Source organism: Streptomyces antarcticus, from assembly GCF_026627255.1.
Taxonomy (GTDB): domain Bacteria; phylum Actinomycetota; class Actinomycetes; order Streptomycetales; family Streptomycetaceae; genus Streptomyces; species Streptomyces antarcticus.
In genome coordinates this window covers 589350-702760 of sequence record NZ_JAPNLM010000001.1, presented here as the reverse complement: position 1 = coordinate 702760, position 113411 = coordinate 589350, and the positions used below count along the sequence as shown (strand labels likewise).

Annotated in this window: 109 protein-coding genes and 2 pseudogenes (1 of these 111 only partly in view); 60 read left to right on the top strand and 51 right to left on the bottom strand. The window is 72.0% G+C overall.

Features of this window, described 5'->3' with window-relative positions; genetic code table 11:
* On the top strand, positions 1–1020 hold the end of the coding sequence (locus OTB16_RS03215) for a transglycosylase domain-containing protein (protein ID WP_267718249.1). 1260 nt of this gene lie to the left of the window's left edge; 1020 of the gene's 2280 nt are visible here — the last part of the coding sequence; the start codon falls outside the window, past its left edge; it ends in the stop codon at positions 1018–1020.
* 205 nt (positions 1021–1225) lie between these two features.
* On the opposite strand, the gene OTB16_RS03210 is transcribed toward OTB16_RS03215, so the two are convergent.
* The 3 genes from OTB16_RS03210 to OTB16_RS03200 all read right to left on the bottom strand — a co-directional run bounded on the left by OTB16_RS03210 (position 1226) and on the right by OTB16_RS03200 (position 6115).
* Positions 1226–3070, bottom strand: a complete 1845-nt coding sequence (locus OTB16_RS03210; protein WP_420717610.1) for a SpoIIE family protein phosphatase — start codon at positions 3068–3070, stop codon at positions 1226–1228.
* A gap of 820 nt (positions 3071–3890) precedes the next feature.
* Complete coding sequence (gene fomD, locus OTB16_RS03205; protein WP_267718247.1) at positions 3891–4598, bottom strand: cytidylyl-2-hydroxypropylphosphonate hydrolase; 708 nt, start codon at positions 4596–4598, stop codon at positions 3891–3893.
* Positions 4599–4711: 113 nt separating this feature from the next.
* Positions 4712–6115 carry a class II fumarate hydratase gene (locus OTB16_RS03200; protein WP_267718246.1) on the bottom strand — a complete coding sequence of 468 codons (1404 nt, stop codon included), beginning with the start codon at positions 6113–6115 and terminating at the stop codon, positions 4712–4714.
* Positions 6116–6223: 108 nt separating this feature from the next.
* Here OTB16_RS03200 and OTB16_RS03195 point away from each other — a divergent pair, with 108 nt between their 5' ends.
* Positions 6224–7771, top strand: a complete 1548-nt coding sequence (locus OTB16_RS03195) for a ricin-type beta-trefoil lectin domain protein (protein ID WP_267718245.1) — start codon at positions 6224–6226, stop codon at positions 7769–7771.
* A gap of 93 nt (positions 7772–7864) precedes the next feature.
* Here the strand turns inward: OTB16_RS03195 and OTB16_RS03190 are convergent, their stop codons facing one another.
* The 9 genes from OTB16_RS03190 to OTB16_RS03155 form a co-directional block, all read right to left on the bottom strand.
* Positions 7865–8644 carry a glycerophosphodiester phosphodiesterase gene (locus OTB16_RS03190; protein ID WP_267718244.1) on the bottom strand — a complete coding sequence of 260 codons (780 nt, stop codon included), beginning with the start codon at positions 8642–8644 and terminating at the stop codon, positions 7865–7867.
* Positions 8645–8961: 317 nt separating this feature from the next.
* On the bottom strand, positions 8962–9390 hold the full coding sequence (locus tag OTB16_RS03185; protein ID WP_267718243.1) for a hypothetical protein: 429 nt from the start codon (positions 9388–9390) through the stop codon (positions 8962–8964).
* Between the two features lie 101 nt (positions 9391–9491).
* Positions 9492–9932, bottom strand: coding sequence for a glycine-rich domain-containing protein (locus OTB16_RS03180; protein WP_267718242.1), 441 nt, complete (start codon positions 9930–9932; stop codon positions 9492–9494).
* Positions 9933–9993: 61 nt separating this feature from the next.
* Positions 9994–10230, bottom strand: coding sequence for a DUF7848 domain-containing protein (locus tag OTB16_RS39815; RefSeq protein WP_476470154.1), 237 nt, complete (start codon positions 10228–10230; stop codon positions 9994–9996).
* The gene (locus tag OTB16_RS03175) at positions 10227–10415 is read right to left on the bottom strand and encodes a hypothetical protein (protein ID WP_267718241.1); all 189 of its coding nucleotides are present in this window, start codon (positions 10413–10415) and stop codon (positions 10227–10229) included. Before OTB16_RS03175 ends, OTB16_RS39815 begins: the two co-directional genes overlap by 4 nt.
* Before the next feature lie 61 nt (positions 10416–10476).
* Positions 10477–11307, bottom strand: a complete 831-nt coding sequence (locus OTB16_RS03170) for a helix-turn-helix domain-containing protein (RefSeq protein WP_267718402.1) — start codon at positions 11305–11307, stop codon at positions 10477–10479.
* Positions 11304–11822: a DUF6879 family protein gene (locus OTB16_RS03165; RefSeq protein WP_267718240.1), complete on the bottom strand. Its 519-nt coding sequence runs from the start codon at positions 11820–11822 to the stop codon at positions 11304–11306. The genes OTB16_RS03170 and OTB16_RS03165 overlap by 4 nt, the downstream gene beginning before the upstream one ends.
* Positions 11812–12009 (bottom strand): hypothetical protein, encoded by a 198-nt coding sequence (locus OTB16_RS03160; protein ID WP_267718239.1) that lies wholly within the window; start codon positions 12007–12009, stop codon positions 11812–11814. Before OTB16_RS03160 ends, OTB16_RS03165 begins: the two co-directional genes overlap by 11 nt.
* Positions 12010–12245: 236 nt before the next feature.
* The gene (locus OTB16_RS03155; RefSeq protein ID WP_269286869.1) at positions 12246–13922 is read right to left on the bottom strand and encodes a fumarate hydratase; all 1677 of its coding nucleotides are present in this window, start codon (positions 13920–13922) and stop codon (positions 12246–12248) included.
* A gap of 138 nt (positions 13923–14060) precedes the next feature.
* On the opposite strand from OTB16_RS03155, the gene OTB16_RS03150 reads away from it, so the two are divergent.
* Both OTB16_RS03150 and OTB16_RS03145 read left to right on the top strand, forming a co-directional pair.
* Entirely contained in the window at positions 14061–14813 is a 753-nt protein-coding gene (locus OTB16_RS03150; protein ID WP_267718237.1) for a DUF1707 SHOCT-like domain-containing protein, read from the top strand.
* A 555-nt stretch (positions 14814–15368) separates the two neighbouring features.
* Positions 15369–15770, top strand: coding sequence for a WhiB family transcriptional regulator (locus OTB16_RS03145; RefSeq protein ID WP_420717600.1), 402 nt, complete (start codon positions 15369–15371; stop codon positions 15768–15770).
* Between the two features lie 229 nt (positions 15771–15999).
* Here the strand turns inward: OTB16_RS03145 and glpX are convergent, their stop codons facing one another.
* Positions 16000–17031, bottom strand: coding sequence for a class II fructose-bisphosphatase (gene glpX, locus OTB16_RS03140; RefSeq protein WP_267718236.1), 1032 nt, complete (start codon positions 17029–17031; stop codon positions 16000–16002).
* A 236-nt stretch (positions 17032–17267) separates the two neighbouring features.
* Between glpX and OTB16_RS03135 the strand changes: the two genes are divergently transcribed.
* Positions 17268–17798 (top strand): DUF4245 domain-containing protein, encoded by a 531-nt coding sequence (locus tag OTB16_RS03135; protein WP_267718400.1) that lies wholly within the window; start codon positions 17268–17270, stop codon positions 17796–17798.
* A 224-nt stretch (positions 17799–18022) separates the two neighbouring features.
* Here the strand turns inward: OTB16_RS03135 and OTB16_RS03130 are convergent, their stop codons facing one another.
* From OTB16_RS03130 to OTB16_RS03115, 4 genes are all read right to left on the bottom strand, one after another.
* Complete coding sequence (locus OTB16_RS03130) at positions 18023–18616, bottom strand: malonic semialdehyde reductase (RefSeq protein ID WP_267718235.1); 594 nt, start codon at positions 18614–18616, stop codon at positions 18023–18025.
* A gap of 101 nt (positions 18617–18717) precedes the next feature.
* Positions 18718–18936, bottom strand: coding sequence for an exodeoxyribonuclease VII small subunit (locus tag OTB16_RS03125; RefSeq protein ID WP_267718234.1), 219 nt, complete (start codon positions 18934–18936; stop codon positions 18718–18720).
* A 54-nt stretch (positions 18937–18990) separates the two neighbouring features.
* Positions 18991–20319, bottom strand: coding sequence for an exodeoxyribonuclease VII large subunit (gene xseA / locus OTB16_RS03120; protein ID WP_267718233.1), 1329 nt, complete (start codon positions 20317–20319; stop codon positions 18991–18993).
* A gap of 223 nt (positions 20320–20542) precedes the next feature.
* Positions 20543–22000 (bottom strand): APC family permease, encoded by a 1458-nt coding sequence (locus tag OTB16_RS03115; protein WP_267718232.1) that lies wholly within the window; start codon positions 21998–22000, stop codon positions 20543–20545.
* 86 nt (positions 22001–22086) lie between these two features.
* Here OTB16_RS03115 and OTB16_RS03110 point away from each other — a divergent pair, with 86 nt between their 5' ends.
* Together OTB16_RS03110 and ppgK are read left to right on the top strand one after the other, a co-directional pair.
* Positions 22087–23091, top strand: coding sequence for a 4-hydroxy-3-methylbut-2-enyl diphosphate reductase (locus OTB16_RS03110; protein WP_420717599.1), 1005 nt, complete (start codon positions 22087–22089; stop codon positions 23089–23091).
* A gap of 21 nt (positions 23092–23112) precedes the next feature.
* Positions 23113–23850, top strand: coding sequence for a polyphosphate--glucose phosphotransferase (gene ppgK, locus OTB16_RS03105; RefSeq protein WP_269286873.1), 738 nt, complete (start codon positions 23113–23115; stop codon positions 23848–23850).
* 41 nt (positions 23851–23891) lie between these two features.
* Here the strand turns inward: ppgK and OTB16_RS03100 are convergent, their stop codons facing one another.
* Positions 23892–24407: a DUF6542 domain-containing protein gene (locus tag OTB16_RS03100; RefSeq protein WP_383909724.1), complete on the bottom strand. Its 516-nt coding sequence runs from the start codon at positions 24405–24407 to the stop codon at positions 23892–23894.
* A 133-nt stretch (positions 24408–24540) separates the two neighbouring features.
* Here OTB16_RS03100 and ychF point away from each other — a divergent pair, with 133 nt between their 5' ends.
* A complete protein-coding gene (gene ychF / locus OTB16_RS03095; protein ID WP_267718398.1) occupies positions 24541–25629 on the top strand; it encodes a redox-regulated ATPase YchF in 1089 nt (362 codons plus the stop codon).
* 123 nt (positions 25630–25752) lie between these two features.
* On the opposite strand, the gene OTB16_RS03090 is transcribed toward ychF, so the two are convergent.
* Positions 25753–26334, bottom strand: a complete 582-nt coding sequence (locus OTB16_RS03090) for a Uma2 family endonuclease (RefSeq protein ID WP_267718229.1) — start codon at positions 26332–26334, stop codon at positions 25753–25755.
* A gap of 123 nt (positions 26335–26457) precedes the next feature.
* On the opposite strand from OTB16_RS03090, the gene OTB16_RS03085 reads away from it, so the two are divergent.
* Entirely contained in the window at positions 26458–26850 is a 393-nt protein-coding gene (locus OTB16_RS03085; protein ID WP_267718228.1) for a hypothetical protein, read from the top strand.
* A gap of 412 nt (positions 26851–27262) precedes the next feature.
* On the opposite strand, the gene OTB16_RS03080 is transcribed toward OTB16_RS03085, so the two are convergent.
* The 3 genes and pseudogenes from OTB16_RS03080 to OTB16_RS03070 form a co-directional block, all read right to left on the bottom strand.
* Positions 27263–27526 carry a type II toxin-antitoxin system RelE family toxin gene (locus tag OTB16_RS03080; protein ID WP_267718227.1) on the bottom strand — a complete coding sequence of 88 codons (264 nt, stop codon included), beginning with the start codon at positions 27524–27526 and terminating at the stop codon, positions 27263–27265.
* Positions 27519–27788, bottom strand: coding sequence for a type II toxin-antitoxin system Phd/YefM family antitoxin (locus tag OTB16_RS03075; protein ID WP_267718226.1), 270 nt, complete (start codon positions 27786–27788; stop codon positions 27519–27521). The genes OTB16_RS03080 and OTB16_RS03075 overlap by 8 nt, the downstream gene beginning before the upstream one ends.
* 190 nt (positions 27789–27978) lie before the next feature.
* A pseudogene (locus OTB16_RS03070) lies at positions 27979–28431 on the bottom strand (hypothetical protein); the annotation flags it as partial.
* A 395-nt stretch (positions 28432–28826) separates the two neighbouring features.
* Between OTB16_RS03070 and OTB16_RS03065 the strand changes: the two are divergent.
* The 4 genes from OTB16_RS03065 (at position 28827) to OTB16_RS03050 (ending at position 35034) form a co-directional block, all read left to right on the top strand.
* The gene (locus OTB16_RS03065) at positions 28827–31013 is read left to right on the top strand and encodes a DEAD/DEAH box helicase (protein ID WP_267718225.1); all 2187 of its coding nucleotides are present in this window, start codon (positions 28827–28829) and stop codon (positions 31011–31013) included.
* A gap of 418 nt (positions 31014–31431) precedes the next feature.
* Complete coding sequence (locus tag OTB16_RS03060; RefSeq protein ID WP_324290766.1) at positions 31432–32892, top strand: alpha/beta hydrolase; 1461 nt, start codon at positions 31432–31434, stop codon at positions 32890–32892.
* 244 nt (positions 32893–33136) lie between these two features.
* A complete protein-coding gene (locus OTB16_RS03055) occupies positions 33137–34246 on the top strand; it encodes an alpha/beta hydrolase (RefSeq protein ID WP_267718224.1) in 1110 nt (369 codons plus the stop codon).
* Positions 34243–35034, top strand: a complete 792-nt coding sequence (locus OTB16_RS03050; protein WP_267718223.1) for a trypsin-like serine peptidase — start codon at positions 34243–34245, stop codon at positions 35032–35034. The genes OTB16_RS03055 and OTB16_RS03050 overlap by 4 nt, the downstream gene beginning before the upstream one ends.
* Before the next feature lie 162 nt (positions 35035–35196).
* On the opposite strand, the gene OTB16_RS03045 is transcribed toward OTB16_RS03050, so the two are convergent.
* The 3 genes from OTB16_RS03045 to OTB16_RS03035 form a co-directional block, all read right to left on the bottom strand.
* Positions 35197–36132, bottom strand: a complete 936-nt coding sequence (locus OTB16_RS03045) for an EamA family transporter (protein ID WP_267718222.1) — start codon at positions 36130–36132, stop codon at positions 35197–35199.
* 44 nt (positions 36133–36176) lie between these two features.
* Positions 36177–36995 (bottom strand): isocitrate lyase/PEP mutase family protein, encoded by an 819-nt coding sequence (locus OTB16_RS03040; RefSeq protein WP_267718221.1) that lies wholly within the window; start codon positions 36993–36995, stop codon positions 36177–36179.
* Between the two features lie 467 nt (positions 36996–37462).
* On the bottom strand, positions 37463–38575 hold the full coding sequence (locus OTB16_RS03035; protein ID WP_267718220.1) for a pyridoxal-phosphate dependent enzyme: 1113 nt from the start codon (positions 38573–38575) through the stop codon (positions 37463–37465).
* Positions 38576–38795: 220 nt separating this feature from the next.
* Here OTB16_RS03035 and OTB16_RS03030 point away from each other — a divergent pair, with 220 nt between their 5' ends.
* The 8 genes and pseudogenes from OTB16_RS03030 (at position 38796) to OTB16_RS02995 (ending at position 47480) form a co-directional block, all read left to right on the top strand.
* Positions 38796–40370 carry a S8 family peptidase gene (locus OTB16_RS03030; protein ID WP_267718219.1) on the top strand — a complete coding sequence of 525 codons (1575 nt, stop codon included), beginning with the start codon at positions 38796–38798 and terminating at the stop codon, positions 40368–40370.
* Between the two features lie 145 nt (positions 40371–40515).
* Positions 40516–41694: a DUF4190 domain-containing protein gene (locus OTB16_RS03025; protein WP_267718218.1), complete on the top strand. Its 1179-nt coding sequence runs from the start codon at positions 40516–40518 to the stop codon at positions 41692–41694.
* Between the two features lie 137 nt (positions 41695–41831).
* On the top strand, positions 41832–42584 hold the full coding sequence (locus OTB16_RS03020) for a GntR family transcriptional regulator (protein ID WP_267718217.1): 753 nt from the start codon (positions 41832–41834) through the stop codon (positions 42582–42584).
* 201 nt (positions 42585–42785) lie between these two features.
* A pseudogene (locus OTB16_RS03015) lies at positions 42786–43244 on the top strand (hypothetical protein); the annotation flags it as partial.
* 160 nt (positions 43245–43404) lie between these two features.
* A complete protein-coding gene (locus OTB16_RS03010) occupies positions 43405–43590 on the top strand; it encodes an SPOR domain-containing protein (protein WP_267718216.1) in 186 nt (61 codons plus the stop codon).
* Between the two features lie 42 nt (positions 43591–43632).
* Positions 43633–44127, top strand: coding sequence for a (deoxy)nucleoside triphosphate pyrophosphohydrolase (locus OTB16_RS03005; RefSeq protein WP_267718215.1), 495 nt, complete (start codon positions 43633–43635; stop codon positions 44125–44127).
* 154 nt (positions 44128–44281) lie between these two features.
* Entirely contained in the window at positions 44282–44710 is a 429-nt protein-coding gene (locus OTB16_RS03000) for an ATP-binding protein (protein WP_267718214.1), read from the top strand.
* Positions 44711–44858: 148 nt separating this feature from the next.
* A complete protein-coding gene (locus OTB16_RS02995; RefSeq protein WP_420717598.1) occupies positions 44859–47480 on the top strand; it encodes a SpoIIE family protein phosphatase in 2622 nt (873 codons plus the stop codon).
* Between the two features lie 109 nt (positions 47481–47589).
* Here OTB16_RS02995 and OTB16_RS02990 read toward each other — a convergent pair whose 3' ends face one another.
* The 6 genes from OTB16_RS02990 to OTB16_RS02965 all read right to left on the bottom strand — a co-directional run bounded on the left by OTB16_RS02990 (position 47590) and on the right by OTB16_RS02965 (position 54704).
* Positions 47590–48309 carry a PspA/IM30 family protein gene (locus OTB16_RS02990; RefSeq protein ID WP_267718213.1) on the bottom strand — a complete coding sequence of 240 codons (720 nt, stop codon included), beginning with the start codon at positions 48307–48309 and terminating at the stop codon, positions 47590–47592.
* 250 nt (positions 48310–48559) lie between these two features.
* Positions 48560–50668, bottom strand: coding sequence for a TPM domain-containing protein (locus tag OTB16_RS02985; protein ID WP_420717597.1), 2109 nt, complete (start codon positions 50666–50668; stop codon positions 48560–48562).
* Between the two features lie 76 nt (positions 50669–50744).
* A complete protein-coding gene (locus tag OTB16_RS02980; protein WP_267718212.1) occupies positions 50745–51521 on the bottom strand; it encodes a succinate dehydrogenase/fumarate reductase iron-sulfur subunit in 777 nt (258 codons plus the stop codon).
* Positions 51518–53446 carry a fumarate reductase/succinate dehydrogenase flavoprotein subunit gene (locus OTB16_RS02975; RefSeq protein WP_267718211.1) on the bottom strand — a complete coding sequence of 643 codons (1929 nt, stop codon included), beginning with the start codon at positions 53444–53446 and terminating at the stop codon, positions 51518–51520. The genes OTB16_RS02980 and OTB16_RS02975 overlap by 4 nt, the downstream gene beginning before the upstream one ends.
* Position 53447: 1 nt before the next feature.
* Positions 53448–54272, bottom strand: a complete 825-nt coding sequence (locus tag OTB16_RS02970; RefSeq protein ID WP_267718210.1) for a hypothetical protein — start codon at positions 54270–54272, stop codon at positions 53448–53450.
* 171 nt (positions 54273–54443) lie between these two features.
* Positions 54444–54704, bottom strand: a complete 261-nt coding sequence (locus OTB16_RS02965) for a hypothetical protein (RefSeq protein WP_267718209.1) — start codon at positions 54702–54704, stop codon at positions 54444–54446.
* 346 nt (positions 54705–55050) lie between these two features.
* On the opposite strand from OTB16_RS02965, the gene OTB16_RS02960 reads away from it, so the two are divergent.
* From OTB16_RS02960 to OTB16_RS02880, 17 genes are all read left to right on the top strand, one after another.
* Positions 55051–57474: an ABC transporter family substrate-binding protein gene (locus OTB16_RS02960; RefSeq protein WP_267718208.1), complete on the top strand. Its 2424-nt coding sequence runs from the start codon at positions 55051–55053 to the stop codon at positions 57472–57474.
* A gap of 371 nt (positions 57475–57845) precedes the next feature.
* Positions 57846–59750: a translational GTPase TypA gene (typA, locus tag OTB16_RS02955; RefSeq protein ID WP_267718207.1), complete on the top strand. Its 1905-nt coding sequence runs from the start codon at positions 57846–57848 to the stop codon at positions 59748–59750.
* A gap of 460 nt (positions 59751–60210) precedes the next feature.
* Complete coding sequence (locus tag OTB16_RS02950; protein ID WP_267718206.1) at positions 60211–61833, top strand: peptide ABC transporter substrate-binding protein; 1623 nt, start codon at positions 60211–60213, stop codon at positions 61831–61833.
* A gap of 96 nt (positions 61834–61929) precedes the next feature.
* Positions 61930–62874 carry an ABC transporter permease gene (locus OTB16_RS02945; RefSeq protein ID WP_267718204.1) on the top strand — a complete coding sequence of 315 codons (945 nt, stop codon included), beginning with the start codon at positions 61930–61932 and terminating at the stop codon, positions 62872–62874.
* Positions 62867–63817, top strand: a complete 951-nt coding sequence (locus tag OTB16_RS02940; RefSeq protein ID WP_267718203.1) for an ABC transporter permease — start codon at positions 62867–62869, stop codon at positions 63815–63817. The genes OTB16_RS02945 and OTB16_RS02940 overlap by 8 nt, the downstream gene beginning before the upstream one ends.
* Before the next feature lie 13 nt (positions 63818–63830).
* A complete protein-coding gene (locus OTB16_RS02935) occupies positions 63831–64886 on the top strand; it encodes an ABC transporter ATP-binding protein (protein WP_267718202.1) in 1056 nt (351 codons plus the stop codon).
* Entirely contained in the window at positions 64879–65931 is a 1053-nt protein-coding gene (locus OTB16_RS02930) for an ABC transporter ATP-binding protein (RefSeq protein WP_267718201.1), read from the top strand. Before OTB16_RS02935 ends, OTB16_RS02930 begins: the two co-directional genes overlap by 8 nt.
* A gap of 125 nt (positions 65932–66056) precedes the next feature.
* On the top strand, positions 66057–66995 hold the full coding sequence (locus tag OTB16_RS02925; RefSeq protein ID WP_267718200.1) for a GNAT family N-acetyltransferase: 939 nt from the start codon (positions 66057–66059) through the stop codon (positions 66993–66995).
* 108 nt (positions 66996–67103) lie between these two features.
* Positions 67104–68732: a peptide ABC transporter substrate-binding protein gene (locus tag OTB16_RS02920; RefSeq protein WP_267718199.1), complete on the top strand. Its 1629-nt coding sequence runs from the start codon at positions 67104–67106 to the stop codon at positions 68730–68732.
* A gap of 30 nt (positions 68733–68762) precedes the next feature.
* A complete protein-coding gene (locus OTB16_RS02915; protein ID WP_267718198.1) occupies positions 68763–69686 on the top strand; it encodes an ABC transporter permease in 924 nt (307 codons plus the stop codon).
* The gene (locus OTB16_RS02910) at positions 69679–70719 is read left to right on the top strand and encodes an ABC transporter permease (RefSeq protein ID WP_420717596.1); all 1041 of its coding nucleotides are present in this window, start codon (positions 69679–69681) and stop codon (positions 70717–70719) included. Before OTB16_RS02915 ends, OTB16_RS02910 begins: the two co-directional genes overlap by 8 nt.
* Before the next feature lie 13 nt (positions 70720–70732).
* The gene (locus OTB16_RS02905) at positions 70733–71707 is read left to right on the top strand and encodes an ABC transporter ATP-binding protein (RefSeq protein WP_267718194.1); all 975 of its coding nucleotides are present in this window, start codon (positions 70733–70735) and stop codon (positions 71705–71707) included.
* A complete protein-coding gene (locus OTB16_RS02900; RefSeq protein ID WP_267718193.1) occupies positions 71700–72740 on the top strand; it encodes an ABC transporter ATP-binding protein in 1041 nt (346 codons plus the stop codon). The genes OTB16_RS02905 and OTB16_RS02900 overlap by 8 nt, the downstream gene beginning before the upstream one ends.
* Positions 72741–73130: 390 nt before the next feature.
* A complete protein-coding gene (locus tag OTB16_RS02895) occupies positions 73131–73325 on the top strand; it encodes a hypothetical protein (protein WP_267718192.1) in 195 nt (64 codons plus the stop codon).
* A gap of 200 nt (positions 73326–73525) precedes the next feature.
* Positions 73526–74419, top strand: coding sequence for an N-acetyl-1-D-myo-inositol-2-amino-2-deoxy-alpha-D-glucopyranoside deacetylase (gene mshB / locus OTB16_RS02890; protein WP_267718191.1), 894 nt, complete (start codon positions 73526–73528; stop codon positions 74417–74419).
* On the top strand, positions 74416–74799 hold the full coding sequence (locus OTB16_RS02885; RefSeq protein WP_267718190.1) for a DUF6113 family protein: 384 nt from the start codon (positions 74416–74418) through the stop codon (positions 74797–74799). Before mshB ends, OTB16_RS02885 begins: the two co-directional genes overlap by 4 nt.
* 343 nt (positions 74800–75142) lie before the next feature.
* Positions 75143–76996 carry a peptidoglycan binding domain-containing protein gene (locus tag OTB16_RS02880; protein WP_324290765.1) on the top strand — a complete coding sequence of 618 codons (1854 nt, stop codon included), beginning with the start codon at positions 75143–75145 and terminating at the stop codon, positions 76994–76996.
* An 81-nt stretch (positions 76997–77077) separates the two neighbouring features.
* Here OTB16_RS02880 and OTB16_RS02875 read toward each other — a convergent pair whose 3' ends face one another.
* Together OTB16_RS02875 and OTB16_RS02870 are read right to left on the bottom strand one after the other, a co-directional pair.
* Entirely contained in the window at positions 77078–77869 is a 792-nt protein-coding gene (locus OTB16_RS02875) for a transglutaminase-like domain-containing protein (protein WP_267718187.1), read from the bottom strand.
* Positions 77866–78861: a GNAT family N-acetyltransferase gene (locus OTB16_RS02870; protein ID WP_267718186.1), complete on the bottom strand. Its 996-nt coding sequence runs from the start codon at positions 78859–78861 to the stop codon at positions 77866–77868. Before OTB16_RS02870 ends, OTB16_RS02875 begins: the two co-directional genes overlap by 4 nt.
* A gap of 117 nt (positions 78862–78978) precedes the next feature.
* Between OTB16_RS02870 and fdxA the strand changes: the two genes are divergently transcribed.
* Together fdxA and dapC are read left to right on the top strand one after the other, a co-directional pair.
* On the top strand, positions 78979–79308 hold the full coding sequence (gene fdxA, locus OTB16_RS02865) for a ferredoxin (protein ID WP_030011906.1): 330 nt from the start codon (positions 78979–78981) through the stop codon (positions 79306–79308).
* 96 nt (positions 79309–79404) lie between these two features.
* Positions 79405–80499 (top strand): succinyldiaminopimelate transaminase, encoded by a 1095-nt coding sequence (dapC, locus tag OTB16_RS02860; protein WP_267718185.1) that lies wholly within the window; start codon positions 79405–79407, stop codon positions 80497–80499.
* A 90-nt stretch (positions 80500–80589) separates the two neighbouring features.
* Here dapC and OTB16_RS02855 read toward each other — a convergent pair whose 3' ends face one another.
* Together OTB16_RS02855 and OTB16_RS02850 are read right to left on the bottom strand one after the other, a co-directional pair.
* A complete protein-coding gene (locus OTB16_RS02855) occupies positions 80590–80973 on the bottom strand; it encodes an ATP-binding protein (protein ID WP_267718184.1) in 384 nt (127 codons plus the stop codon).
* 330 nt (positions 80974–81303) lie between these two features.
* The gene (locus tag OTB16_RS02850; RefSeq protein WP_267718182.1) at positions 81304–82302 is read right to left on the bottom strand and encodes a hypothetical protein; all 999 of its coding nucleotides are present in this window, start codon (positions 82300–82302) and stop codon (positions 81304–81306) included.
* 86 nt (positions 82303–82388) lie between these two features.
* Between OTB16_RS02850 and dapE the strand changes: the two genes are divergently transcribed.
* Positions 82389–83483: a succinyl-diaminopimelate desuccinylase gene (dapE, locus tag OTB16_RS02845; protein ID WP_267718181.1), complete on the top strand. Its 1095-nt coding sequence runs from the start codon at positions 82389–82391 to the stop codon at positions 83481–83483.
* A 25-nt stretch (positions 83484–83508) separates the two neighbouring features.
* Here dapE and OTB16_RS02840 read toward each other — a convergent pair whose 3' ends face one another.
* A complete protein-coding gene (locus OTB16_RS02840) occupies positions 83509–83955 on the bottom strand; it encodes an RNA-guided endonuclease InsQ/TnpB family protein (protein ID WP_420717595.1) in 447 nt (148 codons plus the stop codon).
* A gap of 311 nt (positions 83956–84266) precedes the next feature.
* Here OTB16_RS02840 and OTB16_RS02835 point away from each other — a divergent pair, with 311 nt between their 5' ends.
* Positions 84267–85034 carry an LOG family protein gene (locus tag OTB16_RS02835; RefSeq protein ID WP_267718180.1) on the top strand — a complete coding sequence of 256 codons (768 nt, stop codon included), beginning with the start codon at positions 84267–84269 and terminating at the stop codon, positions 85032–85034.
* A gap of 34 nt (positions 85035–85068) precedes the next feature.
* On the opposite strand, the gene folP is transcribed toward OTB16_RS02835, so the two are convergent.
* A complete protein-coding gene (gene folP, locus OTB16_RS02830) occupies positions 85069–85929 on the bottom strand; it encodes a dihydropteroate synthase (protein WP_267718179.1) in 861 nt (286 codons plus the stop codon).
* 76 nt (positions 85930–86005) lie between these two features.
* On the opposite strand from folP, the gene OTB16_RS02825 reads away from it, so the two are divergent.
* Both OTB16_RS02825 and OTB16_RS02820 read left to right on the top strand, forming a co-directional pair.
* A complete protein-coding gene (locus tag OTB16_RS02825) occupies positions 86006–86407 on the top strand; it encodes a DivIVA domain-containing protein (RefSeq protein WP_267718178.1) in 402 nt (133 codons plus the stop codon).
* The gene (locus OTB16_RS02820; protein WP_267718177.1) at positions 86404–86979 is read left to right on the top strand and encodes a DNA-3-methyladenine glycosylase I; all 576 of its coding nucleotides are present in this window, start codon (positions 86404–86406) and stop codon (positions 86977–86979) included. Before OTB16_RS02825 ends, OTB16_RS02820 begins: the two co-directional genes overlap by 4 nt.
* 19 nt (positions 86980–86998) lie before the next feature.
* Here the strand turns inward: OTB16_RS02820 and chcB are convergent, their stop codons facing one another.
* The gene (gene chcB / locus OTB16_RS02815) at positions 86999–87802 is read right to left on the bottom strand and encodes a 2-cyclohexenylcarbonyl CoA isomerase (protein ID WP_267718176.1); all 804 of its coding nucleotides are present in this window, start codon (positions 87800–87802) and stop codon (positions 86999–87001) included.
* A 329-nt stretch (positions 87803–88131) separates the two neighbouring features.
* Between chcB and OTB16_RS02810 the strand changes: the two genes are divergently transcribed.
* Together OTB16_RS02810 and OTB16_RS02805 are read left to right on the top strand one after the other, a co-directional pair.
* Entirely contained in the window at positions 88132–88299 is a 168-nt protein-coding gene (locus OTB16_RS02810; protein ID WP_003966491.1) for a DUF3117 domain-containing protein, read from the top strand.
* 131 nt (positions 88300–88430) lie between these two features.
* A complete protein-coding gene (locus OTB16_RS02805; RefSeq protein ID WP_267718139.1) occupies positions 88431–89048 on the top strand; it encodes a hypothetical protein in 618 nt (205 codons plus the stop codon).
* 22 nt (positions 89049–89070) lie between these two features.
* On the opposite strand, the gene OTB16_RS02800 is transcribed toward OTB16_RS02805, so the two are convergent.
* Entirely contained in the window at positions 89071–89733 is a 663-nt protein-coding gene (locus tag OTB16_RS02800; protein WP_267718138.1) for an O-methyltransferase, read from the bottom strand.
* Positions 89734–89911: 178 nt separating this feature from the next.
* Between OTB16_RS02800 and sigE the strand changes: the two genes are divergently transcribed.
* From sigE to OTB16_RS02775, 5 genes are all read left to right on the top strand, one after another.
* Complete coding sequence (sigE, locus tag OTB16_RS02795; protein ID WP_267718136.1) at positions 89912–90691, top strand: RNA polymerase sigma factor SigE; 780 nt, start codon at positions 89912–89914, stop codon at positions 90689–90691.
* Positions 90688–91350, top strand: coding sequence for a zf-HC2 domain-containing protein (locus OTB16_RS02790; RefSeq protein ID WP_384128040.1), 663 nt, complete (start codon positions 90688–90690; stop codon positions 91348–91350). The genes sigE and OTB16_RS02790 overlap by 4 nt, the downstream gene beginning before the upstream one ends.
* A gap of 54 nt (positions 91351–91404) precedes the next feature.
* A complete protein-coding gene (locus tag OTB16_RS02785) occupies positions 91405–92883 on the top strand; it encodes a S1C family serine protease (RefSeq protein ID WP_267718134.1) in 1479 nt (492 codons plus the stop codon).
* Between the two features lie 117 nt (positions 92884–93000).
* Positions 93001–93447 (top strand): sec-independent translocase, encoded by a 447-nt coding sequence (locus tag OTB16_RS02780; RefSeq protein WP_267718132.1) that lies wholly within the window; start codon positions 93001–93003, stop codon positions 93445–93447.
* A 114-nt stretch (positions 93448–93561) separates the two neighbouring features.
* On the top strand, positions 93562–94284 hold the full coding sequence (locus OTB16_RS02775) for a hypothetical protein (protein ID WP_267718394.1): 723 nt from the start codon (positions 93562–93564) through the stop codon (positions 94282–94284).
* Between the two features lie 89 nt (positions 94285–94373).
* Here the strand turns inward: OTB16_RS02775 and OTB16_RS02770 are convergent, their stop codons facing one another.
* The 3 genes from OTB16_RS02770 to OTB16_RS02760 all read right to left on the bottom strand — a co-directional run bounded on the left by OTB16_RS02770 (position 94374) and on the right by OTB16_RS02760 (position 97587).
* Positions 94374–95489, bottom strand: a complete 1116-nt coding sequence (locus OTB16_RS02770; protein ID WP_267718393.1) for an Mrp/NBP35 family ATP-binding protein — start codon at positions 95487–95489, stop codon at positions 94374–94376.
* Positions 95490–95582: 93 nt separating this feature from the next.
* A complete protein-coding gene (locus OTB16_RS02765) occupies positions 95583–96089 on the bottom strand; it encodes a DUF1003 domain-containing protein (protein ID WP_267718392.1) in 507 nt (168 codons plus the stop codon).
* A 226-nt stretch (positions 96090–96315) separates the two neighbouring features.
* Positions 96316–97587, bottom strand: coding sequence for a magnesium transporter MgtE N-terminal domain-containing protein (locus OTB16_RS02760; RefSeq protein ID WP_267718130.1), 1272 nt, complete (start codon positions 97585–97587; stop codon positions 96316–96318).
* Between the two features lie 176 nt (positions 97588–97763).
* Here OTB16_RS02760 and OTB16_RS02755 point away from each other — a divergent pair, with 176 nt between their 5' ends.
* Positions 97764–98606 (top strand): hypothetical protein, encoded by an 843-nt coding sequence (locus OTB16_RS02755; protein WP_267718128.1) that lies wholly within the window; start codon positions 97764–97766, stop codon positions 98604–98606.
* Positions 98607–98663: 57 nt separating this feature from the next.
* On the opposite strand, the gene OTB16_RS02750 is transcribed toward OTB16_RS02755, so the two are convergent.
* Together OTB16_RS02750 and OTB16_RS02745 are read right to left on the bottom strand one after the other, a co-directional pair.
* Entirely contained in the window at positions 98664–99179 is a 516-nt protein-coding gene (locus OTB16_RS02750; RefSeq protein ID WP_267718126.1) for a hypothetical protein, read from the bottom strand.
* 56 nt (positions 99180–99235) lie between these two features.
* Entirely contained in the window at positions 99236–100360 is a 1125-nt protein-coding gene (locus tag OTB16_RS02745; RefSeq protein WP_267718124.1) for a magnesium and cobalt transport protein CorA, read from the bottom strand.
* Positions 100361–100747: 387 nt separating this feature from the next.
* On the opposite strand from OTB16_RS02745, the gene OTB16_RS02740 reads away from it, so the two are divergent.
* The 4 genes from OTB16_RS02740 to OTB16_RS02725 all read left to right on the top strand — a co-directional run bounded on the left by OTB16_RS02740 (position 100748) and on the right by OTB16_RS02725 (position 103899).
* The gene (locus OTB16_RS02740; RefSeq protein ID WP_267718122.1) at positions 100748–101332 is read left to right on the top strand and encodes a suppressor of fused domain protein; all 585 of its coding nucleotides are present in this window, start codon (positions 100748–100750) and stop codon (positions 101330–101332) included.
* 73 nt (positions 101333–101405) lie between these two features.
* Positions 101406–102050, top strand: a complete 645-nt coding sequence (locus OTB16_RS02735) for a DUF6758 family protein (RefSeq protein ID WP_267718120.1) — start codon at positions 101406–101408, stop codon at positions 102048–102050.
* Between the two features lie 299 nt (positions 102051–102349).
* Entirely contained in the window at positions 102350–103213 is an 864-nt protein-coding gene (locus tag OTB16_RS02730; RefSeq protein ID WP_267718118.1) for a PHP domain-containing protein, read from the top strand.
* 80 nt (positions 103214–103293) lie between these two features.
* Positions 103294–103899 (top strand): MarC family protein, encoded by a 606-nt coding sequence (locus tag OTB16_RS02725; protein ID WP_267718116.1) that lies wholly within the window; start codon positions 103294–103296, stop codon positions 103897–103899.
* Positions 103900–104014: 115 nt separating this feature from the next.
* Here the strand turns inward: OTB16_RS02725 and OTB16_RS02720 are convergent, their stop codons facing one another.
* The 3 genes from OTB16_RS02720 to OTB16_RS02710 all read right to left on the bottom strand — a co-directional run bounded on the left by OTB16_RS02720 (position 104015) and on the right by OTB16_RS02710 (position 107119).
* Positions 104015–104164 carry a hypothetical protein gene (locus tag OTB16_RS02720; protein WP_267718114.1) on the bottom strand — a complete coding sequence of 50 codons (150 nt, stop codon included), beginning with the start codon at positions 104162–104164 and terminating at the stop codon, positions 104015–104017.
* Positions 104165–104265: 101 nt separating this feature from the next.
* Positions 104266–105120, bottom strand: coding sequence for an alpha/beta fold hydrolase (locus OTB16_RS02715; protein WP_267718112.1), 855 nt, complete (start codon positions 105118–105120; stop codon positions 104266–104268).
* Between the two features lie 85 nt (positions 105121–105205).
* Positions 105206–107119: a DEAD/DEAH box helicase gene (locus tag OTB16_RS02710; RefSeq protein ID WP_324290764.1), complete on the bottom strand. Its 1914-nt coding sequence runs from the start codon at positions 107117–107119 to the stop codon at positions 105206–105208.
* 454 nt (positions 107120–107573) lie between these two features.
* Here OTB16_RS02710 and OTB16_RS02705 point away from each other — a divergent pair, with 454 nt between their 5' ends.
* Complete coding sequence (locus tag OTB16_RS02705; protein WP_267718110.1) at positions 107574–108332, top strand: ferritin-like fold-containing protein; 759 nt, start codon at positions 107574–107576, stop codon at positions 108330–108332.
* 139 nt (positions 108333–108471) lie between these two features.
* Here OTB16_RS02705 and OTB16_RS02700 read toward each other — a convergent pair whose 3' ends face one another.
* The 4 genes from OTB16_RS02700 to OTB16_RS02685 all read right to left on the bottom strand — a co-directional run bounded on the left by OTB16_RS02700 (position 108472) and on the right by OTB16_RS02685 (position 110258).
* Positions 108472–108774 (bottom strand): hypothetical protein, encoded by a 303-nt coding sequence (locus tag OTB16_RS02700; protein WP_267718108.1) that lies wholly within the window; start codon positions 108772–108774, stop codon positions 108472–108474.
* 131 nt (positions 108775–108905) lie between these two features.
* Positions 108906–109133: a DUF3107 domain-containing protein gene (locus OTB16_RS02695; protein ID WP_267718106.1), complete on the bottom strand. Its 228-nt coding sequence runs from the start codon at positions 109131–109133 to the stop codon at positions 108906–108908.
* A 132-nt stretch (positions 109134–109265) separates the two neighbouring features.
* Positions 109266–109916: a TetR/AcrR family transcriptional regulator gene (locus OTB16_RS02690; RefSeq protein ID WP_267718104.1), complete on the bottom strand. Its 651-nt coding sequence runs from the start codon at positions 109914–109916 to the stop codon at positions 109266–109268.
* A 126-nt stretch (positions 109917–110042) separates the two neighbouring features.
* On the bottom strand, positions 110043–110258 hold the full coding sequence (locus tag OTB16_RS02685; protein ID WP_267718102.1) for a hypothetical protein: 216 nt from the start codon (positions 110256–110258) through the stop codon (positions 110043–110045).
* A 148-nt stretch (positions 110259–110406) separates the two neighbouring features.
* Between OTB16_RS02685 and OTB16_RS02680 the strand changes: the two genes are divergently transcribed.
* From OTB16_RS02680 to OTB16_RS39190, 3 genes are all read left to right on the top strand, one after another.
* Positions 110407–111408 carry an alpha/beta fold hydrolase gene (locus OTB16_RS02680; protein ID WP_267718100.1) on the top strand — a complete coding sequence of 334 codons (1002 nt, stop codon included), beginning with the start codon at positions 110407–110409 and terminating at the stop codon, positions 111406–111408.
* 5 nt (positions 111409–111413) lie between these two features.
* Positions 111414–112934 (top strand): DUF3152 domain-containing protein, encoded by a 1521-nt coding sequence (locus OTB16_RS02675; protein ID WP_267718098.1) that lies wholly within the window; start codon positions 111414–111416, stop codon positions 112932–112934.
* Positions 112935–113011: 77 nt separating this feature from the next.
* Positions 113012–113107: an Ms4533A family Cys-rich leader peptide gene (locus tag OTB16_RS39190; RefSeq protein WP_324290763.1), complete on the top strand. Its 96-nt coding sequence runs from the start codon at positions 113012–113014 to the stop codon at positions 113105–113107.
* Positions 113108–113411 lie beyond the last annotated feature (304 nt).

The following is a 113411-nucleotide window of genomic DNA, read 5'->3' as shown; positions in this document are numbered from 1 at the left end:
CAGGGCGGCAAGCCGATCACCCCGAACACCCTCTACGACGGCACCAGCAAGCGCCCGGTCGTCGGCAGCAAGATCCCGTTCAACCCGCAGAACCAGGACGACAAGGACTTCGGCAAGGAGATCACCGTCCAGGAGGCCACCAACTACTCGGTGAACTCCGTCTACGCGCAGATGATCGTCGACGTGAAGCCCGTCAACGTGAAGAAGACGGCCCTCGCCCTCGGCATGCGGGCCCGCGAGGGCTGGCCCGAGGACAAGCCGGCCATGTCGCTCGGCACGATGAGCGCGAACACCGTCGAGATGGCCGCCGTCTATGCCACCCTCGACAACCACGGCAAGAAGGTCACGCCGACCATCATCAAGACCGCCGCGCACAAGGACCGCGAGTACAAGCCCGCGGCGCCCATCGGCAGCCAGGCCGTCAGCCGCGAGACCGCCGACACCGTCACCAAGGTGCTCACCGGCGTCGTCAACGAGGGATCCGGCAGCAAGGTCAAGAGCAGCGCCTACGAGGCGGCCGGCAAGACCGGCACCACCGAGTCCAACGTGGCCGGCTGGTTCACCGGCTACACCCCGGAACTCGTCACCGTCGTCGCGATGTTCGGCGAGGAGCCGGGCACCCACAAGCAGGTCACCCTGACCGGCACCGCCGGCGGCGGCCGCGCGGGCGGCTCCAGCTTCCCCGCCGAGATCTGGAAGACGTACACGCTGGCCGCCCTCAAGGGCGCCAAGACCGGCGAGTTCGACCTGTCGGAGGCGGAGATGGGTGCCCCCCAGGCGCCGTCCCGCACCTTCTCCCCGTCGCCCACGCCGAGCCCGTCCCCCACCCCGACGCCCTCGCCCAGCAGCAGCAGCCCGCCGGCGAGCAGCCCGACCCCGACGAAGAGCGCCACCAAGTCGCCGGACCCGACGAAGAGCGCCACCAAGTCGCCCGACCCGACGAAGAGCGCCACCAAGTCGCCCGACCCGACGGTCAAGCCCCCGGACCCGCCGCTGTTCCCGCAGAACCCCGAACGCTGACAGCACACCGCCCCGCGGCCTCCAAGGCCGCGGGGCGGTGCCGTTCTCAGGCGCGGTACCCCGGTCCGGGCGCGTCAGCCGCCCGAGACGGCGGCCGCGACCCACGGGCGGGCGACGGCCGCGGCCCCGAAGCGCGTCGCGCCGTCCATGGCGTACGAGGGGACCAGCGGGCGCGCCCGGTTCGGCCGCCCCCTCGCCCGCCCGGTCAACGCCGCTCAGGCGCTCCCGGCAACGCGAGCTCGAACCAGACCACCTTTCCGCTGCTCAGCCGCGTGGCACCCCACCGGCGGGCCACCCGGTTGACCAGGAACAGGCCGCGGCCGCCCTCGTCGGTGTCCCGGGCCCGGCGCTGGCGCGGCAGCTGCGGGGAGTCGTCGCCTACCTCGCAGCGCAGTACGTCCGTACGCAGCAGGCGCAGCGTCACGGGCCGCTCGGCGTACCGGACGGCGTTGGTGACCACCTCGCTGACCAGCAGCTCCAGCGAGTCGCTCAGCTCCTCCAGGCCCCACCGCGTCAGCGCCCGCCGGGCGAACCGCCGCGCCCGGCCCGGAGCGGTCTCCTCCGGGTCCAGGAACCAGTACGCGACGTCGCTGGGCGCGATCCCCTCGAAGCGCGCCGCCAGCAGGGCGATGTCGTCGTCCCGGTCACCCGGGCCGAGCATGTCCAGCACGTCGTCGCAGAGGGCCTCCAGCGGCGGCGGATGGTCCAGACCCGTCAGCTGGGCGGTCGTCGCCAGCCGCTCCCGCAGCTGCTCGATGCCGGTCCACACGTCGCGCAGCCGCGACTCCACCAGTCCGTCGGTGTACAGCAGCAGGGTGGCCCCGGCCGGCGCGTCCAGCTCCACGGCCTCGAAGTCCACGCCGCCTACGCCGATCGGGGCACCGGGCGGCACCCGCAGCACCTCGGCGCGGCCGCCCAGGTGCAGCAGCACGGGCGGCGGGTGGCCGGCGTTGGCGATGGTGATCCGGTGCGAGACGGGGTCGTAGACCGCGTACAGGCAGGTGGCCATCCGGTCCGAGCCGAGCCGCTGGGCCTGCTCGTCCAGGTGGTGCAGCACCTCGGCCGGCGGCAGGTCCAGCTGCGCCAGGGTCTGGGCGGTGGTGCGCAACTGGCCCATGATCGCGGCGGAGGTCATGGAGTGGCCCATGACGTCGCCGACGACGAGCGCGACCCGGCTGCCGGGCAGCGGTATGGCGTCGTACCAGTCGCCGCCGACCCGGGCCGTCTCGGCGGCCGGCAGGTAGCGCGAGGCGAGCCGTACCCCGGTGGGCTGCGGCAGGCTGTCGGGCAGCATCGTGCGCTGGAGCTCGTCGGCGATGTAGGCCTCCCGGCCGTACAGCACCGCCTTGTCGATGCCGAGCGCCGTGTGCGTGGCGAGCTGGGCGGCGACCAGGAGGTCGTTCTGCTCGAACGCGGGCCGCTCCGGGCTGCGCAGGAACACGGCCGCGCCGATCACCCGGCGGCGGCCGCGCAGCGGCGCGAGGACGGCCCGGTTGCCGCGCGGCAGCGGGTGGTCCACGCCCAGCAGCTCGGGCAGCGCGGCCTTGGCGGCGGCGGAGGACCCGAAGACGGGCCGTACGCCGCGCAGCACCTCCGCGAGGGCCCCGCCGGGGCGGATCTCGCACAGCTCGGCGGCCGGCAGGTCACCCTGGAGGCCCAGCAGCGGCAGCTGGCTGAAGTCGAGCTCGCCGGTGGCCCCCGCGGCCCCGGCGAGGTCCGTCCCCGCGCCGATCGTGCCGCCGATGTCCGTGAGGTCGTCGATCGGCCGCAGCCGGTCGGTGCGCCGGAGCCTTAAAACGACCGGTCCGACGGGACGTTCGTCCCCCACCGGGAGCGGGTCGCGCAGGTACACCAGGATGGCGTCGGAGAACGTCGGCACGGTGGCCCGGCACAGGCCGAGCACGATCTCGTCGAGGTCGATGCCGCGCGCGATGCGTCGGGTGGCCGCCCCGACGAAACGCAGCCGGTCCCCCTCGCGGCGGGTCGCGGTATCTCCCGTCTGGCCGCCCGGTACGCCGGTGCCGCCGCCGTGCCGCCCGTCGCCCCCCAACCCCTCCAGGGCGCTCCCGGGGGCCGCCGCGACGCCCTGCGCCGCCTGCGCGTCCACGCCCTGGCCGCGCGGTACGGGCCCGGCGGAGTCCGCCGCGTGGTGCGCGCCGCCGGCCGGTGCCCCGTCCGCCGCCGCGGGAGTGCCCCCGCGGCCGGGGGCGGGGGCGGCGGCGGCCGTCGGGTGCGAACCCGGCGCTCCCGGGCCGCCGGAGGCGGCCGCCAGGCCGCGCGCGGCCTCGCCGTCGCGGCCGCGGGCCGCGGGGATCCCGGGCCGGGTGGCCTCCACGGCCGGGACCGCCGCCTTGCCGTGGCCGGGCTCGTCGCTGCCGGCGCCGCCCGGGGCGGCGGACGCCGCCGGGGCGCGCCCGGATCCGCCGCGGGCCGGGCCGGAGGCGCCGGAGCCCGGCGCGGGAGCGGCCGACGCGCCGGAGGCGAAGGGCACGGCGGAGCCGCCCGGGACCGGTGTCGCGGTGGCCGCGGCAGGCTGCGGGCCCTCCTGAGAGGTGGGGTACTCCGTCACGCGTGGAATTCCGTCCGTTTGCGCTCGATGTGCGCTGCACTCAACTCGGTCAGTCGCGGTATACCCGCTCAGCGCCCGGGACACCACCGCCCCGGACATCCTCCCCCAGACTTCGTCCGGGGACCCCCGCCGAACTTCGCCCGGTGGACCCCGCCCCTCGTCAGTCAGTCCTGTCGGCCTCCGGTCAAGTCCCGTGTACGACAAGCCACTTGCGGATGTCCGGCCCGACCGGCACCGTCCCGCGCGCGCGACCTCGCGGAGGACGATCCTACGTTTCGAACCTGGGGGCGCATCAAGGGTCTCATGACGACATGTGCGCCGGAGTGCGGTCCCAGTCCTCCGGCAGGGCCGGGACCGTCCAGGCCGGGTCCGGCCGCCAGTCCTGCCAGCCTTCGGAGAAGGGCGGCCCCCAGGAGCCGATCAGCTCCACCGCGGCCCGCCCCGCGTCCCGGACCCGCCGCGCCTGCGCCCGGTCCATCAGCCCGGCCCGCTGCGCCTGCGCGAACTCGTCCTCGTCCAGCCACGTCCAGCTGCGGTCCGGGTGCACGGCGATGTCCAGGAAGTGGTCCTCGGAGTCGACCCCGCCCGCCCAGCGGGTCCGGGGCTCCTCCAGGTTCACGTACCAGTTCTTGAACCGCCAGCCGCGCTCCCAGAACAGCCATACGGAGAACGGGTCCCCGGGCCGCGCCAGCTTCAGCACGCCGGTGCCGAACCAACGGGAGCGCACCGTCGTCCGCGGCGCGGTGTAGCGGGTGGCGAGCGGTTCGGCGTGCACGGGCGTGCCGTCGGCCAGGACCGGCTTGACGCACTCGGTGCCCGGGGCCATCCACACGGCCAGCAGCTCGTCGGTGTCCCGTACGACGGTCACCGGGCGGCAGATGTGCACCCCGCCGCGGAGGCCCGGGGCGTTGTCGCGGTAGCGCCAGAGGATCTGCTCCCCGGGCGCCCAGCGCGCGGCCCGCGCGGCGCCCCGCTCCGCGCCGCCCGCGGGCCGGAAAGTACCTGTCATGCGCAGATCTTAGGGCGGCACCCCGCGCCCCCGCTGCGGTGCAGGTCACGGAGGGGTTCGGCGACGGGATTCGACCGGATCCGGACCCTGCGCGGGGGGGCGGGGACGGTGCGTCAGGGGCGGGTCATCCGCAGCACGTCGAGGGCCTCGTCCAGCTGCTCGAGGGTGAGCGCGCCCCGGTCCACGTAGCCGGACTCCAGGACGACCTCCCGGATCGTCTTGCGTTCGGCGAGTGCCTTCTTTGCGACCTTGGCGGCCTCCTCGTAGCCGATGTAGCGGTTCAGCGGGGTCACCACGGAGGGCGAGGATTCGGCGTACTCCCTGGCCCGTGCGGTGTTGGCGGTGATTCCGTCGACCGTGCGGTCGGCCAGCAGGCGGCTGGCGCTGCCGAGCAGCCGGATCGATTCGAGGAGGTTCCTGGCCATCACGGGGAGCATCACGTTCAGCTCGAAGTTGCCGGCGGCGCCCGCGACGGCGACCGCGGCGTCGTTCCCCATCACCTGGGCGGCGACCATCAGAACAGCCTCGGGGATGACCGGATTGACCTTCCCGGGCATGATCGACGAGCCCGGCTGGAGATCCGGGAGATTGATTTCGGCCAATCCGGTGCGCGGTCCGGAAGCCATCCAGCGCAGATCGTTGGAGATCTTGGTCAGCGAGACGGCGACCGTACGGAGCATGCCCGAGGTCTCCACCAGCGCGTCCCGGGCGCCCTGGGCCTCGAAGTGGTTGCGGGCCTCGGTCAGCGGCAGCCCGGTGGCGGCGGCCACCTCGGCGATCACGGCGGCCGAGAAGCCGGGCGGGGTGTTGATCCCGGTGCCCACGGCGGTGCCGCCCAGCGGCAGTTCGGCCAGCCGGGGGAGGGCCGCGCGCAGCCGTTCGACGCCGTAGCGGATCTGGACCGCGTACCCGCCGAACTCCTGGCCCAGGGTGACCGGGGTGGCGTCCATCAGGTGCGTCCGGCCGGCCTTGACGACGTCGGCGAACTCCTCGGCCTTGCGCTCCATGGAGACGGCGAGGTGCTCCAAAGCCGGGATCAGCGCGCCGGTGACGGCGGCGGTGGCGGCGATGTGGATGGAGGACGGGAAGACGTCGTTTGAGCTCTGGGAGGCGTTGACGTGGTCGTTGGGGTGGACCTCGCGGCCGAGCCGCTCGGCGGCCAGGGTCGCGATCACCTCGTTGGCGTTCATGTTGGACGAGGTTCCCGAGCCCGTCTGGAAGACGTCCACCGGGAACTGGTCGTCCCAGCGGCCGTCAGCGACCTCCTCCGCGGCCGAGCGGATCGCCTCGGCGATGTCCGGGTCCACGACGCCGAGGCGCGCGTTCACCACCGCGGCCGCGGCCTTGATGCGGGCGAGCGCCGCGATGTGGGCGTGTTCCAACCGCTGTCCCGAGACGGGGAAGTTCTCCACCGCACGCTGGGTCTGGGCGCGCCATTTGGCGTGCACGGGCACCTGTACGTCGCCCATGGAGTCGTGCTCGGTCCGGAACGCTTCGGCCTGCTGGTCCTCGGTCATGTCCGTTGTCTCCTCTAAAAGTTGAGCAATTGTCTTGTTCGAAGTGTTCCCAACTCCCCTACCGGCCAGTAAATACCGTGGGTAACACTGACATCCGGGGAGGCGTTCATGGCACGTGCCGTAACGAAGTCCAGGCTCAGATCTACCGTCGTCGCGGTCGCGGCGTTCGCGGCCGCCCTCGGGGGCGTCACCGCCGTCACCCCCATGGCCCAGGCGGCCGTCCCCGCGGCACCCGCGCCGGCACCCGCCGCCGCGGTCACCCCCCTCCCGCCCGAACTGGAGGCGATCCGCGCAGCCGAGGCGGTCCGCATCTACGGCGACGCGGCCGTGCGGCCGCTGAACCAGCGCAAGACCGGCCTGATCTCACTGGGCGACAGCGAGATCTCGGGCGAGGGCGTCGGGAACTACGACCCCGCCACGAACACGCCGAACAACCAGTGCCACCGCTCGCCCGACTCGGCGATCCACCGCACCGGCATCCCGGCCGACCTCACCTTCAACGTCGCCTGCTCCGGCGGGTACACCGGCAACATCAGGATCGGCGGCTCCAAGCAGTACGCCGACGAGCTGGTGCAGAGCGACAGCCTGGCCATCAAAGCACGCAACACGAAGATCAAGATGGTCCTGCTCGTCGCCGGGGCCAACGACGACCTGCAGTTCGGCCCGGTCATGACCGACTGCGTCACCCGCTGGGTGCTCATCCAGGGCGCCTGCGAGCCCAAGTACGCCCCCGGCTGGCAGGCGCGCGTCGACGGCCTCAAGCCCAAGGTGGAGTCCACCGTCGCCGACCTCAAGACGGTCATGCGCGACGCGGGCTACGCCGACACCGACTACAAACTGGTCGTCATGGGCTACCCCAGCCCCATCGGCCCCGACTTCCACGACAACCCCAACTTCCCCGGCAAGCTCCCCGGAGGCTGCGCCGGATACGACTCCGACGCCACCTGGGGCCGCAACTACGCGGTGCCCGTCTTCGAGAAGGGCATGCGCGCCGCCGCCCTCGCCTCCGGTGCGACCTACCTGGACAACTCCCGTCTCTTCCACGGCCACGAGGTCTGCATGGAGGACCCCTGGGCCCGCGGCCTCTACCTCGACCTCGCGGACCACTTCCCGTGGGACGAGAACACCGCCCGCCAGTCCTTCCACCCCAACTACCGCGGCCACGGCGCGTTCGCGTCCTGCCTGACCCAGCTCTACGCCTCCGGCCTGCGCGAGGCCTCCTGCGCCGACCCGGCGAGCACCGGAACCCCGGTCCTGCAGGGGGGCGCCTGGGACGACCTCTACAAGCCCCTGAGGAACGAGGGGACGGCCAACTGCCTCGACGCCTTCGGCGGCTCCAGCGCCAACGGCACCAAGGTCGTGGGCTGGGACTGCCACGGCGGCCGCAACCAGACCTGGTGGTACGACGCGGCCCGCGGGTCCGTCCACCTCGGACTGACCCAGGACCGCTGCCTGGACGCCCCCGGAGCCGCCTACGGCGCCGGCACCGGCCTCGTCCTCTGGGACTGCCACGGCGGCGCCAACCAGCGCTACGTCCGCGACGGCGCCACCATCCGCCCCGCCGCCGCCCAAGGCATGTGCCTGACCGTGGCCGCCGGCCACGACCCGCTGCGCCTGCAGACCTGCAACGGATCGGCGAACCAGCGCTTCGCATAACCCGCCCCGCACCACCCGCCCCGCAACAGCACCCCGCACCACCCGCCCCGCACCACCCGCCCCCACGCCCGGCCGGCGCACCCCGGCCGGGTGTCACAGGTCCCGCAGCAGCTTGCGCACCTCCCGCGGCCGGTTGGTGATCAGGGTGTCCACGCCGAGCCGCACGCACAGCTCCACGTCCTCCGGCTCGTCCACGGTCCACACCCGCACGGCCAGCCCCCGGGCCTTCAGCCGGCCCACCAGAGCCGGGTCGCGGCGTACGAGCTCGATGCCCGGGCCCGCGTGGGTCGCGTACGGCGGGCGCACCGGGCGCAGCCGCCGCTCCATCAGGTACACGGCGGGCAGGCCGGGCGCGAGCCGGTGCAGCCGGTTCAGGGCGGAGCGCGAGAAGCTCATCACCTCGACGCGGCCCGAGCCCCCGTCGGCCAGCCCGTACTCCTTCAGCACCCGTACCAGCTCGGCCTCCAGCAGGCCGCCCGTGCGCGCCGGGTGCTTGGTCTCGACCGCGAGGCCGACCGGCCGGGGCGCGGACAGGGCCACCCGGAGCAGGTCCTCGAACAGCAGCACCCGGGCCCCGGCGTGCCCGTCGCCCTTCCAGGCCCCGAAATCCAGCGCGGAGAGCTCCCCGTACGTCATCGCGGAGACCGCGCCCCGCCCGTCGGAGGTCCGCTCCACGCGCCGGTCGTGCACGCAGACGAGCCGGCGGTCGGCGGTGAGCCGCACATCGCACTCCAGCGCGTCCGCGCCGTCCTCGACGGCCTGCCGGTAGGCGGCGAGGGTGTGCTCGGGGTGCTCGTGGGAGGCCCCGCGGTGGGCGATCACCCGGACGGTGGCGGCGAGGCGGGCGATGCGGGCGGGACGGATCGCGGTCATACGGAAATCCTTGCAAACCGGGGTGAACGGGCAGCGGCGACGCCGTGTCCCCGACGTTAACCCGGTGCGGTCCGCCTCCCGGCGCGGGCACAGTGGTGTCATGCCGAGATTCCCTCCCCCCGCCTCCTTGAAGATGCCCGATGGGATTCGGATCAGGTCGGCTTTAAGCTCACTCTGCGAGTTGCCGGTGTAGCCCTTGGCGAGGCCACTTCTGCGCAGATCATAAAGGCCGCTGTAAGCTAGGTCGGCTGCAAGTGAAATCCCCCGCACCTTTTTGGGTGCGGGGGATTCTCTGCATTTCAGCTCATGGGTCGCGGTTAGGCGTTGTAATGCGTGGGGCGCTCCGCCACCTGGTCCGGGGTGAGCCCTTCGGCAGTCAGGTTTCCCGTCCAGAGATGGTCACGGTTGGCGTACGTCGCATCGAACCCGACACGCTTTCCGCCCGGCTCCAACTTCCAGCCCTGGTCTTGGAATTGTGCGATGCGGTCGCTGCCGCACACGAACGCCCGGGTGGCCTGAGTGAGCACCCATTGAGCTAGCTCGGTCTCGTCGGCCGTCGGCCGTCCGCAGTTGCGGGCCATCTGCCACAGACGCGCCCACTCGACCCCGGGGGTCAGCGGGCCGACGATGGCCACGTCTCCGATTCGCCGCTCGTCCAAGTGGTGCGTGGCGTAACCGAAGACCACGCCGAACATGGCGAATACGGTGACTCTGCTGCTCCCGGTCAGACCCTCGCCAGATGCCATGGACGGTACCTTTGCTCAGGGTAGGACCCGGACACCTGTGACGTGTCCGGGTCCTACTTCGTTCGAGCGGATCACGCCGTGATCCGCGTGTTGGGAGTGAGTCAGCAGCCGTCGCCGTCGCCACAGCAGGCCGGCTGATTGCAGTCGGCTGCGGTGCCCCACAGTCGGGCGTCGACGTCGAACCCGGCGGCCGCGATGCGGTCGGCCACCGACACCATCAGTGGGCGCGTCCGTACCCTGGCGTTCGGGGAGTGGTGGACGAAGTGGCCGAACTGCTCCTGACACCAGGCGGCGTACTCCTGCGTGTGGAGCATGAACGAGTGCCAACCGGGATCCACTCGCTCGCTGGGTGCCATGTCGTACGCCTTCTGACTGCCCAGGACGTACACGGATGCGAGGGCCTGATCCATCACGCGGTCGGCCACGACCCGCTCAAGGCCGTATTCGTCCGCGCAGAACGCGGCCAGCCGCTCGAACAGGTCGGGGCTGACAAGGTCCCGCCCGCGCCGTAAGGCGATGGGGCTTTCGATCATGGTGGTCATCGTGTGACTCCTTCTGTCGTTGGGCGTCCTGTTGCCCGCCCTGGCGGGGCGGGGGTCTGTGTCAGAGCGTCTCGACCCGATGAACAAGGGCGATGTCCTCGAACCCTCGGAGAAAGCGGCCATGGCCGGTGTTCAGGCCCGTGTGAGTCATGCACTGTCGATCCACCTCGGCCACGTCGGGGCCGGGAACGGCGGCCCACCCGCAACCCTCGTAGAGGCAGCTCGCAACCACGGTGGGCGTGCACTCGGGGTCTCTGATGATTCGGTGGTCGGCGTATCGGATGACTGAGTGCGTCATCGGCGCGTCCCGTCCGCATTGACGCAGCGGGTGTGCCAGTAGGCGACTTTCGGCGGGCCGTCCTTCTGGCCGAGCATTCCCCGCCGGGCAAGGTGGTGGAAGGGGATGGGCATGTTGCACGACGGGCACGTCTCGCGCTTCTCCGTGTACGTCGCGTACTCGAAGCCGTCCATCCTGGTTGCCATTGCGCACCCCTCGCCACTTCGGGAATCGACACCCAATCGTGTCGGGGTGCGGGGCCGGGTTCTAGCCGGTTTCCTGTTCGCGCAAAAGCTCGTCTCGGATGCCTTCGAGCGTGGCACGCATGGCATCTCCGGATAGCGCTATCGAGGCGAACCCCTCGAACTTGTGCACATACAGCGAAACGTCTCTAGGGTCCGTCACGACAATTTCCGCGTGAACAGTTTCGACAGTGACCGTCCTGTCGTCTCGGATGACAAACGCATGATTGGCCACATCCTGCTGTCGCCCCGACAAGGGTACGATGCGAATATCAATATTGGGCAGCCGCGAAAGTGAGACAATCCTGTCGATTTGTTCTGCCATCCTGGCGGCTGACACGATGCGCCACCGCAATACGGGCTCAGTCAGGATGAAATGAAGCTGCTTGGTCGAGTCATAGAGAGCCTGTTGGCGTTCTATCCGGACACTGATGGTCCGGGTTAGAACATCCTCGCCGAGGTCATGCCGAGACAGAATCGCTCGAATGTATTCAGGGGTCTGTAGCAGGCCATGGATCAGAGCCGGCTGGAATAGCCGCAGCAATGTCATTTGAGCCTCTAGGGCCCTCGTCTGCTGCTGCGCCTTATGAACTCCCATGCGGCGGATGAGACGCCAGGCTGTGGCCTCTGTTGCTGCCGCTCTGACGGCCTCTAGGTACTCATCCTTGACTTCATCTGAAACGCCGATGGCTGTGAGGATGCGCTCAACGTCCACCACGGACGGAGCAACCTTGGCCGTTTCAATTTTACTCAGCTTGCTGGCAGACATGACGGCACTGCGGGCGACGGCTTTTGCTTCCTTCCCGGATGCCTGCCTAAGCGCCCGCAGTGCGGCCCCTAGCTGTCCCCTGTTCACTCCCCGTACTTCGCCCACCATTCGGAGAATGGCTCGGCGTGCCTCATGGCCGTGTCTCGGTAGGCGCGGAATTCCTCCGCGCGATCACCGGCCAGGACGTGAGTGCCGAGAAATGCCCCATCGGCCGAATAGCTCATCACTGCTGGCGTCAAGCTATCCATCTGCCAGAAATCTGGAACCCCTTCCAGGGGGTTTGGTCGTTCAGTAGTGTCGAGAATGAAGAACTCCTCGCCGCCCGTGGCATTCTTGCGGTAGCCCCAACCCAGCTCGAAGCGTAGATACGGTGTGAGGGGGCGCGAGAGAATGTGCACTCGGTATATGCGCTTGCCATTGCTGATGTGAGAACGGAGTTCCGACACCCACTCTTCGTTGTAGTCGGCTGGCTGAGGGGCACCGGCGAGGAATGCTCGATAGGCCTCCACGTTTCCCGACTTGCTGTAATCGTCCAGCGTCTCTAGGCGGAACGCTTCCCGCTGGAAGGTGTCGAACAGTTCGCCCAGAGTCTTAGAAGCCACGAAGGCCCTTCCGGATGAGATCGAAGATCAGCTGCTCCGGGATCTCGACCACGGTTTCGTGCGCGGGAATGTCGAGCCCGTGATCTGCGGGTGTCTCGCCTTGGACCAGCAGCGTGCCCCTGTCGGTCGCGTAGATGGTCGGGCAGTCCTTGAGGTCACAGGTGCTGACGAGCTTGGTTACCTTCACAGGCCCCTCCTGCCGTGCTGCGTGGTGTCTTCCTCGATGCTTCCGATCAACTGGTCTGAGGCGCAAGGGGTTCGAGTTTCCGGAACGAGAAACCGGCGGCCGTGAGGCCGCTCGGCCCCGCCTCGCTGTCCCGACGGGCAGCCCGTGGGCCCCGCTGCGGGCAGAGAGGGGGCAGGTACGGCAAGAGCCCCCGGCGGTTGGCGCCAGGGGCTCTCTGGGGGTTGGGGAGTGCTGTGCTACGCCAGGCCGGGGCCGCGCACCGGGATATGGGTGAACGTCGGCTCCGGGGCCGGGTTCGTGAAGAAGTCGTTGCCCTTGTCGTCCACGACGATGAAGGCCGGGAAGTCCTCGACCTCGATCCGCCAGACCGCCTCCATGCCGAGCTCCTCGTACTCCAGGACCTCGACCTTCTTGATGCAGTCCTGCGCGAGCCGCGCCGCCGGGCCGCCGATCGAGCCGAGGTAGAAGCCGCCGTGCGTGCCGCACGCGTCGGTCACCTGCTGGGAGCGGTTGCCCTTGGCCAGCATGACCTTGGAGCCGCCCGCCGCCTGGAACTGCTCCACGTACGAGTCCATGCGGCCGGCCGTCGTCGGACCGAAGGAGCCCGACGCGTAGCCCTCGGGGGTCTTCGCGGGGCCCGCGTAGTAGACCGGGTGGTCCTTCAGGTACTGCGGCATCTCCGCGCCCGAGTCCAGCAGCTCCTTGATCTTGGCGTGCGCGATGTCGCGCGCCACGACCAGCGGGCCGGTCAGCGACAGCCGGGTCTTGACCGGGTGCTGCGTCAGGGTCGCCAGGATCTCGTCCATCGGCCGGTTCAGGTCGATGGAGACGACGTCCGCCGCCTCGCTGAGGTGCTCGTCCGTGGTCTCCGGCAGGAAGCGCGCCGGGTCCGTCTCCAGCTGCTCCAGGAAGACGCCCTCGGCGGTGATCTTCGCGGTGGCCTGGCGGTCCGCCGAGCAGGACACGGCGATGGCGACGGGCAGCGAGGCGCCGTGCCGGGGCAGGCGCACCACGCGGACGTCGTGGCAGAAGTACTTGCCGCCGAACTGCGCGCCGATGCCGATCCTCTGGGTCAGCTCGAAGACCTGCTGCTCCAGGGCCTCGTCGCGGAAGCCGTGGCCGAGCGGCGAGCCCTCGCGGGGCAGCTCGTCCAGGTAGTGCGCGGAGGCGTACTTGGCGGTCTTGAGCGCGTGCTCGGCGGAGGTGCCGCCGACCACGATCGCCAGGTGGTAGGGCGGGCAGGCCGCCGTACCGAGCGAGCGGATCTTCTCCTCCAGGAACTTCATCATGGAGGCCTCGTTGAGGACCGCCTTGGTCTCCTGGTAGAGGAAGGACTTGTTCGCGGAGCCGCCGCCCTTGGCCATGAAGAGGAACTTGTACGCGCCGCCGTCGGTCGCGTACAGCTCGATCTGCGCGGGCAGGTTCGAGCCGGTGTTCTTCTCCTCCCACATGGTGAGGGGGGCCATCTGCGAGTAGCGCAGGTTCAGGCGGGTGTACGCGTCGAAGACGCCGCGGGAGAGCGCCGCCTCGTCGCCTCCTGAAGTCAGCACGTTCTGGCCGCGCTTGCCCATCACGATGGCCGTGCCCGTGTCCTGGCACATCGGCAGGACGCCGGCCGCCGCGATGTTCGCGTTCTTCAGCAGGTCCAGGGCGACGAACTTGTCGTTCGCGCTCGCCTCCGGGTCGTCGATGATGCGGCGCAGCTGCGCGAGGTGCGCGGGGCGCAGGAAGTGCTGGATGTCGTGGATCGCCTCTTCGGCGAGCTTGCGCAGCGCCTCCGGCTCCACCTTGAGGAACGTACGTCCGTCCGCCTCGAAGGTGGACACGCCCTCGGCGGTCACCAGCCGGTAGGGGGTGTTGTCCTCGCCCAGGGGCAGCAGGTCGGTGTACGCGAACTCCGGCATTGGGGCCATTCCTCACTCGGCAGACAGCACTGACGACCAATTGGCAGCGCAGTCCACCAGCGTAGGACCTCCCGGTCGGGCGGTGCTTGTGAGGTAGGGCTCACTCGGCAGTATCGCGATCTATCGTGTCTCGCTATGCTGGGCGGCGTGGACCTGGAAAAGCACCCCGCCGCCCCCGAGCCTGCCCCCGCACCCGAGCCCGCCCCGGCCCCGGTGCCCGCCTCCGCGCCGGCGCCCGGTCCGGCTCCGGCTCCGGTGCCGGCCTCCGCGCCCGGCCCGGGCGGGCTGCGCGCCTCCGACGCCGACCGGGACCGGATCGCCCAGATCCTCGGCGACGCCGTGGCCGAGGGCCGGCTGACCCCCGAGGAGCACTCCGAGCGCCTCGACGTGCTCTACGCCGTCAAGACGGTGGGGGAGCTGGACGTGCTCGTACGCGACCTGCCCGCGCCCGGCGGCGCCCACGCCGCGCCCACGAGCCCGCTCGGGTCGTCCGGCGCGTCGGCGGGCCCGGTGGAGACGGTCGTCGCGGTGTGCAGCAGCTCCGCCCGCAAGGGCCGCTGGCGGCCGGGGGCCCACACCCGCGCCGTCTCGGTGATGGGCGACATCAGTATCGACCTCACGGAGGCGGTCTTCGAGCAGCAGGTCACCGAGATCAACGTGACGTGCGTGCTCGGCAACGTCGACGTCGTGGTCCCGGAGAACGTCACCCTGCGCGGCTACGGCAGCGGCGTCCTCGGCAACTTCGAGGTGCGCGGCGAGGCCCGCGGGGAGACGGATCCGCAGGCGCCCGTGGTGATCGTCCGCGGCTTCGCGCTCCTGGGCAACATCGAGGCACGTCCGAAGCCGGGCTCCCGCCTGGTCGACCTGGCCCACAAACTCCGCAAGCGCCGCACGGACTGACCTTGCCACCGCCGGGCGGACTGACCCCGCTGCCGCCGCCGGGCGGTCCGGCCGCCGCGGGGCGTCCCGGCCGGCGCGGGGCGGTCCCGCCGCTGCCCCCCGGCCGAGGGTCCGTCGGGGCGTGGTCCGGTGGCTCCCGGTACGGCGAGTTCCGGCCTTGGCGTCCCGGCGGTGTCCGTAGGCCCGCAGGGGTCCGCCCGGGCCGCGGCGGCGCCGTCGGTCTGCCGTTACCCCGCCGCCGCTTCCGGCCTCCGCCCGCGGGGGCGCGCGTACGGCCGCCCGCGCGACCGCACCGCCCCCGCCGCCGCCGCGCGCCACGACCGGCCGGGTAGCGTCCCGGCGCCCGCTCCACCGCGCGGGGCGCCGGCGCCCCCGCCCGGGGCCCGAGCGGCGCCCGCGGCCCGGCGCCGCGGGCCGTCCCGGCCGCCGCGCGCGCGGGATCGCGTTTCGGACGAACCCGCCGCGCGCGGCGGCGCGCCGTGCATAGGGGAGCCCCCAGCGGGTAGGGACAGGTGCATCGTCTCTCGCTCGCGTATACGTCGTCAGGAGTAGACCGTGCCGCATCCGCCGCATCAGTCCCTGCAGGTAGCCGCCGTCCAGGGTCTCCACGGGCGCCCGGCCGCCGTGCCGAAGCCGCGGGTGCCGGCCGCCAGGGCCGGGGACGGCCCCTGGCACGCGGACGCGGTCTGCCGCCGCGACGAGGCGGGGCTGTTCTTCGCTCCGTCCAAGGAGCCGACCGCGTCCCGGCTTTCCCGCGAGGATGCCGCCAAGCGCGTCTGTGCCCGCTGCCCCGTGATGGTCGCCTGCCGCGAGCACGCCCTGCTCCAGCCCGAGCCGTACGGGGTCTGGGGCGGCCTCACCGCCGCCGAGCGCCGCGTGGTGCTGGCCCGGATGCGCCGCAGGTCCGCCGAGCTGCGCCAGGCCCAGGGATCCGGTCCGATCGCCGCGGCGGGCTGACCCACCGTCCCCGCACGCCCCCGCACGCCCCAGCCCCCCGCCCGGACACCGCCGGGCGCGCGGGGCACCGTACCGACTCCCGTACGCCGTCCCGTACCGACTTCCGGCGCCGACGTCCCGTACCGACGTCCCGTACCGACTCCCCGCATCGACTTCCGTGCCCACGCCAGAGGGGCGGTCACCGCCGCACGCGGTGACCGCCCCTCTCGCCGTGCCGCTTCCGCCGGGTCTACTGGGCCCGGTCGAAGTCGATCGCGCTGTACGCGCGCAGCTTGGACAGCCGGTGCGTCGAGTCGATCTGCCGGATCGTGCCCGACTTCGAGCGCATGACCAGCGAGGACGTCGTCGCGGTCTCCGAGCGGTAGTGGACGCCGCGCAGCAGCTCGCCGTCCGTGATGCCGGTGGCGACGAAGAAGACGTTCTCGCCTGACACCAGGTCGGTCGTGTGCAGGACCCGGTCCAGGTCGTGGCCCGCGTCGATCGCCTTCTGGCGCTCGGCCTCGTCCTTGGGCCACAGCTTGCCCTGGATCGTGCCGCCGAGGCACTTTATGGCGCACGCCGAGATGATGCCCTCGGGCGTGCCGCCGATGCCGAGGAGCAGGTCGACGCCGGTGCCCTCGCGCACCGCCATGACCGAACCCGCGACGTCGCCGTCCGAGATGAACTTGATGCGGGCGCCGGTCTCGCGGATCTCCTTGACGATGCCCTCGTGGCGCGGGCGGTCCAGGATGACCACGGTGACGTCCTCGACGGCCATGTTCTTGGCCTTCGCGACGCGCCGGATGTTGACCGAGGCGGGGGCGTTGATGTCGACGAAGTCGGCGGCCTCGGGGCCCGTGACCAGCTTCTCCATGTAGAAGACGGCCGACGGGTCGAACATGGTGCCGCGGTCGGCGGCGGCCAGGACGGCGATCGCGTTCGGCATGCCCTTGGCGTTCAGGGTGGTGCCGTCGATGGGGTCCACGGCGATGTCGACCTCGGCGCCGGTGCCGTCGCCGACCCGCTCGCCGTTGAAGAGCATCGGCGCTTCGTCCTTCTCGCCCTCGCCGATGACGACGACGCCGTTCATCGACACGGTGGAGATCAGGGTCCGCATGGCGTTGACCGCGGCGCCGTCCGCGCCGAGCTTGTCACCGCGGCCGACCCACCGGCCCGCGGCCATGGCGGCGGCCTCGGTGACCCGGACCAGTTCCAGGGCGAGGTTGCGGTCGGGGGCTTCGGGAGAAACTTCGAGCTGGGGCGGCAGGTTGTGCTCGGTCATCGGAGCGCACCTTTCTGTACGACGACGGCCGGGATGTGAGGGTGCTCGAACTCTATCGGTACGTCGACATATTGAGCAGGCCGGGTCACGTATGAGCGGCATACCGGTCAGCCGATTGGCCTGAGCGGACGTCTTGCGGCCTGCTCCCGGCCCCCGCCGCGCCGCCGCGCGGCCGCTCGGGGCCACCCCGGCGCTGATCGCCGCCGGCGATGCGGGACGATGGTCCCGTGGCAGGTATGAAAGGCAAGCAGACGATCTGGGACATGGTCCGGTCGCTGGGGGTGATCGGCCTCGTCGTCGCTGGGATCTATCTCTTCATCCCGCACGACGAGAAGGCCGATCCGACGCGCACGGTCGACTACCGGGTGGAGACGATCACGGCCCGCCGTGCGGCGCCGTACCCCTTGGCGGTCCCCGTCGGGCTCCCGGCCGAGTGGCGCGCGACATCGGTGACGTACGAGCGCAAGAACGCCAGCGCCTGGCATCTGGGCTTCCTGGACCCGAAGCAGGAGTACGTGGCGCTGGAGCAGTCCACCGACGTCTCCGGGAAGTACCTGGGCCGGGTCACCCAGCAGGCGAAGGCCACCGGGCAGACGCAGCAGGTCGGCGACGCGGCCTGGGAGCGCTGGGAGGGCGAGAAGTACGACGCCCTCGTCAAGCAGGACCAGGGCTACGTCACGGTGGTGACCGGAACGGCCTCCTTCGAGCAGCTCGGCGCGATGGCGGCGGCCCTGGAGTTCAAGCAGGGCGCCACGGCGGGCGGATAGCACCGGGGCCCGTCCGGGTCGGCGGCCCGTGTCGGTCCGCGGCCTGTCTCGGTCCGCGGCCCGTCCCAGGCTGCGGTTCGCCCCCGCACGCGGCCGTCTCCGTACGCGGTCGTCCCCGCCCGCGGCCGTCCCCGTACGCGACGTCTACGCGAAGAGGCCGCGCCCCCCGGAATCCCGGGGGGCGCGGCCTCTTCGCGTACGGCGGCGGCGGGCGCCGTACGCACTCAGACGGTGGTGATGACCTGGTCGAACTCCAGGCGCGGGGAGCGCGGGAACGCGACGGCGTCCTCGCCCGGCTTGCCGATGTTGACGATCATCAGCGGGGTGTGGTCGGCGTCCAGGAACTCCTTCTGGACCCCGGCGAAGTCGGCGCCGGTCATCGGACCCGCGGCCAGACCGGCGGCGCGGACGCCGACGATGAAGTACGCGGCCTGCAGCGCGGCGTTCAGCAGCGCGGACTGCTCGCGGACCGGACGCTCGGCGAAGAAGAGGTCCTTGGCCTGCGGGAAGTGCGGGAGCAGCTGCGGAAGCTCCTCGTGGAACTCGTTGTCCGCCGAAAGGATCGCGACGAGCGGCGCGGCGGCGGTCTTGGCCTGGTTGCCCTCGGAGAGGTGCTTCACGAGGCGCTCGCGGGCCTCGGGGGAGCGGACCAGCATGATGCGCAGCGGGGTCTGGTTGAAGGCGGTGGGGCCGAACTTCACCAGGTCGTAGATCGCCTGGACCTGCTCCTCGGTGACCGGCTCGTCGGAGAACGAGTTGGCCGTGCGGGCCTTGCGGAACAGCAGGTCCTGCGCGGCGGGGTCGAGAACGAGAGACATCGGAAAGCCTTCTTCCATACGGAACAGAGGTGAAGCGATGCCCCGACTCTACGGCGGAAGTAGGTGAAGTTTCAACTAAACCGCCGCGGCGGTGACCGGAATCACTCTCCGTCGGCCGCCTCCCGGGTCGCGAGCGCCGAGTCCAGACGGGCCCTGGCCCCCTCCAGCCAGTGCCGGCAGACCTTGGCCAGCTCCTCGCCGCGCTCCCAGAGCGCGAGCGAGTCCTCCAGCGAGGTGCCGCCCGCCTCCAGCTTGCGGACGACCTCGATCAGCTCGTCGCGGGCCTGCTCGTACCCCAGTGCCGTTTCGGCCTCTGCCATTACCGTTTCCACCCTAGGTTCGTAGTCCGACGCGTTCGTTGCGGCGGTGTGTCGTTATTCGGAAGCCGGCGCGGCGGCCGGTGCGGCGGCCGGTGCGGCGGCCGGTGTCGCGGCCGGGCCGGGGCCCGGTGCGGCGGCCGATACGGTGCCCGGCGTCGCGGCCGGGCCGGCGGCCGGTTCGCAGACCCGTACGGAGAAGGCGCCCTCCGCCACCCGCGCGTGCAGCAGCTCGTCCCCCGAGACCTCCCCGGGCGAGCGCACCACGTGCCCGTCGGCCCGCTGGAGCACGGCGTAGCCGCGCTCCAGGGTCGCGGCCGGGGACAGCGCCACCACCCGGGCCAGGGTGTGCGAGAGCTCCGAGTCGGCCCGGTCCAGCAGGTGCCCGAGCGTGCGGCGGCCGCGCGCCAGCAGCGCGTCCACCTCGTCCTCCCGGGTCTCCACCATCCGCTGCGGGTGGACGAAGACCGGCCGGGCCAGGGCGTGCGCGAGCCCCCGCTCCTCCCGGTCGAGCAGGCCCCGTACGGCCCGCAGCCCCCGGTCCTGGAGCTGGCGCACCCGCTCCAGCTCCTCGCCCACGTCCGGGACCACCTTCTTCGCCGCGTCCGTGGGCGTGGAGGCCCGCAGGTCCGCGACCAGGTCCAGCAGCGGGGAGTCCGGCTCGTGGCCGATGGCCGAGACGACCGGCGTACGGGCGGCGGCGACGGTCCGTACAACCTCCTCGTCGGAGAACGGCAGCAGGTCCTCCACGCTGCCGCCGCCGCGCGCCACGATGATCACGTCCACCTCGTCCAGGGCGTCGAGCTCCCGGACCGCCTGGATCACCTGGGGCACCGCGTGCACCCCCTGGACGGCCACGTTGCGCACCTCGAAGCGGACGGCCGGCCAGCGGCGCCGCGCGTTCTCCAGTACGTCGCGCTCGGCCGCCGACGCCCGCCCGACCACCAGCCCGATCAGCTGGGGCAGGAAGGGCAGCGGCTTCTTGCGGTCCAGCGCGAACAGCCCCTCGGAGGCGAGGGACCGCTTGAGCCGCTCCAGGCGGGCCAGCAGCTCACCGATGCCGACGGGCCGTATCTCGGTCGCCCGAAGGGACAGCTGCCCGCGCGGGGCGTACCACTCCGGCTTGGCGAGTACGACGACCCGCGCGCCCTCCGAGACGGCGTCCGCGACCTCGTCGTAGACCTGGCGGAAGCAGGTCACGCTGACCGAGATGTCGTGCGAGGGGTCGCGCAGCGTCAGGAAGACCACCCCCGCCCCCGGCCTCCGCGAGAGCTGCGTGATCTGCCCCTCCACCCACACCTGGCCGAGCTTGTCGATCCAGCCCCCGATGAGCCGGGACACCTGGCCTACCGGCAGCGGCGCCTCGGCCGACGTATTCAGAGCCATGCACGCAGGCTATCCGGCCCGGCTGACAGCGTCTCAGGGCCCGGCCCGGATGTCGCCACCGCGCCGCCTGCGGGGGCCGCCCGGAGACGGCTGCCGGGCACGCAGCTGCGGCTACGCGGCTCCGGCGGCCGGGCCCGTCCTGGGACCGCCACCGGCTACGCGTCCGCCGGCGGCTACGCGGCTCCCGCTGCCGGGCCGCCGCCTACACCGCCCCGGCCGCCGGCTACACCGCCCCGGCCGCCGGGCCCGTCCCGGGACCCGTACCGCCGGGGGACTCCCCCTCGGCCGCGTAGGGAACCGCACCCGGGCTCCCGCCCCGGCCCCCGCCCGGGCCGCGCCGGCCGCGCTGGGCGAACAGCACGCACAGTCCCGCCGCCAGCCACACCGCCCCCACGAGCTGCGCCGTCCACGAGGCCTCCACGATCACCGTGACGGTCACCGCCGCGCCCAGCACCGGGACCACCAGGTGCCGGAGCCAGTTCGGCGGCCCCTCCCGCCGCTGCACCACGAACCAGCCCACCACCGAGGCGTGCAGCAGGGTGAACGCGACCAGCGCCCCGACGTCCACCACCGACACCAGGTGGTCCAGCCCGTCGTCGCGCCGCGCCGCCCACACCGCCGCGACCAGGGTGACCGTGGCCGCCACCAGCAGCGCCGGGCGCGGGGTGCCGCCGTACGTCCGCGCCAGCGCACCCGGCAGACGGCGCTCCCGGGCCATCGCGAACAGCAGCCGCCCGGCCGCCGCCTGCCCGGCCAGCGCCGCGAAGGCCGCCCCGATCGCCTTGCTGACCGCGACCAGGTCGTGCAGCCAGGGCCCGACCGCCGACTCCACCGTGTTGTAGAAGGCCGGCCCCTGCTCCACCGGCCGCGCCGCCAGCTCCGCCGCCGTCAGCGGCGACAGCAGTGCCGCCAGGTACGTCTGCGCGACGAACAGCACCCCCGTCAGCGCCAGACAGAACAGCACCGCCCGCGCCACCTTCGCGCTGCCGCCCGTCACCTCCTCGGCGAAGGAGGCGATCGCGTCGAAGCCCAGGTACGACAGCACCGCGACCGACACCGCGCCGAGCACGGCCGCGAACGAGAACGCCAGCGAGCCGTCGCCCGTCAGCGGCGACAGCCAGCCGCGCTGCGCCCCGCCCCGCGCCAGCGCCGTCACCGCGGCGACCAGGAAGACCAGCAGGACCACGATCTCCAGGGCCAGCACCGCGAAGCCCACGCGCGCGGCCGCCCGTACGCCCCACAGGTTCAGCAGCGTCGTCACCACCACGGCCAACGCCGTCCACACCCACCGCGACACCTCCGGGACCAGCGCGTTCATCGCGATCCCCGAGAACAGGTACGCGACCGCCGGGATCAACAGGTAGTCGAGCATCGCCATCCACCCGGCGATCAGCCCCGGCCCCTCGCCCAGGCCCTTGCGGGCGTACGTGAAGACCGAGCCGGCCTGCGGGGCCACCCGCACCATCTGCGCGTAGCTGAACGCCGTGAACGCCATCGCGACCGTCGCGACGAGGTAGACGAGCGCGATGGCGCCGTGCGACTTGGCGTCCAGGGTGCCGAAGACGCCGACCGGGGCCATGGGGGCGATGAAGAGGAGCCCGTAGACGACGAGGTCCCGGAAGCCGAGGGTCCGCCGCAGCGCGGCGGGCGCCGCCTTACTGGAATCCGTCACGGACGCCATCCGTCCTCCGGGCGATAGGCGGGACACGCTTTCGACCAAGTTTCTGCCGAACGGGGGACGTCCGGCCTCTCAGGGACCCCCGTACGATGGACCACATGACTGCTCCCGCCCCTGCTCCCGCTTCCCGCCGCGTCCTGCTCGCCGCCCCCCGCGGTTACTGCGCGGGCGTGGACCGAGCCGTGATCGCCGTCGAGAAAGCCCTCGAGCAGTACGGTGCGCCGGTCTACGTCCGCCACGAGATCGTCCACAACAAGTACGTGGTCCAGACCCTGGAGAAGAAGGGGGCCGTCTTCGTCGAGCGGACGGAGGAGGTGCCCGAGGGCTCCATCGTCATGTTCTCCGCGCACGGAGTGGCGCCGGTGGTGCACGAAGAGGCCGCCCGCGGCAAGCTCGCCACGATCGACGCGACCTGCCCGCTGGTCACCAAGGTGCACAAGGAAGCCATCCGGTACGCGAACGAGGACTTCGACATCCTCCTCATCGGCCACGAGGGCCACGAGGAGGTCATCGGCACCTCCGGCGAGGCCCCGGACCACATCACCATCGTGGACGGGCCCGAGGACGTCGCGAACGTCCAGGTGCGCGATGAGTCGAAGGTCGTCTGGCTGTCCCAGACCACGCTGTCGGTCGACGAGACGATGGAGACGGTCGACGCGCTGAAGACGAAGTTCCCGCTGCTCATCTCGCCGCCCAGCGACGACATCTGCTACGCCACCTCGAACCGGCAGGCGGCCGTCAAGGTCATGGGCGCCGACTCGGACCTGGTCATCGTCGTCGGATCGAAGAACTCCTCGAACTCGATCCGCCTCGTCGAGGTCGCGCTCGACGCGGGCGCCCGCGCCGCGTACCTCGTCGACTTCGCGAGCGAGATCGACGAGGCCTGGCTGGAGGGCGTCACCACGGTCGGCCTGACCTCGGGCGCCTCGGTGCCGGAGGTATTGGTCGAGGAAGTGCTGGATTACCTCACGAAGCGCGGGTATGCGGACGTGGAGATCGTCAAGACGGCCGAGGAGTCGATCGTCTTCTCGCTGCCGAAGGAGCTGCGCCGCGACCTGCGTGCGGAAGCTGCCGAACTGGTCGCCGACAGGTAAGTCTTTTCGTACGGTATGTCCATGCAGATCATGGGTGTGGACATCGGCGGTTCGGGGATCAAGGGCGCCCCCGTGGACCTGGACCGCGGCGATCTGGCGCAAGAGCGCCACAAAGTACTGACACCGCAGCCGGCCACCCCCGAGGGGGTGGCCGGCTGCGTCGCGGAGGTGGTCCGCGCGTTCTCCTGGACGGGCCCGGTCGGGGTGACCTTCCCGGGGGTCGTCACGGGTGGCGTCACCCGTTCGGCGGCCAACGTGGACAAGAGCTGGGTCGGCGTCGACGCGGCGGCCCTCTTCTCGCGGGAGCTGGACGGCCTGCCCGTCACGGTCCTCAACGACGCGGACGCGGCGGGCGTCGCGGAAATGACGTACGGCGCCGGTCGCGGCCGGGGCGGCACCGTCATCCTGCTCACGCTGGGCACGGGCATCGGGAGCGCCCTGTTCACCGACGGGCGCCTGGTCCCGAACACGGAGCTGGGCCACCTGGAGCTGAAGGGACACGACGCGGAGAAGCGGGCGTCGGTCAAGGCGAAGGAGGACGGGGACCTCAGCTGGGAGCACTGGGCCCAACGCCTGCAGAAGTACCTGGAGCACGTGGAGATGCTGTTCTCCCCGGACCTGTTCATCCTCGGCGGCGGCGTCAGCCGCAAGCCGGAGAAGTTCCTGCCCTTCATCGAGGGCGTCCGGGCGGAGATCGTCCCGGCGAAGCTCCAGAACAACGCGGGCATCGTCGGCGCGGCGATGGCGGCGAAACAGTAACGGCGGGGCCGTCCGGGGCGGGGCGTCTCCGAACGAGACGGCTAGGCGGCGGGGCGGCGGGGCATCCGGCGCCTGCCGATCAGCACGGCCTTGCGTACGACGGCGATGAGCGCCGCCACCAGCGTGCCCGCGTACAGCCAGCCGGCGTGCAGGGACAGCGCGGACACCAGCCCCATCAGATGACCGCCGAAGCCGCCGGAGCCGCCCGCGACGGGCCACACTCCGGCGGCGAAGGCGATGGGCGCGGTGATCGGCGCGGTGATCAGGTCGGCGGGCCGCACCCAGAGCGCGGTGGCGGCCGCGACGGGCAGGAAGAGCAGCCCGTAGACGAAGAGCGAGGAGTCGAAGAGCAGCCAGGAGAACCCCGCGACCAGCACCATGGCGGCGCTCGAGAAGAGCCCGCCGCCGAGCCCGGTCAGCCGCGGCCTGGGCAGCCGGCGCGCGAGCACGAGCCGCGGCGCGCCGCCCTGTACGGGGGGCGCGGCGGCACGCGGCCGCCGGCGCTGGGCCGGGGGTCGCTGGGGGTGAGGGGCCGGTCGCGTCCTGTATCGCTCCACGTCACCAAAGTAGGCGGGCGGCCCCCCGGATCGGGCCGCGGACACGCGTACATCCACCCCCGCTCATCGGAAAGTAAACTGCTCCATGGCCCGCACCCGGGCCGCCGCCCCTCCACTACGGGAAGTCGCCAACGTGTCGCTCACGATCGGAATCGTCGGCCTGCCGAATGTCGGCAAGTCGACCCTGTTCAACGCCCTGACCAAGAACGACGTGCTGGCGGCCAACTACCCGTTCGCCACGATCGAGCCGAACGTCGGCGTCGTCGGCGTCCCGGACAAGCGCCTGGCCGTCCTGGCCGGCATCTTCGGCTCGCAGAAGGTCATCCCCGCGACCGTCGACTTCGTCGACATCGCGGGCATCGTCCGCGGCGCCTCGGAGGGCGAGGGCCTGGGCAACAAGTTCCTCGCGAACATCCGCGAGTCGGACGCGATCTGCCAGGTCATCCGCGCCTTCGTAGACGAGAACGTCGTCCACGTCGACGGCAAGGTCTCGCCGAAGGACGACATCGAGACGATCAACACCGAGCTGATCCTCGCGGACCTCCAGTCCATCGAGAAGGCGGAGCCGCGCCTGGCGAAGGAGTCCCGTCTCCAGAAGGAGAAGGTCGCGGTCCTCGCGGCCGTCGTCGAGGCCAAGAAGATCCTCGAGGCGGGCGACACCCTCTTCTCGAAGGGCATCACGAAGGGCACGGAGCGGGGCGACCTCCTCCACGAGCTGCACCTGCTGACGACGAAGCCCTTCCTCTACGTGTTCAACGTGGACGAGGACGAGCTGACGGACGACGCCTTCAAGGCGGAGCAGAGCGCGCTGGTCGCCCCGGCGGAGGCGATCTTCCTGAACGCCAAGCTGGAGGCGGAGCTCGTCGAGCTCGAGGACGACGAGGCCCTCGAGCTCCTCCAGTCGGTGGGCCAGGACGAGCCGGGCATGGCCACGCTGGGCCGCGTCGGCTTCACCACCCTGGGCCTGCAGACGTACCTGACGGCGGGCCCGAAGGAGACCCGCGCCTGGACGATCAAGCAGGGCGCGACGGCCCCGGAGGCGGCGGGCGTCATCCACACGGACTTCCAGCGCGGCTTCATCAAGGCGGAGGTCATCTCCTTCGCCGACCTGGTCGAATGCGGCTCGGTCGCGGAAGCCCGAGCGAAGGGCAAGGCCCGCATGGAGGGCAAGGAGTACGTCATGCAGGACGGCGACGTGGTGGAGTTCCGCTTCAACGTGTAGTCGTCTCGTTACTGCATGTGAGATGATTTCGTCAAATGTGCAGGTCAGGAGGGGTCGGACTCGGGCGAGTCCGGCCCCTTCTGTATTCCCGTGCTGACTTGGTGCTGACTTGGAATCGCGGTGTCAGCCCGACTGGCCGGGTCCTAGCTTGTCGAGATCAAGGCTGATCTCGAACGGCAGGGGCCGTTGGAGGGTATGGCGGAAAATCCCTGCCGGTGCGTACGAGCCGGTAGGCTCGTCGAGCTCGTAAACGTGCACGACGGGGATGGTGTCCTCGTCTTCGATGCACCAGTAGTGCCGGATGCCGGCCTCGGCGTACTTGCGCAGCTTGACGGTTCGGTCACGGTGGGCGGATTCCGGTGAGACGACCTCGATGACGAGCTGGACGTCTTCGGGAGCGAACCAGGTGCAGTCAGGGTCGTACGCGGCTGTGGTCACCGCGAGGTCCGGCTCCAGGCGGTTACGGGCATCGAGGCGGATGGTCATCTCTCGGCCGACCTTGAATCCTGCCGGGGCCTGTGCCCTGAGGGCGAGCGTGAGGTCGGTGACGACTTCTCCGTGCCACCAGCGCTGGGGCGACATCATGAATACGAGGGCTCCGTCAATCAGCTCGGTGTGGCGAGGCGCTTCCGGGAGGCGGTCCAAGTCCTCCGCGAACCAGCCTTCCGCGCGCGGCGGGCGCATCCAGTCGGGCAGTGCGGTCATGGCTTCACGGTAGCGGCTACAGCCACCTCAGGTGAGGTGCTCTTGGGTGTCCCGATCCTCACGCGTTGCCAGGCATCGCAAAAGCCGCTGACGTGAGGCTGGAGCTGCGACTACGTTCGCGTCATGGACGCTGTTGAGCAGGCGAGGCGTGAAGAGTTCTCGCGTCGCGAGAAGGCGAGTTCGGCTGCCTACGACGAGATGGTCGCGGTGGTGGGGAAGGTGGCGCAGGCGAGTGCCCTGGTTGAGGTGCAGCTTCGCCAACTCATGCAGACACTGTTGGATTCGAAGTACGCCAAGCTAGTTGCGGCCGGTCTTGCAACTGGAGACCTGATCGATACCTGCACGGCTCTGCTCAAGGTCAACAGGGAGATTGGCGAGGACCAGCGAGGCGAGGGGCTGGAGCTCTTGGGGGGCCTCAAGGATGTCCTCAACGTACGCAACAACCTCGTTCACGGCCTCATCGCGGTCCTCCGGGCCTGGTCTCCACGACCTGGAGGTCGTGAGGCCGGTGGTTGAGACGATCGCAATAGTGAGCAAGAGGCGGAAGCCCGAGGCGTTCGTCACCGTAACGATGGATGAGCCGAGAGCGCGATCGAAGAACTTCACCGGCGCGCTGACGGTCTCCTTCATTGGGCTGCTACACACCTTCCGGGCCACCTTCATCGAGACCAGGTCACCTTCTAACTGGGTACCTGGCTGGGTTTCCCGTGCTGATTCTGTGCTGACTTGAAGCCCTCAGAACCATGTTTCCTCAGGTGGGAGCGTTATTGTGCACGTTCCGCATCAACGTGTAGTCGTATCGTTACTGTATGTTAACTAGATTCGTCAAACGTGCAGGTCGGAAGGGGTCGGACTCTGATGAGTCCGACCCCTTCGTCGTCACCGTGCTGGATGGGTGCTGGATGTTCTGACGTGGGGTCAGCGGCAATCAGGTCTCGTGAACAGCGGACCGGTGCCCCACGTGAACGACCCAGACCACCAGCTCCCCGTTGTCGATCGTGTAGACGACGCGGTAGTCACCGACGCGCAGGCGGCGACGTTCGGGCTGGGACACCAGCGCAGTGGAGTTGAAGCCGAGGGGGTCGGTCTCCAGCTCGGTCAGCTTGGCCAGGATGCGCAGCGCCATGTCACGAGGGATCTTCCGAAGCTCGGCCTGCGCCTCAGGGCGGAAGACGGTTCGGTACTCACTCACCGCGCGCCAGCGTCTCCCTCATGATGTCCTCGATCGGGATGCCGGGAGACGGGTTGGCCATGCGCTCGTCGATGATCCGGTTGATCTCGCGCTCTTCCCATTCCTGGTACTTGCGCAGCACCTCGATGGAGACCACGGCGGCGACTTCCTTGCCTCGCCGCGTGATCACTGTGGGCACGTCGTCGCGGTCTGCGCGCTCCACGACCTCCGCCAGGTGTGCACGCACGTCGCGGATGGACTCTATGGGCAGCGGCTGCATCATGAGCTCAAGGGTACCGAGCGTCCCATGTGTACACAATGGATGCCCTGATGGTGGACAGGCGGATTCGCCGCGGGGCGCGTGCTGGATGAATCTGCACCGTGCTGGATCGGTGCTGGATATGGGCTTCGGAAACGGCGTCCGTGCAGGTGGGAGCCCCATGCCGAACGTTCCGCTTCAACGTGTAGTCGATCTACGGAAAGGCCGTCTGACCTGCGGCGGAGCGGGTTGGGTGGCCTTTGCTGTCCGCACGTTGTCCGCAGCAGGCCCATTCCTGGACCTCCACGAGGTGGGTCGCCTGAAGGCCGGCGTACGGGTCCGGCTGGACGAGAAGCGTGGGGTAGCCGCGGACGGTCCGTTCGGCAGCCCACGCGTGGTCGAGGGCGCTGAAGTCGTCATCGATCCAGACGACCGGTGCTCTGCCGAGCCAGGGGCCGACGTGGTCGCGCTTCCAGAGGTATCCGTCGGGATGGCTGGTGGTGATCTGCGGGCGGGGGAGGTCGAGGTAGGGGAAGTCCGGCAGCCCCAGGAGCGGCCCGATGATGGTTGTGGCGTCCTTGCGCCAGCTCGTGCACCACATGGGAGTGACGAGGCTGCTGGCCAGGAGGGCGGTGAGCAGTCGGCCATGGCTGGGGTCGAGCCAGATGGGGGAGTGTATGAATAACGTCTGATCGGATGACGTGACACCGCGTCGCCGATCTGGCAAACATGCAGGTCAGAAGAGGTCGGGCTCTGTTGAGTACGGCCCTTTCGTTGTTACCGTGCTGAAGGGGTGCTGGATGTTCTGACGTGGGGTCAGCGGCGATCAGGTCTCGTGAACAGGGGACCGGTGTCCCGCGTGAACGACCCAGATCACCAGCTCCCCGTTGTCGATCGTGGTAGCGGCTGCGGCCGCCACAGGTACGGCGCTCTCGGGCGTCCCGATGCTCAGGCGTTGCCGGCCGCCGCGGGAGCCGCCGAGCGTGCGATGCCCGCCGCCCCGGCCGGCGGCGGGGTCGCGGTGGCAGGATGCGGGGACGGGACGCGAGGGGGCGGGGCGGGATGGGGCGCAGTGAGAAGCAGGCGGTTGCCGCGGGCGGGCAGCTGTACGAGGCGGCGCGGGCGGTGGTCGGTGACCACGGGCGGGCTGTCGAGGCGGTACGGGCGGCGCTGAAGCCGATCTGCGACGCGGCGGCGGAAGAGGCGCTGGACGCCATCCCGGTGGCCCGGTTGAAGGAGGTCACCGAGGGGCGGGTGAGGCTCGGGGAAGTCGAGAGGAGCGGGCTGCGGTCGGTCCGGCAGGTACTCGATGCCGGGTCCTACCGGCTGAGGCAGATTCCCGGCGTGGGGCAGCGGACCGCCGATCAGGTCATCGCGGCGGCGCGTCAGATCTCCGACGCGGTTCGGGAGACCATCGCCGTCCACATCGACGTGGACCGGCCGGAGCCGCGAACCACCTCGCTCCTCATGGCCCTGCACGTGCTGGTGGAAGCGGGCCCCGACGCGCGGCGTGCCGTCGACGCGGCCGTGGCCCTCTCGGAGCGGCTCGGTCCGCTGCTGGCCGAGGCCAGGCCGGCCGCCGGGCGGCTGCGGATGCTGCTGGCGGGGCAGGGTGGACGGGCTCGGGCGCTGGAGGCCGTCGCGGAGGTCCGCGGGCTGACCGGGGAGGCCGTACGGGACGGTGTGCCGGAGCTGCTCGCGCAGGCGTCGGTGGATCTGCTGCGCGGTACCTCGACCGAGGTCGCGGCCTGGGTCGACTTCGAGCTGCGGTCCGCCGAGTACTACAGCCTGCTCGCGGAGATCTCCGGCAGCGGCCCCGACTCGGCCGCCGCCGAGGGGTTCCTGCCCGACGAGGTCGCCGAGCGGGTCCGCGACCAGGTGCTCGACGACACGCACCGGCGGGTCTCGTTGCGCGGCTACCAGGCCTTCGGGGCGCGCTTCGCCCTGGCGCAGCGCAAGGTGCTCCTCGGCGACGAGATGGGGCTCGGCAAGACCATCCAGGCCATCGCCGCCCTGGCTCATCTCGCCGCCGGGGGGCAGAGCCACTTCATGGTCGTCTGCCCGGCCAGCGTCCTGATCAACTGGACGCGCGAGGTCGAGGCCCGCAGCACGCTGCGCGTGACCGCTCTGCACGGCCCCGACAAGCGGGAGGCGTACGCCGACTGGAAGGGCCGGGGCGGCGTGGGGGTGACCACCTTCGACGCCCTGCGCGGCTTCCCGGCCCCCGGAGCCGGTGAGCTGGGCATGCTCGTGGTGGACGAGGCGCACTACGTGAAGAATCCGAAGACGCGTCGCTCGCAGGCCGTGACCGAGTGGTCCGGGCGCTGCGAGCACGTGCTCTTCATGACGGGCACGCCCATGGAGAACAGGGTCGCCGAGTTCCGCAGCCTCGTGCAGATCCTCCAGCCGCATCTGGCGGAAGCCGTCGGTGACCGTGACGCAGTGGCCGGGTCCACGGCGTTCCGGAAGGCCGTCGCCCCGGTCTACCTGCGGCGCAACCAGCAGGACGTGCTGAGCGAACTGCCCGCGCTCCAGCAGACGGACGAGTGGGAGGAGCTGAGCGCGTCGGACGAGGACGCCTACCGCGAGGCCGTCCGTGCCGGCAACTTCATGGCGATGCGCAGAGCGGCGTACGCGCGCCCCGAGAAGTCGGCCAAGCTGAACCGGCTGCGCGAGATCGTCGAGGACGCCGCCGAGAACGGGCTGAAGGTGGTGGTGTTCTCCAACTTCAAGGACGTCCTCGGAGCGGTGGAGGACATGCTGGACGGTGTGCGGAGCGGTGGCGGCGGCGGCCAGGTGTTCGGTCCGATCGCCGGAAGCGTGCCGCCCGCGCGCCGTCAGCGGCTGGTGGACGAGTTCGCCGCCGTACCGGGGCATGCGGTGCTGCTGGCGCAGATCGAGGCGGCGGGGGTGGGGCTCAACATGCAGGCCGCGTCCGTCGTGATCATCTGTGAGCCCCAGGTCAAACCGACCATCGAGCACCAGGCGGTGGCGCGGGCCCACCGCATGGGGCAGGTGCGGCCGGTCCGGGTGCACCGGCTGCTCACCACGCGGGGGGTGGACGAGCGGATGGTGGAGATGCTGAAGAACAAGACCCGCCTGTTCGACGCGTACGCACGCCGCAGCGCGGTCGCCGAGTCGACGCCGGACGCGGTCGACGTCTCCGACACGGCGATGGCCCGCCAGATCGTCGAGGAGGAGCAGGCGCGGCTGGGAGCGGTCAGCGAAGTCACCGCGGGACACCCGTGAGCGCCCTCCGGGAGCCCCGCGCACGACAACCGGGGCGCCCGGTACGGCCGGTGGCCGTGGCCGGGGCGGGCCCGGGGTGACGGTGCCGTCCGCGTACGAGCCGACGTGGACCGTGTGCGTACGGGGGGCCGATGTGTGGGTGGAGGGGGCGCTCGCCGCCGCGTGCAGCGGGGAGGGGTGCGAGCCGCTCATCCGGCTGCTGGGGTGGTGCGCCGAGGCGCTCGATGCCCGGCGCCGAGCCCGTGGTCGGCCCGTGGTTGGCCTGAGGTCGGCCTGTGCCGGGCTTCTGACGGACCCTTGAGATCCGCGTCATGTTTTTGCTCGGATTTGGAACTTCGCGGGGGATCCGCGCATCAGTACCAAGGGATCCCCAGCCGTTCCTGCCCTCGGGCAGACATGACCGTTCGGAGCGAAGTTCGTGCACGAGTACCCGCAGCGCCCGCGGCCGGACGGCCGGCCTTCGTACGAGGACCAACCGGCCCGCGGCGGGCACGGGTACCAGGACCAGCGGGACCGCCCGGAGCGGCAGGGCCACCCGGGCCGCGACGGCCATCCGGGCCGCGACGGCGACCCCGGCCACTGGGATCACCAGGAGTCCCCGGACCCCCGCGAGCCCCAGGGGCAGCACCCCGCCGCCCGGGGGTATCCGCCGCCGTACGGGCAGCCCCGGCAGCCCTACCGTCAGGAGCACCCGGCGTACCCGGCCCAAGCGGCCCACCCGGCGTACCCCGAGTTCCCCGACGGCCCCGCGTACCCCGGGTTCCCCGGCCGCCCGGCCCCCGGGCCGGCCCCGGAGCCCCCCGCCCCGCCGGCGCCCAAGCGCTCCCGGCGCGCGATATGGATCAGCGCGGTGGTCGCCCTCGCGCTCCTGCTCGGCGGTGGCGGCTTCGCCGCCTGGAAGCTCGAATGGTTCTCCGGCAACGGCGAGGCCGTGAGCTTCGGCAAGAACGCCCCGGCCCCCGCCGAGGAGAAGAAGGCCTCCGGCGCGCCGACGCCCGCCAAACCGTCCGGCGACCCGGACGTGCTCATGCCGTCCGGGCCGAAGTCCGACTTCAAGCAGACCGCCAAACTGGACGACGGCACGATCATCGCCAAGACCCGGGTCGCGGGCGCGAAGTCCGGTTTCGAGGGCGACGTGTGGGTGTGGGCGCCCAAGGAGTACGACGACCCGAAGTACGCCAAGAGCGGCTTCCCGGTGCTCATCGCGCTCCCCGGCGGCAACGGCTTCCCGGCCAACTACTGGTCCGACCGCAGCCTCGGCCTCCAGAAGGCCATCAGTGACGGCGTCAAGGCCGGCACCAGCCTGCCGTTCGTCGTGATCATGCCGGTGCTCAACCCGGACAACAAGTTCTACTACGACGGCGCCGACATCCCCGGCCAGGCCAAGATGGGCACCTGGATCGCCGAGGACGTCCCGGACTTCGCCAAGGCCAACTTCCGTACCTACAAGTCCCGTGACGGCTGGGCCTACATGGGCTCCTCCTCCGGTGCCTTCGTCGGCATGAAGACGGTCCTCCAGCACCCGGACAAGTTCAAGGCCGTCATCGCCAGCGGCGGCGAGATCGTCCCCGACTCCCCGCTCTGGAAGGGCCACCAGGCGGAGATGGACGCGAACAACCCCGAGAAGCTCGCCCAGAAGCTGATCGACGGCAAGGGACCCGAGGTCCACATCAACTTCCAGGTCGGCACCAAGGAGAGCGGGAAGGACAAGATGCTCGCCTTCCAGCAGAAGTACGGCAAGGGGCCGGTCAAGACGACCATCCGCGACATCCAGGACGGCGAGCACAACGGCTGGCACTACGTCCGGGGCATGAAGGAGGGCTCCCTGGAGTGGATCAGCAAGGTGCTCAAGGCCCCCCAGCCCGCCCCCGCCGGCTGACCTCCCCCGGGCCCGGTCCCCGGTCCGGTACCCGCCGCGGCGACGCCCGCGGAGCGGCCGTAGCGCCCGCGGCGCCGCCCGGTCCCGTACCCGCCGCGGCTCCGCCCGGTCCGTGGCGCTCGCCACGTGGCGCCCGTCCCAGGCAACCCATCCCGTCGTTCACACCTCTGTAAAGGGTGTAAGGGGGACCGATCGGTCCGACCCGCGCCCTGACCGGGCGCCGGAGAAGGAACGGGACAAATCCGTGCAGCATGACCAGCAAGGCGACGGCGGCCCCACGACCGGGGGAAGCCGTCGTCCCAAGCGCCCGCGCTTGCTCCTGATCAGCGGTGGGCTCGCGCTCACCCTCGTCGCCGGCGGTGCGGCGGCGTACAAGTACGGCCTCTTCTCGGACGTGGGGGAGCCGGTCTCCTTCGGGAAGGTCCACGAGAAGACGGCCGCGGCGTCCACCGCCTCGGACGCCGTCGAAGACCCCGGCGTCCGGCCGGGCGTACGGATGCCCACCGGGCCGCCGGCCGGCTTCACCCGCACCAGCCGGCTGCCGGACGGCACCCAGATCGGCATGGCCACCCTCACCGGCGCGAAGTCGGGCTTCACGGGCGACGTGTGGGTGTGGGTGCCGAAGGAGTACGACGACCCGAGGTACGCCAAGAGCGCCTTCCCGGTCCTGATCTCCCTGCCCGGCGGCCGTGGCTACCCCACGAACTACTGGGGCACGGGCCCCGGCCTCGGCCTCCAGAAGGCCGTGAGCGACGGGGTGGCGGCCGGCACCAGCCTGCCCTTCGTCCTCGTGATGCCGGTGATCAACGCCGACACCAAGCACCACTTCGACGGCTCGGACATCCCCGGAGAGCCCCGGATGGGCACCTGGATGGCCGATGACGTCCCGGATTTCGCCAAGGCCAATTTCCGCACCTTCACCTCCCGCGACGGGTGGGCCTTCATGGGTTCCTCCTCGGGCGGTTTCGGTGCGCTCAAGCACGTCCTGAAGCACCCCGACCGCTTCAAGGCGGCCATCGCCAGCGGGGTCGACATCGTCCCCGACTCCCCGCTGTGGAAGGGGAACAGGCGGGCGATGGACGAGAACAACCCGGAGAAGCTCGCCGCGAAGCTGCTCCAGGCGGGCGGCCCGGACGTGTACGTGAACTTCCAGATCGGCACCGCCGAGACCGGCCGCGACAAGGCCGAGAAGTTCATGAAGGAGTACGGCAAGGGCCCCGTGCACACCCGGCTCCAGGTGATCCAGGATGGTGAGCACAACGGAAAGTCGTACGTACGCGGCATGAGGGAGGGCTCCCTGGCGTGGATCAGCAAGGTGATGGCGGCGCCGACACCCGACCCCGCCGTGCGATGAGCACGGTGGTGAAGGGGGCGTCGGCCGCCGCGGCCGCGGGGATCGTGGCGGTGTTCGCCGTCGCCTTCGTCGAGGCGCCGGGAGAGCGGCCGGTGCACCCCTTCCCCACCGTCGGCGTGCTGATGGCCAACGGGGAGCACTGGTGCACGGCGAGCGTCGTCGACAGCCCCGAGGGCAACGTCGTCGCCACCGCCGCGCACTGCGTGGCCCCGGCGGGCGAGGACGGGGAGGCGGGCGAGGTCGCCCACGACGGCCTGGCCATCGGCGAGCTCGCCTTCGCCCCCGCCTTCTCCGGGGAGGGATCCGGCACCCAGCCGCTCGGCGTCTGGAAGGTCCGCTCGATCCACGTGGACGAGCGCTGGACGAAGTGGGGCGAGGACACCGCCGACTTCGCCTTCCTCACCATCGCCCCGGACGAGGACGGGCGCAGCGTCCAGGAGGCGGTGGGAGGGCGCGGCGAGGCCCCGGTCCCCGACTGGACCTCCGGGTACGACCGGGACGTGACCGTCGTCGGCTACCCGGAGTCGGAGCACAATCCGCAGAACAAGCCGGTCTCCTGCACCACCCAGACCCGCCACGACGAGGAGGACCCCGACATGCTGTACATCAGCTGCGCCGGGTTCTGGACGGGCACCAGCGGCAGCCCCTGGTTCGCCGACCGGGGCGGACCGGGGCAGCCGGGGCGGCTCATCGGCGTGCTGAGCGGCGGGGACACGGACGTGGACTCCACGGCCGCGGTCTTCGACGAGCACGCCAGGGCCCTGTACGAGCGGGCCGCGCGGGGCTGAGCGGGGGCGGGGCGGGCGGCGCCGGGCGCGGGCCCGAGGGGGCCGAGCGGGCCCGAGTGGCCCGGAGAGAGCGGGCCCGAGTGGGCGCCGGGCCGGGTGGGCCCGGGCGCCCCGTACGGCGGCTACGTGCGGCGGCCCCGACGGCGGCTGCGTACGGGGCGGCTACGTGCGCCGCTCCGTGCTGACGATCACGCCCACCGCCGCCACGACGACCGCGCCGCCGAGCAGGATCGGCCAGGTCAGGGCCTCGTCGAGGATGAGCGCGCCGAGGGCCACGGCCACCACCGGGTTGACGTACGCGTACGTGCCGACGAGTGACAGCGGCGCCGCCTGGAGCAGCCACGCGTACGCCGTGAAGGCGATGAGCGAGCCGAACAGGACCAGGTAGCCGAGGGCCAGCCAGGAGGCCGTCGAGAAGGCGGCCGGGTCCAGGCCGCGGTGCTCGCCGCGCAGCAGGCCGACGATCACCCCGCCGACCCCGCCCGCGGCCATCTGGTACGCGCTGCCCGTGAAGGGGTTGCCCGGCAGGCTCAGCTTCGACGCGGAGAACGAGCCCAGTGACCACAGCACCGAGGCGGCCAGCACCAGCAGGACCCCCGTCAGCCGCACCTCGCCGCTGAACCCCGGAGCCGTCAGCACGGTCAGCCCGGCGAAGCCGAGCAGCACCCCGGCCAGGGTGCGCGGCGGGGGCCGGTCCCCGCTGCCCGCCCGCAGCACCACCAGCCACATCGGTACCGCCGCCACCAGCAGCGCGGCGAGGCCGGAAGGCACGTCGGTCTCGGCGAGGACGACGAGGCCGTTGCCGCCGAGGACCAGCAGCAGCCCCACGACGACGGCCGAGCCGAGCTGGGTGCGGGTGACCCTGAGCGCGGCCGGTCCGTACCGCCAGGCGACGAGGGCGGCCAGCAGCAGCCCGGCCGTGATGAAGCGGGCGCCCGCGGAGAGGAACGGGGGCATCGTCCCGACGACGATCCGGATGCCGAGGTAGGTCGAGCCCCACAGGACGTAGACGAGGGTCAGCGCGGTCCAGACGGCACCGGTGTTCTGCCGCGGCGGGGCGCCCTCGGGCGCGTTCCGCGGCGGCGATGTGGTGGGCATGACCGGATCCTAAAGTCGTTGGCTCCCGCGGGCTTCCGGGTTTCTCAGCCCTTGAGCAGGCCGTTCAGCTCGCCGTACGGGAGGGAGTGCGCGAGCGTGCCGTAGGTGCCGCCGGAGACCAGCTCCTCGGCGGCGCGGCGGACGACGGCGTACGCGGCCTCGGCGACCCAGGAGCCGAGGCTGACGCGGGAGACGCCGAGCGCGCCGAGGGCGGCGACGGCCGGGGCGCCGGGGCCGACGAGGACGTTGAGCGGGGCGTCGATACCCCGGGCGAGCTCGGCGACCACGGACGGGTCGGTCACGCCGGGCACGAAGATGCCGGAGGCGCCCGCCCGGAGGTAGGCGGCGGCGCGGGCGAGGGTCTCGTCGAGGCGGGTGGCGGGGTCGCCGAGGCCGAACAGGAACGTGTCGATGCGGGCGTTGACGAACAGCGGGACCCCGGCGGCGTCGGCGGCGGCGCGGGCGGCGGCCAGGCGCTCGGCGTGCTCGGCGGGGGAGCGGTTGCCGTCCTCGATGTTGACGCCGACCGCGCCGGCGTCCAGGACCCCGGTGACGGTCTCGCCGACGGCGGCGGCGTCGGCGCCGAAGCCGCCCTCGATGTCGGCGGTGACGGGCACGGCGACGGCGGCGGCCACGCGGGCGATCAGGCGGAGGGCGCGGTCGCGGGACAGGGCGTCGCCGTCGGGGGAGCCGAGGGACCAGGCGACCCCGGCGCTCGTGGTGGCGACGGCGGGCGCTCCGGCGGCCTCGACGAGACGGGCGCTCGCCACGTCCCATGCGTTGGCGAGGGCGAGGGGCGCGGCGGGGGTGTGCAGGCGCGCGAAGGCGGTGGCCTGGGCGGCGAGGGCCGTGTTCGTGGTCATGGGGGCAGTCCACCAGACGGGCCGGGGCGGCGCTCGCGAGTTTCCGACATCTGGTCCGGCGGCCCGTCCCGCCCCGCCGACCGGCGGCCGTACGGGCGGCCCGCCCACCGGCACCCGGGGCCCCGGCGGTCCTGCCGGCCCCGGCGGACCGGCCGGCCCGCCTGACGGTCCTGTCGGTCCCGCCGACCCCGTACGGTGGCTGGCCGACCCGGCTGAACCCACCGGTCCCGCCGAATCCGTACGGCGGCCGGCAGGCCCGAACGCCTCAGGCCCGAACGTCTCCGGCCGAACGCGGCTGGCCCCTACGCGGCCGGCCCCTACACCTCCGGCCCGTCCGGCGGCGGGCCCCTACACCTCCGGCCCGTACGGCGGCGGGCCCCTACACCTCCGGCCCGTACGGCGGCGGGCCCGTAAGCCCCCAGCCCGTACGGCCTCCGGCCCCTACGCCTCCGTACCGCCGGCGCGTCCTACGCGGCCAGGCCCGTCTTCGCGCCCGCGCCGCACAGGGGGACCACCGCCGTGCGGCCCCGCAGGGGGTCGCCGGGGGCCGACGGGCCCACGGCCGCCCAGCAGGCCGCCGCCGTCGGCTCCACGAAGAGGCCGCGGCGGGCCAGGTCCCGCTGGGCTTCCCGCAGCCGGTCCTCCGGGACGGTCAGGAAGGTGCCGCCGGAGGCGCGTACGGCGGCCAGGATCTGGCGGGCCCTCGGCGGCGCCGGGATCGCGATGCCCTCGGCCAGGGTGGGCCGCTGGGGCACCGGGCCGGCGTCCTCGGAGCTGGCCGCGAAGGCCGCCGCCAGCGGGGCCACCGCCTCCGCCTGGACGGCGATCAGCGCCGGCGGCCGGACCCCGCGCCGGGACAGCTCCGCCACCGCGAGCGCGGCGCCGAGCAGCAGGGTCCCGTTCCCCACGGGGACGACCAGGACCTCCGGCAGACGGCCGCCGAGTTCCTCCCACACCTCGTACACGTACGTCTTCGTGCCGTGCAGGAAGTACGGGTTGAAGACGTGGCTCGCGTAGAAGACCCCCGGCCCGTCGGCGGCCTCCCGGGCCGCGGCCGCGGCGGCCTCGCGTCCGCCGGGGACCAGCCGTACGGCCGCCCCGTGCGCCCGCATCTGACCGGTCTTCTTCTCCGAGGTGCCCTCGGGCACGAAAACTTCACAATCGAGTCCGGCCCGCGCGCAATAGGCCGCCACCGAGGTCCCCGCGTTGCCGCTGCTGTCCGCCACGACCCGCTCCGGAGCCAGCCGCCGGGCCACCTCGGCGAGCATCACCGCGCCCCGGTCCTTGAACGACAGGGTCGGCATCAGGAAGTCGAGCTTGGCGTGAATCCGCTCGGCCAGCGGCACCAGCGGAGTGTGGCCCTCCGCCAGGGACACGGAGAACGCCCCCGGCAGCGGCAGCGCCGGCGCGTACCGCCACAGCGAGTTGGGGCCGGAGGCCGGATCCAGCACGGCCGCCGGATCCGGCGTGAAATCGAGGTCCCACGGGCCCGAGCAGACCGGACAGCACCAGGGGGCGGTGCGGACGTCCGCGCGGGTGCCGTCCTCGGCGCAGACGTAACCGGGGAGTGCGTGCGTCATGTGCGGAGTGCCTTTGCTCAATCATGGCCGTTGTATGGCACGGATGTTACGCGTCCGTTGTCCTCTTGTGGGAAGCGCTGACGGTAAGTCAACCTTTCCTGGGCGGCGCTCCGTTGGGCCGAATGCCTTGTCGTGAACATGACTAAGCCATGCTCGGACCCCACCCGTACGGCACCGCCCCACCCCCCGCAGCGCACCACCTATGAGGAGGACCCCTCACATGTCCGTGATGCGTCACACCCGCCGGAAGATCACCGGCATCAGCGCGATCGCCGTCGCGGCCCTCGCGCTCGGCGCGGCCGCCGCCCTCCCCGCCTCGGCGGCCGACGGCGGCGCACAGGGCGTCATCGAGAACGCCGGAGCCGCCGGGTCCGTCCCCGGCAGCTACATCGTGACCCTGAAGGACTCCGCAGCCCGCTCCACCGCCGACAGCGGCAAGGCCGTCGCCAAGCGGTACGGAGCGAAGATCGACCGGACCTACAGCGCCGCTCTCAACGGCTACTCCGTCGAGGTCTCCGAGGCGCAGGCCAGAAAACTCGCCGCCGACCCCGCCGTGAAGTCGGTCGTGCAGAACCGCACCTTCACCGTCAACGCCACCCAGCCCAACCCGCCGTCGTGGGGCCTGGACCGCATCGACCAGCGGGCCCTCCCGCTGAACCAGAGCTACACCTACCCCGACAAGGCCGGCGAGGGCGTCACCGCGTACATCATCGACACCGGGGTCCGGATCACCCACCAGGACTTCGGCGGCCGCGCCTCCTACGGCTACGACGCCATCGACAACGACAACACCGCCCAGGACGGCCACGGCCACGGGACGCACGTCGCCGGCACCGTCGGCGGCGGCGCGTACGGCGTGGCCAAGAAGGCCAAGATCGTCGGCGTCCGCGTGCTCAACAACCAGGGCTCGGGCACGACGGCCCAGGTCGTCGCCGGCATCGACTGGGTGACGCGCAACGCCGTCAAGCCGGCCGTCGCCAACATGTCGCTCGGCGGCGGCGCGGACTCCGCGCTCGACACCGCCGTACGCAACTCCATAGCCTCCGGCATCACCTACGCCGTCGCGGCGGGCAACGAGACGGCCGACGCCTCCACCAAGTCCCCGGCGCGCGTCGCCGAGGCCATCACGGTCGGCGCCACCACCAGCACCGACGCGAAGGCCAGCTACTCCAACTACGGCTCCATCCTGGACATCTTCGCGCCGGGCTCCTCGATCACCTCCACGTGGGGCACGGGCGACACCGCCACCAACAGCATCTCCGGTACCTCGATGGCCTCGCCGCACGTCGCGGGCGCGGCCGCCGTCTACCTCTCGCTGAACCCGGGCAGCACCCCCGCCCAGATCTCCGCGGGCCTCGTCGCCGCCGCCACCCCGAACGTGGTGACCAGCCCCGGCACCGGCTCCCCGAACCGCCTGCTCTACATCGGCGCCGGCACCACCCCGCCCGGCCCGGGCACGCGCTTCGAGAACCTGAACGACTACGCGATCGCCGACAACGCCACCGTCGAGTCGCCGGTCACCGTCAGCGGGATCTCCGGCAACGCCCCGGCCACGCTGAGCGTGCCGGTCGACATCAAGCACACCTACGTCGGTGACCTGAAGGTCGACCTCGTCGCCCCGGACGGCACCGTCTACAACCTGCGCAACCGCACCGGCGGCAGCGCGGACAACATCATCCAGACCTTCACCGTGAACGCCTCCTCCGAGGTTGCCAACGGCGTCTGGAAGCTCCGGGTCGCGGACCTCGCGAACGCCGACATCGGCAAGATCGACTCCTGGGCGCTCCAGTTCTGAGGAACGCCGGGGACAGCGGTGACTGAGCCGCGGTGAACAGGCAGGGGCGACCGGGGGCCGGTCGCCCCTGCTGCGTACTATTCGCGCATTCGTTCGCGTCTTCGCGCGACCGACCGCAGTCTGCCGTGATGGAGTTCCCCGCCCCGTGAGCATTCCGCCGCCCCCGCCCTCCGGACCGGGCCGTTCCTGGGTTCCGCCGTCGCCGCCGCACGTGTGGGGGCCGCCGCCGGGCCGCGGGCCGGGGCGGCCGGCGCTCAACGGGTTCGCGCTCGCCTCGCTCCTCGTCGGGCTGCTCTGCTTCCCGCCGCTCGGCATCGTCTTCGGGGTCGTGGCCCTCGTACAGATCGCGAACAGGCGCGAGCGGGGCAAGGCGCTGGCCGTCACCGGCCTCGCCGTCTCCGTGGCGATGACCGCGGTGTTCGCGCTCGCCGCGGGCCCGCTGGTGAGGGCGGTCGGCGACCGGCTGGACGCCGTCTCGGTGCCGAGCGGGGCGGAGGGCGAGCTGACGGACATGGAGGACCTGTCCGCCGGGGAGTGCTTCAACGTCCCGGGCGGGGACCTGACGGGCCGCCAGGCGCTGATGTACGCGGTGGACTGCGCGGAGCCGCACCACGCCGAGGTCACCTCGTCCGCCCCGTTCGACCTGCCCGGGTCCGAACGGGCCGGTTCGCACCAGGCGGACAGCCTGGCCCAGAAGGAGTGCTGGAAGGCCCAGGACGCTTACGCGATGGACACGTGGGCGCTGCCCCCGTACGCGGAGATGTACTACTTCCCGCCCTCGTCCCGGTCCTGGAACGAGGGCGACCGGCAGTTGCTCTGCGTGATCGGCACGACGACGCGGGAGCACAGCGGCAGCGTGCGCAAGGACCGCGGGATGCTGACCTCCGAGCAGGCCGAGTACCTGACGGCGGCCAACGCCCTCGACCTCGCCTTCGGCCGGGCCCCCGAGGAGGACGCGGCGGACGCGCTCCAGGAGCACCAGGCGTGGGCGCGCGAGGTGTACTCCGCGCTGGGGGACGAGGTCGCGGTGCTGCGGCGGCACGCGACCCGGCCCGGGATCGGCGAGGCGGCGCGGGCCCGGCTGAAGGAGGCCGAGGCCGCCCGTGCGGTCTGGCAGCGGGCCTCGCAGGCGCGGACGGCGGCGGAGTTCGACCGGCTGTGGGAGCGGGCCGACGGCGCGATGTCCGTGACGGGCGAGAAGGCGCTGCGCGGGGCCTACGGGCTGTCGACGACGGTGCCGGACTGGCTGGAGGAGGACCCCGCGGGACCCGGAGGGGGCGGCCCGGGCGGCTCCGGCGACCGGCCCTCGACGGAATCGGCCTGACGTCGTCGGCGTAACGCGCGGTAACGGGTTTGAGTGACCTGGCTTCATCACTTCGGGTGAAACTTTGGCCCTTGCTTGCGATGTACAACCGTAGGTTGCCAGGCTGTAGCTGTCTGTCAACCTGATGGGAGTGGCCAGTGACTTTCGGTGAGCAGCCGGCCTATCTGCGCGTGGCCGGGGATCTCCGACGGAAGATCGTCGACGGTTCCCTGCCCCCGCACGCCCGGCTCCCTTCGCAGGCCCGCATCCGCGAGGAGTACGGGGTCTCCGACACCGTGGCGCTGGAGGCCCGCAAGGTCCTGATGGCGGAGGGCCTCGTCGAGGGCCGGTCCGGGTCGGGCACCTACGTACGGGAGCAGCTGGTGCCGCGGCGGGTCGCGCGCTCCGGGTACCGCACGGGCGGCACCTCGACGCCGTTCCGGCAGGAGCAGGCGGAGTCGGGCGCGCGCGGCACGTGGGAGTCGCGCAGCGAACAGGAGGCCGCCCCGGCGGAGATCGCGGAACGGCTCGGCATCGAACCGGGCGAGCGGGTGATGCGGACGCGGTACGTCTACCGCGACGCGGGGGAGGCGATGATGCTGTCGACGTCCTGGGAGCCGCTCGCAGTGACCGGCCGGACCCCCGTGATGCTGCCGGAGGAAGGCCCGCTGGGCGGTTCCGGCGTGGTCGACCGGATGGCCGCGATCGACGTCGTCGTGGACAACGTGGTGGAGGAGGTCGGCGCGCGGCCCGGCCTCGCGGAGGAACTGCTCCAGCTGGGCGGGGTGCCGGGGCACGTGGTGCTGGTGATCGGGCGTACGTACTTCGCGTCCGGCCGCGCCGTGGAGACGGCGGACGTGGTGGTCCCGGCGGACCGCTACCGCCTGGCGTACCACCTGCCGGTGAGGTGAACCGGAGCGCGGGCGCGCGCCCCGTTCCCCAGCAGCGCCGACGCCGCCCGCCCGCCCGCCTGCCCGTACCGCCCGCCTGCCCGTACGTCCCGTACCGCCTGCCCGTACCGCCCGCGCCGACTTCGCCATCGGCGCCTCCATCGTCTTCGCCTACGGGTTCACCAGTGGCGCCGCCGCGATCCTGGCCGCCGCCGCGGTCACAACAAGCGGCTCGGACTCAGCCCGCCCTACATCGAGTTCAAGCGCGCCTACCTGTACGCCGTCAACCCGGCGGGTTTCGGCGCGATGGTGATCGCCTCCACCGTCTCGATCCTCGCCTTCTTCGGACTGTTCGGCACCTACGCCGAGGCCTTCTCGACCTTCATCGCGGCCGGACTCGCCCTGCTGTTGTGCCCGTTGATCGCGTGGATGACCAGGGGCAAGTACTACCTGGCCCGGCCGAACGCAGTGAACGCCGCCGGCGCCGACATCACCGCGACGCACGACTGTGCGGTCTGCGAGACGGCGTACGAGCTCCCGGACATCGCCGACTGCCCCGTCCACGCGGGACCGGTCTGCTCGCTCTGCTGCTCCCTCGACGCGACCTGCGGGGACGCCTGCCGCAAGGCGTCGCCGGGCGGTGCGGTGATCCTTCCCATGCCGTCCGTACGCCCCGTCTGAACCGGCGCGCGCGGCGTGCTCGTACGCATGGCCGGATGCGTACGCCTGGGAGGTACCTCTTCGTGAAAAACCGTATCCGCTGAGTAAGGGTCGGGCGTAGGCTCGGGCATATGCGCAATGCGGTTTCCCGGGCAGGTACGACGGCGGAGGGTGAAACGCGATGAACGACAGCGGTGCCCTGCTCCCGTGGCTGGTCATACGTCAGGACGACAACGGCAACCGCTACCGGGTGGGCCGGTACCCCACCCGGGCCGAGGCCCAGAAGGTCGCCGACAGCCTCGACAACCGAGGACACAAGCAGCTCTACTGGGTCGAGCGGATCGGTCAGACCGCCACGATGAACTGAGCGGCGTCGCAGCTGTCGCGACGCTGGCATAGGCTCCGCCCCATGACTGTACGCGTGGTCGTGGGCGGAGCCCTTTGTCATGAGGGCCGCCTGCTGGCCGCCCGTCGCAGCGCACCGCCCGAGCTGGCCGGCCGCTGGGAGCTGCCGGGCGGGAAGGCCGAGCCGGGTGAGTCCGTCCCCGAGGCACTGGTGCGCGAACTGCGCGAGGAGCTCGGCGTCGAGGCCGAGCCGCTGGAACGCATCCCGGGCGAGTGGCCGCTGAAGCCGGGCCTCGTCCTGCACGTGTGGACCGCCCGGCTGGTCTCCGGGGAGCCCGCCCCGCTGGAGGACCACGACGAGCTGCGCTGGCTGGGGCCGGACGAGCTGCACTCGGTGGACTGGCTCGACCAGGACCGCCCGGCGGTCGCGGAGGCCGGACGGAGGCTGCGCGAGGGCGCCGGCTCCGCCGCCGGGGGCATGGGGAGGGGTGCGGGCAGCGGCCGGAGCGCCGGCGAGGGCGTCGGTGGCGTCGGTGGGGGCGGTGGCGGGGGCGCATGACGCGCACGCTGTAGGCCGTCTGCGCCACTGTGCGCCGGTGGGTGGGGGACCGAGTGGTACGACGCCCGGAATATCGGGTATGTCGCTATTAATCCCTATCTCGTCCCTCTTTCGTCCCCGACGAACCGGACTGGGGTCACTGCTGGCCCGGGAAGTGATCGGCGTGATCGACACAGACGGCGAGTGCGCCGAGTGGGCCTTCCCTGCCGAGCCCGGTGCCGTCCGCACCGCCCGCCACGCCGTGCGCGGCACCCTCCGGGACTGGGGTCTGGACTCCGTCGGCGATGTGACCGTCCTGCTGGTCAGCGAGCTCGTCACCAACTCCCTGCGCTACGCGTCGGGCCCCATCGGGGTCCGCCTGGTACGGCGCAATCCGGCCGCCGAGGACTCTCCCGGCGGCCCCGCGCTGCTCGTGGAAGTTTCCGATCCGCTTCCGGATCCGCCCCGCGAGCGGGTCGCGCGCCCGGACGACGAGGGGGGCCGCGGACTGCACCTCGTCGCGGTCTCGTCACAGCGCTGGGGGACCCGTCACGGGAAGTCGGGCAAGACCGTGTGGTTCGAGTTGGCTCTTCCTGGTGAGTAACAAGGTGAAGGGTGACCGACGATCACACGACGTGGCTCAAAAGCAACGGGACCTTTTTGTGATCGTGAACGCCGTGCCGTCAGGGGCCGTGGTGCTGAATACTTCGGTCAGGCCGGTCCGGTTGCGGTGAGCTGGAGGGGACGGTCGCGTGAGCGAGATACCTGCGCAGGCACATCAGTCCGACGTGCCCGGGGAGACATGGCACGACTCCCTGTGGCACAGCAGTCCGCCTGGCTCGATATATGACTACATAAAGGTCGCATCCTTCTCGATCGGGCCCGATGGCCTCATCGACCAGTGGAGCCTGCGCGCCGAGGAACTGTTCGGGCTGACGGCGTCCCAGGCCGTGGGCCGCGATCCGGTCGACGCCTTCATGCCGGCCGACCTGCACGCGGGCGCGCACCGAAGGGTCGCCGAGATCCTCGACGGCAAGGAGTGGACGGGCCTGATCCCCTTCCGCATCCCGGGCGGGTCCGGCGCGCACGGCGTGGCCGAGATCTACGTGATGCCCACGCAGACCGAGGCGGCCGAGCGCGCCGCGCTGTGCGTCGTCGTCGACGTACGCGCGCTGCGTCGGATCGAATCCGATCTGGCGGCCTCGCAGGCGATATTCGGCCAATCTCCTTTCGGCTTCCTGCTCTTTGGTACGGACCTCACCGTGCAGCGGGCCAACCGCCGCTTCGCCACGGTCTTCGGGGGCGCCGCCGAGGAACACCGGGGCCGGACCGTGCACGACTACCTGCCGGCCCACGAGGCCGACCGGATGGCCGACGCCCTGCGCCGGGTCCTGGACAGCGGGGAGTCGGTCACCGACCTCCGGATCACCGGGGCCGCCCCCGGCAGCCGGGACAACCGCCACTGGTCCATCAACCTCTACCGGGTGCACGGCGGCACCGGCCTCCCCATCGGCGTCGCCGGCATCGGCACCGACGTCACCCGCCGCCACCTCGCCGCCCGCGAGGCCGCCGGGGTCCGGCGCAACCTCGCCCTGCTCAACGAGGCCGGCCACCGGATCGGGAACTCCCTCGACCTGGAGACCACGGCCAGGGAACTCCTGGACGTGACCGTCCCGGGCTTCTGCGACCTGGCCGCCGTCGACCTCTACCAGGGGCTGCTGCTCGGCGACGACGACCGCCCCGCACGGCCGCAGGGCCCCGGGGTGCCCTCGCTGCCCGGCCAGGGCGCCGGCCGGGTGCCGTCCGCGCCGCTGCGGCGGGTGGCCTTCGCCTCGGCCGTGTCGGACGCCCCGCTGTCGGGGCCGGGCGCGCTGGTGTCCGTAGGGGAGATCCACCGCTACCCGGCCGGGTCGCCCGGCGCGCTCGCCCTGCGCACGGCACGCCCGCGGCTCATCGAGCGCGGCGGGCCGGAGGACCTCGTCCAGTCGACGCTGATCGTGCCGATGGTCGCCCACGACACGGTGGTCGGCGTCGCCCAGTTCTCCCGTACGAAGGGCAGCGAGCCCTTCGGCGAACGCGACCGGGCGGTCGCCGTCGAGCTCGCCGCACGGGCCGCCGTCTGCATCGACAACGCCCGCCTCTACCGGCGCGAGCACGAGCGGGCGCTGATACTGCAGCGCAGCCTGCTGCCGCCCGGCGACCCGGAGGCGGCCGGCCTGGACATCGCCTGCCGGTACCTGCCGGGGAACGCGGCGACCGAGGTCGGCGGGGACTGGTTCGACGTCATCGAGCTGCCCGGCCACCGCACGGCCCTGGTCGTCGGCGACGTGATGGGCCGCGGACTGCGGGCCGCCGTCGCGATGGGCGAACTGCGCACCGCCGTACGGACCCTGGCACTGCTGGACCTCGAACCGGCGGAGGTGCTCACCGCCCTGGACGAGGTCGCCCGCGGGCTCGGCGCCCCCGGCGGCTCCCAGCAGGCCTCCCGGGCGGCCCTGCACTCGCGGGACGCGGACCGCTCCGAGGTGTACCTGGCCACCTGCGTCTACGCGGTCTACGACCCGGTCACCCGGCGCTGCACCATCGCCAACGCCGGCCACATGCCGCCCGTCCTGGTGGAGCCGCCCGACGAGGACGGCGTACCGCGGCCCGCGCTCCTGCTGGAGGTGCCGCCCGGCATGCCGCTGGGCGTGGGCGGGGAGCCCTTCGAGGAGGTGGAGGTGGAACTGCCCGAGGGGGCGCTGCTCGCCCTGTACACCGACGGGCTCGTGGAATCCCGCGACCACCCGCTGGAGGAGGGGCTGCGCGGCCTGCGGGAGGCGCTGACCGATCCGGTGCGCCCGCTGGAGGACGTCTGCGACCACGTCCTGAACACCCTCGACACCCGCCACGGGGAGGACGACATCGCGCTGCTCATGGCCCGGGTCCAGGGTCTGCCGGTGGACGCGGTCGGGGACTGGCAGCTGCCGCGCGAGGCCCGCTCGGTGGGCCGGGCGCGGGAACTGGCGCGGGCGAAACTGCCCGCGTGGGGCCTGGAAGGGCTGCTGGACACCACGGAACTGCTGGTCAGCGAGCTGGTGACGAACGCCCTGCGCTACGGCGAGGGGGAGATCCGGCTGCGGCTGCTGCTGGACCGCACCCTGGTCTGCGAGGTCTGGGACGCGAACCTGGTGCAGCCCAGGCGGCGCCGGGCCCGTGACACGGACGAGGGCGGCCGCGGCCTCCAGCTGGTCGGCCTGCTGTCGGCCGGCTGGGGCACGCGGCGTACGCACCGGGGCAAGACGGTGTGGTTCGAGCTCCCGCTCCCCGGCGCGGTGGCCGAGGCGGTCACCGAACTGTCGGCGGAGCAGCTGCTGAGCATGTACGGGGGGTAGGCCGGGCTGGGCGCGGGGGTGCGCGTACCGCCTGGCGGCGCACCCCCGAAGGCCTTCCGGCGGGGCGGGGCGCCCGGCCCCTCCGCCGGGGCCGGCGGCGCGGCGGCGGTCAGGCGGCGCGGTTCTGCTTGAGCGCGGCGAGGCGGGCCTCGATCTCCGAGGTCTTGCCGAGGTCGTCCAGGGACTCGAACTGCGCGTCCAGCGAGGACGCCGCCAGCTCCTGCTTGCCCAGCGCCATGGCCTCCTCGCGGCGGACCTTCTCCTCGAAGCGGTTCAGGTCGCTCGTCGGGTCCATGACGTCGATGTTCTTCACCGCGTCCATCATCGTGTTCTGCGCCTGCGCGGTCTTGGCCCGGGCCACCAGCTCGTCCCGCTTGGCCTGGAGCTCCGTCAGCTTGTTCCGCATGGAACCGAGGCCCGACTTGAGCTTGTCGACCACCTCCGTCTGGGCGGCGATCGTCGGCTCCGCCGTCTTCGCCTCCTTCTCCGACTGGAGCTGGCGGCCCAGGGCCACCTTCGCGAGGTTGTCGAACTTGTCGGCGTCCGCGGCCGCCCCCGACGCGCGCAGTTCGTCGGCCTTCCTGCTCGCCGCGAGGGCCTTGCCGCCCCACTCGGAGGCCGCCTCCACGTCCTCCGTGTGGTCAGCCTCCAGCATCCGCAGGTTGCCGATCGTCGTCGCGACCGCCTGCTCCGCCTCCGAGATGTTGTTCGTGTAGTCGCGGATCAGCTGGTCCAGCATCTTCTGCGGGTCCTCCGCCTGGTCCAGCAGCGCGTTGATGTTGGCCTTGGCGAGCTGGGTGACGCGGCCGAGGATGGTCTGCTTGCTCATGGCGGGTCTCTCCTGGTGGGGGATGGGGTGCGGGCCAGTGCCGGTGCCGGTGCCGGTGCGGGTGCGGGCCGGTGCCGGGTGGTGCGGGTCGTGGGTCGTGGGTCGTGGGGTGCGGGGTGCGGGTGGTGCGGGTCGTGGGTCGTGGGGTGCGGGGTGCGGGTGGTGCGGGTCGCGGGTGGTGGGGTGCGGGCGGTGCCCGGGTGTCGTCCGTGCCGGGATGCGGGGCGGTGGCCGCCGCCCCGCCGTGCGTTCAGAAGCGGCCGCCGCCGCCCATGCGGCCGCGGGTTCCGCCGCCGCCGAAGGAGCCGGGACCGCGGCCGCCGCCCCCGCTCCCGCCGAAGCCGCCCCCACCCCCGCCGCCGAAGCCGCCGCCGCCCCGGAGGAGTTCGCCGAGGATGATCCCGCCGAGTACGGCGCCGCCCCGGCCGCCGCCGGAACGTCCGCCGCCGTACGGGTCCTGGTAACCCCGTACGTCCTGCTCCGCCAGCTGCTGCGCCTGCCGCGCCAGGGAGTCCGCCTGCTGGGCCTCCGCCAGCGCGCCCGCCGGGTCGGCGGACGTCAGGGTCCCCGCCCGCTCCAGGTGCCGGGCCGCCTCCGCCAGCCGGGTGCGGGCCTGGCTGCCGACCGCGCCCCGGCTGGTGGTGACGTAGTCCGTCGCGGCGCCGATCGCGCTGCGGGCCGACAGCAGGGCCTGGTCCAGCAGGGCCACCGCGCGCTGGCGGCCCGACTCGCGCTCGCGCGCCCCGGCCAGCGCCTCGTCCAGGGCCGCGTCGGCCTCCTCGACCCGGCGCAGGGCGTCGATCGGGTCGTACCGTCCGGCCGCCTGCTCCTGCCGTACGTCGGCCAGTACCGCCTCCGCCCGGCCGATCCGGCCCCGCAGGTCCGCCGTCGAGGTGCCCTCGGCGGTGCCGGTGAGCAGCCCGCGGGCGTCCGCGAGGTCCGTATCGGCCTCGTTCAGGGCGCCCGGCAGCTTCCCGGCCGCCTCCGCCAGCTCCTGGGCCCGCCGCTCCACCGCGTCGACCAGGGTCGCCGCCTGGTCCACCGCGCCCTCTGAGGCCCGTACGTGCACGGCCGCCCGGCCGTTGTCGCCGGCGTCGACCGCGGCGTGCGCCTCGCCCAGGCTGGTCGTCGCGAACAGCAGCCGGTCCTCCGCCTGTTCCGGGTTGGAGGCGACCGGCGCCGACGCGGAGTCCGCGTACCGGCCGGCCAGCGCCGTCAGGGTGGCCACGGCCGTGGTGGTGCGCCCGGCCAGTGCCCGGAAGCGCAGTTCCACGGTGGCCAGGGCCTGCGGGGCGTTCTTCTCCAGGTCCCGCAGCCGGTCGAAGTCCGCCGATTCGGCGTCGAGGCGCCGGTTGGCCTCCGTGCACCGGGCGACGATCTCGTCGAGCATCCGGCGCCGGGTCGCTTCGTCCTCCGGGTAGGCGTCGTCCAGCTGCTGGCGCAGCCGGAAGGCGTGCGTCAGCTCGTTCTTGGCGTACTCCACGGCCGCGGTGAAGGGGGCCGCCGCCTCGTCGCCGAACTGGGCCGAGGCGAAGCCGAGTTCCTCCGTACTGGTGCGGATCGCGTCGTCGGTCCCCACCAGCAGCGCCTTGGCCCTGGAGTCCAGCTCCGGCAGCGGGAGCTGCGCCGCCCCGCCGCCCCAGCCGGTGCCCGTACCGCGCCCGGGGCCGTCGCCGCGGCGCTTGCGGCGGGTGTACGCGTACGCCCCGAGGGCGCCGGCCGCGCCGACCGCGACCACCGGGAGCACGAAGTCCCCGGCCCCGGTGTTCCCGCCCGCCCCGCCGCCGGGGTCCGCCGGACCCGGGGTGATGGCGGGTGCGGGGACGGGCAGCCCGCCGAGCACCGCGTTGTAGCCGTCGGCCGCGCCGATCGCGGCGCCCGCCCAGTCGTTCTGCCGCAGGGCGGGCTCGATGGCCGTCCGGGCGACGGTCGCGAGCTGCTCCTCGGTGAAACCGGACGCGGTGTCGGCCGAATAGGCGTACTGCCGGTCCCCGGTCGCCACGGCCAGCAGGACGTCGTTCTGGCCGAGGCCGTTCTTCTCCGCGGTGGCATCGGCCCAGCTCTGCGCGGACCGCCCGGAGAAGTCGCGGACGTAGGCCACGAAGAGCTGGACCTTCCGGTCGGCGTAGAGCGTGTCGAGGGCTGCGGTGACGGAGTCCCGCCGGTCGCCCAGGGCCCCGACGCGGTCGGTGATCTGGCCCTGCCGGGACAGGTTCACCGGATCGTCGGCCCGCGCCGGCGGCGCCCCCGCCACCCCCCAGCCGCCGCACGCGAGCAGCGCGGCGGCCAGGGCGAGCCCGGCCCGGAGCGGTATGCCGGCGGAGGTGCGTCTCTGCGTCCTGCTTCTCGGCGGAATCACAATTGGGAGGGTATGGGGGGTTTACTGCCTCCGCATGCGGAGTCGGGGGCCGGTGGCCCGTCCCGGGGCCGGGCCGCTACGGGGTTCCCGAGCGCCTCCCGATCTTGTTGCCCAGCCACACCAGCGGGTCGTACTTGCGGTCCACCGCCCGCTCCTTCAGCGGGATCAGGGCATTGTCGGTGATCTTGATGCCCTCGGGGCAGACCTCGGTGCAGCACTTGGTGATGTTGCAGAGGCCGAGCCCGTGCTCCTCCTGCGCCGCCCGCCCGCGGTCCAGGCCCGCCTCCGCCGCCGCGTCCAGGGGGTGCATGTCCAGCTCCGCCACCCGCATCAGGAAGCGCGGCCCCGCGAAGGCGGGCTTGTTCTCCTCGTGGTCCCGCACCACGTGACAGGTGTCCTGGCACAGGAAGCACTCGATGCACTTGCGGAACTCCTGCGAGCGCTCCACGTCCACCTGCCGCATCCGGTACGCGCCCGGCGCCACCCCCTCCGGCGGCACGAAGGCCGGGACCTCCCGCGCCTTGGCGTAGTTGAAGGACACGTCCGTCACCAGGTCCCGGATCACCGGGAACGCCCGCAGCGGGGTGACGGTGATCGTCTCCCCGCTCCCGAAAGTGGACATCCGCGTCATGCACAGCAGCCGCGGCCGCCCGTTGACCTCCGCGCTGCACGAACCGCACTTGCCCGCCTTGCAGTTCCAGCGCACCGCGAGGTCCTGGGCCTGCGTCGCCTGGAGCCGGTGGACGATGTCCAGCACGACCTCGCCGTCGTTCACCTCGACGGTGAAGTCCCGCAGCTCCCCGCCCTCCGCGTCGCCCCGCCAGATCCGGAAGCGTGCGTCGTAGGTAGTCACTCGTAGAGCTCCTCTTCGGCGAGGTACTTGACCAGCTCTTCCTTCTCGAACAGGGCCAGCAGGTCGGGACGGATGGGGTCCGTGCGGGCGCGCACAAGGGCGATCCGGTCGGCCGCCGGGTCGGCCGGGGCCGGGTCCACCGGCCGGCACAGCAGGTTCACCGGCCGCCAGGCGCGGTCCATCCCCGGGCAGTCCTCGCGGGTGTGCCCGCCCCGGCTCTCGGTGCGCTCCAGGGCCGCGCGGGCCACGCACTCGCTGACCAGGAGCATGTTCCGCAGGTCCAGCGCCAGGTGCCAGCCCGGGTTGAACTGCCGGTGCCCCTCGACGCCGGCCCGGGAGGCCCGTACGCGCAGGTCCGCCAGCCGCTCCAGGGCCTGCGCCATCTCGCCCGCCCGCCGGATGATGCCGACCAGGTCGTTCATGGTGCTCTGGAGCTCCTGGTGGAGCGTGTACGGGTTCTCCGCGCCCTCGGCGGCGTGGAACGGGGCCAGCGCCTCCGCGGCCGCCTCGTCGATCCGGGCCTGGGAGGCGGCCGGGCGCCCGGCCGGGGAGGAGGCGTGCTCCCGCGCGTACCCGGCGGCGTGCAGACCGGCCCGGCGGCCGAAGACGAGCAGGTCGGACAGGGAGTTCCCGCCGAGCCGGTTGGAGCCGTGCATGCCGCCCGCGACCTCGCCCGCGGCGAACAGCCCCGGCACACCGACCGTGGCGGCGGTGTCCGAGTCGACCGCGATGCCGCCCATCACGTAGTGGCAGGTCGGGCCGACCTCCATCGGCTCGGCCGTGATGTCCACGTCCGCCAGCTCCTTGAACTGGTGGTACATCGAGGGCAGGCGCCGGCGGATCCGCTCCGCCGGCATCCGGGTGGACACGTCCAGGAAGACCCCGCCGTGCGGGGAGCCGCGGCCGGCCTTCACCTCGGAGTTGATGGCCCGGGCCACCTCGTCGCGGGGGAGCAGCTCGGGCGGCCGCCGGTTGTGGTCCGGATCGTCGTACCAGCGGTCGCCCTCCGCCTCCGACTCGGCGTACTTCTCCTTGAAGACGTCCGGGACGTAGTCGAACATGAACCGCTTGCCGTCGCTGTTGCGCAGCACCCCGCCGTCGCCGCGCACCGACTCGGTGACCAGGATGCCCTTCACCGACGGCGGCCAGACCATGCCCGTCGGGTGGAACTGCACGAACTCCATGTTCAGCAGCGGCGCCCCGGCCAGCAGCGCCAGCGCGTGCCCGTCGCCCGTGTACTCCCAGGAGTTGGACGTCGTCTTGAAGGACTTGCCGATCCCGCCGGTGGCCAGGACGACCGCCGGGGCCTCCAGGACGAAGAAGCGGCCCGACTCGCGCTCGTAGCAGAAGGTCCCCGCGACCCGCCCGCCGCCCGCGGGACCGCCGTCCTGCAGGACCCGGGTGACCGTGCACTCCTGGAAGACCTTGAGGCGGGCCTCGTAGTCCCCGAACTCATCGAAGTCCGCCTGCTGGAGCTGGACGATCTTCTGCTGGAGGGTGCGGATCAGCTCCAGGCCCGTCCGGTCGCCGACGTGCGCGAGGCGCGGGTACTCGTGGCCGCCGAAGTTGCGCTGGGATATCCGGCCGTCCGGGGTGCGGTCGAAGAGCGCGCCCCAGGTCTCCAGCTCCCAGACCCGGTCCGGGGCCTCCTTCGCGTGCAGCTCCGCCATCCGCCACTGGTTGAGGAACTTGCCGCCGCGCATCGTGTCGCGGAAGTGCACCTGCCAGTTGTCGCCCTCGTTGACGTTGCCCATGGAGGCGGCGATGCCGCCCTCCGCCATCACCGTGTGGGCCTTGCCGAAGAGCGACTTGCAGATCACGGCCGTACGGGCGCCGCGCTCGCGGGCCTCGATCGCGGCGCGCAGCCCGGCGCCGCCCGCGCCGACCACGACCACGTCCCACTGCTGCCGTTCCACTTGGGTCATCTCAGAAGATCCTCGGGTCGGTGAAGGCGCCGCTGGCCACCAGATAGACGTAGAAGTCGCAGAGCGCGACGCTGATCAGGGAGGCCCAGGCCAGCTGCATGTGGCGGGCGTTGAGCCGGCTGACCCAGCCCCACAGCCGGTAGCGCACCGGGTGCTTCGAGAAGTGCTTGAGCTTGCCGCCCATGATGTGCCGACAGGAGTGGCACGACAGCGTGTACGCCCAGATCAGGGCGATGTTGACGAGGAACAGCAGCGTTCCGAGGCCCATGTGGCCCCAGGCGTAGTGCTCGTCGCGGAAGGTCAGCACCGTGTCGTACGTGAGGATGCCCGCGACCGGGACCGCCGCGTAGAAGAAGTAGCGGTGCGCGTTCTGGAAGACCAGCGGGAAGCGGGTCTCCCCGGTGTACGCCGCGTGCGGCTCGGCGACGGCGCAGGCGGGCGGTGAGGCCCAGAAGCCCCGGTAGTAGGCCTTGCGGTAGTAGTAGCAGGTCAGCCGGAAGCCGAGGGGGAAGATCAGGACCAGCAGCGCGGGGGACAAGCCCCACCAGCTGCCGAACAGGTCCCAGTTGGGGCCGCCGCGCATCTCCTGGCAGTTCTCCGCGAGGCACGGGGAGTAGAACGGCGAGACGTACGGGGCCGCGTAGTAGTCGGCGTTGGCGAAGGCCCGCCAGGTCGAGTAGACGATGAAGGCGAACAGCCCGGCCGCGGTGCCGGCCGGGGCCAGCCACCACCGGTCGGTCCGCAGGTGCCGGGCGGCGATGGCGGCCCGCGAGGCGCCGTGGACGCCGGAGGGGCGCTGTTGGGGTGGTTCCGTGCCTGTGGCCAAAGGGGACTCCGGGTGGAGTGATGAGGGGTGGCCCAGGAGACCCGGCCGCCGGGGCGGCCGGGCCAGATGGGGTTCGGGTCCGCGCGCGGGGCCGGAAGGGGGCCCGCGTACGGGGCAAGGGCCCCACGGCGTCACGGGGCGGTGGCCCGTGTCAGGAGGCAGGGGCCCGCGTCAGGGGGCGCGGCGGTCGCGGGCGCCGAGGCCCTCGTCGTCGGAGTCCGTCCACAGGCTGCTGTCGTACGGGGTGTCCGGGACCGTCACCATCAGGGACGGGTCGGGCGCGGCGGGCGGGCCCGCGGGTCTGGCCCGCCCCGCCTGACGCTCCAGCAGCTCGACCCTTCGCGTCAGCTCGTCGAGGTCGCGCCGTACGGCCTTCTGCTCGTCGTGCGGTGGGTCGTGCGGTGCGTCGTGCGGTGAGTCGTGCAGGGACATGATTCTTGCCCTCACTTCCGCGGGGTGCGGTGGCAGTGCTCATGTGCGCCTGAGAGTGTTGCGCCTCCTGTCCCCGGTGTGAAGGGACGTGCAGCGATTGCGGGCGCGCAGGCGCGATCCGTGCGCCCCCCCCGCACCCGGTTTCTCCCTCTTCCGGGGGAACCCGCACCCGTTCCGCGGTCCGGATTGGTCCGCACGGGTGGGGTTGGCGGCGTGGCGCGAGGCGGCTGCGGGGGGTGTGGGGGGCCGTCGATTTCAGTGGGTTCCGGCAACCGGTGTGATCAGCTCCATATACCGCCAGACGTGATCATGCTTCCCCCACGCCCCGCCCCCGGAGGTACGACCCATGTCCCAGAGAAGGCGCAGGTCCTTGGCGCTCCTGACCTCGGGAGTCCTCGCGCTGCCGCTGCTCACGGGCTGCGGCGCGGGCGACGACGAGGGCGGCCCTGCCGCCGCAGGGCAGGACATCGCCACGACCGCCCGTGACCGGGTCGCCGACGGGGGTGTGCTGCGCTGGGCGGTGGACGCCCTCCCGGCGACCCTGAACACCTTCCAGGCCGACGCGGACGCCACCACCGGCCGGATCGCCGGGGCCGTGCTGCCCCAGCTGTTCGTGCTGGACGGCAAGGGCCGGCCGGTGGCCAATCCCGACTACTTGGAGAAGGCGGAGGTCGTCGAGCGCGAGCCCAAGCAGGTCGTCCTGTACAAGCTGCACCAGCAGGCGGTGTGGAGCGACGGCCGCGAGATCGGCGCCGCCGATTTCCTCGCGCAGTGGCGGGCCCTCAACGGCAAGGACTCGGCGTACTGGACGGCCCGGAACGCGGGCTACGAGCGGATCGAGAAGATCGAGCGCGGCAAGACCGACCTGGAGGTCAAGGTCACCTTCGCCAAGCCGTACGCCGACTGGCGCTCGCTGTTCACCCCGCTCTACCCCAAGCAGGTCACCGGCACCCCGGACGCCTTCAACGAAGGCGCGCGAGGGGCCCTCAAGGTCACCGCGGGCCCCTTCAACCTCGGCGCGATCGACAAGAAGACCGGTTCCGTCGCCCTGACCCGCAACCCCCGCTGGTGGGGCAAGACGGCCAAGCTGGACTCGCTGGTGCTGACGGCCGTGCCGCGGGCCGACCGGCCGGCCGCGCTGGCCGCCGGGAAGATCGACCTGGCGGAGATCGACCGTGCGGGCGCCGACCGGATCGAGCTGGCCCGCCGGGACGCCGGCCGGAGCGGCGCCGCGGGCACCGCCGCGGGCTCGGGCGGGGCTCCGGCCCACGGTCCGGGCACCTCCCTGACGGCGGCGCAGGCCACCCTGTCGTGGGCGATCGCCTTCGGCGCGGACCAGGGCAAGGCCGCCGCCGAGCACGAGTCCCGCCAGAAGAACGCCGAAGCGGTCAAGCGGTACGCCGACGAGCAGGCGGCCCTGCGTACCTTCACCGTCCGCAAGTCCCTGGAGCCGGCCTACACGCAGCTCGCGATGAACGGGGCCTCCGGCCCGCTGGCGGACGAGCGGGTCCGCCGGGCCATCGCCCGCGCCCTGGACCGCAAGACGCTGGCCGAGATCGTACTGAAGCCGCTCGGCCTGCCGGCCAAGCCCGTCGGCAGCCACGTGGCCCTCGCCGGGCAGCGGGCGTACGCCGACAACAGCGGCGCCCTCGGCAGCCAGGACACCCAGGCGGCCCAGGCCCTCCTGGCGGACGCGGGATGGCGCCCCGGCGGCAGGCTCACCGAGCCGGCCGGCGCCGAGGCGGGCGCCGAGAACGCGGGCAAGGACGACGCGAAGACCCCGTCGGGCCCGGGCACCGGGAACGACGGCCTCTACATCGTCGGCCAGGACGACGGGCGCAACGGCGACCCGCTGTCGGTGGCCGCGCGCCTGGACGCGGCGGCCCGCGACCACGGCCCGGGCGGCGACGGGCTCGTCGCCGAGGACCCGCGGCACGCCCCCGACGGCGAGATCGTCGACGCCGACGCCTTCGCCCCGGGCGCGCGGCCGGAGCAGGACGGCCCCTCCCCGGTGCTGGCCCCCGCGCCGTTCGCCGCCGACCAGCGGGCCTCGCTGCTGACCCAGGCCGCGGCGGCCGCGGCAGTGGACGACGGCAAGCGCGGCCCGGCTCTCGACGCCGAGGCTGCCGGGACGGCCGAGGTGGACGCGGCCGAGGGGGTCCCGACCTCCCCGCCCCCGGCGAAGCGAGCGAACCGTACCTCCGGCTCGACGCTCGCCAAGGACGGCAAGGCACTGGCCCTGCGGTTCGTCCTCCCGGCGGGTCCCGGCTCGGAGCCGCTGCGCGCGGTCGGCGAGCGGATCAGCCAGATGCTGCGGAAGGTCGGGGTGAGCACCGAGATCACCAAGGTGGCCGACGAGAGCTTCTTCAAGGACCACATCGCCTCGGGCCAGTACGACCTGGCCCTGTACTCGTGGCCGGCGACCGCCTACCCCGCCACCGACGCCCGGCCGATCTTCGCGAAGCCGGAGCCGGCCGCGGACGGCTCGCTGCTCGTCGAACAGAACTACACCCGGGTCGGCACCGACCACATCGACCAGCTCTTCGACCAGGCCGTCGGCGAGCTGGACGAGGAGCAGTCGCGGGAGCTGGTGCGCAAGGCGGACGCCCGGATCTGGGCCGCCGCCGGCTCCATCCCGCTCTACCAGCGCCCGGAGCTGGTGGCCGCCAAGCCGAGCCTGGTCAACGCCGGCGCCTTCGGCCTCGGTGCCCCGCGCTTCCAGGACATCGGGTGGAAGAAGGCTTCGCCCGCCAAGGACAGGCGGAAGTAGGAGGGGCGGGGGAGGACCGCGGGAAGCGCGCGGGAAGAAGGCGGGAAGAAGTAGTGACAAACCGGTTCCAGAGAGGTTGACCGGCGAGTCACAAGCTCAGAAGTGACTCAAGTTCCTTGCCCGCCGGATCCCCGGCGGGCAAGGTCGTGAATACCCGTTGACCCGCATGAACACCGGCTGGACGGGCGGTCGAGTCACCCCACCCAACCCTCGGCCGCCCTCATTCGTCCGGCCTCTTGACAGACCCCCCGGCAGGCGGTTCCCGCTGCGCGACGTACGATGGGGTAAGGCCGTGGCAGGTTTCCGCCCGGTCGAGGCGCGCGTGCCAGGCCGTACGCGACGCCATCCACGATCCCGGGAGAAGCGCCGAAGTGCCCACGCGCCACGACATCCGTAACGTCGCCATCGTCGCCCACGTCGACCATGGCAAGACGACCATCGTCGATGCCATGCTCAAGCAGGCCGGTGCCTTCGCCGCCCACCAGCACCTCGACGACCGCATGATGGACTCGAACGACCTGGAGCGTGAAAAGGGCATCACGATCCTCGCCAAGAACACGGCGGTGAAGTACCACCCCAAGGACGGGGGGGCCCCGATCACGATCAACATCATCGACACCCCCGGTCACGCCGACTTCGGTGGCGAGGTCGAGCGCGGTCTGTCGATGGTGGACGCCGTCGTCCTGCTGGTGGACGCCTCCGAGGGTCCGCTGCCCCAGACCCGCTTCGTCCTGCGGAAGGCTCTGCAGCAGAAGCTGCCGGTCATCCTCTGCATCAACAAGACGGACCGTCCCGACTCCCGGATCGACGAGGTCGTCAACGAGACGTACGACCTCTTCCTGGACCTGGACGCGGACGAGGAGCAGATCGAGTTCCCGATCGTCTACGCCTGCGGCCGTGACGGCGTCGCCTCGCTGACCAAGCCCGCGGACGGCACCGTCCCCCCGGACAGCGACAGCCTGGAGCCCTTCTTCTCCACCATCCTGGAGCACGTCCCGGCCCCGGTGTACGACGAGGAGGCCCCCCTCCAGGCCCACGTCACCAACCTGGACGCCGACAACTTCCTCGGCCGCATCGCGCTCGTCCGCGTCGAGCAGGGCGAGCTGCGCAAGGGCCAGACGGTCGCGTGGATCAAGCGTGACGGCACCATCTCCAACGTCCGCATCACCGAGCTGATGATGACCGAGGCGCTCACCCGCAAGCCGGCCGAGGTGGCGGGCCCGGGTGACATCTGCGCGGTCGCCGGCTTCCCCGACATCATGATCGGCGAGACCCTCGCCGACCCGGAGAACCCGATCGCGCTCCCGCTGATCTCGGTCGACGAGCCGGCGATCTCCATGACGATCGGTACGAACACCTCCCCGATGGTCGGCCGCGGCGGCAGCGGCAAGGGCGCGGACGCCAAGTCCGCGGTCAAGGACCGCAAGGTCACCGCCCGCCAGGTCAAGGACCGTCTCGACCGCGAGCTGGTCGGCAACGTCTCGCTCCGCGTCCTCGACACCGAGCGCCCGGACGCCTGGGAGGTCCAGGGCCGCGGTGAGCTCGCGCTCGCCATCCTGGTCGAGCAGATGCGCCGCGAGGGCTTCGAGCTGACCATCGGCAAGCCGCAGGTCGTCACGCAGGAGATCGACGGCAAGGTGCACGAGCCGGTCGAGCGCATGACGATCGACGTCCCCGAGGAGCACATGGGCGCGGTCACGCAGCTCATGGGCGTCCGCAAGGGCCGCATGGACAACATGTCGAACCACGGCTCCGGCTGGGTCCGCATGGAGTTCGTCGTCCCGTCCCGCGGCCTCATCGGCTTCCGTACGGAGTTCCTGACGGGCACGCGCGGCACCGGCATCGCCCACTCCATCCACGAGGGCCACGAGCCGTGGTTCGGCCCGCTGGTGACCCGTAACAACGGTTCCCTGGTCGCCGACCGCTCCGGCTCGGTCACGCCGTTCGCGATGATCAACCTCCAGGAGCGCGGCGTCCTGTTCACCGACCCCGGCACCGAGGTGTACGAGGGCATGATCATCGGCGAGAACTCGCGCTCCGATGACATGGACGTGAACATCACCAAGGAGAAGAAGCTCACCAACATGCGTGCGGCTTCCGCGGACAACACCGAGAACGTGGTGCCCCCGCGCAAGCTCTCGCTGGAGCAGTCCCTCGAGTTCTGCCGCGACGACGAGTGCGTCGAGGTGACCCCGGAGGCCGTCCGCATCCGCAAGGTCGTCCTGGACCAGAAGGACCGCTCGCGCACCGCTTCGCGCGCCAAGTCCGCCAAGTAGTACCGGAGTAGTCCGGCTGTACCCCGTGTGCCGCTTGCGCGGCGCATGGGGTGGCCGAAACACCCGCGGGAATCGACAGCCCCTCCCGTCACGGAGTCCGTGACGGGAGGGGCTGTTCGCTTTTGTCAATCGGATTTTTTGGTTCAGGCGTCCGCATACCGACCGTGACACTCCGGAAGGTGAGCTAACCGTCCGTTTCGCACGTGTCTGTCTCCTATCCGTTTGTCCGGATTTCGGGTTTTGGTCATGCGGTGATGTTGTGAAAACGAGACCACTTAAGTGTGGTTTACGGTCTGGGCGTCCCTGAGGATGGCTCCATTGAGCTCGGGTCAATGGGTCATGCGCTGTGGGGAGCGCCGACTCACGAGCACGCACGATGGGGCCGGATTTCGCTGTCAGGGGTGTCAGCGCAGCCGGGCCCTTCACTTATCGACAGTGACTCCTGAGGAGGCAATTACCCATGCGCGGAGCAACGAGCGCCAAGTGGGTCGCGGGTGCCGTCGTCGTGGCGATGGCTGCCACGGCTTGTGGTACCGGCAAGGACGACTCCGGCAGCAGTGCCGGTGGCAGCATCACCGTCGTGCTCGGCGAGCCGCAGCACGGTCTTGTGGGTCAGAACACCGCCGAGTCCGAGGGCGCGGAGGTTCTCAACGCGCTCTTCACCGGTCTGGTGCAGTACGACAACAAGACCAACGAGACGCAGCTCGCGGTCGCCGAGTCCATCGACACCACGGACTCGCAGACCTGGACCATCAAGCTCAAGGACGGCTACACCTTCCACAACGGCGACAAGGTCGACGCGCAGTCGTTCGTCCGCGCCTGGAACTGGGGTGCCAACCAGGACAACGCCGCTGAGGGCCTGCCGTTCTTCGCGAAGATCGAAGGCTCCGACGAGCTGGCGCCGGGCAAGGACAAGAAGCCCACCGCCACCGAGCTCAAGGGCCTGAAGGTCGTCGACGAGAAGACCTTCACCGTCAAGCTGAAGGCCCCGTTCTCCCAGTTCAAGACCATGCTGGGCTACAACGCCTTCTACCCGCTGCCGAAGGCCTTCGACGCCGACCCGAAGAAGTTCGGCGAGGCCCCGATCGGCAACGGCGCCTTCCAGATGGACGGTGTCTGGGAGCACAACAAGCAGATCAAGGTCAAGCGGTACGACAAGTACCCGGCCGAGGGTCGCGCCAAGCTCCAGGGCGTCACCTTCAAGATCTACGACAACCTGGACACCGCGTACAACGACCTGCGCGCCGACACGCTCCAGATCGTCGACAAGCTCCCCGTCTCCGCGATGGCCAGCGTTTCGCAGGAGTTCGGCGACCGCTACATCTACAAGCCCGAGTCCGGCGTCGGCTACATCGGTCTCCCGCTGAAGACGAACCCCGAGGCGTTCGGCAAGGTCGAGATCCGCAAGGCCATCTCGATGGCCATCGACCGGGACGCCATCACGAAGACCATCTTCAACGGCACCCGCAAGCCGGCGGACGACTTCATCAACCCGCTCATCCCGGGTTACCGCAAGGGCGCGCTGGGCGAGGTCGGCACCTACAACCCGACCAAGGCCAAGGAGCTCTACACCCAGGCCGGCGGCATCCCGGGCAACAAGATCGAGCTCGGCTACAACGCCGACGGCGGCCACAAGGAGTGGATCGAGGCCGTCGCCAACCAGCTGAAGGCGAACCTCGGCATCGAGGTCACCGCCAAGCCGTTCACCAAGTTCGGCGACATGCTGACCGAGCTGGGCGACCAGAAGTACAAGGGCGCCTTCCGCATGGCGTGGTCCATGGACTACCCGGCGGCCGAGAACTACCTCCGTCCGATCTTCTCGAAGGTCGCGATCGACAACGGCTCCAACTACGGCGCCTACGTCAACGAGGAGTTCGAGACCCTGCTTGACCAGGCCGACAAGACCGCCGACCCGGCGGAGGCCCTCAAGCTGTACCAGCAGGCCGATGACGTCATCATCAAGGACCTGCCGTACATCCCGGTCTTCACCTACATGTCTTCTTCGGCCTACTCCAAGTCCGTGAAGAACGTTGAGATCGACGCCCAGGGCCGCATGGACCTGGCCAAGGTCGAGCGCAACTAACACCCCTCTTCACACCAAGGGGACACACGGGGCGGGCAGGCGGAAGCAGGTTTCCGCCTGTCTGCCCCTTCCCCCTGCTCTTCTGTTGGAGGTCTGATGGGCCGCTACCTCATCCGCCGACTCATACAGGCGATCCCTGTCCTGATCGGTGCCACGTTCCTCATTTACTGGCTGGCTTTCAAGCTTCCCGGCGACCCGATCCAGGCGCTGGCCGGCGAGAAGAAGGCCGACCCCCTCGTCGCGGCGATGCTGCGCGAGAAGTACCACCTCGACGAATCGTTCCTGGCGCAGTACTGGCACTACATCACCAACCTCGCCCAGGGGAACTTCGGCGAGACGCTCACCGGCCGTTCGGTGTGGGACAAGATCACTGAAGCCTTCCCCTACACGGTCAACCTGGCCCTCCTCGCCTTCGCGATCGAGGCCGTCGTCGGCGTGCTCGCCGGCATCATGGCGGCCCTGCGCCGCGGCAGGTTCCTCGACCAGCTGGTGCTGCTCTCCACCCTCCTGGTCATCTCGGTGCCGGTCTTCGTCACCGGCTTCGTGCTCCAGCTCAGCCTGGGCGTGAAGCTCAAGACCGACTTCGGCTTCGACTTCTTCCCCGTCTCCTTCAACGAGGCCGACGGCATCCGCGCCTACCTCCTCCCGGCGCTGGTACTCGCCTCGACCTCCCTGGCGTACGTGGCACGACTGACCCGTACCAGCCTGATGGAGACCATGCGCGCCGACTACGTGCGCACCGCGACCGCCAAGGGCCTGCCCCGCAGCCGCGTCGTGGGCCGCCACGCCCTGCGCAACGCGCTGATCCCGATCGTCACCTTCCTCGGTGCGGACCTCGGCTCCCTCATGGGCGGCGCCGTCATCACCGAGAAGATCTTCAACATCCACGGAATCGGCGGCCTGCTGGCCGAATCGGTCTACCGGAAGGAGGGCACGGTGATCGTCGGCGTCGTCTCGCTGCTCATCATCGTGTACCTCGTCGCCAACCTGGCCGTGGACATGCTCTACGCCGTGCTCGACCCGAGGATCCGCTATGCGTGACACAACAACGGTGGGGGACGAGTTGACGACCGATACCCAGACCGCCGGGGCCCCCTCCGCGAGCAAGCACGCCAAGCCCGCGAAGAAGGAGCGCGAGGCCAGCCTCTGGTCCGACGCTATGGGCGACCTCCGTCGCAACCCGGTGTTCATCATCGGCGCCGTCCTCGTGCTGTTCCTGCTCGTCCTGGCCGCCGTGCCGGGGCTGTTCACCAGCGGCAGCCCGTTCGACGCCACCGCGTGCAAGCTCCAGGACTCCCTCAAGACGCCCAGCTCCAGCCACTGGTTCGGCTACGACATCCAGGGCTGCGACGTCTACACGCGTACCGTGTGGGCGGCCCGCAACTCCGTGATCGTCGGCATCACCACCACCACCCTGGTGCTGCTCGTCGGCAGCGGGCTCGGTCTGATCGCCGGCTGGGTCGGCGGGTTCGTGGACAGCGTCCTGTCCCGCTTCACCGAGATCTTCTTCGCCATCCCGGTGCTCCTCGGCGGCATGCTGATCATGTCCGGCCTGCAGGGCAACGCCTGGACCGTCTCGGTGGTCCTCGCGACGCTGGGCTGGCCGCAGATCTTCCGCATCATGCGTTCCTCGGTGCTGCAGAACAAGAACAACGACTACGTGATGGCCGCCCGCGCCCTCGGCGCCGGCACCTGGCGCATCACGGTCCGGCACATCCTGCCGAACGCGGTCGCCCCCGTCATCGTGGTCGGCGCGATCAGCCTGGGTGTGTACATCTCCGCGGAGGCGGCCCTGTCGTACCTCGGTATCGGCGTCCAGCCGCCGGGGATCTCGTGGGGCCTGATGGTCAGCGACGCTTCCGTCCGCTGGCTCCAGGCGCCCCACGTACTGCTGTTCCCGGCCGCGGCGCTGAGCGTGACCGTGCTCGCGTTCATCATGGTCGGCGACGCGGTCCGCGACGCCCTCGACCCGAAGCTGCGCTGAGGAAGGGCGTACGTTGACCATCATCGACAAGACCTCGAACGTCCCCGCGCCCCGTTCGGCGCCGGAGGGGACCCCCCTGCTCGAAGTGCGCGACCTGCACGTCGAGTTCCACACCCGCGACGGTGTCGCCAAGGCCGTGAACGGCGTCTCGTACTCCGTGAACGCGGGCGAGACCCTCGCCGTCCTCGGCGAGTCCGGCTCGGGCAAGTCCGTGACGGCGCAGGCCATCATGGGCATCCTCGACATGCCGCCCGGCAAGATCCCGCACGGCGAGATCCTGTTCCAGGGCACCGACCTGCTGAAGCTGCCCGCCGAAGAGTTCCGCAAGGTCCGCGGCCAGAAGATCGCCATGATCTTCCAGGACGCGCTGTCCTCGCTGAACCCGGTGCACACCGTCGGCGCCCAGCTCGGCGAGATGTTCCGCGTCCACCGCGGCATGTCCAAGAAGGACGCCACCGCCAAGGCCATCGAGCTCATGGACCGCGTGAAGATCCCCGCCGCCAAGGCGCGCGTGGGGGACTACCCGCACCAGTTCTCCGGCGGCATGCGCCAGCGCATCATGATCGCCATGGCGATGGCCCTGGAGCCCGACCTGATCATCGCCGACGAGCCCACCACGGCTCTCGACGTGACGGTCCAGGCCCAGGTCATGGACCTGCTCGCGGAGCTCCAGCGCGAGATGAACATGGGCCTCATCCTGATCACCCACGACCTCGGCGTCGTCGCCGACGTCGCGGACAAGATCGCCGTCATGTACGGCGGCCGGATCGTCGAGAACGCCCCGGTCCACGAGATCTACAAGCGCCCCGCGCACCCGTACACCCGCGGCCTGCTGGACTCGATCCCGCGCCTGGACCAGAAGGGCCAGGAGCTCTACGCGATCAAGGGCCTGCCGCCCAACCTGCTCAACATCCCGTCGGGCTGCGCCTTCAACCCGCGCTGCCCCAAGGCGCAGGACATCTGCCGCACCGACGTGCCGGTCCTGCACCCGGTGACCGAGCGGGACGGCGCCGACCTGCCCGGCCGCACCAGCGCGTGCCACTTCTGGAAGGAGCAGATCCATGGCTGAGCTCACCAAGAACGTCACCGAGCGCGAGCCGATCCTCCAGGTCCGCAACCTGGTCAAGCACTTCCCGCTGACCCAGGGCATCCTGTTCAAGAAGCAGGTCGGCGCGGTCAAGGCGGTCGACGGGATCTCCTTCGACCTGTACCGCGGTGAGACCCTCGGGATCGTCGGCGAGTCCGGCTGTGGCAAGTCCACCGTCGCCAAGCTGCTGATGAGCCTGGAGACCGCCACCTCCGGCGAGGTCTTCTACAAGGGCCAGGACATCACCAAGCTGTCCGGGCGCGCCATGAAGGCCGTCCGCCGCAACATCCAGATGGTGTTCCAGGACCCGTACACCTCGCTGAACCCGCGCATGACGGTCGGCGACATCATCGGGGAGCCCTTCGAGATCCACCCCGAGGTGGCCCCGAAGGGCGGACGGCGCCGCAAGGTCCAGGACCTCCTGGACGTCGTGGGCCTGAACCCGGAGTACATCAACCGGTACCCGCACCAGTTCTCCGGCGGCCAGCGCCAGCGCATCGGCATCGCCCGAGGCCTCGCGCTCAACCCGGAGATCATCATCTGCGACGAGCCGGTCTCCGCGCTCGACGTGTCGGTGCAGGCCCAGGTCATCAACCTGATGGAGAAGCTCCAGGACGAGTTCAACCTCTCCTACCTCTTCATCGCGCACGACCTCTCGATCGTCCGGCACATCTCGGACCGCGTCGGCGTCATGTACCTCGGCAAGATGGCCGAGATCGGTACCGACGGCCAGATCTACGAGCACCCGACCCACCCGTACACCCAGGCGCTGCTCTCCGCGGTGCCGGTGCCGGACCCGGCTGCCCGTGAGGGCCGCGAGCGCATCATCCTCACCGGTGACGTGCCGTCCCCGGCCAACCCGCCGTCGGGCTGCCGCTTCCGCACCCGCTGCTGGAAGGCCCAGGACAAGTGCTCCACGGAGGAGCCCCTGCTGGCGATCCCGGAGCGGTTCAGGGGCCAGGACGTCCTGGCCGCGCACGAATCGGCGTGCCACTTCGCGGAGGAGAAGGCCATCCTGGCCGTCTGACCCCGCCGAGGGCGTACGCCCCCCAGAGCGCCCGGCGCCGGACTCCTCCGGTGCCGGGCGCTCCGGCGTTCCCCGTACGGGAAACGCGGTTGCACCGGGCGGCCGCCCGGGCCGAGAGTGGGCCGATGACCGCCATGCTGACCGTCCGGCCCGCCGGGCCAGGGGACGCGTCCGACATCTGCGCCCTGCTCAACGCCGTCGACGTCATCGAGATCGGCCGCCCGGAGACCGACCTCGCCGCCGTCGAGGCCGACCTCAACCACCCCGGCGTCGACCTCGCCACCGACTCCTGGCTCGCCTTCGAGGGCGGCCGGCTCCTCGCCTACGCCCTCGTCTGGACCGACGCCGGCCCCGGCCGCGTCGACGGCGACCACTACGTCCTGCCCGGCCACCCGGAGGCCGCCGCCCTGCTGCTGGACCGCATGGAGGCCCGGGCCCGCGAACTGGCCGCCGGAGCCGGCCCCGGCGGCCTGCGGATCCAGCTCAACGTGGAACCCACCCTGGACCTCTCCCTCCTGACCGGCCGCGGCTACCGCACCATCCGCCGCTACCAGGTCATGACCAAGGCCCTGTCCCCGGCCGCCGACCCGGCCCCCGCCCCGCCCGCCGGGCTGTCCCTGCGCCACTGCGGCGCCGACGACGCCGACCGCCGCCGCGCCCACGCCCTGGTCGAGGAGACCTTCGCTGCGCACTTCGGGCACGTCGACCGCGCGTACGAGCCCTGGCTGGACCACCTCGACGCCCGGCAGCTCGACTGGTCGCTGGTGTGGATCGCGAGCCTGCCCGGCGCGGGCGACGCGGCCGTGCTCCTCACCCGGGACGACCGCACCAGCATGGGCTGGATCAGCCACATCGGCGTACGGAAGGACCTGCGCGGCCGCGGCATCGGCGGGCACCTGCTGCGCCACGGCTTCGCCGCGTACGCGGCCCGGGGCCGGGACACCGTCGGCCTCGGCGTGGACACCCACAACGAAACCGGCGCGCTGGCGCTCTACGAGGCGCACGGCATGGGGCTGCACTACGCGGTGGACACCTGGGAGCTGCCTTTGCACCCGCAGGGGTGACAGGCGGGTGACGCGGGGGTGCAATCGGTCCAACCAGGAGTGTGCGGGACCCCGTACCGGGTGACATTGGCCCCTACGTGAGTCTTGGGATCCCATAGGAGGCACTCCATGCGCGGAGCCACCCACGCCAAGTGGGCCGCATGCGCGGTGGCCGTCACCCTGGCGGCGACGGCCTGCGGCGGCGGAAGCGACAGCGGGGGAGACGGCGGCGCCGGGATCGTCAGCTCCTCGTGGGGTGATCCGCAGAACCCGCTGGAGCCGGCCAACACCAACGAGGTGCAGGGCGGCAAGGTCCTCGACATGCTCTTCCGGGGCCTGAAGCGGTACGACCCGAAGACCGGCGAGGCCAAGGACATGGTCGCCGAGAAGATCGAGACGACGGACAGCCAGAACTTCACGATCACGCTGAAGGACGGCTGGAAGTTCAGCAACGACGAGCCCGTCACCGCGCAGTCCTTCGTGGACGCCTGGAACTACGGGGCGGACGTCCGCAACAAGCAGAACAACGCGCCGTTCTTCTCGGACATCGTCGGCTACGACGACCTGCACCCGAAGTCCGGGGACCCCAAGACCAAGACGATGTCCGGGCTGGTGGTCAAGGACCCCAAGACCTTCACCGTGGCCCTGAAGGAGAAGTTCTCCACCTGGCCCGAGACCCTCGGCTACCAGGCGTTCTCCCCGCTGCCCAAGTCCTTCTTCACCGACCACGCGGGCTGGCTGAACAAGCCCGTCGGCAACGGCCCGTACACGGTGGACTCGTACACCAAGGGCACCGGCATGAAGCTGCGCGCCTGGGACGCCTACCCGGGCACCGACAAGGCGCAGAACGGCGGCGTGGACCTCAAGGTCTACACCGACAACAACACCGCCTACACGGACCTGATCTCCGGAAACCTCGACCTCGTCGACGACGTCCCGGCGCAGCAGCTCAAGAGCGTCCAGAACGACCTCGGCGACCGGTACATCAACCAGCCGGCCCTGATCATCCAGACCCTCACCTTCCCGCTGTACGACCCCCAGTGGGGCAAGGAGGGCATGGAGAAGGTCCGCCGGGGCATCTCGCGGGCGATCAACCGCGACGAGATCACCAAGCAGATCTTCCGGGACACCCGCACCCCCGCCAAGGACTGGACCTCGCCGGCCCTCGGCGAGCAGGGCGGCTTCTCCGCTACCGCCTGCGGCGACGCCTGCGTCTACGACCCCGCCGAGGCCAAGAAGCTCATCCAGGAGGGCGGCGGCCTGCCCGGCGGCAAGGTCACGCTGACCTCCAACGTGGACACCGGCTCCCACCGCGAGTGGATGGACGCCGTCTGCAACAGCATCAACAACGCCCTGGGCGAGGGCCCGGTCTGCACGGTCAACCCCATCGGCACCTTCGCCGACTTCCGCAACCAGCAGAGCGGCTTCAAGCTGACCGGCCCCTTCCGCTCCGGCTGGCAGGCCGACTACCCGCTGATCCAGAACTTCCTGGAGCCGCTGTACTACACGGGCGCCTCCTCGAACTACGGCAAGTTCAGCAACCCGGAGTTCGACAAGCTCGTCGACCAGGCCAACCAGGAGAGCGACGCCGCGAAGGCGACGGCCACGTTCCAGGACGCCGAGAAGATCCTCGCCGAGCAGATGCCGTCCATCCCGCTCTGGTACCAGAACGGCAGCGCCGGCTACTCCGAGCGGATCTCGGACGTGACCCTGAACCAGTTCAGCGTCCCGGTCTACGACCAGATCAAGGTCAGCTGACCCCCCGACGGATCGATCCTGGAGCAGTCCATGGGACGTTATGTGATCCGGCGGCTGCTCCAGATGATCCCGGTGTTCATCGGCAGCACGTTCCTGATCTTCTTCATGGTGTACGCGCTCGGTGACCCCGTGGCCGCCCTCTTCGGCGACAAGGCCCCCGACCCGGCCACCGCCGCGCGCATCCGCAAGGACCTCTACCTCGACCAGCCCTTGTGGAAGCAGTACCTCCACTACATGAACCAGATCTTCCAGGGCGACTTCGGCACGGCCTTCAACGGGCAGAGCGTCACCTCCCTGATGGCCACCGCCTTCCCCGTCACCCTGCGCCTGACGATCGTCGCCATCGTCATCGAGGTCGTCGTCGGCATCACCCTCGGCGTCGTCAGCGGCCTGCGCCGCGGCAGGTCCGTCGACACCAGCGTGCTGGTGCTGACCCTGGTCGTCATCTCCGTGCCGACCTTCGTCACCGGCTACCTGCTCCAGTACCTCTTCGGCGTCAAATGGGGCTGGGTCCGGCCCACCGTCTCCCCGGACGCCCCGTTCAGCGAACTGATCCTGCCCGGCATCGTGCTCGCCCTCGTCTCCCTCGCCTACGTCACCCGCCTCTCGCGCACCTCGATCGCCGAGAACGCCAAGGCCGACTACGTACGGACGGCCGTGGCCAAGGGGCTGCCGCGCCGCAGGGTCGTCACCCGGCACCTGCTGCGCAACTCCCTCATCCCCGTCGTCACCTTCATCGGCACCGACATCGGCGCCCTCATGGGCGGCGCCATCGTCACCGAGCGGATCTTCAACATCCACGGCGTCGGCTACCAGCTCTACCAGGGCATCCTGCGCAACAACGCCCCCACCGTCGTCGGCTTCGTGACCATCCTCGTCATCGTCTTCCTGGTGGCGAACCTGCTCGTCGACCTGCTCTACGCGGTCCTGGACCCGAGGATCCGTTATGCGTGAGCCCGAGCCTCCCGAGGGTCCCGAGCGCGCGGAAGGACCCGGTGGCTACGACCCCGTCGGCCCCCGCCGGCACGAAGCGATCTCACCCACCGGCCAGGGAGGCGCCATGGATCTGGCCCTTGAGGAGGCCGAGAGCCTGGAGAAGGGCCCCGGACCGGGGCCGGCCGGCGGCTCCGGCGCCCAGGAGAAGGCCCGCTCCCTGTGGTCCGACGCCTGGCACCAGCTGCGCCGCAACCCCGTCTTCGTCGTCTCTTCCCTGCTGATCCTCTTCCTGATCGTCATCTCGGTCTGGCCCCAGCTGATCGCGAGCGGCGACCCGCTCCAGTGCGACCTGTCCAAGTCCCAGCAAGGCGCGTCCCCCGGACACCCCTTCGGCTACGACACCCAGGGCTGCGACGTCTACACCCGCACCGTCTACGGAGCCCGCGCCTCCATCACCGTCGGCATCTGCGCCACCCTCGGCGCCGCCCTGCTCGGATCGGCGCTCGGCGGACTCGCCGGATTCTTCGGCGGCTGGTCGGACTCGCTGCTCTCCCGGGTCGCCGACATCTTCTTCGGCATCCCCGTCGTCCTCGGCGGCCTGGTCTTCCTGTCCGTGGTCACCAGCAACACCGTCTGGCCCGTGGTCGGCTTCATCGTGCTGCTGGGCTGGCCGCAGATCGCCCGCATCGCCCGCGGCTCGGTGATCACCGCCAAGCAGAACGACTACGTCCAGGCCGCCCGGGCGCTCGGCGCCGGCAACGGCCGGATACTGCTGCGGCACGTGGCACCGAACGCCGTCGCGCCCGTCATCGTCGTCGCGACCATCGCCCTGGGCACGTACATCGCCCTGGAGGCCACCCTGTCCTTCCTCGGTGTCGGCCTGCGCCCGCCCACCGTCTCCTGGGGCATCGACATCTCCAACGCGGCCCCGCAGATCCGCAACGCCCCGCACATGCTGCTCTACCCCGCGGGCGCGCTCAGCCTGACCGTGCTCGCCTTCATCATGCTCGGCGACGCGGTGCGCGACGCCCTCGATCCCAAGCTGCGCTGAGGAGCCCCCGCACATGCTGCTCGAAGTCCGCGACCTGCACGTGGAATTCAAGACGCGCGACGGAGTCGCGAAGGCGGTCAACGGCGTCGACTACTCGGTGGACGAGGGCGAGACCCTCGCCGTGCTCGGCGAGTCCGGCTCGGGCAAATCCGTCACCGCCCAGGCCGTGATGGGCATCCTGGACTCGCCGCCCGGCCGCATCGCGGGCGGCGAGATCCTGTTCAAGGGCGAGGACCTGCTGAAGATGAAGGAGGAGCGGCGCAGGAAGATCCGCGGCGCCGAGATGGCGATGATCTTCCAGGACGCGCTGTCCTCCCTCAACCCCGTCCTCAGCGTGGGCGCCCAGCTCGGCGAGATGTACGAGGTCCACCGCGGGATGTCCCGCAAGGACTCCCGGGCCAAGGCCGTCGAGCTGATGGACCGGGTGAAGATCCCGGCGGCCAAGGAGCGCGTGGGGGACTACCCGCACCAGTTCTCCGGCGGCATGCGCCAGCGCATCATGATCGCCATGGCGCTGGCCCTGGAACCCTCGCTGATCATCGCCGACGAGCCCACCACGGCTCTCGACGTGACGGTCCAGGCCCAGGTCATGGACCTGCTCGCGGAGCTCCAGCGCGAGCTGAACATGGGCCTCATCCTGATCACCCACGACCTCGGCGTCGTCGCCGACGTCGCCGACAAGATCGCCGTCATGTACGCGGGCCGGATCGTCGAGGCGGCCCCCGTCCACGAGATCTACCGGGCGCCCGCCCACCCCTACACCCGCGGCCTGCTGGACTCCATCCCGCGCCTGGACCAGAAGGGGCAGGAGCTGTACGCCATCAAGGGCCTGCCGCCCAACCTGCTGGCCATCCCGCCCGGCTGCGCCTTCAACCCCCGCTGCCCGATGGCGCGGGCCGTCTGCCGCACGGACGTGCCGCCGCTGGCGCCGGTCTCCGAGGAGCGGACCAGCGCCTGCTTCTTCTGGAAGGAGTGCCTCCATGGCTGAGTCCCTTCTCGAAGTGAAGGACCTGGTCAAGCACTACCCGCTGACCCAGGGCGTCGTCTTGCGCAAACTGATCGGCTCGGTCAAGGCCGTGGACGGGGTCTCCTTCTCCCTGAAGGCCGGCGAGACCCTGGGCATCGTCGGCGAGTCGGGCTGCGGCAAGTCGACCGTGGCCAAGATGCTGGTCAACCTGGAGCGGCCGACCTCGGGCGTGATCTCGTACAAGGGCGAGGACATCACCAAGCTGTCCGGGCGCGCCCTGAAGGCCGTACGCCGCAACATCCAGATGGTCTTCCAGGACCCGTACACCTCGCTGAACCCGCGCATGACGGTCGGCGACATCATCGGCGAGCCGTACGAGATCCACCCCGAGGTCGCCCCCAGGGGCGACCGGCGGCGCAAGGTGCAGGACCTGCTGGACGTGGTCGGCCTGAACCCGGAGTACATCAACCGCTACCCGCACCAGTTCTCCGGCGGCCAGCGCCAGCGCATCGGCATCGCCCGCGGCCTGGCCCTGCGGCCGGAGATCATCGTCGCCGACGAGCCGGTCTCAGCGCTCGACGTCTCCGTGCAGGCCCAGGTCATCAACTTGCTGGAGAAGCTCCAGGACGAGTTCGACCTGTCCTACGTCTTCATCGCCCACGACCTGTCGATCGTCCGGCACATCTCCGACCGGGTCGGCGTCATGTACCTGGGCCGGATCGTCGAGACCGGCACCGACACGCAGATCTACGAGCACCCGACCCACCCGTACACCCAGGCCCTGCTCTCCGCCGTCCCCGTACCCGACCCCGGAGCGCGCGCCCACCGCGAGCGGATCATCCTCTCCGGCGACGTCCCCTCCCCGGCGAACCCGCCGTCCGGCTGCCGCTTCCGCACCCGCTGCTGGAAGGCCGAATCCCGCTGCGCCTCGGAGGTGCCCCTGCTGGCCGTCCCGGCGGTCTTCCCCACGGGACCGGCGGCCCACCCGTCGGCCTGTCACTTCGCGGCGGAGAAGCAGGTGGTCCCGCCCCCGCCGGAGGACTCCGGCCGGTAGTCCGGCGGTCCACGGAGCGGACGGGAGGCGTCCGCGGGCGATCATTTCTCGCCACCCGCGCGCGACCGCCCCCGCTGCGCGGACCGCCATGCCAACACCGTTTACACCGGGGCAACTTGACCGTATCTGCCCCGAGATATCGGGCGGGCAGCCTGGGCCGGGTGCGGCCGTGCGGGTGCCCACAGCCGGCCGGGGAGGCGCACAGCCTGTCCGGCCGGCCTCCCCCGTGACCCCGACCGTGCACCTCGTACGCCCCTCGCGCTGCCGGAATTCGATCGGTCGGCTGGCACGGATAGTTATGATTCGTAGCGCATGGTGGGTATGCATCTCGCCGAGCACGCTTGCGCGAATACGCGAACCGATGTCCGCTCGACGTGGAGGTGAAACGCCGTGGCACTCTCGATCTCGGCCGTGGTGCTGCTGGCGATCGTCGTCTTCCTGCTGGTCCGCAGGTCGGGCCTGAAGGCGGGACACGCGGTGGTCTGCGTACTCCTCGGCTTCTACCTGGCGAGCTCCACCATCGCCCCCACCCTCAACCAGCTCACTTCGAACGTGGCGAGCATGATCAGTGGGCTCAAGTTCTAGGCCTCTCGCCCCAGGGGGTGTCGTCGAACTCGCTCCTGCCACGCGGCGTCTGGCGCGCCCGCTCGCCGCGTTGTCGGGATCACCCGTGTGCAACCGGTACACGGGCGACCCTCCGCCTCGCGAGCGCACGCACCAGACGCCGCGCGGCCCGCCCTGCGGGCGTACGGAGCGACTTCGGCGACACCCCCTAGGCTTGGCCCATGAACGGTCTTCCCGCCCGTCGTCTGCTGTTCGTGCACGCGCACCCCGACGACGAGTCGATCAACAACGGCGTCACCATGGCGAAGTACGCGGCCGAGGGCGCGCACGTCACCCTGGTGACCTGCACCCTCGGCGAGGAGGGCGAGGTCATCCCGCCCGGGCTCGCGCACCTGGCGGCCGACCGCGACGACACCCTCGGCCCCCACCGCGTCGGCGAACTCGCCGCGGCCATGGCCGAACTGGGCGTCACCGACCACCGGTTCCTCGGCGGCCCCGGCCGCTTCCGGGACTCCGGGATGATGGGCGCGCCGCAGAACACCCGCCCCGGCGCCTTCTGGTCCGCCGACGTGGACGAGGCCGCCGACCACCTCGTCGAGGTGATCCGCGAGGTCCGCCCGCAGGTCCTCGTCACCTACGACCCGGACGGCGGGTACGGCCACCCCGATCACATCCAGGCCCACCGCGTCGCCACGCGCGCCGCCGAACTCGCCGCGGAGCCCGGGTACCGGACCGGCCTCGGCGAGCCGCACCGGATCGGGAAGGTCTACTGGAACCGCGTCCCGCTGTCCGTGGCCGAGGCGGGATTCGCCCGGCTGCGCGCGGACCGTACGGTTCCGTTCCCCGGGACGGCCACCCCGCAGGACGTGCCGGGGGTCGTCGCCGACGGGCTGATCACCGCCGAGATCGGCGGGGACGAGGCCCTCGTGGCGGCCAAGACCGCCGCCATGCGGGCCCACGCCACCCAGATCGCCGTGGACGGGCCGTTCTTCGCCCTCTCCAACGACCTCGGGCAGCCGCTGTTCACCCGCGAGTACTACGAACTCGTCGCCGGGCGGCCCGGCGTAGCGGCCGGCGAGCGCGAGCACGACCTCTTCGCGGGGGTGGAGGCGTGAGCGGGAACCTCGGACCGGGCCGGATCGCCGGCTGCCTGGGCCTGCTGCTGGCGGGCGTCGTGACCGGCGCGGCCGGCTGGCTGGCGGTGGACCTGTGGTTCCCCGGCGGTCTGCTGCTCGCCCTGCTCGCCGTCTTCGGGCTGTGCCTCGGCGGGCGGATCCTCCTCGGGCCGGGGCTCGGCGTCGGCGGCGCGGCGGGCGGCTGGTTCCTCGCGTACGTGATGCTCGGCATCCCGCGCCCCGAGGGCGACTTCCTGTTGAGTTCGTCCGGAATCGGTATGTACGCATACCTTTTGGGCGGAACCGTGTTCGCTGTGATGTGTGCCACGATGCGCGGCGCCCCGGATCGGCCGGTTTCGGCCGCACCGTCCGCCAAGTGACGTGGCGTTGGACTTCACCGGGGGGCCAGTCCACCGGAAGTGGAACGGGCCTCGAAGGTGCTTGAAGGGGGATTTGCGGGGCCCGTGAGGAACCGCTGATTCCCGGTGGTCAGTTGCGTACGGGCGACGGCCAGTATGGTGGACGGGCCGCCGAGCTGCCCGCGCACGGTATGACGGGCGGCGGAGCCAACCGGGAGAACCTGCCTTGAGTCGTGAAACTGACAGTTCGTCCTCCGGGCCCCAGGGGCGCGGTGGAGCCGCCTACCCCTCGGGTACCCCGCCGTATGGAACCGGCCAGTATCCGTCCACGGACGCTGCGGCGACCGCCCCGGAGGAGAACCCTGTGACCTCGAAGCCGTCCACGCCCGAATCCGACGGGCCCAAGACCGAGACCACCCTGACGACCCGGATCCGGATCAACATCCCGGGTTCGCGGCCGATCCCGCCGGTGGTCGTGCGCAAGCCGATGGGGACCCCCGCCGACGGGGCGGCCGCCGAGCCGGCCCCGCCGCAGAACCGCGCGCCGGGCGCCGCGCCGTCCCCGCAGCCCGCGCCGCGGCCCAAGCAGCCGCTGCCGACGCGGATCGAGGCCGCGCCGGAGCCGTCCGGCCCGCAGGGCGGCCCGGCCGAGGGCGGGGAGGCGGCCGGCAACTGGTTCGCCCCGCGCAAGTCGGGCCCGCAGGCCCCGCCGCAGGCACCGGCGCCGGGCCGGACACAGGGCCAGGCCTCAGGGCTCCCGGCCGGGCCCCCGCAGGGCCAGCGCCAGGGGCAGGGCCAGGGCCCGTTCCAGGCCCCGCCGCCCGCGGGCCCCTTCCCGGGACGCACCCCGCAGCCTCCGGCGGCGCAGGGCGGATTCGCCCCGCCGCGCTCCGGGGGAGCGCCCGCATCGGGCTACAGCCCGGACTACGCCGCGCAGCCGCCCGCCCCGGCGGGCCCGCTGCCCGGTGGCCCCGGTGTCGGGGCCCCCCAGGGCTACCCCGGGTACCCGGGCGACCAGGGCGACGCGGGACCCGTCACCGAGGCGTTCCCCGCCTACGGCGGCCCGGGCGCCGGCGCCCCCGCCGGACCCACGGGCGGCCACGGCCTCGGATCCGGCTCCGCCGGCGCCCCCCGCGCCGACGCGGCTCCCCGCTGGCCCGGCCCCGAGACGGGCGGCCCCGCCCCCGTACCGATGCCGGCTCCGGCACCGGTCCCCGCCCCCGCGGCGGTCCCCGCCCCCGTGCCCCCGAAGCAGAAGGCCCCGGCCAAGCCCGTGAAGAAGGCCCGCTCCAAGCTCCTGCTCCTGTGCATCGGCCTCCTCGGCGTCCTCGGCGTGGCCTACGGCGCCGGGCTGCTGCTGAACCACTCCGACGTACCCAAGGGCACCACCGTCCTCGACGTCGACATCAGCGGCAGCCGCGACGAGGCCGTGGCCAAGCTCCAGACGGCCTTCGGCGCCCGCGCCGCCGCCCCGCTCCAGCTCACCGTCGGCGGCAAGCAGGTCGAGCTGAAGCCGGAGAAGGCCGGACTGACGCTGGACAGCCAGACCACCGTCCGCAACGCCGCCGGCAGCGACTACAACCCGGTCACCGTCATCGGCTCCCTCCTCGGCCAGGAGCGCGAGGCGACCCCCGTGATGCCGGTCGACGAGGAGAAGCTCCAGGTCGCGCTCCAGGAACTCGCGGGTACGTCCGGCTCGGGCACCGAGGGCACCATCACGTTCGACACGGGCAAGGCCGTCGCCGTCCCCGGCACCCCCGGTACCACCCTCGACGCCGACGCGTCGGCCGCCCAGGTCACCAAGGCCTTCCGCGACATGGTGGCCACCGGCAAGTCCGCCCCCGTCGAACTGCCGGTCACCGACAAGGCCCCGACCATCGACCAGGCCGAACTGGACCGCGCCATGAAGGAGTTCGCCGAGCCCGCGATGTCGGCCAACGCCGTCGTCAAGATCGGCGGCAGGCCGCTCGCCTTCGGCGCCAAGTCCCTGCCGAAGATCCTGAGCATGCAGCCGGTGGAGGGCCACCTCGCCCCGAAGTTCGACCTGGAAGCCCTCAAGGACGTCTACGGGAACACCTTCGACGGCATCCTCATCGCCCGCGGCTCCGGCGCCAAGACGGCGGTCACCCCGCAGGACGTGGCAGGCGCCCTCGGCAAGGCCCTGCGCGGCAAGACCACCGCCGAGCGGACCGTGGTCGTCGACACCAACCCGTCCTGACCAGCCCGTCCTGACCTGCCCGTCCTGACCAGCCCGTCCTGACCACCCGGGGCCGGGGCACCGCCCCGGCCCCGGGCCGCGTCAGTTCAGCAGTGCGCGGGCCGACGCGGCCTCCGCGCGGATGCGGCCCGCCGCGGTGACGTCGATCGCGTCCACGACCGTCGCGTACGACTCCATCTCGGCGGCCCCCTCCTGGAAGGCGCCCCGCTCCACCAGCAGCCGCGCCCGCTCGTACCGGAGCGACGCCGGGTGCGACGGCATCAGCAGCGACAGGTCCAGCGCCCACAGCGCCACCCCGGAGTGCTCGGGCCGGGTCGAGGCCCACGCCCGGATGTTGTTCAGGATCCGCAGCACGATGTCCCGGGTCCGCGCCGGGGTACGCGGCCCGTCGGCCAGTTCGGCCGGCCCCGTCCCCAGCGACGCGCCGCCCGCGAACGGATCCACCACCACGCCCTCCTCCGGGTCCCCGAAGCCCACCACGAAGTGCCCCGGCAGCCCCAGCCCGTACACCGGCGCGCCCGCCCGCCGCGCGACCTCCATCCACACCACCGACAACAGGATCGGCAGCCCGCGCCGCCGCCTCAGCACCTCGTGCAGCAGCGAGGACGGCAGCCGGTCGTAGTCCGCCGGGGTGCCGTGGAAGCCGAGCCGCCCGCCCAGCAGTTCCGTGACCGCCGAGGCCCACGCCCGTCCGCCCCGCAGCCCGTACGGCAGCATCCCGGCGAGCCGGTCCAGCTCGATTTGCGCCCAGTCCATGGCGCGTTCGTCCAGGTCCGGATCGGCCTCCGCCGCCAGCAGCAGGCACAGCAGCGCCAGATCGGGGCGCTCCGACCGGGCCTCCTCCGCGAACCGCTCCCGCCAGGCGGACGTCACGCCGCCGCCCGGAAGTGCCGGAAGTGGTGGTAGCTGTGGTGCGTGGCGAAGCCCAGGCCGTCGTACAGCGCCCGCGCCGCCGCGTTGTCCGTCTCCACCTGGAGCCAGGCCGCCGACGCGCCCTCCTCCAGCGCCCGCCGCGCCAGGGCCGCCATCACCGCCGTCGCCAGGCCTTCCCGCCGGTGCGCCGGGTCGACCGTCACGGCCGCGAAGCCGGCCCACCGGCCGTCCACCACGCACCGCCCGACCGCCCGGCCGCCGGGCAGCGCCGCGAACCACACGGACGGCCCCTCCACCAGCATCCGCCGGGCCAGTTCCGGGTCGTCGACCTTCCCGTAGCGCCCGAGCCACTCCTCGTCCGGGGTGCGCGTCAGCCGTACGCCGTCGGCCGCCGGCGCGTCCACGTCGCCCACCGGGGCCAGCGCGCCGATCCGCACCTCCGCCGAGACCTCGGCCGTCCAGCCGCGCCGCTCCAGCTCCGCGCACAGCAGTTCCTGGGTGCCGGCGGCGCCCGTGGCGGCCTGTACGTAGGCGGGGAGCCCGCGGCGCGCGTACCAGTCGCTCACCCGCCCGAGCGCGTCCCCCAGCGGCATCCCCGGATCGCCGAGCGGCAGGGCCGAGTTGGCCCGCCGGGTGAATCCGGCGGCCGCCCGCAGCGTCCACTCGCCCAGGGGCTCGCTCTCCAGCGGCTGCCAGGACCGCGCGCAGATCCGGGCGAGCTCCTCGAAGGAGGCCGCCGGACCCCGCCGCCGGGCCGGCGCGGCAGGGACGATCTTGCCCGCCACCAGCGACGATTCCGCGATGCGGACCGCCTGGCCGTTCTTCTTTGTGATCAGCAGCACACCCTCGTACCAGGATGTGAGAACCCCTACGGTGTCGGCGAACTCGGGTGATCCGCCCGCCCCCGGCTCCACCCGTCGTACAGAGACTCGTTTACCCACGTCAGCCGGGGTGATACGGACCTCCAGCAGTCCGCCAGCAGCGATTTCCACAGCTCTGTCCGCCCCTCCTGTTCGGATCCTGCCCGGGAACGGAGATACTAGGTGCGGGCATCGACGACGCCGCGCTCCCGCGCGATATGGAAAGCCCTACCGAGGAGGAACGAGAGCGTGACCTACGTCATCGCGGAGCCTTGTGTCGACGTCAAGGACAAGGCATGCATCGAGGAGTGCCCCGTCGACTGCATCTACGAGGGCCAGCGGTCCTTGTACATCCACCCGGACGAGTGCGTCGACTGTGGTGCGTGTGAGCCGGTCTGCCCGGTCGAGGCCATCTTCTACGAGGACGACACTCCGGAGGAGTGGAAGGACTACTACAAGGCGAACGTCGAGTTCTTCGACGAGCTCGGTTCGCCCGGTGGTGCCTCCAAGCTCGGCCTGATCGAGCGCGACCACCCCTTCGTCGCGGCGCTTCCCGCCGGTATCAACGGCGAACACTGACCTTTCACGGCAGAAGCGCCCCTCGGTCCCGTACGGCCTGCCCGCCGTACGGGACCGAGGTGTTCCCGCCCCCACTCAGAGAGAGCAGAGACCCCCGTGGCCGCAGTATCCGACCGTCTGCCCGTCTTCCCCTGGGACAAGCTGGAGCCGTACAAGGCCACGGCGGCGGCCCACGCGGACGGCATCGTCGACCTGTCGATCGGCACGCCCGTGGACCCGGTGCCCCGGCTGATCCGGCAGGCCCTCACCGACGCCGCCGACTCGCCGGGCTACCCGACGGTGTGGGGCACGGTCGCCCTGCGCGACGCGATCACGGGCTGGGTGCGCGGACGGCTCGGCGCGAGCGCCGCCGGACACGCCAACGTCCTGCCCGTCATCGGCTCGAAGGAACTCGTGGCGTGGCTGCCGACCCAGCTGGGCCTCGGCGCCGGCGACAAGGTCGCCTACCCCCGGCTCGCCTACCCCACGTACGAGGTCGGCGCGCGGCTGTGCGGCGCGGAGCCCGTCGTGTACGACGACCCGACGGAGCTGGACCCGGCCGGCGTCAGGCTGCTGTGGCTCAACTCCCCGTCGAACCCCACGGGGAAGGTCCTCCCCAAGGAGGAGCTGATCCGGATCGTGGCCTGGGCGCGCGAGCACGGCATCCTGGTCTTCAGCGACGAGTGCTACCTGGAACTGGGCTGGGAGGCCGAGCCGGTCTCCGTCCTCCACGACGACGTCTGCGGCGGCTCCTACGAGGGCCTCGTCGCCGTCCACTCCCTCTCCAAGCGGTCCAACCTGGCCGGCTACCGGGCGGCTTTCGCCGCCGGTGACGCCGCCGTGCTCGGCGAGCTGCTCCAGATCCGCAAGCACGGCGGGATGATGACCCCCGCCCCCGTCCAGGCGGCCACCGTGGCGGCCCTGGGCGACGACACGCACGTGGCCGAGCAGCGCGCCCGCTACGCCGCCCGCCGCGCCGCGCTGCGCACCGCCCTGGAGGCGCACGGCTTCCGCGTCGAACACAGCGAGGCCAGCCTCTACCTGTGGGTGACCCGGGACGAGCCCTGCTGGGACACCGTCGCCCACCTCGCGGAGCTGGGCATCCTGGTCGCGCCGGGGGACACCTACGGCGAGGCGGGCGCGCGGTTCGTGCGCGTCGCCTTCACCGCCACCGACGAACGCGTCGCGGCGGCCGTCAAGCGCCTCGGCTGAGCCGCGCCCCGCGCCCCGCGCGCGGGGCGCCGGAACAGCCCGAAGGGGCCGGGAGTTCGTGCTCCCGGCCCCTTCGGTGTCGTACGGCGGTCAGCCGCCGAGCGGCAGCCCGCCCAGCGGCAGGGCCCCGGTCAGGGAGCCCGTGGGCAGCGAGCCGGTCGGGAGCTCGCCGGTCGGGAGCGAGCCCACGGGCAGGTCCTTCGCGGCCGGCAGCCCGCCGAGCATCGGCGCCGCGGTGCCCACCAGGTCGGCGGCGGGAGAGGCGGCGGCCGGCACGGCCTCGGTGGCGGTGTCCGTGGCCGCCGTGGCGTCGGCGGTGTCGGGGGCGGTGAGGGGTGCGGTGAGCGCGTCCAGCTGCGGCACGGACTCCAGGCCCGCGGCGCTGGCCGCGCCGGCCGCACCGACCACGGGCGCTGCCCCGGCTGCGAGGAGCAGCGCGGCACGGGCGATCCGGCGGGTCAGGGGGAGGGACATGTTGCTCCTAAGCGGTAGCGGCTGAGTACGCCGTGTACAACCGCTCGCGGGGCGGGTGAAGTTGCGGATGCCCCGGGTAAAGGATCAGTAACGCATCGTTTAATCGGCCTGCGTGACAAATGCATTCAGCACGCGCCCACCAGGCCTTCCGTACCTCTGGGGACCCGGAAGGACGCCACCCGGTCCACCCCCGCACGGGTGACGCCTCGCACGTGCGGCCGGGTGCCTTCCGCGGCGTTTCGGGCCGCCTCCGCAGCGCCCTCGGCGGGCGCGCTCGGATCTCAGCGGGCCCGGCGGTCTCAGCGGCCTCCGCGGGCGGCCTCGGCGGTCTCAGCGGGCGGTGTAGATCCGTACCTCGGCGCCGGGGGCGTCCTGCCGGTCGCCGCCCCCCGGCGCGCCGTCCGCGGCCCGGGGCCGCCACGCGCGGCCCGCCCGGCCGCCGGTCCAGTCGCCGCCGCCGTACGAGACCCGCGCGATCCCCAGCTCCTGGGACCGGGCCACCGCCCAGTGCGCCACGGCCCGGCCGCGCCGCTCCTCGGCCGGACCGCCGTCCCGCTTCAGCCGGACGTCGACCCGGCCCTCCGCCGCCGCGCCGGCCGCCGCCGCGCCGGCCGCCGCCGCGCCGGCCGCCGCCGCGCCGGCCGCCGCCGCGCCCGGGGCGTTCGACGCCGGGGCGGGGCCCTCGCCCAGCGCCTCCTTGCCGAAGGCCCGTACCAGCTCCGCGCGCACGCGCTCCGGATCGCCCGCCGCCGGGACCGGGCCCGAGCAGACCAGGGTGCCGGCCCCGCCGAAGGCGGCCGTCAGGACCGTCGCGTCCGGCTCGTGCTTCGCGTACGCCTGCGGGAAGCCGCTGCGCTGCACCTTCTGCGCGGCCACCGTCAGCGGCAGCCGCGAGTACCCCGGAACCTCGACGAGGTGGTCGTAGAAGACCGCGGCCGAGTAGACCGGGTCCGTGATCTCTTCCGGGGTGCCCCAGCCCATGGAGGGCCGCTGCTGGAACAGGCCCAGCGAGTCCCGGTCCCCGTGGTCGAGGTTGCGCAGCGCGGACTCCTGCATCGCCGTCGCCAGCGCGATGGTCACCGCCCGGTCCGGCAGGCCCCTGGAGATCCCGACGGCCGCTATCGTCGCCGCGTTCGAGGCCTGCTCCGGGGACAGCTCGTACTCCTCCGGATCCGCCCCGGCCGCGGAGGCGGTGCAGTACGGCGCGCCGCCGCCGTTGGAGTTCCGCTGCGCGGCGAAGTACCCGATCACCGCGAACAGGACGAGGAGACCGACGGCCACGCGCAGCGGTCTGCGGCGGCGGGGGCGGGGAGGACGGTTCTCGGACACGCCGCCCACCGTACTTGAGGCATATGACGCGTCCACCGGCCGGACGACGCGCGGTCCGCGCGGCACCGGGCGCTAGGGTCGTTTCCATGTCCGAATCCGAGCTGGACCTCACCCTGGACGCCGCCGAGCTGACCGCCCGGCTCGTCGACATTCCGTCCGTGAGCGGCGACGAGAAGGTACTCGCCGACCTCGTGGAACACGCGCTGCGCGCCCTGCCGCACCTGACCGTGGACCGCTTCGGGAACAACGTCGTCGCCCGCACCCACCTGGGCCGCGACCAGCGCGTCGTCCTCGCGGGGCACCTCGACACCGTGCCGATCGCCGGCAACGTCCCCTCCCGCCTCGACGAGAACGACATCCTGTGGGGCTGCGGCACGACCGACATGAAGTCCGGCGTCGCCGTGCAGCTGCGCATCGCCGCGACCGTGCCCGAGCCCAACCGGGACCTCACCTTCGTCTTCTACGACCAGGAGGAGGTCGCCGCCGACCTCAACGGCCTGGGCAAGGTCGCCGAGGCCCACCCCGACTGGCTCACCGGCGACTTCGCCGTCCTGCTGGAGCCCTCGAACGCCGAGGTGGAGGGCGGCTGCCAGGGCACCCTGCGCGTCCTGCTCCGCACGGCCGGCGAGCGCGCCCACTCCGCGCGCAGCTGGATGGGCTCCAACGCCATCCACACCGCGGGCCCGATCCTGGCGAAGCTGGCGGCGTACGAGCCGCGCAGGCCGGTCATCGACGGCCTGGAGTACCACGAGGGCCTCAACGCGGTCCGCATCGAGGGCGGCGTCGCCAACAACGTGATCCCCGACGCCTGCACGGTGACGGTCAACTTCCGCTACGCCCCCGACCGGAGCGAGGCCGACGCGCTGGCCCACGTACGGGAGGTCTTCGCGGACTGCGACATCGCCGCGTTCGAGGTCGACGACTCCTCGGGCGGCGCACTGCCCGGCCTCGGCCACCCGGCCGCCGCGGCCTTCATGGAGGCGGTCGGCGGCCGCGCCATGCCGAAGTTCGGCTGGACGGACGTCTCGCGCTTCAGCGCGCTGGGCGTCCCGGCGGTCAACTACGGCCCGGGCGACGCCCTGCTGGCCCACAAGGTGGACGAGCGCGTGGAGACGAAGGCGATCCTGCACTGCGAAGAACGACTCCGGACCTGGCTGACCTCGTCAACTACCCGCCCTTGAGGGGCAAGGCTTGCGTTACAACGCATCACCGGGTGTGATGCGTCGTCCGCGTCCGGCCGTCTCGCTGGTGCGGGACGGCGGGGGCCGGTGACGGGGCCCCGCTTCGCCACAGCATCTGCGCGCGTGCGCGGATGTTGCGGGAGCCATTGCGGTCTGCATGAGCAACGAATCCGCAGGACCGGCATGCGAAGCGGGCCTGTGAGACCCGGTTCGCCTTGTCCACGTGTCCGCATTCGGCGCAGGTGCGCGAGGTGTACGCCGGATCGACGTACACGACGGGCACCCCTGCCCGGCGGGCCTTGTACGCGATGAACTGGCCGAGCTGGGCGAAGGCCCAGGAGTGCAACGTGGCCCGTTGGGGCTTCCTCAGCCGTACCCGTTCGCGGATTCCGGTCAGGTCCTCCAGAGAGCATGCGATCGTCGTAGGGCTGAGCGGAGTCGGTACGGAAGGCGAGCGGCTTCTCCGTTGCACGCCGGCGTCGGGCGGAGCCGGACCGTCCGAGGTTCCCCGCCCGCGCGTGCGCCGTGAGCGAGGCGTAGGAGTCGGCGACTTTCTTGATCACATGCTGAGCCGCCTGCACAACCAGCTTCATGAGGCGAGAAGCTACGCACTCGCACGCAAGTCTGTGGGGCGAAGGCTTGTTCCTGACTGCTTTCAGTGACGCATCGAGTGTGTGTGCGTTCGGTGAGCCTTCCCGGCCACGCCATGAACTCGTCGAGTTCCGATGGTCGTCACCCTGCTGTGTCTACCCTGATCCAACGATCAGCAGGAGGGAGCACATCATGGGCAACCACGGCAATCCCGACGCGTCCGCTCGTCACCGGCCCGAGGAGCAGCAGCTCGGACCGGTGCTGAGGAGGCGCAGCCAGGTGCAGGCGGGCAGTACGACGGACCAGCGGCTGCTGGATTCGGCCGGGCCCTCCGAGTGGGTGCACACCGATCCCTGGCGGGTCCTGCGCATCCAGTCGGAGTTCATCGAGGGCTTCGGCACGCTCGCCGAGCTGCCGCCCGCGATCAGCGTGTTCGGCTCGGCACGGACCCCGGTCGACTCGCCCGAGTACGAGGCGGGCGTACGGATCGGGCGCGCGCTCGTCGACGCCGGCTTCGCCGTCATCACCGGCGGCGGCCCGGGCGCGATGGAGGCGGCCAACAAGGGCGCCCGCGAGGGCAACGGCATCTCCGTCGGCCTCGGCATCGAGCTGCCCTTCGAGCAGGGGCTCAACGAGCACGTCGATCTGGGCCTGAACTTCCGGTACTTCTTCGTCCGCAAGACGATGTTCGTGAAGTACAGCCAGGGCTTCGTGGTGCTGCCGGGCGGTCTCGGCACGCTGGACGAGATGTTCGAGGCGCTCACCCTGGTGCAGACGCAGAAGATCACCCGCTTCCCGATCGTGCTGTTCGGCACGGAGTACTGGAGCGGTCTGATCGACTGGCTGAAGAACACGGTGATCGCCCAGGGCAAGGCCTCGGAGAAGGACCTCTACCTGTTCCACGTCACGGACGACGTGGACGAGGCCATCGCGCTGGTGACGAAGGAAGTCGGGAAGTAGGACCCGCCGCCCGGGGCGTGCCCCCGCCCCGGGCTCAGGCCAGGCCTCGGCGGGCTACCGCCGGGGGCCGGTGGCCCTGGATCGAGGCCACCATGTCCAGGACCTGCCGGGTCTCCGCGACCTCGTGGACGCGGTAGACCTGCGCGCCCAGCCAGGCCGAGACGGCCGTCGTGGCCAGGGTGCCCAGCAGGCGTTCCTTGACCGGCTTGTCCAGCGTCTCGCCGACGAAGTCCTTGTTCGACAGGGAGACCAGCACCGGCCAGCCCGTGTCGGCCATCTCCGCCAGCCGGCGGGTGGCCTCCAGGGAGTGCCGGGTGTTCTTGCCGAAGTCGTGGCCCGGGTCGATCATGATCGACCCCCGCGGCACGCCGAGGGCCGCGGCGCGTTCCGCCAGGCCCACCGTGACGCGCAGGATGTCCTCCATCACGTCCCCGTACGCGATCCGGTGCGGCCGCGTGCGCGGTTCGACCCCGCCCGCGTGGGTGCAGACGAGGCCCGCGCCGTAGCGGGCGGCGACCTCGGCCAGCTTGGGATCGACCCCGCCCCACGCGTCGTTCAGCACGTCCGCCCCGGCCTCGCACACGGCCTCGCCGACCTCGTGCCGCCAGGTGTCCACGCTGATCACCACGTCCGGGTGGCGGCGCCGGACCTCGGCCACGAAGCCGACCGTGCGCCGGGCCTCCTCGACCGCGTCCACGTGCTCGCCGGGACCCGCCTTGACGCCGCCGATGTCGATGATGGCGGCGCCCTCGGCCACCGCCCGCTCGACCCGCGCGAGCGCCGGCTCGTCGCGGAACGTCGCGCCCTGGTCGTAGAAGGAGTCAGGAGTCCGGTTCACGATGGCCATGATCACCGGCTCGTGGGTGTCGAACTCGTGCCTGCCCAGTCGCAGCATCCTGCTCTTTCCTCCTTCGGCGGCCCTCGCGCCTCGCCTGCGACCTTAACCTGGTGGCCGGAGTCTCTCAGGGGAGTTGATCGTGTTCTTCTTCTTGATGATCGCGCTGGTCGTGGTCGTGGCAGCGGTCACCCTCGCGGTGGCCGGCGGCGGCTCGGAGGCCGTCCTGCCGGAAGCGGAGCCGGACCGGGTGGCCGATCGGCTGCCGGAGACCCGGCCCGTCGTACGGGCGGACATCGACGCCCTGCGGCTGCCCGTCGCGCCGCGCGGCTACCGGATGGCCGAGGTGGACGACGTACTGGAGCGGCTGGCGGCGGAGCTGGCGGAACGCGACGCGCGGATCGCCCGGCTGACCGCCGACCGGGACGGCGGCGCACCCGGCGAGGCGGGCGGCGCGCCCGGTGACGAGCCGGCCGACGCCGCGGGCGCGGCCTCCGCGGGCGGACAGGTCGACCTCACCAAGGACGCCGGGCGATGACCGGCGCCGTGGCCGGCCCGGACGGCGGCCCGCGCTGCCCGTGGGGGCTGTCCACCCCGGACTACGTGGCGTACCACGACACGGAGTGGGGCCGCCCGGTCCACGGCGACGACGCGCTGTACGAGCGGCTGTGCCTGGAGGCCTTCCAGTCCGGGCTGTCCTGGCTGACGATCCTGCGCAGGCGGGAGGGCTTCCGTACGGCCTTCGCCTCGTTCGAGATCGCGAAGGTCGCGGAGTTCGGCCCGGCGGACGCGCGGCGCCTGCTCGCCGACGAGGGCATCATCCGCAACCGGGCCAAGATCGAGGCCACGCTGGCCAACGCGAAGATCCTGGCCGGATGGGAGCCGGGCGAGCTCGACACCCTCATCTGGTCGTACGCCCCCGAGAAGCCGGGCCCTGCCCCGCGGTCGACGGCCGACGTCCCGGCGGTGACGCCCGCGTCGACGGCCCTGGCCAAGGCCCTGAAGAAGGCGGGCATCCGCTTCGTCGGCCCGACCACGGCCTACGCCCTCATGCAGGCCTGCGGGCTGGTCGACGACCACCTCGCCGACTGCGTCTCCCGCGGGGCCTGAGCCCCGGCGGGAGACGGGATCACCGCCCCAGGTACTTCGGCTGCTCCTTCGCCAGGAAGGCCTGGACCGCGATCGAGTGGTCCTCGGAGGCTCCCGCACGGGCCTGGAGGGCCTCCTCGCGCTCCAGCGCCTCCGGAAGGGAGCGGGAGGCCCCGTACGCGAGGGACTCCTTCAGCGCGGCGTACGCCACCGTCGGGCCTGCGGCCAGCGTGCGCGCCAGGGCCTCCGCCTCGGCGTGCAGGGACTCCGAGGGCACGAGGCGGTTGGCGATGCCCAGCTCGTAGGCCTCCTGGGCGCGGACCGAACGCGGGAACAGCAGCAGATCGCTCGCGCGGGACGCGCCGATCAGGCGGGGGAGCGTCCAGGACACCCCGGAGTCGGCGGTCAGGGCCACCCCGGCGAACGAGGTCGTGAAGGAGGCGGTGTCGGCCACGACGCGGAAGTCCGCCGCCAGGGCGAATCCGAAGCCCGCTCCGGCCGCCACGCCGTTCACTCCGGCGACCACCGGCTTGGGCATCTCGGTGAGCGCCCGGACGATCGGGTTGTAGTGCTCGGCGACCGTGCTCATGGTGTCCGAGGAACCGCTCTCGCGGTCCGCCGTGAGACTGCCGATGTGCTCCTTGAGGTCCTGGCCGACGCAGAAGGCCCGGTTCCCGGACGCGGTGAGCAGCACGGCGCGCACCGCGGTGTCCGTCGCCGCCGCCAGGACCGCGTCGCGCAGGGCGACCTTGGCCTCGGTGTTCATGGCGTTCATCGCGTCCGGACGGTTGATGGTGATGGTCGCGAGTCCGTCGGTCACTTCGTAGAGCACGCTGTCGGCCATGGCAGGGGTCCCCCTTCGTCGCGGGCTTGGCTACCGGCCGGTATCGGCGGGTGCAAGGGCCAGCATGGCGGACCGGGCCGTGCGCGCACATGTGATGTGCGTCAAAGAAAGCGGAAGCCATTACCAGGGGGCAGCGGCGAAGTATCGCAGGCGGGTCCCCGAAATGAGTGGTTTTGGCCGAGCGCGTTGCCCAACCGTTCACAGCCGATGTTGGTCATCGGGTCCTGACATGCGGGATAATGGCCAAGAAGCAATGTGTTCGATGCCGGGTACTAGGCGCCTGAACGGTGCCGTCGGCTGACGATGTGGTTTCAGGAAGGGGAACGAGCATGGCGGCCATGAAGCCGCGGACGGGCGACGGCCCGCTCGAGGTCACCAAGGAGGGGCGGGGCATCGTCATGCGCGTACCGCTCGAGGGCGGTGGTCGGCTTGTCGTCGAGCTGACCCCCGACGAAGCGGACGCCCTGGGTGACGCCCTGAAGAAGGTCGTCGGCTGATACGTCGGCACCCTCTGCGTTCTCCGCACTGCCCCGGCCGCTCGTCCCGACGAGCGGCCGGGGCAGTGTCGTGTCCCGGGAGGTCCCGGCCGGACCGCCAGCCCCGACCGTTCCCGTACGCCGGAGCCCACGTGACCTTCGCGCCTCCCGCGCCGCCCGCCTTCGCCGACTGCACGCCGCGCGAGAAGGCCGCCCGGATCATCTCCGACGTCCTCGCGCCGGCGAATTTGGTGGTCGCCCAGCTCCTCCTGATCGGCCGGCACGGCACCGGGTCGGCGGCCGGCCTCGGCTGGGGGCTGCTCGCCGCCCTGTTCTGCGGGGTGGTCCCGCTCGGGATCATCACCCTCGGCGTCCGGCGCGGCACGCTCACCGACCAGCACATCCGGGTGCGCCGGCAGCGGGTCGTCCCGATGGCGCTCAGCCTCGTCTCCGTCGCCGCCGGGATCACCCTCCTGCGGGTCCTCAGCGCCCCCGCCGACGTCTTCGCGCTGGTCGTCGCGATGCTCGTCGGCCTGGTGTCCTCGCTGTTGGTCACGATCGGCTGGCAGATATCGATCCACATGTCGGTGGCCGCCGGCACCGTCATGATCCTGTTCCTCGTCTTCGGCCCCGCGGCGCTGCCCGCCGCCTTGGGCGCCGCGGCCATCGGCTGGTCCCGGCTCGTCCTGCGCGCGCACACCCCGGCCCAGCTCCTCGCGGGCGCCGCCCTCGGCGGCACCGCGGCGCTCACCTTCGCGCTGCTGCGCTGACGCGTGGTGAGGGGCCGACGGCTCAGCGCCGTACGGCGCACAGCAGGCCGTCGCCCACCGGGAGCAGCGCGGCTTCCAGCGCGGGGCTCTCCCGGACGCTGCGCAGCAGCTCGCGGACGCGGAGCACCTCCACCGGCTGGGCCGCGGAGTCGACCGTACGGCCGTCGGAGAAGACCCCCTCGAAGCAGACCAGCCCGCCGGGGCGCAGCAGGCGCAACGATTCGGCGAGGTAGTCGAGGGACTCGGCCGGGTCCCCGTCGCAGAAGACGAGGTCGTACCCGCCGTCGGCGAGGCGGGGGAGCACGTCCAGCGCGCGGCCCGGGATGAAGCGGGCGCGGTTGCCCGCGAAACCGGCGGCGCGGAACGCCTGGCGGGCGAAGGCCTGCCGGTCCGCCTCGGGATCGACCGTGGTCAGCACCCCGTCGGCGCGCATCCCGTGCAGCAGGTGGATGCCCGAAACACCTGTCCCGGTACCGATCTCGGCGACCGACTTTGCGTCCGCCGTGGCGGCGAGCAGGCGCAGCGCAGCCCCGGTTCCGGGTGAAACGGAGCGCAGGCCCGCTTCCCTGGACCGGTCACGGGCCCATCGCAGAGCGTCGTCCTCGGCGACAAACGCGTCGGCGAACGCCCAGCTCGTCTGCCGGTTGCCGGTAATGACCCTCTCCTGTCCCCATAGTTGGCGCAACGGTGACTGTATCCGCTGAGGTCGGGAACCCGCAGATGGGACCGGGCGTTGTGAAGGGTGGAGACGGGATCAGAAGGGACGGCGCCGGGCAGATCGGCGGTCCGGGCCCTTCTGGAGACCGGGCCCTGGGCAAAGTTACTGCAAAAACACTTATCCCAAGCTGACGGAGGGGGTGGCTATGGTAGGGAATCCACTGGACACCACCAGAGCCGACAGGGGAGGTGCGGCTGAGCCTGTGGATCGTGGCGGCGTCCTCAGACGTCTCTTCTGGTCGGCGGGTGAGCCGAAATCCGTGACCGACATTGCTGACCGCATCCACACCGCCGACGCCGCAACCACCGCGACCTTTGCCGCCGATGCGGGCTCGCAGGCGTGGACCCCTCCCTCGTGGGAGGAGATCGTCAGCACGCACAGCGCGCGGGTCTACCGCCTCGCCTACCGTCTGACCGGCAACCAGCACGACGCCGAGGACCTGACGCAAGAGGTCTTCGTCCGCGTCTTCCGCTCGCTGTCCACCTACACGCCCGGCACCTTCGAGGGCTGGCTGCACCGCATCACCACCAACCTCTTCCTGGACATGGTCCGCCGCAAGCAGCGGATCCGCTTCGACGCGCTCGGAGACGACGCCGCCGAGCGGCTCCCGAGCCGCGAGCCGTCCCCGCAGCAGGTGCTCCACGACACCCACTTCGACGCGGACGTGCAGCAGGCGCTGGACACCCTCGCGCCGGAGTTCCGCGCGGCCGTCGTGCTGTGCGACATCGAGGGCCTGTCGTACGAGGAGATCGCCGCCACCCTCGGCGTGAAGCTCGGCACCGTCCGCAGCCGTATCCACCGCGGCCGCTCCCACCTGCGCAAGGCGCTCAAGCACCGCTCCCCCGAGGCCCGCGCCGAACAGCGCGCGCTGGCGGGCGTGGCCGTGGGCGCGCCGGGCACCGGGGGAGAGGGCGGAGCCGAGTGAGCGCGGCCAGTCCGTCCCCCGCCGAACAACACCTGGGCGACCGGCTCGCCGCCCTCGTGGACGGGGAGTTGAATCACGACGCGCGCGAGCGGGTCCTGGCCCACCTGGCCACCTGTGCCAAGTGCAAGGCCGAGGCCGACGCCCAGCGCCGCCTGAAGACCATGTTCGTCGAGAGCGCACCGCCGCCGCTGTCCGCGGGGCTGCTCGCGCGGCTCCAGGGGCTGCCGGGCGGCGGACCCGAGGGTCCCTCCGGTCCCGCGGGCCCCGGAGCTCCGCCGGGCGCCGACCCGTTCGCCTCGTTCGCGTACGCCCTGCCGACGGCCCCCCGGCCGGAGCAGCAGGGGTTCCGCATCCACGAGGTGGGCCGCCCGCGCCGTCGCCTGGCCTTCGTGGCCGCCGGAGCCGTGTCGCTGGCCGCGCTCGCGCTGGGCGGGTCGCTGCCGCTGGAGGCCGTGGAGCCGAACGTCCGGGGCGAGTCCCCCGCGCCCGCCACCAGACCGGGACCGGCGGTGTCCGTGGCCGACGCGGTCGTCCGCGACCGCCGTCCCACGCCCGTCGCCGTCCCCGCTCCGAGCCTGCTGGCGTCGCTGCCGACGCCGCTCCCGCCGCTGCACCCCTCCCCGCCGGCGACGGCTCGACCGGTCTCCCTGCTGCGCTGACGCCGAACCTGGTTGAATCTGCGGCACATGTGCACAGGTACGCGGGGAGCGCCCATGGCCGACAGGCAGCAGACCGATCCGGCTCCGACCTGGTGGAGCCGGCCCGAGGGCACGGCGGAAGGCCACCGCGAGGGGGTACCCGCACCGCGCCCCGAGGCCGGAGCGGACCACGCGGCGGAGCCGGGCCCCGGCCTCGGCCCTGAGCCCGGCCCCGACCACGGCCCGGCGCGGTCCGCGCCCGCCGACGCCGCGCCGCCCCCGTACGCCGGCGCCCCGGCGGACGCGCCCCCGTACGCCGAGACCGCTGCCGGGAACGCCCCGGCGGCCGGGGCCCCCGGGCCCGGGAGCCCCGGCGACCAGGAGGCGCCCGCCCACGTGGTGCGGTACGACCCCTGGGGCGACCAGCCCCTCCAGGTCGTGGACCGGGGCAGACAGCGGCGCGGAGTCGGCCTGTGGCAGCTGGTGGCCTTCGGCGTGGGGGTCGCCCTGCTCGCCGGCGGCATCGGCGGGTACCTCGGCGTGCTCGCCGAGCGCCAGAGCAGCACCCGGCTGGAACTGCCGCAGGCGGGCGCCGCCGACACGGGCCGGGCGCCCGGGAGCGTGGCCGGGATCGCGGCCACCGCCCTGCCCGGCGTGGTGACCCTGCACGTGCGCTCCACCGACGGGAGCGGGACCGGCACGGGCTTCGTCATCGACGCCCAGGGCCACATCCTGACCAACAACCACGTCGTCGGCGACGCCAAGGAGATAGGCGTCACCTTCAGCACCGGCGAGAGCGTCAGCGCCGAGCTGGTGGGCCGGGACACCGGATACGACCTGGCCGTGGTCAAGGTCGGCGGGGTGCGCGGGCTCCGCCCGCTCAGCCTCGGCAACTCCGAGAACGTGCGGGTCGGCGACCCGGTGGTGGCCATCGGCGCCCCGTTCGACCTCTCCAACACCGTCACCGCCGGCATCATCAGCGCCACCGGCCGGCCCGTCACCGCGGGCGGCGACAAGGGCGACGGCAGCGACGTCAGCTACGTCGACGCGCTCCAGACCGACGCCCCCATCAACCCCGGGAACTCCGGCGGCCCCCTCCTCGACGCCAAGGCCCACGTGGTCGGCATCAACAGCGCCATCCGCGGAGCCGACAAGGACGATCCCGACCGGCAGGGCGGCTCCATCGGACTGGGCTTCGCCATCCCCATCAACCAGGGCAAGCGCGTCGCCGAGGAACTGATCCGCACCGGCCGCGCCACCCACCCGGTCATCGGGGTCACGCTCGACCTCCAGTACACGGGCGACGGAGCCCGGGTCGGGGACAAGGGCGCCGACGGCAAGCCGTCCGTCGTCGCCGACGGGCCCGGCGCCCGCGCCGGGATCCGGGCCGGGGACGTGATCACCAAGGTGGACGGGCAGCGCGTACGCGGTGGTGACGAGCTCATCATCAAGATCCGGGCCCACCGACCGGGCGATCCGCTGACCCTCACCGTGCTCCGCGAGGGCCGGGAGCGCACTCTGGAAGTGGTCCTCGGATCGGCGAACGGTTCGTGAGCGGTCCATGACGTCCGGGTGAAACCGCCATCCAGGCGGTACGCAGGTATGGGCCCGCGGAGAACGCCGGGTACCGTGTGTCCAGGCCCGAAGTGAAGAGAGCCGAGGAGCGGCAAGGTGTTCAACGACATAGGCGCACTCGAACTTGTCACGATCGTGGTGCTCGCCATCCTCATCTTCGGTCCCGACAAGCTGCCCAAGGTCATCCAGGACGTCTCGGGCATCATCCGGAAGATCCGCTCCTTCTCGGACAGTGCGAAGCAGGACATCCGCTCCGAACTCGGCCCCGAATTCAAGGACTTCGAGTTCGAGGACCTGAACCCGAAGACCTTCATCCGCAAGCAGCTGGGCGAGAACGAGGACCTCAAGGAGATCCGCAGCAGCTTCGATCTCCGCAAGGAGCTGAACGACGTCAGCGACGCCGTCAACAGCCGCGAGACCGACGCCGCGCCGGCCGCCGCGACCCCGGCCGCCACGCCCGCCGCCACCGGCCCGGACCTGCTGAAGAAGCCCGCCGCCCCGGCCGTCGAGCAGCCCGCCCGTTTCGACGCCGACGCCACCTGAGCCGCGCCCTGCCCGGCTATCCGGGGTCCGGTGGCTATCCTCCATCTGTCCGGACGCAGGACGCCCGAGGGGGGCGGGCCGCCGACGGACCCGACGGAACGAGAGGCCGCGCAGATGGAGACGACGAGCAGTAGCCGGGTAGGGACGCAGCCCGCCGAAGCCCCCGCCGCCGCACAGCAGGACCCGCAGGACACGCAGGATCCGCCCGCACAGCCGCTGGACGAGGCCAATCCCGTCCCGGTGGCCCGCCGGACGGCGGAGGGCTTCCTGGCCGCCGACTTCCCCTGGTACGGGCTGGACGGGGCCTTCGCGGGCCGCCGCTGGCTCATGCAGGTCGCCGTCGCCGCCGACGGCACGGTGGAACACGGCTCGACGGGCCACGGCGACGAGCCGTCCGCCCGCGGCGAGCTCGCCACCGGCGAGAAGGAGCGCTTCGCGGTGGTCGTCACCGTCGCGAGCAACCCGCTGCGCCGCAGCGGCGACGGTACCGGCGTCCTGGAGGCCACCTCGGTCTCCTCGGCGGCCTGGCTGGCCGGCTCCGGGCTGCTGGCGTACAGCTGGCCCGGACAGATGGACCACTCCCTGCGCAGCGACTGGCTCGACCAGCAGACCGAGGCCGCCTGGGAGCTCGCGGACGACCTCGGAGGCGAGGACTGGTCCACGCTGTCCCTGCCGGTGGACGGGGAGCCGACGCCGTTCCACTACCGCGAGTCGGAGTTCGGGTGGGTGCTGGCCGGCTCCACCGGCAGCGGGGTGCACCTCGGCGCCTACGGGCGCGGCATGAGCGCGTACGGGATCGGCTTCGCCGCGATCGAGGACCTCGGCACCTACGAATAGCCCCCGGCGGACACCACGCGAAAGGCACCGCGGGAACCGGTCCCCGCGGTGCCTTTCGCACGTCCGGTACGGGCCGCGGCCCGCCCGCCTCAGAACTTGTTGCGCGGGGTGATGCCCAGGGACATGCCCGACAGGCCGCGCGCGCGGCCGCCCAGCTTGCCCGCGATGGCCCGCAGGGCCGCGCCTGCCGGGGAGTCCGGGTCGGACAGGACCACGGGGGTGCCGTCGTCGCCGCCCTCGCGCAGCCGGACGTCGATCGGGATCGAACCCAGCACGGGCACCGAAGCGCCGACGGTCTTGGTCAGCCCGTCGGCGACCCTCTGGCCGCCGCCCGAGCCGAAGACGTCCACCATCTCGTCGCAGTGCGGGCACGGCAGGCCCGACATGTTCTCGACGACGCCGACGATCTTCTGGTGGGTCTGCACCGCGATCGACCCGGCCCGCTCCGCGACCTCGGCCGCGGCCTGCTGCGGGGTGGTCACCACGAGGATCTCGGCGTTCGGGACCAGCTGGGCCACCGAGATCGCGATGTCGCCGGTGCCCGGGGGCAGGTCCAGCAGCAGCACGTCCAGGTCGCCCCAATACACGTCGGCCAGGAACTGCTGGAGGGCCCGGTGCAGCATCGGGCCGCGCCACACCACCGGCGCGTTGCCCGGGGTGAACATGCCGATCGAGATGACCTTCACGCCGTGCGCCGACGGCGGCATGATCATGTTCTCGACCTGGGTCGGGCGGCCCTCGACACCGAGCATCCGCGGCACGCTGTGCCCGTAGATGTCCGCGTCGACCACGCCGACCTTCAGGCCGTCGGCCGCCATCGCGGCGGCCAGGTTGACCGTGACCGAGGACTTGCCGACGCCGCCCTTGCCGGACGCCACCGCGTAGACGCGGGTCAGCGAGCCCGGCTTGGCGAACGGGACCTCGCGCTCGGCGGTGCCGCCGCGCAGGGTCGTCGCCAGGTCCTTGCGCTGCTCGTCGCTCATCACGTCGAGGGTGACGGCGACGGAGGTGACCCCGGCGACCCGCTCCACGGCCTCGGTGACGTTCTTGGTGATGGTCTCGCGCATGGGACAGCCCGAGACCGTCAGGTACACGGTGACCGCGACCGCGCCGCCCTCGCCGATCTCCACCGATTTGACCATGCCGAGCTCGGTGATCGGCCGGTGGATCTCGGGGTCGTTCACCGTCGCCAGCGCGTCCAGGATCGCGTCCTGCTCCGGAACGGCGGCGTCGGCGGAGCTTGTGTCGGTAGCCATGCACCGATGGTACGGCTCGGTAGCACGGCTCGGGATAGCCCGCTAGCGGTCGGCTTCGTCACGTTCGTCGGGGAATAGCCTGCGCTCGTCCATCTCCTTGATCAGGTCCTGGAATTCCGAGCGGATCCAGTCGCGCGTGGCGACCTCGCCCAGACCCATCCGAAGGGCCGCGATCTCCCTCGTCAGGTACTCCGTGTCGGCGATGGAGCGCTCGTTCTGCTTGCGGTCCTGCTCCAGGTTGACCCGGTCGCGGTCATCCTGCCGGTTCTGCGCGAGCAGGATCAGCGGAGCGGCGTACGAGGCCTGGAGCGACAGCATCAGCGTCAGGAAGATGAAGGGGTACTGGTCGAACCGGAGGTCGTCCGGCGCGAAGATGTTCCACAGCACCCAGACGACGACGACCAGGGTCATCCAGACGATGAACCGGCCGGTGCCGAGGAAGCGCGCCACCCGCTCCGACAGCCGCCCGAACGCCTCCGGGTCGTACTCGGGCAGCAGCGACCGGCGCGGCGCCCGCGGCTGGTCCAGCCGGACCCGCTGGCGCGCCAGCGCGCTCGACCCCGTCGCGGCGGCCGCCTTCGCCCGCTCGGCCCGCTGCTCGGCCCGTTCCGCGCGCTCGGCCCGCTCGGCCCGTTCGCCGCGCTCCCGCACCCGGTCCGCGGCGTCCTCGAGCCGGTCCGACAGCCCGTGGTCGCGCCCGCGCGCCTTCGCCTGCTCGCGCCGCTCCCGGCTCAGCTCCCGGCGGCGCTCCCGCCCGTGCTCGCCGCGTCCCCGCTCAGTGGCCACCGACGGCCTCCTCGGAATGGAAGTCCGTCTCCCGCCAGTCGTCCGGCAGCAGGTGGTCCAGTACGTCGTCCACCGTCACCGCGCCGAGCAGCGAACCGCTCTCGTCGACGACCGGGACGGCCACCATGTTGTACGCGGCCAGGTAGCTGGTCACCACCGGCAGCGAGGCGTCCGGGCGCAGCGGCGGCAGGCCCGTGTCGACGATCGAGCTGACCAGGGTGAACGGCGGGTCCCGCAGCAGCCGCTGGAAGTGCACCGTGCCCAGGTACTTGCCCGTCGGGGTCTCGTCGGGCGGCCGGCACACGTACACCTGGGCCGCCAGCGCCGGCGACAGGTCCGCCTGGCGCACCCGGGCCAGCGCGTCGGCGACCGTCGCGTCCGGCCGCAGCACGATCGGCTCGGTGGTCATCAGACCGCCCGCCGTGCGCTCCTCGTACGACATCAGGCGCCGCACGTCGGCCGCGTCGTCGGGCCGCATCAGCGTCAGCAGCCGCTCCTTGTCGTCCTCCGGCAGCTCGGAGAGCAGGTCGGCCGCGTCGTCCGGGTCCATCGCCTCCAGGACGTCGGCGGCCCGCTCCTCCTTCAGCTTGCCGAGGATCTCCACCTGCTCGTCCTCGGGCAGCTCCTCCATGACGTCCGCGAGCCGGTCGTCGTCGAGGGCGCTGGCCACCTCGGCGCGCCGCTTGGGCGACAGGTGGTGCAGGACGTTCGCCACATCGGCCGGGCGCATCTGCTCGAAGGTGGCGACCAGGTTCTCGGCGCCCTGCCCGTGCTCCTCCAGCGAGAAGCCCGTCACCGCCGACCACTCCACCGTCAGGGTCTCGCCGCGCCGGCGCAGCGCGCCCGCCTTGCCCTTCCGTACGAAGATCTTGTCGATCTCCCAGTCCCGGCGGGCCGGCAGCTGCTGGATGGCCACGTCCAGGACGGTGACCTCCTCGTCGTCGGCGACCAGGCGCACCCGCCGGTCCAGGAGTTCGCCGAGGACCAGCCGTTCGGTGGGCCGCTGCTCGAAGCGCCGCATGTTGACGACACCGGTGGTGATCACCTGCCCGGACTCCACTCCCGTGACCCGGGTCATCGGCAGGAAGATCCGGCGCCGGCTGACCACCTCGACCACCAGGCCCAGCAGCCGGGGCGGGCGGCCGCCGACGCGCAGCATCGCGACCAGGTCGCGGACGCGGCCGACCTGGTCGCCGTTGGGATCGAAGACGGGCACACCCGACAGATGTGAGACGAAGATCCGCGGGGCGCCTGCAACCATCCGAGCGCCTCCTAGAGCGTCAATCAACAGTCCTGCCGCCCCTCAGGCTAGCCCGTGCCCCGGGAAAGCGTCCTGGTGGGGCGGTCCGGCCGGGGCCCCGGGGGGCCTGAAGGGGGCGGGCCGCGGGCGGGTACGCTGCCTGCTGCCCGCAGACGACCGACGAGAGGCACGTGCCCGTGACCGCCTACCTCCCTGCCGCGCGGCTGCGCCGGGCCGCCCTCATCGGTGCGTTGTGCGCGGGCCTCGCCGTCACCGGTACGGGCTGTGGGGAGGACCCGGACCCGGACAAGGGCACGAACGGCGTCGGCAAGCTCTCCGCCGACAAGATCGAGGCGAAGGCGAGGGCCGCGGCGACGGAAGCCGACTCGGTGCACCTGTCCGGCACGCTGGTGAGTGGCGGCAAGTCCTTCACCCTCGACATGCGGCTGAAGTCCGACGGCGGCTCCGGCGAGGTGAAGTCGCAGGAGGACACCTTCCAGGTGCTGCGGGTGGGGGAGCAGCTCTACCTGAAGGCGAGCGCGGCCTTCTGGGGCGAGTCCGACTCGGCCGGCAAGCTCGGCGACAAGTACGTCAAGGTCCCGGAGAGCGACCCCACGTACAAGCAGTTCCGCGGTTTCACCGACATGGACGTGCTGCTGGACGGGCTGCTCGGCCTCCAGGGCAAGCTGGCCAAGGGCTCCTACAGCACGGTCGGGCCCACGCGGGTCGTCCAGGTGACGGGGGACAAGGGCAAGGGCGGCAAGCTCGCGGTGTCCCTGGAGGGGACCCCGTACCCGCTGCTCCTTGAGCGCGCGGGCGGCGCCGGCCGGGTAGAGCTCGCCGAGTGGGGCAAGGTGTTCCCGCTGGACCCGCCCGCGCAGGACCAGACGGTGGACTACGGGTCGCAGCTGCCGACGACCAAGGACCAGGGCGGCACCGGAACCGCTCCGGCCCCGTCCAAGAGCACGGGCGCGGGCCAGAGCGCGGGCCGGAGCGCCGGGCAGAGCGCGGGCCAGGGATCGAACCCCACGGGCCCCTGACGCCCTGCGGGCGTACGGAACCCCTGCGGGTGTACGGAACGACTGTGACGACACCCCCTAGCGGCGGGCCGCCCGCTTCCGCTTCAGCAGCAGCTTCGGCAGGGCCGCCGGGACGGGCTCGCGGGTCGTCGCCGGGGAGCCCGTCGGCGCCGCGGCCAGGGAGCCGGTCGGCAGTTCGGCCCGTACCGACTCCGGCTCCAGGCGCAGCAGCCGGCACTCGCGGGCCCACCGCTCGGTCATGTCCTCGGAGTCGGGCGCGTTCAGCCGCTTGCCCTTGAGCTCGGCGACCGCGGCCGTCCACTCCTCGCCGCGCGGCGGGAGCTCGCGCACCGTCGCCGTCCAGGCCACCAGCCGGCCGCCCTTGTCCTTGCTGCGTACGGTCACCTCGGCGCTCGCGCCGTCCGCCAGCCCGGGGAACGGCTGCTCGCCGGGACCGTCGCCCAGCACGTGCGCCGCCCCGTCCACCCAGGCGTGCCACAGGGCGCGGTCGGCGCCGGCGCCGCGGACCCAGACGAGGCCGGACTTCTTGGTGGCCTCCTCGACGAGGGCCAGGTCGAGTGCGCTGAGAGTCATGCGCCCCAGAGTAGGGGGTGGCCCGGCGCGGCCCGCGGCGCGATCCGGGGGAAGGCCTAGAGCCAGCCGTGGCGGCGCAGCGCGCGGTGGATGGTGAAACAGATCCCGACGATCGAGGCCATCACCATCGGATAGCCGTACTTCCACTGGAGCTCGGGCATGTGCTCGAAGTTCATCCCGTAGACCCCGCAGATCATCGTGGGCACGGCGATGATCGCCGCCCAGGAGGTGATCTTGCGCATGTCCTCGTTCTGGGCGACCGTCGCCTGGGCGAGGTTGGCCTGGAGGATCGAGTTCAGCAGCTCGTCGAAGCCCACGACCTGCTCGTGCACCCGTGCCAGGTGGTCGGCGACGTCCCGGAAGTACTTCTGGATGTCCGGGTCCACCAGCCGCATGGGGCGCTCGCTCAGCAGCTCCATCGGGCGCAGCAGCGGGGCGACCGCCCGCTTGAACTCCAGTACCTCGCGCTTGAGCTGGTAGATGCGGCCCGCGTCGCCGCCGCGCGCGGCGCCCTTGGCGGGGGCGGCGAACACCGAGCTCTCCACCTCGTCGATGTCGTCCTGGACGGCCGCCGCGACCGCCACGTACCCGTCGACGACGTGGTCCGCGATGGAGTGCAGGACGGAGGAGGGGCCCTTCGACAGGAGGTCCGGGTCTCCCTGGAGGCGGTGGCGCAGGCCCTTCAGGGAGCCCTGGCCGCCGTGCCGGACGGTGATCACGAAGTCGGGGCCGGTGAAGCACATCACCTCGCCGGTCTCCACGACCTCGCTGGTGGAGGTCAGTTGGGCGTGGTCGACGTAGTGGATCGTCTTGAAGACGGTGAAGAGGGTGTCGTCGTACCGCTCCAGCTTCGGCCGCTGGTGTGCGTGCACCGCGTCCTCCACCGCCAGCGGGTGCAGGCCGAAGGTGGCGGCGATCCCCGCGAACTCGGCCTCGGTCGGCTCGTGCAGGCCGATCCAGGCGAAACCGCCGTCCTCGCGGACCCGGCGGATCGCCTCACGGGGCGTCAGGCGGGCCGCCCCCAGTCCGGGCGAAGCGCGCCGGCCGTCGCGGTACACGGCGCAGTCGACCACCGCGCTGCTCGTGGACGGGTCGCGGGTGGTGTCGTAGCCGGACTGGGCCGGGGCGTTCTTGCGCAGCGACGGGCGGACGGCCGCACGCAGGTAGGGCAGCATCGACATGGTGGCTCCTTCGCGCGCACGGCCGCGGACCGTACGGGTGGGAGGCCCCTCCGGGCGGCGCGGCCGCTGCGGGCGGGCAGGCCGGGACGGGGGGACGTCAGCAGGACGGGAGGACGAAGTTCTGCCGTCGCTCTTCTGCCGATCGGAAGATCACAAGGGGCGGGAGGTGCCCGTCACAGCAGCGGAAGAGCGATTGGTACTACTGCACGATCGACTTCGATGCACCGCAGCCCCACCTCCTCCGGCCGGTCCCCCGTGGGGGACGTCCTCGCCGGGGCACCGAAACAACGCTTCAGCGTGCGGCCCCGAACAGCTGTCAACACTATCAGCCGACGGATGGTCAAGACCCGCCCTTTACCCGGCTCATGCGAGTTCTATGCTCGATCCATGGCAGAAATTCTGGCCCTCGTCGAAGCCCGGCTGCGCACCGCGTTCGGGGAACCCGACGCACGCGCCGCCGTCACCTTCCTGGGCACCGACCGCATCGAGGTACTCCGTTTCGCCGAGGGCGACCTCGTGCGGTACGCGACCCTCGGGATGTCCGCGCACCCGATGACCGACCCGACCGCCGTGGTCGCCGATCCCGTACGGGGGCCGCGCGCCGAGCTGGTGCTGACCGTACGGGCGGGCCTCGCGCCCACCGACAAGCTGCTCCGGCCGCTCGCCGTGCTGGGCGCCTCCCCGCAGGTGGAGGGGCTGGTCGTGGCCCCCGGGGCCTCGCTGGACGTGGGTGAACCGCTCTGGGAGGGGGCGCCGTTCAGCTCCGTCCTGGTGGCCGAGCCGGGCGGGCTGGTGGAGGACCTGGAGCTCGACGATCCCATGGACCCGGTGCACTTCCTGCCGCTGCTGCCGATGACGGCGAACGAGGCCGCCTGGAAGCGGGTGCACGGCGCGGCGGCACTTCAGGAGCGGTGGCTCGCGCGCGGCACGGATCTGCGGGACCCTCTGCGTACGGCGGTCGCACTGGACTGAGACGGCAGACCCGGCGCCCGGACGGGTGATCGCGTCTTGACGGCGCGCCGGGCGGGGAGGAGCGTGGCCTTTTATGAGGGGCGAACCGAGTTGCCCGAAGTGCGGTGGCCGGGTCAGGGTGCCCGGCCTCTTCTCCGACTCCTGGCAGTGTGCCGTGCACGGCACCGTCCACCCCCTGCAGCCGGTGATCCCGCCCAGCGTCGAGGGTCTGGGCGTGGTGGTGCGCCGGGCGCGCGTGCCCGTGTGGATGCCGTGGCCGCTGCCGGTGGGCTGGCTGTTCACCGGGGTCGCGTCCGCCGGTGACGACCGCAGCGGCGGCCGGGCCACGGCCGTGGCCTGCACCGGCCCCGGGCCGCTCGGCGGCCTCGGCGAGCTGCTGCTGGTGGCCGAGGAGCTGGGCGTGGGCCTCGGCGCGCGGTACGCGGGGATCGACGGCCCCGACCCCGGCGCGCACATCGACATGTCGGCACCGCCGCACGCCAAGGTGGTCGCGGCGGGCCGCCCGTCCCCGCTGTGGCACGTGAAGGGCGCCCCCGACGACCGGGCCGTCTTCGCGGGCGAGGCGCGCGGGCTGTGGCTCTGGGCGATCGTCTGGCCGGAGCAGTCCGGGCTGCTGATGTACGACGAACTGGTCCTCACCGACCTGCGGGACGCGGGCGCCGAGGTGGAACTGCTGCCCTGCGGGGCCCTGAGCCCGCGCGTCCTCGGCCCGTCCTGACCCCCGTGCGCTGCTGACCCCGGGCCCGTCCTGACCTCCGTGCGGTGCCTCGGGCCCGGGCCCGTCCTGGCTCCCGTGCGGTGCTCGGGCCCGGGCCCGTCCCGACCCCGTACGGTGCTGAACCCGGCCAGTCCTGGCCCCCGTGTGGTGCTTGGCCCCGGGCCCGTCCTGGCTCCCGTACGGGCGTCGCTTCCGGCCGCCGGACCCCGCCCACCGCACGGCCCGGGGCGGCCGGGAGGGCCCCCGGACGCGGTTATCCTGGAGTGTCCCCCCGTCCGTACGACCCATGGAGCCCGGCTGTGCGCATCGACCTGCACACCCACTCCACGGCCTCCGACGGTACGGACACCCCCGCCGAGCTGGTGCGCAATGCCGCCGGCGCCGGTCTGGACGTGGTCGCACTGACCGACCACGACACCGTCGGCGGCCACGCCGAGGCCCTCGCGGCCCTGCCCGCCGGCCTGACCCTGGTGACCGGGGCCGAGCTGTCCTGCCGCCTCGACGGCGTCGGGATGCACCTGCTGGCCTACCTCTTCGACCCCGAGGAGCCCGAGCTCTCCCGGGAGCGCGAACTCGTCCGGGACGACCGGACCCCGCGCGCGCAGGCCATGGTGGGAAAGCTCCGGGCGCTGGGCGTCGACATCACCTGGGAGCAGGTCGCACGGATCGCCGGTGAGGGCTCCGTGGGACGGCCGCACATCGCGAGCGCGCTCGTGGAGCTGGGCGTCGTACCGACCGTGTCGGACGCCTTCACGCCCGACTGGCTCGCCGACGGCGGCCGCGCGTACGCCGGGAAGCACGAGCTCGACCCCTTCGACGCGATCCGCCTGGTCAAGGCGGCCGGCGGGGTCACCGTCTTCGCGCACCCCGCAGCCGTCAAGCGCGGCCGGTGCGCGCCCGAGGCCGTGATCGTGGAGCTGGCGGCCGCGGGTCTGGACGGCATCGAGGTCGACCACATGGACCACGACACCGCCGCGCGCGCCCGCCTGGGCGGCCTGGCGGGGGACCTCGGCCTGCTCACCACCGGGTCCAGCGACTACCACGGCAGCCGCAAGACCTGCCGCCTCGGCGAGTACACGACCGACCCCGAGATCTACGGCGAGATCACGCGCCGCGCGACCGGCGCCTTCCCCGTGCCCGGCGCCGGCGGAGGCACCCGGTAGGACCGGCCCCCGGCCGGCCGCTCCACCCTTCGCGCGCCTCTTCCTCTTCGTTTCGCCCCTCTCTCCTGCAAGGCATCACTGTGTTTGATTTCGCCGTCTTCGGATCCCTCTTTCTCACCCTTTTCGTGATTATGGACCCCCCGGGAATCACGCCGATCTTCCTCGCCCTGACCTCCGGGCGCCCCGCGAAGGTGCAGCGCCGGATGGCCTGGCAGGCCGTCTGCGTGGCCTTCGGCGTCATCGCCGTGTTCGGTCTCTGCGGCCAGCAGATCCTGGACTACCTGCACGTGTCGGTCCCGGCGCTGATGATCGCGGGCGGCCTGCTGCTCCTGCTGATCGCGCTGGACCTGCTCACCGGCAAGACCGACGAGCCCAAGCAGACCAAGGACGTCAACGTCGCCCTCGTGCCGCTGGGCATGCCGCTGCTGGCGGGGCCCGGCGCGATCGTCTCCGTCATCCTGGCCGTGCAGAAGGCCGACGGGGTCAGCGGCCAGGTCTCCGTATGGTGCGCGATCGTGGCCATGCACGTGGTGCTGTGGATCACGATGCGCTACTCCCTGGTGATCATCAGGGTCATCAAGGACGGCGGCGTCGTGCTCGTGACGCGCCTCGCCGGCATGATGCTCTCCGCCATCGCCGTCCAGCAGATCATCAACGGCGTGCTCCAGGTCGTGCGCGGCGCCTGACGGGCCCGGCCCGTCCCGGCCCGTCCCGCGCCGCCCGTGCGCCCCGTACGCATGCGAACGCCCCCGCACCGGTATCGGTGGCGGGGGCGCAGACGTGTGTGCGGTGTGCGGGGCGTCAGGACGCCGTGCCTGCCGGTCGGATCAGAATGCGCTGGCCGACAGAGGCGGCGTGCTGCACGATCCGGTTGACGGAGGCCGCGTCCACGACGGTGCTGTCCACGGCGGATCCGTTGACGTCGTTCAGGCGCAGAATCTCGAAGCGCATGGGGCTTCTCCCTTCGTCGGTGTTTCTCCTTGCTCAGGTTCCAACGAAGTGTAGATGGCAAACATTCCCTACGCTAAGGAAATTTTTTCACTCGCTAAATATTAGTGGGGGCAAGAGTCCCAGAACGCGACCAGTGCACCCGCTGTGGCCTGCGGGTTCTCCGCGTTGGGGGAGTGTTCGGCGCCCTCCACGACGACCCGGGCCGCTCCCAGCCGACGGGCCATGTCGTCCATCAGCGGCACCGGCCAGGCGTAGTCGGCCACACCGGACAGCACCAGCTTCGGCAGCGCGACCCCGGCCAGCTCGTCCACCCGGTCGGGCTCGGAGATCAGCGCCCGGCCCGTGGCGATCAGCTGCTCCGGCACGGTCGCCAGCCACCGCTCGCGCAGGAACGACGTCAGCTCGGGCGGGTCCGGCACGGCGTCCCGCGGGTCCTGGGCGCGCATCGCCGCCCACACCGCGTCCATGTCCTCGCGCAGCGCCTCCAGCGCCGCCACCAGCAGCTTCGTACGGCCCCGCTGGACCTCGTCGATCGCGGCGGGCCCGCTGCTCATCAGGGTCAGCGAGGCGAACGGGGCCGGATCGCGCAGGACCGCGGCGCGCGAGACGAGCCCGCCGAGCGAGTGGCCGACCAGGTGCACGCGGCCCGGTCCCAGGGCCCGTACCTGCGCCAGGACGTCCCGCGCCAGCTCCTCCAGCGCGTACGCGTCCTCCTCACGCGGCCCCGGGGTCTCGTACTGCCCGCGCCCGTCGACGGCGACCACCCGGTACCCGGCCGCGGCCAGCGGCTCCAGCAGGGCGACGAAGTCCTCCTTGCTGCCCGTGAAGCCGGGGACCAGCAGGGCGGTGCCGCGGACCGGCGCGCCGGCGTCGTGCACGGCGAAGGCGCCACGGTCCGTGTCGAGGCGGTGCGCGCGGGCGGCGGGCGGCAGGGTCAGGCGCGGGGGCTTGCTCATACGGCTCACGTTACTGGCCGGTCGCCCCGCGGACATGCCGACGGCCCGGCCCCCCTGAGCGGGGAACCGGGCCGGCGGACGGTGCTTACGCCTCGGGGGCGGCGGCGACCTTGCGGGTCCGGGTGCGCTTCGGCTTGACCGGAGCCTCCTCGGCGGCCTCGGCCGGGGCGTCGGCGACCGGGGCGGCCGCGACCTTGCGGGTCCGGGTGCGCTTCGGCTTCGCGGGGGCCTCCTCGGCCGCGACCGCGGGGGCCTCGGCGACGACGGCGTCCGCGGCCGGGGCGACGGCCTTGCGGGTCCGGGTGCGCTTCGGCTTGACCGGAGCCTCCTCCGCGACCTCGACCGCGACGGGAGCCTCGACCACGGCGGCCTCGGCGACCGCGGCGACGGCCTTGCGGGTACGGGTGCGCTTCGGCTTGACCGGGGCCTCCTCGGCCACGACCGCGGCGACGGCCACGGGGGCCTCGACCACGGCGACCGGGGCGGCGGCCGCGACCGGAGCGGCCACGGCGACCTCGACGGCCGGAGCCGACGCGGCGGCCGGGACCGACGCACGGGTGCGGCGGCGGCGCGGCCTGCGCGGCTCGTCGGCGACCGGAACCTCGGGGGCGTCCGCCACCGGGGTCACCGGCGCGGCCACGGCCACGGCCTCGGCGCCGGACTCGGAACCGCCCCGCGTCCGACGGCGCTGGCGCGGCGTACGGGTACGGGCCGGACGCTCCTCGGCGACCGGGGCGGCGGCGGCGGGTGCCGCTCCGCGACCGCCACGGCCACCGCGGCCGCCGGTCTCGCCCAGGTCCTCAAGGTTCTCGGCCTTCAGACCGGCCCGCGTGCGCTCGGAGCGCGGCAGGGTGCCCTTGGTGCCGGCCGGGATGTTCATCTTCTCGAACAGGTGCGGAGACGTGGAGTACGTCTCGACCGGGTCGTGGAAGTCCAGCTCCAGCGCCTTGTTGATCAGCTGCCAGCGCGGGATGTCGTCCCAGTCGACCAGGGTGACGGCGATGCCCTTCTTGCCCGCGCGGCCGGTGCGGCCCACACGGTGCAGGAAGGTCTTCTCGTCCTCCGGCGTCTGGTAGTTGATGACGTGGGTCACGCCCTCGACGTCGATGCCGCGCGCGGCGACGTCGGTGCACACCAGCACGTCGACCTTGCCGTTGCGGAACGCGCGCAGCGCCTGCTCGCGGGCACCCTGGCCCAGGTCGCCGTGGACGGCGCCCGAGGCGAAGCCGCGCTTCTCCAGCTGCTCGGCGATGTCGGCGGCCGTGCGCTTGGTGCGGCAGAAGATCATGGCCAGGCCGCGGCCCTCGGCCTGCAGGATGCGGGAGACGAGCTCCGGCTTGTCCATGTTGTGCGCACGGAAGACGTGCTGCGTGGTGTTGGCGACGGTCGCGCCCTCACCGTCCTCGGAGACGGCGCGGATGTGCGTCGGCTGCGTCATGTACCGGCGGGCCAGGCCGATGACCGCGCCCGGCATGGTCGCCGAGAACAGCATGGTCTGACGCTTCGGCGGCAGGTAGCTCATGATGCGCTCGACGTCGGGCAGGAAGCCCAGGTCGAGCATCTCGTCGGCCTCGTCCAGGACCAGGGCCCGGACGTGCGACAGGTCGAGCTTCTTCTGCCCGGCCAGGTCGAGCAGGCGGCCCGGGGTGCCGACGATGATGTCGACGCCCTTCTTGAGCGCCTCGACCTGCGGCTCGTACGCGCGGCCGCCGTATATGGCGAGGACGCGGACGTTACGGACCTTGCCCGCGGTCAGCAGGTCGTTGGTCACCTGGGTGCAGAGCTCGCGGGTCGGAACCACGACGAGGGCCTGCGGGGCGTCGGTGAGCTGGTCGGGGCGTGCCCGGCCCGCCTCGACGTCCGCCGGGACGGTGACCCGCTCCAGCAGGGGAAGGCCGAAACCGAGCGTCTTGCCGGTGCCGGTCTTGGCCTGGCCGATGACGTCCGTGCCGGAAAGGGCGACGGGGAGGGTCATCTCCTGGATCGGGAAGGGGGACACGATGCCGACGGCTTCAAGGGCTTCGGCAGTCTCGGGAAGGATCCCGAGGTCTCGGAACGTAGTCAGGGTGCTGCCTCTTCTGTGAGACGCGGCGCGAGGCGGCGAGGGGGGTCGTACCGTGCCTGGCTTGCAGTACTGCGACGTACGTACGAAGCTGCGCGGGACCACTAAGCCTTCGCTCAAGCGCTTGTGCCGCTGAGGGGGCCCCTCGTGCGGAGGCTGTGCGCAGACGCGCACGCACCACACCGAGGGCGGGTCGGTTGGAGCCGATCGGGCCACCGACCGGGCATCCTCATTCGGATGGCCCGCCGAGTTTCCGGCAGGCGCATTACCACTGTACCCCGGAATCGCGCAGCTGTGTCGGGCGAATTCACCGGGTAGGCGCGATTACCCGGGTCGGCAGTGAGCGGATGTGGTGCCTTGGGGCGCCTTTGGGCGGGCTATTGTGCGGAGCATGCCGACCGTAGAAAACGCCTCGCCCGCCGACGACAGCGCCGCCGCGGAAGCCGTGGGCATCGCCGCTCAGGACTGGGCGACCGCCTCTGCCTCGCCGCAGTACCGGGCCGCCGTCGTGGACCTGCTCGGCGCTCTCGCGTACGGGGAGCTCGCGGCCTTCGAGCGCCTCGCCGAGGACGCGAAGCTCGCGCCCACCCTCGACGACAAGGCCGAGCTCGCGGCCATGGCCTCCGCCGAGTTCCACCACTTCGAGCGGCTGCGCGACCGGCTCTCCGCGATCGACGTCGAGCCCACCTCCGCCATGCAGCCCTTCGCGAAGGGCGTCGACGACTTCCACCGCCAGACCGCGCCGTCGGACTGGCTGGAAGGCCTGGTCAAGGCGTACGTCGGCGACTCGATCGCCAGCGACTTCTACCGTGAGGTCGCCACCCACCTGGACACCGACACCCGCGCCCTCGTCGTCGGCGTGCTCGACGACACCGGCCACGGCGGCTTCGCCGTCGAGAAGGTGCGCGCCGCGATCGAGGCCGACCCGCGCTGCGGCGGCCGGCTCGCCCTCTGGGCGCGGCGGCTGATGGGCGAGGCACTCTCGCAGGCCCAGCGCGTGGTCGCCGAGCGCGACGCGCTGTCCACCATGCTGGTCGGCGGCGTCGACGGGATGGCGGCCGGCTTCGACCTGGCGGCAGTCGGCGAGATGTTCGCGCGGATCACCAAGGCCCACACCAAGCGGATGGCGGCCCTCGGCCTCGCCGCCTAGCCGCGCCGCCGCCTCCACCGGGCACGAAGCCCGGCCCGCTCCACACGCCGGCCCCGGCGCGGACTGTCTCCGCGCCGGGGTCGGCGTACGTTCTCGGTGGTCCTGCGTCCCGCCCAGCCGTCCCGCTCAGTCGTCCTCCTCAGCCCCGCGAGGGGAGCGAAAACGGAGGCCGGTGCGAGCGGCCGCGGGATCCCGGGGCCGGCCGCAGCAGCAGCGACAGCACCACCGCCGACACCAGACCGGCGCCGATGAGGGCCGCGGTCAGGTTGATGTGCCCGGGGCCCAGCGCGAAGTGGGTGAGGTACGCCCCGAAGAGCGCGCCCAGCACCCCGCTGACCAGTACCACTCTCTGTGAGGGCAGCCGCCGTGCGAGCACTCGCGCGGCCGCTCCGGACAAGAGGAGTCCCAGCAGAGCAGAGCCGAGCGCTTCCATCAGCGGCATTGGGGTCCCTCCCATACGTCGGGGCAAACCGGTCACTGGCCTCCTACCCGAAGCGGAACAAAGGGAAACGGCCCGGTGGTATCAACCACCGGGCCGTTCCCCTCAGTTCTCGCCCTCCGGGGGCCGTCGCGTCAGAGCGCGCCGAAACCGACCCTGCGGCTGCTCGGCTCGCCCAGGTCCACGTAGGACAGACGGTCGGACGGCACCAGGACCTTGCGGCCCTTGATGTCGGTGAGGCTGAGCAGCGGCGTCGTGCCGGACAGTGCGGCGGCGACGATGCCCTCCAGCTCCTCGGCGCTCAGGCCGCTCTCCAGCACGATCTCCCGGGGTGCGTGCTGCACGCCGATCTTGACCTCCACGGCTTTGTCCCTCCGACGCTCCGTTGCGCGCGATCAGCCGCGCCGTACGCGGTCCACACTAGCCCGGAGAGCGGAGCGGAATCGCGCGGAGCGGACACGCTCGCAGCGAACAGCGGCCCCGGCCGGGGCCGGTCAGCCCTCGGCGCCCGGCTCGGCGCCGTGCAGCGGGAAGCCGGCGATGCCGCGCCAGGCCAGCGAGGTCAGCAGGCCCACCGCCGTGTCCCGGGCGACCGGGCTCTCGCTGGACAGCCAGTAGCGGGCCACCACCTGCGAGACCCCGCCCAGCCCCACGGCCAGCAGCATCGACTCGTCCTTCGACAGGCCGGTGTCCTCGGCGATGACGTCCGAGATCGCCTCGGCGCACTGGAGCGAGACCCGGTCGACGCGCTCGCGCACGGAGGGCTCGTTCGTCAGGTCCGACTCGAAGACCAGGCGGAAGGCGCCGCCCTCGTCCTGCACGTACGCGAAGTAGGCGTCCATCGTGGCGGCGACGCGCAGCTTGTTGTCCGTCGTCGACGCGAGCGCGGTGCGCACGGCCAGCAGCAGGGACTCGCAGTGCTGGTCCAGCAGCGCCAGGTAGAGGTCGAGCTTGCCGGGGAAGTGCTGGTACAGCACCGGCTTGCTCACACCGGCACGCTCGGCGATGTCGTCCATCGCCGCCGCGTGGTAGCCCTGCGCGACGAAGACCTCCTGGGCCGCGCCCAGCAGCTGGTTGCGTCGGGCTCGGCGCGGCAGTCGCGTGCCCCGCGGACGCGCTGCTTCGGTCTGCTCGATGGCTGTCACGCCGCCTCCCACTTTCTCTAAGAACACAGTGCGCTCTGCGCCGCGCGGCCATCGTACTTTTCGGTAATCGAATCTGGAGGGTTCAAGCCGAGTTTTCTCGCGGTACGGACCGCCCGGAGGTGCTGGTCAGCGGTAGTCGTCCTCGTCCAGCGGCACCACCCGCGCCTGCTCGGCGGCGTCCGCGTCCGCGGCCTCGCCCGCGTCCACGCCGGTGACCGGCTCGTCCTCGCCGGGCACCAGGTCCGCCAGCTGTTCCGCGACGTCCGCCTCGGGCGCCTCCGCGTCGGGCGTCCCGGGGTCCCGCTCGCGGAAGGTGTCCGGTTCCGCAGGGTCGACAGTCATGGCGCTCCCCTCGCTTCTTTCTCCTCTTCTCCTTCGAGTTCTCCTTCGAGCCTAGGAGGATCGCGCAGGCCCCGCCAGGCAGACCCGGAAGGCCCCTGTGACCGCGAACACAAGAGGTGTGGCGTGATCGTCTCGTAACATTGCCCGCATGTCTTCGACCGAGCTGCCGGGTGTACGGCCCACCGCCGAGCCCTCCCCGCTGGTGGGAGCGGTGCGGCTGGCCGACGGGGAGCGGATGAGCACCACCGCGCTCCCCGGCCTGGAACTGGCCGTCCGGGTCCGGCCGCCCCAGCGCACCGGCCTGCCGCCGGCGCTGTTCGTGCACGGACTCGGTGGTTCCTCGCAGAACTGGTCGGCGCTCATGGAGCGGCTGGCCGGCACCGTCGACGGCGAGGCCGTCGACCTGCCCGGCTTCGGCTGGTCCCCGCCGCCGGCCGACCGGGACTACTCCGTCACCGGGCTCGCCCGCGCGGTCATCCGCCACCTCGACGCCGCGGGGCGCGGGCCGGTGCACCTCCTCGGGAACTCCCTCGGCGGCGCCGTCTCCACCCGCGTCGCCGCCGTCCGGCCCGACCTCGTACGCACCCTGACGCTGGTATCGCCGGCCCTGCCCGAGCTGCGCGTCCAGAGATCGGCCGTGCCGACCGCGCTGCTCGCCGTACCGGGGACGGCCGCGCTCTTCGGCCGCCTCACGCGCGGGTTCACCGCCGAGCAGCGCACCCGGGGGGTGACGGACCTCTGTTACGGGGACCCCTCCCGGGTGACACCGGAGGGGTTCCGGGCCGCCGTGGAGGAGATGGAGCGGCGGATGGCCCTGCCGTACTTCTGGGAAGCGATGACCCGCACCTCCCGCGGGATCGTCGACGCCTACACCCTCGGCGGCCAGCACGGGCTGTGGCGGCAGGCCCAGCGGGTTCTCGCCCCGGCGCTGCTGGTCTACGGTGGCCGGGACCAACTGGTCTCGTACCGTATGGCGCGCAAGGCCGCCTCGGCCTTCCGGGGATCGCGGCTGCTGTGCCTTCCCGAGGCCGGGCACGTGGCGATGATGGAGTACCCCGAGGTGGTGGCCGCCGCCTTCGGGGAGCTGCTGCGCGACACCGACACCGGTGCGGGCGACACCGACCGAGCTACCGAAGACGGCAGAGGCTGAGGACCGTGGGACGACATAGTCGCAAGGACCCCGCCCCCGCCCATGTGGCGGCGGCCCCGGCGCCGGCCCCTCCGGAACCCGGCCCGTACCCGGATCCGTACGACGGCCCGTACCCGGATCCGTACGAGGACCGGTACGGCGATCCGTTCGCCCGGCGGCGGCCCGAACCCACCGTCGCCCACCAGGGGTTCGCGCCCCGGGAGCGGCCCGCGGCCGGGGCGCGCACCGGCGGTCACCCCGAGCAGCAAGAGCCCGGCGGGGCCTGGGGTTCCGGCTCGGGCTCCGGCTCCGGACCCGGCTCCGTCTACGGGGACTGGCAGGGCGTGCCGCGCGCCACCGTCCGCACCGGGGCGCCGGCCTCGGTCCACGCCACCCGCGGCACGGCCCCGGGCCCGGCCCGCTCCGCCGTCCTGGACTCCGACACCCCCGCCTTCGGTACCCCCGCGGTGGGCTTCCCGCAGATCAACCTGACCCCGTCGGTCCCGCTGGACACCCTGGCCCCGTCGGCCACCCTGGCCCCGCCGGTCCCGCGCCTGCCGGAGCACGGCTTCGATCCCGTCACCTCCACCGGCTCGCACCGCCAGGTGCCCCGGCCGCGCAAGCCGGCCGCGTTCGTCGAACCCGTCGTGCCAGCCGTGCCCGCCGAGGCCGTGGACGTGGACGAAGCCGCCGTCGAACGGCCGGGCTCCGGCCGCGGCCTGAAGGTCCGTACGTTCACCGGTCTGGCGGCCGTGGCCGTCACCACCGTCCTCGCCGTCGTGATCGCGGGCCAGGTGGCCTCCGAGGACGACACCCTCAAGCCCGGCCCGGTGGCGGCCCCCGGCGGGGCGCCCGCGCGCGCCTCCGACAGCCACGTCGCCGGATCCCGCTCCGAGGAGCGCGTGATGCCGCAGGCGCCCGCCGCGCCCGCCCCCGCGCCCGAGCTGACGTACGAGCAGAAGATGGCCCAGCAGCTGCCCATCGACGCGAAGCTGGCCGGGCCCGGGACCTTCGACACCGTGCCCGGCGTGGCCAAGGCGCCGGGCAAGGGCAGGCTCGTGCGCTACCGGGTCGACGTGGAACAGGCGCTGGGGCTGGACCCGCAGCTGTTCGCCGAGGCCGTCCACCGCACCCTCAACGACCCGCGCAGCTGGAGCCACGGCGGCGCCCGCACCTTCGAGCGGGTGCCGGGCGGCGAGGCCGACTTCGTGATCACCCTCGCCAGCCCCGGGACCACCGCCTTCTGGTGCGCCAAGTCCAGCCTGGACACCACCGTCGACAACGTCTCCTGCGACTCCGCCTCCACCGACCGCGTGATGATCAACGCGTTCCGGTGGGCGCAGGGCTCGGCGACGTACGGACCGGACCAGATGTTCGCGTACCGCCAGATGCTCATCAACCACGAGGTCGGGCACCGGCTCGGGAACGGGCACGTGAGCTGCCGCACACCGGGGTCGCTCGCGCCGATCATGCAGCAGCAGACGAAGTCCCTCGACATCGACGGAATCCAGTGCAAGCCCAACCCCTGGGTGTTTCCCGGCGGTTGAGGGGTAGGAAGCGGATGCGCCGATGGGGACGCCCGCCGCGTTGACAACCTGTCCGATGATCGGTCATGGTCCTCCGCATGTCGCACCTCCACACCATGAACGCGAGCGCCGCCATTGAGCTGGCGCTGCTTGGTGTGACCGCGCACAGCGTGGCCGACATCCTCTGTCGCTGACTCCCCCTGGGCCTACGGCCCGGGGGGACCCCCGGCCCGCAAGCGCCGCGACCTTTTCGTCATCTCCGCCGCGCCCGGGTGTACGCATGCCCGCAGGCGCGGCCCTCCCCTGTCACGGTGCCCTTCTCCCGGTACCGACCGCTGACCGCTGCCCCTTGCGTGGCCCCGGAGGTCTTCGCGTAGGCGGGCGCACCCATTTCTAGCGTGCTCGAACGCGAACCGTACGGGAAAGTTACGACTCTTCACCCCTTCCGGTGGCGCGACGGACAACCCTCCGTCGCGCCGTCGGCATAACCCCCTGAGT

Excerpts from the sequence above, each read along its gene's own strand:
- fomD (WP_267718247.1), bottom strand. The coding sequence starts at position 4,598 with ATGACAGGTACTTTCCGGCCCGCGGGCGGCGCGGAGCGGGGCGCCGCG.
- OTB16_RS03195 (WP_267718245.1), top strand. The coding sequence starts at position 6,224 with ATGGCACGTGCCGTAACGAAGTCCAGGCTCAGATCTACCGTCGTCGCG.
- OTB16_RS03010 (WP_267718216.1), top strand. The coding sequence starts at position 43,405 with ATGAACGACAGCGGTGCCCTGCTCCCGTGGCTGGTCATACGTCAGGAC.
- OTB16_RS02960 (WP_267718208.1), top strand. The coding sequence starts at position 55,051 with ATGTCCCAGAGAAGGCGCAGGTCCTTGGCGCTCCTGACCTCGGGAGTC.
- chcB (WP_267718176.1), bottom strand. The coding sequence starts at position 87,802 with ATGGCCGACAGCGTGCTCTACGAAGTGACCGACGGACTCGCGACCATC.
- OTB16_RS03200 (WP_267718246.1), bottom strand. The coding sequence starts at position 6,115 with ATGACCGAGGACCAGCAGGCCGAAGCGTTCCGGACCGAGCACGACTCC.
- OTB16_RS02745 (WP_267718124.1), bottom strand. The coding sequence starts at position 100,360 with ATGTCGATGCTGCCCTACCTGCGTGCGGCCGTCCGCCCGTCGCTGCGC.
- OTB16_RS02750 (WP_267718126.1), bottom strand. The coding sequence starts at position 99,179 with ATGACTCTCAGCGCACTCGACCTGGCCCTCGTCGAGGAGGCCACCAAG.
- OTB16_RS03045 (WP_267718222.1), bottom strand. The coding sequence starts at position 36,132 with ATGCCCACCACATCGCCGCCGCGGAACGCGCCCGAGGGCGCCCCGCCG.
- OTB16_RS03180 (WP_267718242.1), bottom strand. The coding sequence starts at position 9,932 with ATGACCACCATGATCGAAAGCCCCATCGCCTTACGGCGCGGGCGGGAC.
- OTB16_RS03155 (WP_269286869.1), bottom strand. The coding sequence starts at position 13,922 with ATGGCCCCAATGCCGGAGTTCGCGTACACCGACCTGCTGCCCCTGGGC.
- OTB16_RS03115 (WP_267718232.1), bottom strand. The coding sequence starts at position 22,000 with ATGGCGTCCGTGACGGATTCCAGTAAGGCGGCGCCCGCCGCGCTGCGG.
- sigE (WP_267718136.1), top strand. The coding sequence starts at position 89,912 with ATGGTAGGGAATCCACTGGACACCACCAGAGCCGACAGGGGAGGTGCG.
- OTB16_RS02715 (WP_267718112.1), bottom strand. The coding sequence starts at position 105,120 with ATGAGCAAGCCCCCGCGCCTGACCCTGCCGCCCGCCGCCCGCGCGCAC.
- OTB16_RS02720 (WP_267718114.1), bottom strand. The coding sequence starts at position 104,164 with ATGCGCTTCGAGATTCTGCGCCTGAACGACGTCAACGGATCCGCCGTG.
- OTB16_RS02945 (WP_267718204.1), top strand. The coding sequence starts at position 61,930 with ATGGGCCGCTACCTCATCCGCCGACTCATACAGGCGATCCCTGTCCTG.
- OTB16_RS02855 (WP_267718184.1), bottom strand. The coding sequence starts at position 80,973 with ATGTCCCTCCCCCTGACCCGCCGGATCGCCCGTGCCGCGCTGCTCCTC.
- OTB16_RS02705 (WP_267718110.1), top strand. The coding sequence starts at position 107,574 with ATGCCGACCGTAGAAAACGCCTCGCCCGCCGACGACAGCGCCGCCGCG.
- folP (WP_267718179.1), bottom strand. The coding sequence starts at position 85,929 with ATGCTGCGACTGGGCAGGCACGAGTTCGACACCCACGAGCCGGTGATC.
- ppgK (WP_269286873.1), top strand. The coding sequence starts at position 23,113 with ATGCAGATCATGGGTGTGGACATCGGCGGTTCGGGGATCAAGGGCGCC.
- OTB16_RS02810 (WP_003966491.1), top strand. The coding sequence starts at position 88,132 with ATGGCGGCCATGAAGCCGCGGACGGGCGACGGCCCGCTCGAGGTCACC.
- OTB16_RS02940 (WP_267718203.1), top strand. The coding sequence starts at position 62,867 with ATGCGTGACACAACAACGGTGGGGGACGAGTTGACGACCGATACCCAG.
- mshB (WP_267718191.1), top strand. The coding sequence starts at position 73,526 with ATGAACGGTCTTCCCGCCCGTCGTCTGCTGTTCGTGCACGCGCACCCC.
- OTB16_RS03040 (WP_267718221.1), bottom strand. The coding sequence starts at position 36,995 with ATGACCACGAACACGGCCCTCGCCGCCCAGGCCACCGCCTTCGCGCGC.
- OTB16_RS02915 (WP_267718198.1), top strand. The coding sequence starts at position 68,763 with ATGGGACGTTATGTGATCCGGCGGCTGCTCCAGATGATCCCGGTGTTC.
- OTB16_RS02680 (WP_267718100.1), top strand. The coding sequence starts at position 110,407 with ATGTCTTCGACCGAGCTGCCGGGTGTACGGCCCACCGCCGAGCCCTCC.
- OTB16_RS03075 (WP_267718226.1), bottom strand. The coding sequence starts at position 27,788 with ATGATGCAGCCGCTGCCCATAGAGTCCATCCGCGACGTGCGTGCACAC.
- OTB16_RS02930 (WP_267718201.1), top strand. The coding sequence starts at position 64,879 with ATGGCTGAGCTCACCAAGAACGTCACCGAGCGCGAGCCGATCCTCCAG.
- OTB16_RS02990 (WP_267718213.1), bottom strand. The coding sequence starts at position 48,309 with ATGAGCAAGCAGACCATCCTCGGCCGCGTCACCCAGCTCGCCAAGGCC.
- OTB16_RS03050 (WP_267718223.1), top strand. The coding sequence starts at position 34,243 with ATGAGCACGGTGGTGAAGGGGGCGTCGGCCGCCGCGGCCGCGGGGATC.
- OTB16_RS03135 (WP_267718400.1), top strand. The coding sequence starts at position 17,268 with ATGAAAGGCAAGCAGACGATCTGGGACATGGTCCGGTCGCTGGGGGTG.
- OTB16_RS02760 (WP_267718130.1), bottom strand. The coding sequence starts at position 97,587 with ATGGTTGCAGGCGCCCCGCGGATCTTCGTCTCACATCTGTCGGGTGTG.
- OTB16_RS02820 (WP_267718177.1), top strand. The coding sequence starts at position 86,404 with ATGACCGGCGCCGTGGCCGGCCCGGACGGCGGCCCGCGCTGCCCGTGG.
- OTB16_RS02700 (WP_267718108.1), bottom strand. The coding sequence starts at position 108,774 with ATGCCGCTGATGGAAGCGCTCGGCTCTGCTCTGCTGGGACTCCTCTTG.
- OTB16_RS03030 (WP_267718219.1), top strand. The coding sequence starts at position 38,796 with ATGTCCGTGATGCGTCACACCCGCCGGAAGATCACCGGCATCAGCGCG.
- OTB16_RS39815 (WP_476470154.1), bottom strand. The coding sequence starts at position 10,230 with ATGACGCACTCAGTCATCCGATACGCCGACCACCGAATCATCAGAGAC.
- OTB16_RS02905 (WP_267718194.1), top strand. The coding sequence starts at position 70,733 with ATGCTGCTCGAAGTCCGCGACCTGCACGTGGAATTCAAGACGCGCGAC.
- OTB16_RS03175 (WP_267718241.1), bottom strand. The coding sequence starts at position 10,415 with ATGGCAACCAGGATGGACGGCTTCGAGTACGCGACGTACACGGAGAAG.
- OTB16_RS03110 (WP_420717599.1), top strand. The coding sequence starts at position 22,087 with ATGGACCACATGACTGCTCCCGCCCCTGCTCCCGCTTCCCGCCGCGTC.
- OTB16_RS02835 (WP_267718180.1), top strand. The coding sequence starts at position 84,267 with ATGGGCAACCACGGCAATCCCGACGCGTCCGCTCGTCACCGGCCCGAG.
- OTB16_RS02735 (WP_267718120.1), top strand. The coding sequence starts at position 101,406 with ATGAGGGGCGAACCGAGTTGCCCGAAGTGCGGTGGCCGGGTCAGGGTG.
- OTB16_RS02900 (WP_267718193.1), top strand. The coding sequence starts at position 71,700 with ATGGCTGAGTCCCTTCTCGAAGTGAAGGACCTGGTCAAGCACTACCCG.
- xseA (WP_267718233.1), bottom strand. The coding sequence starts at position 20,319 with ATGGCTCTGAATACGTCGGCCGAGGCGCCGCTGCCGGTAGGCCAGGTG.
- OTB16_RS39190 (WP_324290763.1), top strand. The coding sequence starts at position 113,012 with ATGTCGCACCTCCACACCATGAACGCGAGCGCCGCCATTGAGCTGGCG.
- glpX (WP_267718236.1), bottom strand. The coding sequence starts at position 17,031 with ATGACCGAGCACAACCTGCCGCCCCAGCTCGAAGTTTCTCCCGAAGCC.
- dapE (WP_267718181.1), top strand. The coding sequence starts at position 82,389 with ATGTCCGAATCCGAGCTGGACCTCACCCTGGACGCCGCCGAGCTGACC.
- OTB16_RS02925 (WP_267718200.1), top strand. The coding sequence starts at position 66,057 with ATGACCGCCATGCTGACCGTCCGGCCCGCCGGGCCAGGGGACGCGTCC.
- OTB16_RS02785 (WP_267718134.1), top strand. The coding sequence starts at position 91,405 with ATGGCCGACAGGCAGCAGACCGATCCGGCTCCGACCTGGTGGAGCCGG.
- OTB16_RS03035 (WP_267718220.1), bottom strand. The coding sequence starts at position 38,575 with ATGACGCACGCACTCCCCGGTTACGTCTGCGCCGAGGACGGCACCCGC.
- OTB16_RS03130 (WP_267718235.1), bottom strand. The coding sequence starts at position 18,616 with ATGTCTCTCGTTCTCGACCCCGCCGCGCAGGACCTGCTGTTCCGCAAG.
- OTB16_RS02920 (WP_267718199.1), top strand. The coding sequence starts at position 67,104 with ATGCGCGGAGCCACCCACGCCAAGTGGGCCGCATGCGCGGTGGCCGTC.
- OTB16_RS02685 (WP_267718102.1), bottom strand. The coding sequence starts at position 110,258 with ATGACTGTCGACCCTGCGGAACCGGACACCTTCCGCGAGCGGGACCCC.
- OTB16_RS03185 (WP_267718243.1), bottom strand. The coding sequence starts at position 9,390 with ATGGCATCTGGCGAGGGTCTGACCGGGAGCAGCAGAGTCACCGTATTC.
- OTB16_RS02740 (WP_267718122.1), top strand. The coding sequence starts at position 100,748 with ATGGCAGAAATTCTGGCCCTCGTCGAAGCCCGGCTGCGCACCGCGTTC.
- OTB16_RS03125 (WP_267718234.1), bottom strand. The coding sequence starts at position 18,936 with ATGGCAGAGGCCGAAACGGCACTGGGGTACGAGCAGGCCCGCGACGAG.
- OTB16_RS03090 (WP_267718229.1), bottom strand. The coding sequence starts at position 26,334 with ATGACCGCACTGCCCGACTGGATGCGCCCGCCGCGCGCGGAAGGCTGG.
- OTB16_RS02965 (WP_267718209.1), bottom strand. The coding sequence starts at position 54,704 with ATGTCCCTGCACGACTCACCGCACGACGCACCGCACGACCCACCGCAC.
- OTB16_RS03005 (WP_267718215.1), top strand. The coding sequence starts at position 43,633 with ATGACTGTACGCGTGGTCGTGGGCGGAGCCCTTTGTCATGAGGGCCGC.
- OTB16_RS02975 (WP_267718211.1), bottom strand. The coding sequence starts at position 53,446 with ATGACCCAAGTGGAACGGCAGCAGTGGGACGTGGTCGTGGTCGGCGCG.
- OTB16_RS03085 (WP_267718228.1), top strand. The coding sequence starts at position 26,458 with ATGGACGCTGTTGAGCAGGCGAGGCGTGAAGAGTTCTCGCGTCGCGAG.
- OTB16_RS03190 (WP_267718244.1), bottom strand. The coding sequence starts at position 8,644 with ATGACCGCGATCCGTCCCGCCCGCATCGCCCGCCTCGCCGCCACCGTC.
- OTB16_RS02950 (WP_267718206.1), top strand. The coding sequence starts at position 60,211 with ATGCGCGGAGCAACGAGCGCCAAGTGGGTCGCGGGTGCCGTCGTCGTG.
- OTB16_RS03065 (WP_267718225.1), top strand. The coding sequence starts at position 28,827 with ATGGGGCGCAGTGAGAAGCAGGCGGTTGCCGCGGGCGGGCAGCTGTAC.
- OTB16_RS02775 (WP_267718394.1), top strand. The coding sequence starts at position 93,562 with ATGGAGACGACGAGCAGTAGCCGGGTAGGGACGCAGCCCGCCGAAGCC.
- OTB16_RS02910 (WP_420717596.1), top strand. The coding sequence starts at position 69,679 with ATGCGTGAGCCCGAGCCTCCCGAGGGTCCCGAGCGCGCGGAAGGACCC.